Origin of the sequence: Streptomyces venezuelae (assembly GCF_008642275.1) — a bacterium.
Lineage (GTDB): Bacteria > Actinomycetota > Actinomycetes > Streptomycetales > Streptomycetaceae > Streptomyces > Streptomyces venezuelae_E.
In genome coordinates, this window is sequence record NZ_CP029189.1 from 3,683,604 (window position 1) to 3,798,946 (window position 115,343).

The following is a 115,343-nucleotide window of genomic DNA, read 5'->3' on the forward strand; positions in this document are numbered from 1 at the left end:
GCCGAGCCGGGGTCCGTCGTAGGACCGGTAGCCGATGTTGTGGATCTGGGTCGAGGTGTCAGGCGCCATCGGAACCGGCTCCCTTCTGCTGGACGATGGGCGAGGGCTTGTCGTTGTCGCGGAAGACCTCCGCGATGTGGTGACGGCGCTGCTCCATGCGGACCAGGCCGATGCCCAGGTCGGCGACGGTGTCGCGGACGATGTCGTACGTCTGCTCGCCGGTGGCCTCGACGAGGAGGATGTGGCCGGCTCCGGGCAGGCCCTGCTCCTCACCCGCATGCAGGGTGACGCCGGCTTCGGTGAGCGCCTTGCGCAGGGCGGCGGTGCCGTCCGGGTGGGCGTCGGAGTCGGTGACCTCGACCGCGAGGGTCGTGGTGATCTGGGTGAAGTCGCTGGTGGAGCTGGAGCGCAGCAGCTTGCCGCCGTCGACGACGACCACGTGGTCGCAGGTCCGCTCCAGCTCGCCGAGGAGGTGGGAGGTGACCAGGACGGAGATCCCGAAGTCGGTGTAGATCCGGCGGATCAGGCCGAGCATCTCGTCGCGGCCGACCGGGTCCAGGCCGTTGGTCGGCTCGTCGAGGAGGACCAGCTGGGGGTCGTGGACGAGGGCTTGGGCGAGCTTGACGCGCTGCTTCATGCCGGTGGAGTAGCCGCCGATGGGGCGGTAGCGCTCCTCGTACAGCCCGACGTGGCGCAGGGTGTCGGCGGTGCGCTCGCGGGCCGCGGTCGGCGGCAGCCCGGACATGCGCGCCATGTGGACGACGAACTCGGTGGCCGAGACGTCGGGTGGCAGGCAGTCGTGCTCGGGCATGTAGCCGACGCGTTCACGGATGGCGCTGCCATGCGTGTGGACGTCGAGGCCGAGCACGGCGGCGCTGCCCTCGGTGGCGGGGGACAGTCCCAGCAGGATCTTGATCAGCGTGGACTTGCCGGCTCCATTGGCACCAACGAGGCCGGTCACACCAGGCCCGATGTCCAGGGAGAGCCGGTCGAGGGCGGTCACTCGGGGGTACCGCTTGCTCAGGCTTTCGGTCGCGATGACAGTCACGGGTTCGACGTTAGTGGCGCGGCTCGCGCGAAACGTCAGACCTGGAGCTGGATCCCGTCTCAGCCTTCAGGCGTACATGCCCGTACGTGAGGCTGATGTGCACCCGACAACTTCGTCCACAGGTCCGTGCACGACCCTTGACGTGATCTCCGGTCATTGTCACATTCATCAGTGTCAACTTACGGGCGCGTACGGCTATACGGATGGACGGGCTGACATGGCTGGGGACACCAAGCAACGCACCGCGCGACTCTCCGCACGACGCTCCCCCGACCTGAGCGGCTTCAGAGAGGTGCAGCGCCTCTCCTACGCTTGCGCGGAGGCGGTCGCCGCCCAGCTGCGGCCCGGGGTGACCGAGCGCGAGGCCGCACGGATGCAGCGCGAGTGGCTGCGGGAGCGCGGGGTCCGGGACTGGTTCCACCTGCCGTTCGCCTGGTTCGGGGACCGCACCGCCTTCGCAAACTTCAGGATCCCGCTGCAGTTCTTCCCGACCAACCGGAAGCTGGAGCCGGGGATGCCGTTCATCCTCGACATGGCCCCGGTCTACAAGGGGTACTCGGCGGACATCGGCTACTCGGGCAGCCTCGGACTCAATCCGGTGCAGGACCGGCTCATGGCCGATCTCCAGGCGCACCGCGTGCTGATCCTGGAGCAGGTGCGCGAGCGCCGCTCCCTGCGCGAGATCTACGAGAACGTCGAACGGCTGATGACCCGGCAGGGGTACGCCAACCGGCACCGTGCCTATCCCTTCGGCGTGATCGCGCACAAGATCGACCGCGTCAGGGAGCGGCGCTGGACGCCGACCGCCTTCGGCTTCGGCACCCAGTCCCTCAAGGGGCTCGCGAGTGATGCCCTGCACGGCCACCGTGAGGGCTGGTCCCCGCTGTGGAGCCCGTACCACTTCTCCGATCACCCGCCGCAGCCCGGCATGTGGGCGGTGGAACCACACCTGGGATTCCGGGGTACCGGCGCGAAGTTCGAGGAGATCCTGGTCGTCACCGACTCCCGGGACCCCGAGGAGAGCGCGTTCTGGCTGGACGACGATCTGCCGCACGTGCGGCGCTGGGCCGAGGAGAAGGCAGCATGAGCGACATGGGTGGAGCGGGAGCGGTGGGTCTGGCGGGTGCGCGCGAGCGCCGGGTGAGCACCGGTGGGGTCGAGCTGTGCGTCGTCGAGCTCGGCGAGCCGGGCCGGCCGACGGTGCTGCTGGTGCACGGCTACCCGGACAGCAAGGAGGTCTGGTCGGAGGTCGCCGAGCGGCTCGCGGCGCGCTTCCACGTGGTGCTGTACGACGTACGCGGCCATGGGCGCTCCACCGCGCCGCAGCCGCTGCGCGGCGGCTTCACCCTGGAAAAGCTGACCGACGACTTCCTGGCGGTGGCGGACGCGGTCAGCCCGGACCGGCCCGTGCACCTGGTCGGCCACGACTGGGGCTCCGTGCAGGGCTGGGAGTTCGCCACGGTCGCCCGCACCGAGGGCAGGATCGCCTCCTTCACCTCGATGTCGGGACCCTCCCTCGACCACTTCGGGCACTGGATCAAGAAGCGCATGACGCGGCCCACCCCGCGGGCGGCGGCGCAACTGCTCGGCCAGAGCGCCAAGTCCTGGTACGTCTACATGCTGCACACCCCCGTGCTGCCGGAACTCGCCTGGCGCGGACCGCTCGGCAAGCGCTGGCCCGCGATGCTCCAGCGCATCGAGAAGGTTCCGGCAGGCTCCTACCCGACGGCCTCACTGCCTTCGGACGCGGCACACGGAGCCTGGCTCTACCGCGACAACGTGCGGCCACGGCTGCGCCGACCGCGCCCCGACGCGTACGCCCACGTACCGGTGCAGCTGATCACCCCAACCGGGGACGCCTTCCTGTCCGAGCGGCTCTACGACGGTCTGGAGCGGTGGGCTCCCGACCTGCTGCGGCGGACCCTGCCCGCCAAGCACTGGGTGCCCCGGACCCGGCCCGACCAGCTGGCCGCCTGGATCACCGAATTCGTCACCGACCGGGAGGAGCCCGCCACGCGGGCACCGGACCAGAAGGCCCCGGGCCGGTACGCCGACCGCTTCGCGGGCCAGCTGGTCCTGGTGACCGGCGCGGCCAGCGGCATCGGCCGGGCCACCGCCTTCGCATTCGCCGAGGCAGGGGCCCGGGTGGTCGCCGTCGACCGCGACGCGGAAGGCGCCGCGCGCACGGCCGACATGGCACGCCTCGTCGGTGCTGCCGAGGCCTGGGCCGAGTGCGTGGACGTCAGCGACGAGCAGGCGATGGAGAAGCTCGCGGCGAAGGTCGCCGCCGAGTACGGAATCGTCGACGTCCTGGTCAACAATGCCGGCATCGGCCTGTCCGGCGCCTTCCTCGACACCACCGCCGATGACTGGAAGAAGGTCCTGGACGTCAATCTCTGGGGTGTCATCCACGGCTGCCGGATCTTCGGGAAGCAGATGGCCGAGCGCGGGCAGGGCGGGCACATCGTCAACACCGCCTCCGCCGCGGCCTACCTGCCGTCCAGGACCCTGCCCGCCTACAGCACGTCGAAGGCCGCCGTGCTGATGCTGTCCGAGTGCCTGCGCGCGGAGCTGGCCTCGAAGTCGATAGGCGTCTCCGCGATCTGCCCGGGCATCGTCAACACGAACATCACCGCCACCTCGCGCTTCGCCGGAGTGGACGAAGCCGAGGAGAAGCGGCGCCAGGAACGCTCCTCACGGCTGTACGGGCTGCGCAACTTCCCTCCGGAGAAGGTCGCCGACGCGATCCTGCGGGCCGTGGTGCGCAACGAGGCCGTCGTACCCGTGACTCCGGAGTCCAAGGGCGCCCTGTGGATGTCCCGCTTCGCCCCGCGCGCCCTGCGGCGCATCGCGAGGCTGGAGCCGAAGCTCTGAGCGGGCCCGCGGACCGGACGGGCAGGCACCCGACCGGTCCGCACCGGGTCACCGTAGCCACGGGCCTGCTGCCTCCGTGGAGACAGCTCGGCACGGCCATACCCCGCTACTTCCGGCGGTCGTACCATCCCTCGCAGGAGGGCTCGCTGCGCAGGGCGGTCGAGCACCTTGCGGCTTCACCTGCCGCCCGGGCCGCAGCGGGCGCGGGCGGCCGAGCCGCGATGTCGTAGGGAGCCGGGATTGTCCGATCAGGCGGTAGCCGAGTACCGGATCGAGGATCTGGCACACCACAGCGGGGCGACGGTGCGCACGATCCGGGCGTACCAGGACCGTGGCCTGCTGCCGAAACCGGAACGGCGGGGCCGTTCCAACGTCTACCGGGACACGCATCTCGCGCGGCTGCGCCAGATCGCGGACCTGCTGGACCGCGGATACACCCTGGCCTCGATCAAGGAACTCCTGGAGGCCTGGGACGCGGGGCGTGGTCTGGGCGGCGTACTCGGGCTGGTCGCCGAGGTGCACGGGCCGTGGACCGACGAGGAGGCGGCCCGGATCAGCCGGGAGGAGCTGAACGAGCGGTTCGGCGGCCGGCCGGACGACGACGCCGTGGACGAGGCGTGCGAGCTCGGGGTGCTGGAGCGGATCGCGGGGCGTCCGGACCAGTTCCTCGTACCCTCCCCGCAGGAGCTGGCCGTGGCCGCCGAGCTGTACGCGGCCGGGGTGCCGCTGGCGGCGATCACCGGGCATCTGCGAGAGCTGCGGGGGCAGGTGGAGCACATCGCGTCGCGGTTCCTCGAGTTCACCACCGAGCACGTCTTCGCGCGCTACCTGGGGCAGGTGCCGCCGACGGACGCGGACGCGGCGGAGGCGGCGACGATGGTGCGGCGGCTGCGGCCCCTGGCCCAGCAGACCGTGGACGCGGAGCTGGCACGGGCGATGCGGCTCTTCGCGACCCGGCACCTCCAGCGGCACCTGGGGTCACCCCCCGCACCGGGTCCGACAGGGCCCTCGCCGGTGGCACTGCCGGCCGGAACGGTACGGGCGGTACAGGACCTGGTGGGTGCCGACCACGTGGCGGAGTTCGTCCGGGCCGCTACGGAGCGGGAGCTCCAGGCCCGGACGATGAACGATCTGGCGCGCCGGGGCGAGCGGTGACGCAGGGGCGGGCCGGCGCGGCAGAGTAGCCGGGCACGGCGGAGGGCCCGGTCACGGCGGAAGGCTCCTTCACGGCAGAAGGCTCGTTCACGCCGGGGTCGGGGCCCGTTCGGACCGGGCCGTACGTTCCACAGGTTCCACAGGGCGGATCACGCGTTTGCTGCCAAAACCCACCCAAACAGCTGTGGACAAGTCCCCTTTTCCTGTGGGCAACCGAGCCGCCGTCTCACCCGATGGTCTCGTACGCCGCCTTGGCTGCGCTCACTCCGTCCACCGGCGCCGGCTTCGCACCCCGTCCGAACAGGGACTTGGACCTGACCCCCAGCCCCGCCCCGGTCCTCGTTACGGTTCCCGTTCCGTACAGCAAGGCCGCCAGGGCCAGGCCGATGATCCCGCCGGCCAGCTGGGCGCCGACGAATCCGGGCAGCGACTGGGGGGCTATGCCGGTGAAGGAGTCGCTGAAGCTGCGCCCGATGGTGCCCGCCGGATTGGCGAAGGAACCGGAGGAGGTGAACCAGATCGCGGCCGCGATGTAGGCGGCGACCGCCACCGGGACGAGCCCGGAGCGGCCGATCCGCCCGAGGCCCTGGATCAGGAGGACGAGACCGGCGGTGGCGACCACCTCGCCGATGAGCAGGTGACCGCTGTCGCGCACCTGGGTGGCGAAGGTGCCCGGGGTCCGGCCGAACATGACTTCAGCGACGAGGGCGCCGCCGACGGCTCCCGCGCTCTGGGCCACGGTGTAGACGAGCGCCTCGCGGCCGCCCAGGCCTTCGCCGCCGGTCCGCCGGGACCACCAGGAGGTGAGGGTGACCACCGGATTGAGGTGGGCGCCGGACAGCGGCCCGAAGATCGTGATGATCAGGCCGAGGCCGATGGCCGAGGCGAACGAGTTGGCGATGAGGGCGACACCGGTGTCGCGGCTGAGCTCGGCGGCTTTGAGCCCGGAGCCGATCACGACGACGAGCAGGCCGGCGGTGCCGACCAGTTCAGCAGCGGCGCGGCGTGACAGTGAGGGTGAGGGTTGGGCTGTCATGGTTTCTCCCTCTGAACAGAAGCGGAAATGGAAAATATATTCCGCATCTTGGAATCAAGATAGAGGGTGTCCACCACCTGTCTCCACTCGCCGGCCCCGGAAAATCCGTGCCGCGCGGCCGCCCGAGCGGGCACGCTGGGACCATGGATGAAAGACGCACCGTGAAAGTGTCGAAGTACGTCTCGAAACACCTGCGACACCAGCCGGAACGGATCGGACTGGTGCTCGATCCCCACGGCTGGGTGGAGATCGACGACCTGCTGCGCGCGGCCGCCGAGCACGGCTTCCACTTCAGCCGGGCCGATCTCGACCATGTCGTCGCCGCCAACGACAAGCAGCGGTTCGCCGTCGAAGGCAGCCGGATCCGGGCCAGCCAGGGGCACACCGTCGACGTGGACCTGGACCTGCCCGAAGCCGAACCGCCCGCGTACCTCTACCACGGCACCGTCGCCCCCGCCCTGGAGTCGATCCGCGCCGAGGGCCTGCGCCCGATGGCCCGCCACCATGTGCACCTGTCGCCCGACCGGGAGACCGCCACCCGGGTCGGCGCGCGACGCGGCCGTCCCGTCGTGCTCAGCGTGGACGCCGGGGCGATGCGGGCGGCGGGACACGTCTTCCGGATCAGCGCCAACGGAGTGTGGCTGGTGGACGCCGTACCGCCGCAGTTCCTGCGCTTCCAGTAGTTCCCGGCCGGGCGCCCAGGCCGTGCCCACGGGCCGGACGGCCGGGCCGAGCGGGCATCCAGGACGCCGGAATTCACGCAGAGATTGTCCGACCATCCCCCTAATGTGTGAACCACTCCGGGATCTGTGAGGGGGGGACCTCGCGATCACCGAACCATCCCTGTATGCACGCGAGGTGACGCCCTATGACGTCCACGTCCACACACCCGTCCACGCCCTCGTCGACGCCCCACAGCTTCCAGGTCGATCTGCGCGGCCTGGTGGACCTCCTCTCCCACCACCTCTACTCCAGCCCGCGCGTCTACGTCCGCGAGCTCCTGCAGAACGCGGTGGACGCGATCACCGCGCGCCACGCCCTCGACCCGGCGGCGGAGGTACACATCCGGCTCTCGGCGTCCGGTGGCCGCGTGACCATCGAGGACAGCGGCATCGGCCTGACCGCGGCCGAAGCCCACTCCCTACTCGCCACCATCGGCCGTAGCTCCAAGCGGGGCGGCGAAGGCGCCGACCTCAACGAGCAGGGCCTGGAAGCGACCCGCCAGGAGTTCCTCGGCCAGTTCGGCATCGGCCTGCTCGCGTGCTTCGTGGTGGCCCGCCAGATCCGGGTCGTCACCCGCTCCGCCCGCGACCCCCAGGCCGCACCCGTCGAATGGCTGGCCACCGACGACGGTTCGTACACCGTCCGCGAACTGCCGGACGAGGCACGTCCGGAGCCCGGCACCACCGTCGTACTGGAAGCCCGCCCAGGCGCTGCGGAATGGGCCCTCCCGGCCAAGGTCGAGGAACTGGCCCGTGACTACGGCTCCCTGCTGCCGTACGACATCACCTTCGACGACGGAGAGGGCGGCGAGCCGCGCCCCGTCACCGACCGGCCCGCCGTGTGGGACCGCTCCTTCCCCACCCCGGCCGCCCGTCGCGTCGCGCTCGCCGGGCACTGCGCGCAGCTCTTCGGTTTCACCCCGCTCGACAGCATCGACCTCGACCTGCCGGTCGCCGGCGTACGCGGAGTCGCGTACGTCCTTCCCGAACCGACCAGCCCCGCCCACCGGACCGGACACCGCGTCCACCTCAAGGGCATGCTGCTGACCGACCGGGCCGACAACCTGCTGCCCGACTGGGCGTTCTTCGTCCGCGCCGTCCTCGACACGGACACCCTGCGCCCCACCGCCTCCCGCGAGAACCTGTACGACGACGAAACCCTCGCCGCCGTACGGGAGGCGCTCGGCGCCCGTGTCCGCGGCTGGCTCGCCGAGCTCGCGGCGAGCGATCCGGAACGCCTGGCCGCCTTCCTGCAGGTCCACCACCTCGGTGTGAAGTCCATGGCCCGGCACGACTCCGAGCTGCTCGGGCTGATGCTGCCGTGGCTGCCGTTCGAGACCAGCGACGGCTCGATGAGCATCCAGGAGTTCGCGGCCGCCCACACGGACATCCACTTCACCCGTACCGTCGAGGAGTTCCGGCAGATCGCGCCGATCGCCGCGGCCCACGGGCTCGGCGTCATCAACGCCGGATACACCTACGACGCGGACCTGCTGGCCCTGCTGCCCGCCGTGCGGCCGGAGCTCAAGGTCACCGAACTCGACGCCGGAGCCGTCACCGAGCGGCTGGACCCGGTGCCGACCGCAGCCGAACTGGCGCTCGCCCCCTTCCTGGCCACCGCGCGCACCCGCCTGGAAGCCCAGGGCTGCGACGTGGTGCTGCGCGCCTTCCAGCCCGTCGCCGTGCCCGCGCTGTACCTCGACGACCGGCAGGCCCGCCAGGAACGCGACCGCACGGCAGCGCTGGAGAGCGCCGACTCCCTGTGGAGCGGCATCCTCGGCGCACTGCGCGGCTCCGCGCCGCGCGCCCGTCTGGTCCTGAACCACAACAACCCGCTCATCCGCCGGATCGCCGCGATTCCCGACGAGGCGCTGGCCGGTACCGCCGTCGAATCGCTCTACGGGCAGGCCCTGCTGATGTCCCAGCGACCGCTGCGCCCCGCCGACTCCACCCTGCTCAACCGGGCCTTCCTCGGACTCCTGGAATGGGCGACCCACTCCACCGACGGCCGCGACGCCCAGGAGGGCCAGAAGTGACGACACCGACGCGCGAGGAGATCGTGCGGGGTCTGGCGGAGAACCGCGAGTCGCCGAACGGTGCCGCACGCAACGCGCACGCGGAGGCGCTGGCCGGTGCCGCGGAAACGAGCGGTGACCGGGCCCTGTTCCGCGAGGCCCTGGACAACCTGATCAACGCCTACCTGTACAGCTCCGAGTCGTCCAGGATGCTGGTCCCCTTCGCCCGGCTGCTCCAGGAGTACGACAAGGACCCGGGCGCCTTCTCCCACTGGGACGCGCATTCACTGTTCTGGCAGTTCAAGTGGGTGGCCACGGCCATCTCCGACTCTCCCGGGATTCCCCTGGAGTCGGCCACCGGCTGGCTGGACGAGATGGAGCGCCGCTACCGGATCGCCGGCTACAGCGAGCGGCCCGTTCGCGAGGCAGAGCTGTGGCTCGCCGACGCGATCGGCGAGGACGAGCGTGCCGAGCGGGCCTTTCGGCGCTGGCTGGCCGCCGAGCGCGACGACATGAGCGACTGCCGGGCGTGCGAACTCAACGGTCAGGGCCAGTACGCCGTCCTGCACGGCGACGACGCCAAGGCCCTGGAGCTGTGGAAGCCCGTCCTCGACGGTGATCTGACCTGCGCCGAGGAGCCCCACCGGCTGCTCGCCACCTCGCTGCTGCCGCTGCTGCGGCTCGGCCGCGCCGACGAGGCGCGCTCCCACCACCTGCGCGGCTACCGCATGGCCCGCGGCAACGAGAGCCTGTTGCCTTCGGTCGGCAAGCACATCGAGTTCTGCGCACTCACCGGCAACGAACCGCGCGGCCTGGAGATCCTGGCCGAACACGCCGCCCATGTGGCTCCACTCGCCAACCTCGACGACCGGCTGGCCTTCCACGCCGGCATCCTCGTGCTGCTGCGCCGCCTGCGGGAACTGGGACACGGCCGGACCCGGGCCGTGCCCTACGGAGGAAGTCCGCGGACCGTCGACGAGCTGTACGAGGTGCTGTACGCGGGCTGCCTGGACATCGCCCGGCAGTTCGACGCGCGCAACGGCACGACCCGGGTGTCGGACCGCTTCCTGGCACAGGTGGGCCGGGAGCCGCTGCTGACCGAGCTGCCCCTGGGGGTGCGCAGTGCGGCGCTGCCGCAGACCGGCTCCGCTCCCGCTCCCACTCCTCCCACTCCTCCCGGGAGCGGCGCGGACCTGCCTGCTGCCGCCTTCACCGAGCTGGTGGAGCGGGCCCGCCGCGCCCGGGACCTGGGCCATCCGGGTGCGGACGCACTGTGGGCCGAGGTCGCGGTACGGGTGGACGCGCTGCCGGAGACCGACCCGCTCGTCCGCGCCGACCTCGCGGCCCAGCAGGCCCTGGCCGCGGGGAGGAGCGGGGCTGCGGAGGCGCCGCAGCTGCTGAGCCGGGTCCGGGACGACTACCGGGCGCTCGGCGTGGCCGAACGCGCGGCGCTCGCGGAGCTGCGGCTGGCCGGTGTGGCAGCACAGTCCGGAGCCGCGCCGACGGAGGTCCGGGCGCTGCTGCGCGTCGCCCTGCGGTCCGCCGAGGCACTGGACGCCGCCGAGCCACTGCGGGTCCGGCGTATCGCACTCGCGGAACTGTCCGCGATCCGTATGGAGTCGTACCTGCGCTCGGTGGAAAGCTCCGACGCCGACGGCCACCACGACCACCACGGGGAGCTGGCCGCCGAGCTGACCGACTTCGTCGCCGCCCATGAGGGCACCGTGGCGGACCTGGTGGCGGAGGCCGAGGAGATGCTGGGCCGGGTGGCCCTGGCCCAGGGTGAGCCCGAACGGGCCGTGCCGCTGCTCGCGGCGTCCGCCGCCCGGGCTGCCCTGGCGGGTCGGCCGTGGCAGGCCGTGGATGCTCTGGTGCTGCGGGCCGGGGTGCTGATGACGCTGGAGCGGCCCGAGGAGGCGGAGGCCGCCGCGCGCTCCGCCCTGGAGCACGCCGCCGAAGTGACCGATGCCGAGGCGCAGGGCGTCGTGCGGCTGACCCTCGCGGACATCCTGCTGCGGCGTGGCGACGCTGCCGCGGAGAGCGCCGGGCACGCGCTGGCCGCAGCCCACTGGTTCGACCAGGCGGGGCTCACGGCCGACGGCGGTGCGCACGCCCGGCTGCTGCTGGCCCGGGCCTACGCGGGGGACGGCCGGAGCGCGGAGGCCGCGGAGGTCCTGCAGTCCGCGCTGGCGGATCTGCTGGAGCACGGCGACCAGCAGGCGGTGTCCGTACGGGAGTTCCTGGGGGATCTGCTGCGCCGGCTGAACGAGCCCCGGCCGGCGGCGGAGCAGTACCTGCTGGCGGCGGAGGTCGCCGAGGGCTGGGAGGATCCGCGTCCGCAGGCGGAGCTCGCGCATTCGGCCGCCGACACCCTGAACGACGCGGGACTGGCCGTGGAGGCGGCCGCCGCGTACGAGCGGGCCCTGGAGCTGCACCGGCTGACCGGCGAGGTCGCGGTCGCCGAGGTGCGGATCCTGCGCTCCCTGGCCTGGCTGGGGCTGCGCGAGGAAGTGACCGCCCCGGCGGTGTCGGGGGCCCGGAAGCGGCTGGAGGAGGCCGCCGACGTGCTGGAGGCGGCCCTGGCCGCGGATCCCGCAGCCCCTGAGCTGCGGTCCGAGCTCGCCCAGACCTGGCACCAGCTGGCGCAGGTACTCGACCGCCACGTCAACGCGAACGAGCAGTCCTACGAGATCACCGACGAGGACGAGGAGAACGACACGGGCGACGGGCGCGACGGGGGCGACGAGGTTCAGGACCTCGCCGGCCCCGAGGCGGAGCCGGCCGCCGGGCTGAGCCCCGCAGAGGTCGACGGTCTGCGCCTGGAGGAGATCGAGCTGTGGGACCGGGCCGCCCGGGTCTACGCCGAGCTCGGCCCCGACCATCTGCGCGACCGGTTCCAGTGCCTGAACAACGCGGCCTGGACCGAGCAGGAGCGGGGAGACGCGGAGGCGGGCGCCGCGCGCGTCACCGCGCTGATCGACGAGGCCCGGGAGCTGCCCCAGGACACGGTGCCGGACTGGCTCCTGCCGTCCGCGGAACGCCTGCTCGCGCAGTTGACCGACAGCCTGTAGCCGGCACCGTCCCGGTCGTCGTCGCCGCTCGTGCGAGCGGCGACGACGACCTGTGGGTCAGCTGCCGAGCTGGGCCACGGCCTCGGTGGCGATCTTCTCGAACACGGACTCGTCGACGGCGAAGTCGGAGTCCGGGATCGGAGCATGGATCACCAGCTCGGTGAACCCCAGATCGCGGTGCCGGCCGGCGAAGTCGACGAACGCGTCCACGGATTGCAGCACGGTGTTGGCCTCCGGCGTGAAGCCGGTCAGGAGGATCTTCTCCACGGGCTCCAGGTCCCGCCCGATCTCCAGGAAGGCCGCGCCGAGCCGTTCGAGCTGCCCGCGCAGGGCCTCCCGCGACTGCTCGGGTGTGCCCTCCTCGAAGAGCTTCGGGTCGCCCGTGGTCACCCAGGCCTGGCCGTGCCGGGCGGCGAGCCGCATGCCCCGCGGCCCGATCCCGGCGACCGCGAACGGCAGCCGGGGCCGCTGCACGCAGCCGGGGATGTTGCGGGCCTCCTCGGCGGAGTAGAAGGTCCCCTCGTGGCTCACCGAGCCCTCGGTCAGCAACCGGTCCAGCAGCGGCACGAACTCGGCGAAGCGGTCGGCGCGCTCACGCGGGGACCAGGCCTCCTGGCCCAGCGCGGTCGCGTCGAAGCCGTTGCCGCCTGCACCGATACCGAGGGTGATCCGCCCGCCGGAGATGTCGTCCAGGCTCATCAGGTCCTTGGCGAGGGTCACCGGGTGACGGAAGTTCGGCGAGGTCACGAGCGTGCCCAGGCGCAGCCGCTCGGTCACGCCGGCCGCTGCCGTCAGGGTGGGCACCGCACCGAACCACGGGCCGTCGCGGAAGGTCCGCCAGGACAGGTGGTCGTAGGTGTAGGCGGCGTGGAACCCGAGCTGCTCGGCCCGGAGCCACTGATCGCGCCCTCCCTCGTGCCATCGACGTACCGGAAGGATCACCGTGCTCAGACGCAGACTCATGCGTCGAGCCTACGACTAGCCGATGTTTCACGTGAAACGGCGCCGTTTCACGTGAAACATCGTCCGAGGCGGCAGCCCCGCCCGGGGTCAGGACCTCCTCGGCCATGGGCGAAGATGGAGCCGTGACCTCGGCTCCCCAGTGCCCGGACGGGCCAACCCCCACGCCCCGGCTGATCGCCACCGACCTCGACGGCACCCTGCTGCGCGACGACAAGTCCGTCTCGCCGCGTACGGTCGCCGCGCTCGCCGCCGCCGAGCAGGCCGGGATCGAGGTCTTCTTCGTCACCGGCCGCCCGGCCCGCTGGATGGATGTGGTCAGCGACCACGTCCACGGCCACGGCCTGGCCATCTGCGCCAACGGCGCGGCCGTGGTCGACCTGCACGCCGGACAAGAGTTCGTCCAGGTCAGGGCCCTTCCGCGGGTGGCCGCGCTCGCCGTGGTCGAGGCCCTGCGGGCTGCGGCACCCGGCACCTCCTTCGCGGTCGAGCTGACCACCGGAATCAACTACGAGCCGGCGTACCCGCCCTTCTTCCAGGACCCGGGCGCCCGGGTCGCCACCGCCGAAAAACTGCTGCACGAGGACACGGATGAAAGCTCCGCGCCCGTACTGAAGCTGTTGGCGCACCACGGCGAGCTGGCCCCGGACGAGTTCCTGGCGCTGGCTCGATCCGCCGCCGGCGGGTACGCGTCGATCACCCGGTCCAGTCCGACCGCCCTCCTGGAGGTCAGCGGGCCGGGTGTGTCCAAGGCGAGCACCCTGGCGCTGTGCTGCGCCGAGCGGGGCATTTCCCCCGCCGAGGTCGTCGCCTTCGGGGACATGCCGAACGACGTGGAGATGCTCAGCTGGGCGGGCACCTCGTACGCCATGGGCAACGCGCACCCGGATGTGCTCGCGGCCGCGTCCGGCCGTACGGTCGCCAACAACGAGGACGGGGTGGCCCTCGTCATCGAGCGCATCCTGGCCGAACGGACCGCACAGCAGCAGTCCTAGCACTAGACGGCAGGCTGGAGCGGGGCCTCCCACACCACAGTGGTCCCGCCACCGTCCTTGCCGATACCCGGGCCGTACGAGCTCGCGCCGCCCAGCGACTCGGCCCGTCGGCGCAGGTTCCGCAGCCCGCTGCGGCGGCCGCCCTCCGGAATGCCCACGCCGTCGTCCGCGACCTCCAGCCTGACCCCGGGCCGCCCGTCGGCGAGCGTGATGGTGGAGTCGATGACCACGTCGATCCGCGTCGCCTCGGCATGGCGGAAGGCGTTCGACAGGGCCTCCCGCAGCGCGGCGATCAGGTTCTTGCCCACCAGCTCACCGACGACCGTGTCGACCGGGCCGAGGAAACGGTGCGCGGGCTTGAAGCCCAGGGGTACCGCCGCCATGTTGATCTCCCGCAGCACCCGGGTACGCAACCCGGACGGAGCCTCCGCCGGACCCTGCTGGAGGGCGAAGATCGCGGTGCGGATCTCCTGGATCGTCACGTCCAGCTCGTCCACGGCCTTGCCCACGCCGTCGCGTACCTCGGGGACGACGGTGCGGCGCTGGGCGCCCTCCAGCATCAGACCGGTGGCGAAGAGCCGCTGGATGACCAGGTCGTGCAGGTCGCGGGCGATCCGGTCACGGTCCTCGAACACCGCCAGCCGTTCACGGTCGCGCTGCGCCTCGGCCATCATCAGGGCCAGCGCCGCCTGCGAGGCGAACTGGGTGGCCAGAGTCCGCTCGGCCTCGGTGAAGGGACGCCCCCCGCGGGACCGAGGGGTGACCAGTGCGCCCAGCACCCGGCCACCGCTCTGCAGCGGCAGCAGCATGCACGGGCCGAACCGGCTGGTGAGCTCGCTGGCCATGCGAAGGTCGGACGCGGCGTCGTCCACGAAGATCGGCTCGCCCGCCAGCAGCGTGTCCACCACCGGGCTCTCCGCCGGGATCACCACCCCGAGCGAGGTGGCCGGGTTCTCCGAGGAGACCGCGACGATCTCCATCCCGCCCTCCTCGGCGGGCAGCATGACGATCCCGGCGGCGGAGTCGGCCAGCCGTCGGGCCTGTTCGGCGACCACCGAGAGCGCGTCGTCGGCGTCCCCGCCGGACAGCAGAGCGGTGGTGACGGCCACCGAGCCGTCGATCCAGCGCTCGCGCTGGGTGGCGGCCTCGTACAGCCGGGCGTTGCCGATGGCGATGCCCGCCTCGGTGGCCAGTACCCGGACCATGTGGAGGTCGTAGTCGCTGAACTCACCGCCGCCGTTCTTCTCGGCGAGGTAGAGATTGCCGAAGATCTCCCCCTGCACCCGGATCGGTACGCCGAGGAAGGACTTCATGGGCGGATGGTGCGGCGGGAACCCCGCCGAGCGCGTGTCCTTCGTCAGATCGGCGAGCCGCACCGTGTCGGAGTGCGAGATCAGCGCTCCGAGCAGGCCGCGTTTCCCGTCGGGGCGGTGTCCGATCTGCCGGGCCTGAGCGGAGCCGATCCCGTGGGTGACGAAGTCCGAGAGCCCGCGGCCCTCCGTGTCGACGACGCCGATCGCCGCGTACCGGGCGTCCGCGAGCTCGGCCGCGGTCTCGCAGATGCGGTCCAGCGTGGAATGCAGCTCCAGGCCGGTCCCGACCGACCTCATGGCCTCCAGCAGTTGCGGTACACGGGCCGTGAGCTCGGTGGACAGGCCGTGCAGACTCCTGGTGGCCTGGGCGGCGGCGGCCGCCAGCGGGTCCGCAGCTCCTGCAGCGTCCGCAGTTCCCGGCGTTCCCGGTGTTCCCGCTGTTCCCGGCAACGGACTCGGCAACGGATCCGGCGATGGACCCGGTGAGGGATCCGGCGATTCCTGCGGCTGCTGCGCTGACATGGTCCCGAGCGTAGTTAGTCCCTATTGGCGGGGAAAGTTGGCCAAAGTTCCATCCGTTGCCCTTTCACGCTCCAGCAGCCGCCGCAGCGGTCCTTCGACGGCGGCCAGCTCCGTGTACGGTCCGCGCTGCACGACCTCGCCGCGATCCAGCACGAGCACCTCGTCGACCGCCTCCAGGCCGGCCAGCCGGTGCGTGATCAGCACGGTGGTCCGGCCCTCCGTCACGGCCAGCAGGTCCGCCGTCAGGGCGTCCGCCGTGGCCAGGTCCAGATGCTCGGCCGGCTCGTCCAGAACCAGTACGGGGAAGTCCGCGAGCAGCGCCCGGGCCAGGGCCAGCCGCTGGCGCTGACCGCCCGAGATCCGCTCGCCGTGCTCGCCGACCAGCGTGTCCAGGCCGTCCGGGAGGCCGTCGGCCCACTCCAGCAACCGGGCTGCGGCAAGCGCCTGCCGCAGCTGCTCCTCGCTCGCCCCGGTCCGGGCCAGCCGAAGGTTTTCCCGTACCGAGCTGTCGAAGATGTGCGCGTCCTGGGCGCACAGGCCCACGAAGGCCCGTACGGCGTCGCCGTCGAGCGTGCGCGCGTCGCTCCCGCCCAGGTGGTACGTGCCGTCGGCCGGGTCCAGGAACCGGAGGAGGACCTGGGCCAGGGTGGTCTTGCCGGACCCCGAGGGACCCACGACGGCGATGCGGCGACCGGCCTCCAGGGTCAGGTCCACGTCCCGCAGGGCGGCCCGCTCCTGGCCGGGGTGGCGGGCGGTGAGCCCCGTGAGCCTCAGTGGGAACGGCGAGGCCGGAGCCTCGGCAGGCTGCTCCGGCTCGGCGACCGGGACCGGCGCGTCGATGACCTCGTAGACCCGCTCGGCGCTACGGCGCACCCGCTGGCGGTACTGGACGGCGAGCGGGAGTCCGGTCACCGCCTCGAAGGCGGCCAGCGGTGTCAGGACAGCGACGGCCATGGCCACCCCGGACAGTCGCCCGTCGTGGACGGCGTTCGCGGCAACGGCCGCGGCGGCCACGACGGTGAGCCCACAGATCAGGGCCGACAGGCCCCCGCCCAGCCCGGCCGCGGCCGAACCTCGTGCGGCGATGCGCGTCAGCAGACCGTCGCTCTCGCGCGTCCGGCCCTTGCGGTCCTCCAGCGCACCCGCCACGGTCAGCTCCGCGGTCCCGGTGAGCAGATCGGCCACCCGGGTGGCGAGTTCGCCCCGGGCGGGCGCCAGCCTTCGCTCCGCACCGCGGGCGACGGCGCCGCTGACCAGGGGCACCGCGACACCGGAGGCGAGCAGTCCGGCGGCGAGTACGGCTCCGGCCTCGGGCAGCAGCCACGCGGTGAAGGCGACCGAGCCCGTTCCGACGAGCACGGCCGTACCGACCGGAAGCAGCCAGCGCAGCCAGTAGTCCTGCAGTGCGTCGGCATCGGCCACCAGCCGGGCCAGCAGGTCCCCACGCCGGTGCTGGCGCAGCCCGGCGGGCGCGATGCGCTCCAGTCGGCGGTAGACGGAGACCCGCAGGTCGGCGAGCATCCGCAGCACGGCGTCGTGCGAGACGAGCCGCTCGGCGTACCGGAAGACGGCACGGCCCATTCCGAAGGCCCGGGTGGCCGTGACGGCCACCATCAGGTAGAGCACAGGTGGTTGTTCGGAGGCCCGAGAGATCAGCCAGCCCGACACCGCCAACAGGCCGACGCTGCATCCGACGGCCAGTGCCCCGAGCAACAGCCCGAGCCTGAAACGGCCTTGCCACGCCTTGGCGACCGCCCGCACCCGGCGCAGCGGATCATCGGCCGCGCCCGAACCGACCGGGTCCGAACCGACCGCGCCCGAACCGACTGAGTCCGGGCCGACCGAGTCCGGGCCGTCGCCGGTCCCCGTCCGGTCGCGCACCGCACCGAGGATCCACTCCCCGGAATCCGGGACGTGCTCGCCCCGTGCACCGGCGGCACCGGAGGACAGCAGCTCGGCTCCGACCGGGAAAGCGGCACCGCGGGGGAGCGCGCCGGCGGCGAGAGGGCCCTCGGGCCCGTCTCCTGCCGCCATCTCCACCACCCGGTCGGCGACCGCGAGCAGTGCCGGCCGGTGCACGACCAGCAGCACGGTCCGCCCCGCGGACAGGCGCCGGACCGCGTCCACGATCGCCGCCTCCGTCTCGCCGTCCAGCGCCGCCGTCGGCTCGTCCAGCAGCAGCACGGGCCGGTCCGCCAGGAACGCGCGCGCCAGGGCCAGCCGCTGCCGCTGACCGGCGGACAGGCCCACGCCGCCCTCACCCAGCGGGGTCTCCACCCCACGCGGCAGCGCGGTCACGAACTCCCAGGCACCGGCGTTCTTCAGTGCCTCGGCCACATCGGCGTCGGAAGCCTCCGCGCGGGCCAGCCGTACGTTTTCGGCGATCGTCCCCGCGAACAGGTGCGGCCGCTGCGGTACCCAGGCGATCTGCTGCCTCCACTGCGCCGGCGACAGCTCGGCCAGGTCCACGCCCGCGACACGGACCCGCCCGGCAGTGGGCGTCACGAATCCCAGCAGGACCTGGAGCAACGTGGACTTCCCCGCCCCGCTCGGCCCCGTGAGGGCCACGCACTCCCCCGGGCCGACCGTGAGCGAGACCGGCCGGGGCGAATCCTCGCCGCGGCCCTCGTAGCGGACGGCGATCCCCTCGATCTCGATCCGCAGGGGAGCGCCGTGCGGCAGCCCGGCCGTGCCGGCCGGACCGGTGTCAGGGGTTTCCAGAACCTCGAAGATCTCCTCGGCGGCGGCCAGCCCCTCGGCGGCCGCGTGGTACTGGGCCCCCACCTGCCGCAGCGGCAGGTACGCCTCCGGCGCCAGGATCAGGATGACCAGTCCGGTGTAGAGGTCCAGTTCGCCGTGGACCAGCCGCATGCCGACGGTCACGGCCACCAGGGCCACCGACAGCGTCGCCAGCAGCTCCAGGGCAAAGGACGAGAGGAAGGCGATGCGCAACGTCCGCATCGTCGCGCGCCGGTAGTCATCGGTGATCTTGCGGATCGACTCGGCCTGCGCCTTGGCACGGCCGAAGACCTTCAGGGTGGGAAGCCCGGCCACCACGTCGAGGAAGTGCCCGGAGAGCCGGGACAGCAGCCGCCACTGGCGGTCCATCCGGGACTGCGTGGCCATGCCGATGAGAACCATGAACACGGGAATCAGGGGCAGCGTCACCACGATGATGGCGGCCGACACCCAGTCCTCGGTGACGATCCGGGCCAGCACGGCCACCGGCACGACCACCGCGAGCCCCAGCTGGGGGAGGTAGCGGGAGAAGTAGTCGTCGAGCGCGTCCACGCCCCGGGTGGCCAGTGACACCAGCGCTCCGGTCCGCTGCCCGGCCGGGCGGCCGGGCCCGAGTTCCGCCGCCCGGTCCAGCAGCCTGCCCCGCAGCTCCGACTTGACGGCCGCGCCCGCACGGTGCGCGGCCAGCTCCGTGAGCCAGGCGATCAGCCCGCGCCCGAGCGCCACCGCAGCGAGCAGCAGCAGTGGGGTCCGGAGCGCCTGGCCGTCGAGCCCCCGCTCGAACGCTCCGACCACGATCTCGGCGATCAGCATCGCCTGACCGACGACCAGCCCTGCACCGGCAAGGCCCAGGGCCACCACCGCCCCCAGAAAGAGGCGCGTGGAGCGGGCGTACCGGAGCAGGCGCGGGTCGATCGGTTTCACGTGAAACATCCCCTCGGGGAGGTCGTCAGCCGGACGGGCGGGTCATACGTCGCGAGGATTCAGTGCACATCGACGATGTGCTGGGTCCCGATCCGCTTGCGGAACACCCAGTACGTCCAGCCCTGGTAGAGCAGGACGAGCGGGGTGGCCACCGCCGCACACCAGGTCATGATCTTCAAGGTGTACGCGCTGGACGAGGAGTTGGTGACCGTGAGGTTCCACGCCTCGTTCAGCGAGGACGGCATGACGTTCGGGAAGAGCGTGAGGAAGAGCATCGCGACGGCCGCCGCGATGGTGACCCCGGACAGGGCGAACGACCATCCCTCGCGGCCGGCCAGGTTGAATCCCAGGGCCCCTACCAGTGCCAGCACCGCGACGATCATCGCGATCAGGCTCTTTCCGTCACCCTGTGAGACCTGGGTCCAGAGCAGGAAGACCAGGGCCAGCACAGCGGTGGCCGCGCCCAGCCGGGTCGCCAGCTTCCGCGAACGGTCCCGGATGTCTCCGACGGTCTTGAGCGAGGTGAAGACCGCGCCGTGGAACGTGAACAGGGTGAGGGTGACCAGTCCGCCGAGGATCGAGTAGACGTTCAGCAGGTCCAGGAGACTGCCGACGTACTCCTTGTTCTCGTCGATCTTGACGCCGCGCACGATGTTGGCGAAGGCGACGCCCCACAGGAACGCGGGGATCAGCGAGGTCCAGAAGATCGCGTGTTCCCAGTTGGTCTGCCACCGGTCCTCTGGGCGCTTGTGCCGGTACTCGAAGGCGACGCCGCGGATGATGAGGCAGATCAGGATGAGCAGCAGTGGCAGGTAGAAGCCCGAGAAGAGGGTCGCGTACCAGTCGGGGAAAGCGGCGAAGGTGGCACCGCCCGCGGTGAGCAGCCAGACCTCGTTCCCGTCCCACACGGGCCCGATCGTGTTGATCAGGACCCTCTTCTCAGTGCGGTCACGGGCGAGCAGCTTGGTCAGGACACCGACCCCGAAGTCGAAGCCCTCCAGGAAGAAGTAGCCGGTCCACAGGACGGCGATGAGTACGAACCAGACATCGTGGAGTTGCATGGTGGGCGCTCCTCTGCCTCAGTACGAGAAGGCCATCGGCCGGTCGGGGTTCTTGTCGTCCCCGCCGATCCTGGTGGGCGGGTTGAGGTCTGCCTCGGTCAGTTCGGGCGGACCGGCCTTGACGTACTTGACCATGAGCCTGACCTCGATCACGGCCAGCACGGCGTACAGCAGCGTGAAGCCGATCATCGAGGTGAGCACCTCGGCCTGGGACACGTTCGGCGAGACAGCGTCCCTGGTGCGCAGGACGCCGTAGACCACCCAGGGCTGGCGGCCCATCTCGGTGAAGATCCAGCCCCAGGAGTTGGCGATGAGCGGGAAGCCCATCGTCCAGAGCGCGACGATCCAGTACAGGTTGGCGAACTTCGGGCTCAGCGGCTTCTTGAAGAGCACCAGGTGGGGGACCTCGTCCTCCCCGGTACGCAGGCCCGGCGGCAGCAGGAACTTCCTGCGGGTCAGCCACATGCCCAGCACCCCGATGCCGAGAGAGGCCATGCCGAAGCCGATCATCCAGCGGAAGCCCCAGTAGGCGACGGGGATGTTGGGCCGGTAGTCGCCGGGGCCGTACTTCTCCTGCTCCGCCTTGTTGACGTCGTTGATGCCCGGGACGAAGGAGGTGAAGTCGTCGTTGGCCAGGAAGGACAGCAGGCCGGGGATCTCTATCGCCACCTTGTTGTGGCCCTTGTCGACGTCCCCGTAGGCGAAGACGGAGAAGGGCGCGGGCGCCTCGCCGTCCCAGAGCGCCTCCGCGGCGGCCATCTTCATGGGCTGCTGCTTGTACATCACCTTGCCGAGCAGGTCACCGCTGATCGCCGTGCCCATACCGGCGATGATCATGACGACCAGGCCGAGGCGCAGCGAACTCCGCATCACGGGGACGTGCTTCTTGCGCGCCAGGTGGAAGGCGGATATCCCCGCCATGAACGCGCCACCGACGAGGAAGGCGGCCGTGATGGTGTGGAAGAACTGGGTGAGCGCGGTGTTCTGGGTCAGCACGAGCCAGAAGTCCGTGAGCTCGGCCCGGCCCCGCTCCTCGTTGATGCGGTACCCGACCGGGTGCTGCATCCAGGAATTGGCCGCCAGGATGAAGTACGCGGACAGGACGGTGCCCATGGACACCATCCAGATGCACGCCAGGTGGATCTTCTTCGGCAGCTTGTCCCAGCCGAAGATCCACAGACCGATGAAGGTCGACTCGAAGAAGAAGGCGATCAGCGCCTCGAAGGCCAGGGGAGCCCCGAAGATGTCGCCGACGAATCGCGAATAGTCGGACCAGTTCATGCCGAACTGGAACTCCTGGACGATGCCGGTGACGACACCCATCGCGATATTGATCAAGAAGAGCTTTCCCCAGAACTTCGTGGCTCTGAGGTACTTCTCCTTCTCGGTACGCACCCATGCCGTCTGCAAGCCCGCCGTCAGGGCGGCGAGCGAGATCGTCAGGGGCACGAAGAGGAAGTGGTAGACGGTCGTAATGCCGAACTGCCATCGCGCCAATGTCTCCGGCGCCAAAGCTAGGTCCACGTCGTCTTCTCCTTGTCGTCGCCGTGGTCACAGCCGCAGTCTGCCTGGCGGGTTCCTTCCATACCGGGAGGAAGCAGGACACGCTTGTGAACGCGTTCACATTCACAAGCATTATGTCGTACCACTCTCGGCCACCTTCGAGCGGGGTACCCCTCTAGCCAATCGATTCAACAGATTGTTGAATGCGGCTCATGCAGATACGAATCTCCTGGCCCGCGGGCCAGCTCACCGCAACCCTCGACGAGACCCCGACCAGCAAGGCGCTGGCCGAGGCCCTTCCGATTTCCGCCTCCGCCCACACCTGGGGCGAGGAGGTCTACTTCGACACCGGGGTCTGCGTCGCTCTGGAGCACGACGCCCGGCAGGTCGTCGAGCCCGGCACGGTCGCGTTCTGGACCGAGGGCGACGCTCTCGCCCTGCCCTACGGCCCCACGCCCATCTCACGCGGAGGCGAGAGCCGCCTCGCGAGCCCGTGCAACGTGCTCGGCTCCTTCGACGGCGACCCCCGCCTGCTGTCCACCGTCCGCGACGGCGACCCCGTCCGCGTGGAACTCGCCTGACGCCCGCCCGAGGTCCGAGGCCCGAGGCCGTCACCGCCTCCGGCGCCCCACGGGCCGCCGGTCCCTGTACGACCGGGGCCCGGTGACGCTCAGAGCTCCTTGAAGAACGCCTCGGCCGTGTGCAGGAAGAGGTCATTCGCCTCGGTCTCACCGATCGTGACCCGCAGGCCCTCGCCCGCGAAGGGCCGGACCACCACACCGGCCTTGTCGCAGGCCTCCGCGAACTCGGCGGTCCGCTCCCCCAGCCGCAGCCACACGAAGTTCGCCTGCGTGTCCGGTGCGGTCCAGCCCTGGGCGACCAGCGTCTCGTGCACCCGCGTGCGCTCGCTCACCAGCGCCCCGACGCGGCCCATCAGCTCGTCCTCGGCGCGCAGCGAGGCCACCGCCGCGTCCTGCGCGAGCTGGCTCACACCGAAGGGCACCGCCGTCTTGCGCAGCGCCGCCGCCACCGGCTCGTGCGCCACCGCGAAACCGACCCGCAGGCCGGCCAGCCCGTACGCCTTGGAGAACGTACGCAGCACGGCGACGTTCGGGCGGTCGCGGTAGAGCTCGATGCCGTCCGGTACGTCCGCGTCGCGCACGAACTCGCGGTACGCCTCGTCCAGGACCACCAGGACGTCCGAGGGCACCTGGTCCAGGAAGCGCTCCAGCTCGGCGCGGCGCACGGCCGTACCGGTGGGGTTGTTCGGGTTGCAGACGAAGATCAGGCGCGTCCGGTCGGTGATCGCCGCGGCCATCGCGTCCAGGTCGTGCACATCGCCGTCGGTCAGCGGGACCTGCACCGAGGTGGCGCCCGAGATCTGCGTGAGGATCGGGTACGCCTCGAAGGAGCGCCAGGCGTAGATCACCTCGTCGCCCGGGCCGGCGGCCGACTGGATCAGCGACTGGGCCACTCCGACCGAGCCGGTGCCCGTGGCGATGTGCTCGACCGGCACGCCGAAGCGCTCGGCGAGCTCGTTCACGAGACCGGTGCAGGCCATGTCGGGGTACCGGTTGAAGTTCCCGGCGGCAGCGACCGCGGTCTCCAGCACGCCGGACAGCGGCGGGTACGGGTTCTCGTTCGAGGACAGCTTGTACGCGACAGGCCCTCCCGCGGCAGCCGGCTTGCCGGGCTTGTATGTCGGAATGCCGTCCAGCTCGGCGCGCAGCTTCGGGCTCTTCTCGCTCACCGCAGGTCCTCCTCGACCGTCCCGTACGACGTCGCCGTCGACTCAATACTCCTCACCTTATGAGGATTCCGCCGTTCCGAGAATGGGGGCGCCAGGAATGCGGGGGAGCGCACGCATATATGCGTGCGCCGGTGGCCTGCGCCGTGGCGCGCATCCCTCGTGCAGGTGAGTTGAGAACGGCCCGAGATCGCATCGTTTTGGCATGCCCGGACCCGACGACAAGCCCCACGATCACCCTCAGCGATCAAACACCTTCATTTCCAAGGTCATTGGGGGTGGCGAACCATGCAGAAACGTGCCTGTCAACGCCTGCATATGCACGCAGACCACCCTCCCCGCCGAGCCCTACTATCGGCTCGCCATGACAGCAGCAGGGAAGCATCAGGTGAGCCGGACCGAGACCACCCGGCGGGCCGCCGGCCGACAGGGCCGGGCCGGCATCAGGGACGTGGCCGCAGCGGCCGGCGTCTCCATCACGACCGTCTCCGACGCGCTCAATGGCAAGGGACGGCTGCCCGACGCCACCCGCCGCCACGTTCGCGAAGTGGCCGACCGGCTGGGATACCGCCCGTCGGCCGCCGCCCGCACGCTCCGTACCGGCAAGTCCGGCCTCATCGGCCTGACCGTGACGACGTACGGGGATGAACCTTTCACCTTCACCGAATTCGCCTACTTCGCCGAGATGGCCAGGGCTGCCACCTCCGCCGCGCTCGCCCGCGGCTACGCCCTGGTCATCCTCCCCGCCACCTCCCGCCACGACGTGTGGTCCAACGTCGCCCTCGACGGCACCGTCGTCATCGACCCCTCCGACCACGATCCCGTCGTCACCGAACTGGTCCGCCAAGGTCTGCCCGTGGTCTCCGACGGCCGCCCCGCAGGCTCCCTCCCCGTCACCGCCTGGGTCGACAACGACCACGAGGCCGCCGTACTCGGCCTGCTCGACCACCTCGCCGCCGCCGGCGCCCGCCGGATCGGACTGCTGACCGGAACCACCACCGACACCTACACCCGGCTCTCCACGACCGCCTACCTCAGCTGGTGCGAGCGCGTCGGCCAGGACCCCGTCTACGAGTCCTACCCCGCCCACGACCCGTGCGCGGGTGCCGTCGCCGCCGACCGGCTCCTCGCCCGCCCCGACCGGCCCGACGCGGTCTACGGGCTCTTCGACCCCAACGGCACCGATCTGCTCGCCGCCGCCCGCCGCTACGGCCTGCGCGTCCCCGAGGACCTGCTGCTCGTGTGCTGCAGCGAGTCCACCGTCTACGCGAACACCGAGCCGCCCATCACCACCCTGTCCCTCAAGCCCCGCCGCATCGGCACCGCCGTCGTGCAGCTCCTCATCGACGCGATCGAGGGCGTGAACACCGGACGGCCGGTCGAGCAGGTCGTCCCGACCGAGCTCATCATCCGTACGTCGTCACAGCGCAGGCAGCCCCGCACGACCGTCAGCCCGCCCCGTTCGCCGGCCCAGGACTGACCGACAGACCGTCCGGTCGGCCTGCCGAGCGGCTGACCGAGGACCGTCTGGGGACCATCCGAGCACCGACCAAGGACCGGCCGAGGATTTCAGCTACGCCGATATCGGGAGAAAACGGTAGGAACGATCCGCTCCGTAAAGGATTCACCACCCCTGGTGCGTCACAGAGCGCGAGCCGCATTCCTATGATGGGCGCACGACATCACGGACCCTCCTCCCTGGAGGTCAGGGGGGTCCGCAGGTGTACGGCAGCGCGACGGTGGTGGAGGGGTCGATGACTCAGGGGGCCGGTCAGGGACCCGCGATGCGGACGGACACGCTGCGGGACTTCCGGGTTCCCGATACCGAACCCGCCCTGTACGCCGTGTCCACGTCCACGGGGCTGCCCGCCGAGCCTCCGGCCTACGGCGAGCCGCTGGTCTACGGCGAGTACCCGGCGTACTACGAGGACGGCGCGCCCCACGTGCCCCCGCAGCCCGGCTACCCGCCGCAGGCTCCCACGCACCGGCCGGCCGCACCGCACCAGCAGCAGGTGCAGCCGCAGCCGCCGGTCGTACCGCAGCAGCCCGCGCAGCAGCCTCCGTACCCCGAGCAGCGCCTCCACGCCCACCCCGACGCCGAACCGGCGCACGCGGCGCCCCAGGGCCCCGACCTGGACGAACCGGAGGGCTACACCCCGACCTACCGGGACCTGCCCGTCATCGGCCGCGGCGCACTCGGCGGCCCCGGTGACACCGTCCAGGTCCAGTACGTGCCCCAGGACCAGCCCGGGGGCCCCGGCCCGCTCTACGTCGTCGGCGACGTCCACGGCTACCTCGACGAGCTCGTCACCGAACTCCACGCCCAGGGCCTGATCGACGCGGAGCGCCGCTGGTCCGCCGGCAACGCCCGCCTCTGGTTCCTCGGCGACTTCACCGACCGCGGCCCCGACGGCATCGGCGTCATCGACCTCGTCATGCGGCTGTCCGCCGAAGCCGCCGCCGCGGGCGGCTACTGCAAGGCCCTGATGGGCAATCACGAACTCCTGCTCATCGGCGCCAAGCGGTTCGGCGACACCCCGGTCGTCTCCGGCGCCGGAACCGCCACCTTCCAGGCCGCCTGGCTCCTCAACGGCGGCCAGCGCACCGACATGGAGCGCCTGCAGGACGTCCACCTGCAGTGGATGTCCCGCCTGGACGCGGCCGTCCTGGAGGAGGGCCACCTCCTGCTGCACTCCGACACCACGGCCTACCTCGACTACGGCGACTCCATCGAGGACGTCAACGACACGATCCACGAACTGCTCAACCGCGGCGACGCGGACATCACCTGGGACCTCTTCCGCAAGTTCACGAAGCGGTTCGCCTTCCGCGACGAGGGAACGGGACCTGCAGCCGTACGCGAGCTCCTCGACACCTACGGCGGCAGCCGCGTCGTCCACGGCCACAGCCCCATCCCGTACCTGCTCGGCGAAGTGGGCACCGAGGACGGCGACGAATCGCGCGGACCCGAGGCCGTGGACGGCCCGCACGTGTACGCGGAGGGCCTCGCCATCGCGATGGACGGCGGGGTGACGATGGCGGGCAAACTGCTCGTCGTACAACTTCCGCTGAGCGACTGAGAGCTTACGGAGAGGGGTATTTCCGGAAAGCCCCTGTCACGGCGTGGCGTGGGCGCTCTACCATCGCTCTATCCGTAGCAGGCTCTCCTCCGTTTGTGCCGGCGCCCGGGTCTACGCGGGCATACCGGCTTCTACGGAGCATCGGGGGATGCACATGACCAGCGCTCCGCACCTGCTGACCGAAGACCGACCGGAGTTCGACCGGCTCGTCGACGAGGCACTGCGCGCCGCACACGAGCGGCCCGAACTCGCCACCCTCGGCGAACGGCTGAACGCCGAACAGCTGCGCACCATGGCCCAGGGGGCCAGCGCCCTGCTGGCGGCGGCGGCCGCCGCCGAGTACGGCCACTACGTGAAGGTCCGCGAGGAACGACGCGACGAGGTACTGCACGCGCCCGGCACGACGGGCGCGGAGGACGACACCCAGGGCGACGGCGGCGGCGCGGGCATCAGCGCCGTGGTCGCGGTCCTCGCACCGGTCCTGGCCGGCACCGCCATGCTGATCTTCCTGCTCGTGGGCTACATCCTGAAGATGATCGAGCCCGAACCGGCCTTCGCCGAAACCATGCTGACGGCGGGTTGGCTCTTCGGCGGGCTGACCGCGGCCGCCCTGCTCTTCGCCGTGATCGGCCTGCTGGTGACGGCCGTCCGCAACAGCTCGACCGAGGTGGCGGCGGACGAGACGGAGGCGATACCCGACGAGGTCGCACGGGCCCGCGAGGCCTGGCGGCACGCCCTGCTGGAGCGCGGCATCATGCCCTTCCTGCGGGACGCGCTGGCCGACCCGAGCACAGGCCCGGGCTTTCCCACCCCACGCACACCGGCGGCCGGCCGCATCCCCAACCTGGGGTACAGCAGGCCCGACTTCACCAGCCCGGGCTCCCCACCGGAGAGCCCGCGGCCCGGCTACACACCTCCGGACTTCACGAGTCCGGACTTCGGCGGACCGGAACGCGATCCGGAATGACGGTGCCGCCGCCCGGTGCGGGGGACGGAACGCGGCGCCTCATGGGGGAGGACCTGGGACCGGGTCGGGGCCCGGCTCGTACGACGGACGGGCCCGCGGCTCCCCCCATGGGTCGCGGGTCCGTCCCGTACCGTTCCTGCGCTTGCCGCGCTTCCCGCGGTCAGTCGGCCAGCGGCAGGTAGACGCGGTTGCCCGAGGCCGCGAACTCGGCGGACTTCTCCGCCATGCCCGCCTGGATCTCGTCCGCCTTCAGGTCGCCCCCGTGCTCACGGCGGATGTCCTGCGAGATCTTCATCGAACAGAACTTCGGACCGCACATGGAACAGAAGTGCGCGGTCTTGGCCGGCTCCGCCGGGAGGGTCTCGTCGTGGAACTCGCGGGCCGTGTCCGGGTCGAGGGCCAGGTTGAACTGGTCCTCCCAGCGGAACTCGAACCGCGCGTCGGACAGGGCGTCGTCCCACTCCTGCGCGCCCGGGTGCCCCTTGGCCAGGTCCGCGGCGTGCGCCGCGATCTTGTAGGTGATGACGCCGGTCTTCACGTCGTCGCGGTTGGGCAGACCCAGGTGCTCCTTGGGCGTGACGTAGCAGAGCATCGCGGTGCCCCACCAGGCGATCATCGCGGCGCCGATGCCCGAGGTGATGTGGTCGTACGCGGGCGCGACGTCCGTGGTCAGCGGACCGAGCGTGTAGAACGGCGCCTCCTCGCAGATCTCCTGCTGGAGGTCGATGTTCTCCTTGATCTTGTGCATCGGGACGTGGCCCGGGCCCTCGATCATCGTCTGCACGTTGTGCCGCTTGGCGATCGTGTTGAGCTCGCCCAGCGTCTTCAGCTCGGCGAACTGGGCCGCGTCGTTGGCGTCCGCGATCGAGCCGGGGCGCAGGCCGTCACCGAGGGAGTACGTGACGTCGTACGTCGCGAGGATCTCGCAGAGCTCCTCGAAGTTCGTGTAGAGGAAGTTCTCCTTGTGGTGCGCCAGGCACCACGCGGCCATGATCGAGCCACCGCGCGAGACGATGCCGGTCTTGCGGCGGGCCGTCAGCGGCACGTAGGGCAGCAGCACGCCGGCGTGGACCGTCATGTAGTCGACGCCCTGCTCGGCCTGCTCGATGACCGTGTCCTTGTAGATCTCCCAGGTCAGGTCCTCGGCCCGGCCGTCGACCTTCTCCAGCGCCTGGTAGAGCGGAACGGTGCCGATCGGGACAGGCGAGTTGCGCAGCACCCACTCGCGGGTGGTGTGGATGTTGCGGCCGGTCGAGAGGTCCATGACCGTGTCGGCGCCCCACTTGGTCGCCCAGGTCATCTTGTCGACCTCCTCCTCGATGGAGGAGGTGACCGCGGAGTTGCCGATGTTGGCGTTGACCTTCACCAGGAACCGCTTGCCGATGATCATCGGCTCGATCTCGGGGTGGTTCACGTTCGCAGGGAGCACGGCGCGACCTGCGGCGATCTCCTCACGGACGACCTCGGGGGAGACGTTCTCGCGGATCGCGACGTACTCCATCTCCGGGGTGATCTCGCCACGGCGGGCGTACGCGAGCTGCGTGACGGCGGCCCCGCCACGGCCGCGGCGGGGCTGGCGGGGGCGGCCCGGGAAGACCGCGTCGAGGTTCTTGAGGCCGCCGCGCGGCGAGGTGTGCTTGATGCCGTCGTCCTCGGGGCGCACGGGGCGGCCCGCGTACTCCTCGGTGTCCCCGCGGCTGATGATCCAGTTCTCGCGCAGAGGCGCGAGACCACGGCGGACGTCGGTCTCGATCTGCGGGTCGGTGTACGGACCGGACGTGTCGTACAGCGTCACGTCCTTGCCGTTGGTGAGGTGGACCTGGCGGACCGGCACCCGGAGGTCGGGCCGGGAGCCCGCCAGGTATCCCTTGTGCCAGCCGGGCTGGCGCTCGGTCTGGCCGTCGGCGTCCTGGCTGACGGCAGGCGTGCGTGCGTCCTGAATGGTCATGAGACCTGATCTCCCTACGCCGGCATTACCCGGTAACAGGTTCGGCGGTCGACGCAGCCTCTTCCCGTACGCATCGGTGATGCCCGTACGGTGATCAGCGTCCTCTCAGCCCGGTGCTCCGAGCTCCCGCGTTGTGCAAAGGTGCCCCCACGCTAGCGTCATCCATGGCGTGCTGAACAGTGGGCCCCCTCATCTCTTGCGATGATCTGCTGGTGACGCCCTCGCCGCAGCCCCCCATCGAGCACACAGAGCCCCACGGCCACAACGGCCACGCGCATGCGCACCCCGGACCGTCCGACGGGCACTCCGACGACCACGCCGGCAGTCACGCCGACGGGCACCCTCCGGGTGGGTCCCACGGCCACGGCCACGGCCACGGCCACAGTCATGGCCACGGTCCGGCAGCCCCCGTCTCGAAACACCTCCGCAGGGTCATCGCCGCCGTACTGATCCCCTTCGCCGTGGCCGTCTTCGTCGGCATGGTGGTGCTCTGGCCGGGCGGCGCTCCCGGCCACGAACGTACGGGGGTGGGGTTCGACCGGCAGACCCAGCAGGGCGTGGTGACCTCGATCGAACAGGTCGACTGCAAGTCCGTGAACGCCGCGCAGGTGCCGACGACCGGGTCCCCCTCGGCCCCCGGGGGCAGCGGGGCGCAGGCCGCGCAGACCGGTGACTGCAAGAAGGCGACCGTCGAGGTCACGACCGGCCCGGACAAGGGACGCACCTTCGTGGAGGTCGTCCAGCCGGGTGCGCCACGGCAGTTGGAGGACGGCCAGGAGGTGGTGGTGGCGTACGCGCCGGACGCCCCCCGTGACCTCCAGTACTCGGTGATCGACGTGAACCGCAAGCTCCCGATGGCCCTGCTGGCCGGCATCTTCGCGGCCGCGGTCGTACTCGTCGGGCGCATGCGGGGGCTGTTCGCGCTGGTCGCGCTGGTGGTCAGCTTCGGCGTGCTGACCCTCTTCATCCTCCCGGCCATCCTGCAGGGTTCGAACCCGCTGGTCGTCGCGGTGGTCGGGGCGAGCGCCATCATGCTGATCGCGCTCTACATGTGCCACGGGCTGACCGCCCGTACGTCGGTGGCCGTCCTGGGCACGCTCGTTTCGCTGTCGTTGATCGGGCTGCTCGGCTCGGGGTTCATCGACTGGGCGTTCCTCAGCGGCAACACCGACGACAACACCGGGCTGATCCACGGGCTGTACCCGGACATCGACATGAGCGGTTTGCTGCTCGCAGGCGTGATCATCGGATCGCTGGGCGTGCTTGACGACGTGACGGTCACGCAGACGTCGGCCGTGTGGGAACTGCACCACGCGGACCCCTCGATGGGGTCGCGCGCCCTCTACCGGGCGGCCATCAGGATCGGCCGTGACCACATCGCGTCAGTGGTCAACACCCTGGTGCTGGCCTACGCGGGTGCCGCACTGCCGCTTCTCCTGCTGTTCTCGATCGCGAACAGCAGTATGGGGTCGGTGGCCAACAGCGAGCTGGTGGCGGAGGAGATCGTACGGACCCTCGTGGGCTCGATCGGCCTGGTGGCCTCGGTCCCCGTGACAACGGCGCTGGCCGCGCTGGTGGTTTCCGCCGACCGACCGGGATCCTCGCCGGCCTCGGCGGGCGCCCCGGCCACGGGGCCGGTGCGCGGCCGGGGCCGACGGCGCAAGCGCTGAGCGCCTGACGGACCTGGCGGCGGACCGGGCGGCGGATCGGGCGGTCGACCGCAGATCAGCGGGTCAGCCGGTCCGTCGGCCGATCAGGCGGCCGGTCAAGCAGCCGGTCAGCCGGCGTTCTGCTCGTTCTGCTGCGATTCGGCGAGGATCCTGTCGAGAGCCTCGTCGAGGTTCTCCTCGAAGTCGCCCAAGTTGCGCTCCTGTCCGAGCGGAACGATCCGGTCTGTACGGTCGAGGAACGCGACGAGCGGCGCCGCGCTGGCGCGGAACAGGGCCCGGTCGCCACCGACCTGAAGGCGGATGTGGACGTCGGACAGGTCTTCCGGGTGGGTGGGGGCAATGTGCACATCGCCGTCACCGCATGGCTTGTTGATGCCGTCGAGGAGGAGCTCCCGGCCGAATGCCCAGGTCACGGGCGCGTCTCCGGGAAGGTGGAAGGTCAGGCGGACCGCGTAGGGGTCGCGTGCGTCGTACCGGAGCTCCACCGGAATCCGGAACGAGAGCTCCTCGGAAACGAGGAAGCTCATCATGACCTCTGCCTGTACCGACTCGCGCATTGACTACCCCGCTGTAGTTGAAGTGGCCAGGAATGATCCCCCAGGACCCACTTGACAAGAGTGGTGGAAGCGGTAGCAGATCACAAGGAGTGAGTTTTCAGATACTGATAGAGAACGAGAGGGTGCTCAACAGCGCGCCTACTTCACTCCGTAGCCGATTGACTACATAGAGCAATCGCTCTTCTTGGTGGAGAGGGAGAGAAATGGCCATCGTCGCGACCGTATCGCCGGCCGTAATGGGGATGGCTGCGCAGATGGTGCCGAGGGCATATTCCTGACGTTCGATCACCGGCTGCATTCGCCCCAGCGTCCCGATCCGGTTTTCCAACGACCGTAGATCGCGGACGGTGTAGGGGGTGATGGCCTCGACCGGATGACGGTCGTAGTAGTCCTTGCGCGTCTTCTCGTCGAGCTGCCCGAGCAGGCACTGTCCGATGGCGTGCGCATGGCCGGTCGCCCGGAAGTCGGCCCACTCCTCGCAGGCCGGGCTGGCCGGAGTGTCCGAGACACCCACGACCTCGATCTCGCCCTCGCGGTAGACCGCGAAGTAGACGGGCGCCCCCACCGTGTCGCGGAAGTACGCGAGCGAGTCGAGGATCATGCTGCGACGTTTCTGCTGGAGTCCCCCACGGGCGAGCCGCTCTGCGGCCTCGCCCAGCACGAACACTCCGCGCACCCTGCGCAGATAACCCTCGTGCGTCAGTGTGCGCAGCAGGTGGTACGCGGTGGGAAGCGGGAGCCCGGCCTCGCGCGCCAGTTGTTTTGCCGGGGCTCCCCCGCTATGGGCCCCCGCTGCTTCGAGCAGCCTCAGCGCGCGCTGCACCGAACCGATCAGAGTCGGCACACCGGCATTGTGGACCGGAGACACAGCTCACCCCCAGGCGTGGCGGCGGGCCTTTGGGGAGGCCCGCCCTGCGGGGGCCGCCCCCGCGCGTGCCGTCGCTCCTGGGGGTCGTACTCGGCGGCTCGCTTGCGTCGCCGCAGGTCAGGGCGGCAGGTCGGAGCGGTGGTACGGGCTCTCGGTGCCCAGGGAACAGCATAGATTGCCACTCTATCCACCGATTCCGGGGATGTGAGCCGTTCAGCGGGTCAGGTTCCCTCACCTGGCTCAATCCCCGGTCCGCCCGGACCGCTCCGAACTACCACTCGCCGGAGGAGGACTTCGAGCCGCCGCCGCTGAACTTCTTCACGACGAAGATCAGGCCGCCGACGAGGCCGGCGAAGAGGAGCAGCTTGAAGACGAACCCGATGAGCGCGCCCAGGATGCTGGTGATCACGCCGCCGAAGACGAAGAGCGCCAGCAGCGGGACCGCCACCCACTTAACCCACCAGGGCATACCTGCGAATATCTCTCGGATGCCGTCCATGTCCTCGACCTCTTCCTCGTCCGTGACCTCGTCTGCTGCTTCCTGCTCTCGATGCTAGGAGTCCAGGACCCCGTATCGGGGCCCGCGAGCCCCCGGAGTCCCCTGATCCGCCCCTTAGGGGGATCAGGGCCGCGCCCCTCATCCGGCCGCGCCGCTCAGCCCTCCGGCGGGGAGAACACCACCATCACCTTCAGGTCCTCGGTGATGTGGTGGAACTTGTGCGCGACCCCCGCCGGGACGTAGACGACGCTGCCACGTGCCACGGTCGTCGTCTCCTCCCCGACCGTGATCGAGGCCCGGCCGCTGACGACGAAGTACACCTCGTCCTGCCGGTGCGGCAGCTGGGGGTCGGTCTGTCCGGCGTCGAGCGCGTACAGCCCGACCGACATGTTCCGTTCGCGCAGGAACTGCAGATATGCGCCGTCGTTCGCGGCCCGCTCCGCTTCGAGTTCGTCAAGCCGGAAGGCTTTCATCGTCGTTGTGCCCCTTGTACTCGATCGTTCCCTTGCATCCGCTGATCTGCGGATGTCCCACCGGGATCTTCTCTGCCACGATCAGACCCATGACGAATTTCGTAGTCAAGACGCTCGCCAACGCGGCGGCCCTGGCCGTCGCCATCTGGCTGCTTTCCGGAATCACCCTCGACGACGGCAGCAGCACGGGCCGACGGGCGCTCACCCTGATCCTGGTCGCGCTGGTCTTCGGCCTGGTCAACCTGCTCGTCAAGCCGTTGGTGAAGCTGCTCTCGCTGCCGCTGTTCATCCTCACCCTCGGCCTGTTCACCCTTGTCGTGAACGCCCTGATGCTGCTGCTGACCTCGTGGCTGGCCACGCAGCTCGATCTCAGCTTCCATGTCGACGGCTTCTGGACCGCGCTCCTGGGCGGACTGATCATCTCCATCGTCTCCTGGGCCGTGAACATGGTCCTGCCCGACAAGGACTGAACAGGCTCGTGACGGCCGACGGGTTCGAGCAGTGCTCGACCTGATCGAGCCTGCCCCGGCCTGTCGGATGCCGTACGCGCCGCCGTGAAGGAGCACACCGCGTGAACGAACACGCCCCGCAGAAGACGCAGGAGACCCACGAGAAGCACGAGAAGCGGGAGACCGGAGCCGGAGCTGCCGTGCTCGGCGACGGCACACGAGCGGTCCGGGCCGGACTGCCCGAGGCCGTCAAGAACGAACCGCCTCTGCCCGGACCGGTCTTCGCCGCCCACTTCCACCTCCCCGGCGACGTCGAAGGCCCGTACGCCTACGGCCGCGACACCAATCCCACCTGGACGCTGCTGGAACGGGCGATCGGGGAACTGGAGGCCCCCGGCGAGGACGTGCACACGATCGTCTTCGCCTCCGGCATGGCGGCGGTCTCCGCCGTGCTCCTCTCGCAGGCGCACACCGGCGACACCGTCGTCCTGCCCGACGACGGCTACCAGGCCCTGCCCCTGCTGCGCGAGCAGCTGGAGGCGTACGGGATCCACGTGCGCACCGCTCCGACCGGCGACGACGCCCAGCTCGCGGTCCTCGAAGGGGCCCGGCTGCTGTGGATCGAGACCCCGTCCAACCCAGGGCTCGACGTGTGCGACGTACGCCGCCTCGTGGACGCGGCGCATGCCGGCCGGACGCTGGTCGCCGTCGACAACACCCTGGCCACCCCGCTCGGGCAGCGGCCCCTGGAGCTGGGGGCGGACTTCTCGGTGGCGAGCGGCACCAAGGGCCTCACCGGCCACGGTGACGTGCTGCTCGGATACGTCGTCTGCCGCGATCCGGAGCTCGCCGCCCGCGTCCGGCGGTGGCGCAAGATCGTCGGTGCCATCCCTGGTCCCATGGAGGCCTGGCTCGCCCACCGCTCCCTGGCCACGATCCAGCTGCGCGCGCAGCGCCAGTGGGCCAACGCCCTGGCCGTCGCCGAGGCGCTGGCACACCGGACGGACGTGAGCGGACTGCGCTACCCGGGGCTTCCCACGGACCGCTCCCACAAGACGGCCGCCCGGCAGATGCGGGGCTTCGGGTCGGTGGTCTCCTTCACCCTGCCCGACCGCGCTCACGCGGAGCGGTTCATGACAGCTCTGCACCTCGTCGAGGACGCCACGAGTTTCGGCGGAGTCCGGTCCACCGCGGAGCGGCGCGGCCGCTGGGGCGGGGACGCCGTGCCGGAGGGCTTCATCCGCTTCTCAGCGGGTGCCGAGGACACCGAGGACCTGGTCGCGGACGTGCTGCGTGCTCTCGACCACGCGGGTGCCGGGGGCTGAACCGGGGACGGCCGTCGTCGCGTGAAGCGGTCCGAGCCTCCCCCCTAGTGGCTCGGACCGCCCCGGGTTCCGCGCGCGAAGAACCACGCGACAAGGCTAGTTGACTCTGCGTCAGAGTCCAATCACGATAACGACAGGGAGCTATCTGCATATTTATAGTTGAAGGCCCCCACCGAGAGGTGCAGCGATGGACCTGACCCTGCTGCGCACCTTCGTCACCGTCCACCGGGCCGGCTCGTTCACCCGCGCGGCCGCGCTCCTCGGACTGTCCCAGCCCGCCGTGACCTCCCAGATCCGCACCCTGGAGCGGCAGTTGGGGCGCCCGCTCTTCCACCGCCGGGCCCGTGGCGTCACCCCCACCGCCGTCGGCGACGAGCTGGCCCACAAGGCCGCCCCGCACCTCGACGCCCTGCTGCGGATCACCGAGGCCGAGCGGGAGGCCGTAGGCCCGTTACGCACCCTCCACGTCGCCGGACCTCCCGAGTTCCTCTGCCTGCGCGTGCTCCCCGCCCTGGCCCTCCTGGTCGGCCAGGGCCATACCCTGCGCGCCGCCCCGCAGACCGATGACGAGGTGACCCTGGACGGGCTCGCCGTCGGGCACCACGACCTCGTCGTCACCACCGCCCAGCCCCGGGGCGGGCTCTTCACGGCCACCCCGCTGTGCGACGAGGAGCACGTCCTGGTCGCCGCGCCCTACTGGGCCGCCCTCGTCGACATGGACCGGTTGCGTGCGGAGGGTTCCGCCGCACTGGACGGCATCCCGCTGGTAGAGGTCCACGAGAGCCTGCCGCTCGTCACCCGCTACTGGGCCGCCGTCTTCGACGCACTGCCCGATGCCAGGTCCCTGGCCGCCACCGTGGTCGTGCCCGACCTGCGGGCCGTACTGGAGTGCGTCCGGGCCGGCGCCGGGCTCGCCGTCCTGCCCCGCTACCTGTGCCAGGACGCCCTCGACAGCGGTCGGATCGTGGCGCTGGCGGAGCCTGCGGTGCCGCCGCTGCGCACCTGGTTCCTGGTCGTGCGGACGGGGAGCCTGGCCCTCGCCCACCTCGCCGGGGCGCACGACCGGCTGCTGGATGCCGCAGGGGACTGGTGAGTCCGTCTTTTTCCGGACCATGGCGCGTTTCAGAAGCGGAGCGGCGGGCCACTCTTCTCCCATGACCGAACGTCCCGTGGTCAAACGCACCGCCCGCGCGATCCTGCTCGACGGTGACGACCTGATCCTCATCAAACGCACCAGGCCCGGCGTCGATCCGTACTGGCTCACCCCCGGCGGGGGAGTGGAGCCCTCGGACGCCACCGTCGTCGACGCCCTCCACCGGGAGGTCCACGAAGAGCTCGGCGCGAAGATCACCGATGTGGTGCCCTGCTTCGTCGACACCGTCGAGCACATCGCCGACAGGGGGGTGACCGGCGTGAAGGTGCAGCACTTCTTCGTCTGCCGCCTCGAATCGATGGACCCGAACCTGCGGCACGGCCCCGAGGTCGACGAGCCCGAGGGCGAGTACGAGATCGTCCGCGTGCCCTTCAGCCGGGTGGGGATCGCCGCCGTCCATCTCGTCCCGCTGTCCCTGCGGCACTATCTCGACGGCAACATCGAGGGTGTCCGCGCGATGCACGCTCCTGACCTGGGCTGAGGCCGGGCTGAGACCGGCGGTCTGCCACCGGTCTCAGCCGGCGACGCCGGCCAGTTCCTCCACCGCGTCGTACCGGATCCGTTCGCAGGGGATGCCGATCCGCAGGAGTTCGTCCACTCCGTTGCGGATCATTCCGGGCGGGCCGGAGACGAAGGCGTCGTACGAGCTCCACGGCCCGTGTTCACCCACCGCGTGCGGCAGCTGTCCGGCCAGCCCGTCGCCGACCACCGGGCGGACCGACAGCCACGGGTGCGAGCGCTGGAGCCCCAGCAGCGTGTCCTTGTCGTAGAGGTCGCTGTCGCTGCGGGCCCCGAAGAACACCTCCACCGGCCGCCGCTCGCCGTGTTCGGCCACGTCCTCGATCAGTGCCTTGATCGGCGCGATCCCGGTGCCTCCGCCCAGGCACAGCATGCCGTTGTCCGTGGTGTGGTCCACCACCATCGAACCGGCCGGCGGCCCCAGGCGCAGTACGTCTCCCGGGCGTGCGTGGCGCACCAGCGCGTTGGAGACCCAGCCCGCGGGGACGGCCTTGACGTGGAAGGACAGCAATCCGTCTCCGCGCGGCGCCGAGGCGAAGGAGTAGTGCCGCCACACCCGTGGCCACCACGGGGTCTCCAGGCTCGTGTACTGGCCGGCGAGGAAGGCGTAGGGCTGGTCGGGGCGGACGGTCAGCACCGCGATGTCCGGGGTGCGCAGATCGTGGGAGACCACCTCGGCGTGCCACCACGCGGGGGCCTTCGCCTCCTCCTCCGCCGCCGCGTCGATCATGATCTGGGAGATCGCGGTGTACGCCCGTACCCAGGCGGCCTGTGTCTCGGGCCCCCAGCTGTACTGCGCGTACCGTGCCAGTGCCCCGACGAGGGCTTCACCGACCGCCGGGTAGTGACCGGCCATCGTGCCGTACTTGCGATGACCCGCCCCCAGTCGGCGCAGGTAGGGGACGAGGACGGCGGGGTCGTCGATGTGCTCGGCGGCGGTCAGCAGGGCTTTCAGCAGCCGGTCCCGCTGCACGTCCATAGCGGCGGGGAACATGTCGCGCACTTCTGGGTGCCCGGTGAACACCAGAGCGTAGAAGTACGAGGTCACCTTGTCGGCGACGGGGGCGATCTCCGCGAGGGTCCGGCGGATGAGTACGGCATCCGGTGAGGGCTCGATCGCACCGCCCTGACCGGATATCCGGGCCGCTTCGCGTCTGTCCGATCTGGTGGGCGGAGCGTCCATGCGGTGCCTCGCTTCGAGCATCTCGGTCGGTCTGCACACGCCACGGCCTGTGAATCCGTGGTTCCGGGCTTCACAGCGTGCCAGCCGACCCAGAGGCCTGCGGGAAAACGCGGAAAGTCCGCGTTTCGAACCCACTTTCCTCCTAAGATGCGTCAACTCCCGGGCGCGTCAGCCCCACGAGCTGGTATGCGTCCCGCAGATCACGGCCCTCGTAGACATGGGTCGCGCGCTCGGCGAGGTAGGGCCTCGCGTTCACCGCCACCGAGACCGGCACCACCTCGAAGAGCATCGCGTCGGTCACCGAATCCCCGTAGGCGACACAGTCGGCCCGGCTCACACCGAACTGCGCGCAGAGCCGGTCCGCCACCCTGACCTTGCCCTCGGGTGTCAGGATCCCGGACTCTTCCACCGGACGGGTGAACGGCACCTCCGGGAAGACGGAGCCGTGCGCGGCATGCGCGCCCCACTCCAGCAGCAGCTCCACGAAGAACGAAGGCGACAGCGAGATCACCGCGCAGTAGTCCCCGCGATCCCTGATCTCCTGCCACACGTCCCGGATGCCCGTGAGCCAGGGCGCCCCGTCGAACGCCGCCCGCACATGCGCGGGTGTGAGTTCGGCCCAGAGGGCGTGGGCGGCCACGGAGAACTGGTGCGGCCCCATCTCCTGCGCGCCGAAGGCCCGTTCCAGCTCGGCGATCTCGGCGCTCAGCCCGAGCTGGCGGGAGATCTCGGCCGGCGCCGCCGAGCCGTACATCAGCGTTCCATCGAGGTCGAAGAGGTGCAGGAGGGCCATAGCCCACGAGATTAGTCGGTCCGTTTCACGTGAAACACCGTGTTTCACGTGAAACACCGTCCGGCGGCCCCGTGCCGGGCACCTGGTGTTTCACGTGAAACATCCGACCCCAAACCCTCTGGACGGCTCCCAGTCCATGATCCAGTCTGGGCCAGGTGACACCACCACACATCACCGATCTACCGATCCGGGCGCTGACCGTGGACGATCTCCGCCGCTGCGCCGACCTGTCCGAAGATCGCGGATGGCTCCGCGAGGAACACAAGTGGCGTCTGCTCCTCGCCGCCGGACACGGCTACGGCGTGGACGCCCCGGACGGCCTGGGACTCGCGGCCGCCTGCGTCGTCACCCGCTACGGCGACACCCATGCCGGGCCGGAGCTCGCCGCCATCGGAATGGTCCTCGTGGCCGACCGCTACGCCCGCCAGGGCCTGGGCCGCCGTCTGATGACCCACGTCTGCGACGACGTACTCAAGAACGTCCCGCTCACCCTGCACGCCACTCCGTACGGCCGCCCTCTCTACGAGGAACTGGGCTTCGAGACCACCGGCCGCACCGAGATGCTGAGAGGAGCGTTCCGGCACGAGGGCACCCCCGGCGGATACGGCAGCTCCCGGGTACGGCCGGCGACAGCCGAGGACCTCCCCCGCATCCTGCGGCTGGACGCCGAGGTCTTCGGCGCCGACCGCACGCACATGATCACCCGGCTGCCCGCCTTCGCCGACCGTCTGGTCGTCGCCGAGGGCCCCTCCCAGGGCGGGCCACTCACCGGCTACGCCGCAGCCTGGCCCAACGTGGACACCCAGGTCATCGGACCGCTCATCGCGCATGACACCGCGACCGCCCAGTCGCTTGTGACCGCGCTCGCGGCCGGCACGGACCGGGCGCTGCGCACCGATGTCGACGTACGGCACGAGGAACTCCTGGACTGGCTCAAGGACCGGGGCCTGGCCTCCGTGGCCTTCAACTCCGTCATGACCCGGGACATCCCCGGTCTGCCCGGCGACTGGACCCGTCGGTGGGCACCGCTCACCGTGGCCGCCGGCTGAGAGGAGAACGCATCATGACCGACACTTCCGAGCTGACGATCCGGCCGGCCACCGAGGCCGACGTGCCCGCCATCGTCGCCATGCTGGCCGATGACCCACTCGGTGCCACCCGCGAGTCCCCGGACGACCTCGCCCCGTACCTCGCAGCCCTGAAGCGCCTCGCCGAGGACCCGAACCAGCACCTGGTCGTCGCCGTCCGCGGCGACCGTGTCGTGGGAACCCTCCAGCTGACGATCGTCCCAGGACTCTCCCGCAAGGGCGCCACCCGTTCCATCATCGAGGGCGTCCGCGTACACGCCGACGAACGCGGTGGCGGCCTGGGCACCCAGTTCATCGAATGGGCCGTCGAGACGTCCCGCGCCGAGAACTGCACGCTGGTGCAGCTGACTTCGGACGCCACCCGGACCGATGCCCACCGCTTCTACGAACGGCTCGGGTTCACCGCTTCGCACGTCGGGTTCAAGCTCCAGCTCTGACCGGACGGTCCGGCACGCCGGGCCGCCGTGTGGGTGGCCCGGCCTACGATCGGGAGGATGAGCCTCCCTCTCGTCACCACCGCCGAGCGACGCCACCGGCTCGGCCGGCGCCATCGTCTGGCTCCGTCTGCCCGCGCCGCGACCGTCACCGAGACCGCCGACTCCGTTGTCGCCCTGCATGCCACCGACGCCGCGACCGTCTTCCTCTCGGCCCGGGCCCGCCTCGCCGCCGGCGGCCCCGAGGTGATCGAGCGGGCGCTCTACGAGGAGGTCGGCCTCGTGCGTCTGCTCAGTATGCGCAACACGCTCTTCGCGGTCTCCGCTGAACTCGCTCCGCACGTCGACGCCTCCACGGCCCGCGCGATCGCCGTGAAGGAGCGCCGCAGCCTCCTCAAGCACCTCGACGAGGACGGGCAGGGCCTCGACGCCGCATGGCTCGCCCGGGCGGAGACCGCCACGCTCGACGCCCTCGACGTACACGGCCCTTCCACCGGCAGCCAGCTGTCCGCGGCCGTACCCGCACTGCGCCAGAAGATCACCATCAGCCGCGGCAAGAAGTACGAGACCGAGCAGGGGATCGCCACCCGGGTCATCCGGGTGCTCGCCGCCGACGGCCGGATCCGCCGCGACCGACCCCGCGGTTCATGGACCTCCAGCCAGTACCGCTGGGTCCACACCGACCCCTGGCCCGCCGTGCCCGCCGCCGACGCCCGTACCGAGATCGCCCGCCGTTGGCTGCATGCGTACGGTCCCGCGACCGAGGCCGACCTCAAGTGGTGGACCGGCTGGACCCTCACGGACGTCCGTAAGGCCCTCGCCGCCGTGGGCCCGGACCAGGTCCGCCTCGAAGACGGGAGCACCGCCCTGGTCGGCCCCGGAGACACCGGACCCGAACCGGCGCCGGAGCCCTGGGCGGCGCTGCTGCCCGCCCTGGACCCCTCCGGCATGGGCTGGGCCGACCGCGGCTTCCACCTCGACCCCGCCCACCGCAGTGCCCTGTTCGACTACGCCGGCAACATCGGCCCCACCGTGTGGTGGAACGGCGAGATCGTCGGCGGCTGGGCGCAGCGCTCCGAGGGGGAGATCGTCTGGCGGCTGCTGGGCAGTCCCGGCCCAGCAGCCGAGCAGGCGATCACCACCGAGGCCGCGCGGCTCGCCGCATGGGTGGGAGAAGCCCGTGTCACCCCGCGCTTCCGTACCCCGCTGGAACGTGAACTCGTCGCCTGACCGGCCCGGAGCCGTCAGCCGATGCCCCGCCAGCCCTGCGGGTCCACTCCGCCGGGCACCGGGGCGTCAGTGTCGTAGGGCTCCCGGGTGAACACGAAGGACGCCAGGTCGAGATGGCTCACCGAGCCGTCCGCACGGCGCACCGCCCGCAGCGTCTCACCGGCGTAGTAGCCGAAGAGGCCGGTCCAGCTGCCGTCCGGCTCGGCACGGAAACGGGCCGTGCGTCCGCTGCCGCCCGCTGGCCCCAGTTCCAGCAGACCGTCCGCGGTCAGGCGCACCACCTGGGCCGAAGTCCCCCAGTACCAGGGGCCGCACAGGTCGAGCGGCACGTGGTCCGACTCCAGGAACGGCCTCCACGGCCGTGGGAAGCGCGGTTCGGCGTCCGCCACGATCCCCACGAGCTCCGCGGCCACCGTCGAAGCCGGGAGTCCCGAGGTGCAGTTCGCCAGCACCACCGCAGCCACGTCGTCCGCCTCGCTCAGCCACAGCCCCGCGACGAAGCCGGGCAGCGAACCGCTGTGCCCCGCGAGCTTGCGCCCGCCGACGGCCGTCAGCTGCATGCCCAGCCCGTATCCCAGCTCGGCGAGACCGGGCTCCGGGGGCGAGGCCGCCGTACGCATCTCCCGTACGGACTCGGCGCTCAGGACGCGCTCGTCACCGCGCAGCAGGAAGTCGGCGAACCGTGCCAGGTCCCGGGTCGTGGACCACAGCCGGCCGGCCGCGGCCATCAGCCCCAGATCCTCCAGCGGTTCGGGCATCATCACGTCCGCCCAGGGATGCACCGCCCAGCCGCCCGCGTGCGGCGCCTGCGGCTCTCCGCTCGTGCGTTCCAGCCCCAGCGGCTCCAGCACCTCGGCCGTCAGTGCCTCTTCCCAGGGCCTTCCGCGCACCGCCTCCACCAGCGAACCCAGCAGGGTGTAGCCGGGGTTGGAGTAGTGGTGCCGGGTTCCCGGGGCCAGCTTGAAGGGCTCCTCCCCCAGCACGTCGCCGAGCTCGGGCCGCTGTTCGCCGGGGGTGCGCTCCCACCACTCGCCGGGCGTCTCCGCCGCCAGCCCGCCGGTGTGGGAGAGCAGTTGGGCGATGGTCACCTGACCGGCCCCGGTCCCCGGCAGGTGCTTCTCCAGGGGGTCGGCGAGGGAGATCAGGCCCTCGTCCCGCAGCCGCATCACGAGAACCGCCGTGAACGTCTTGGTGATCGAGCCGATCCGGTACTGCACGTCACCGTCCGGACCGTGGCCCTCGACCGAGGTCCGGGAGCCTTCCCAGACGACCTCCCCACCCCGCAGGACGGCGGCCACCACGGACGGCGCACGCCCTTCGCTCTGCGCGACGGCGATCCGGTGCCTCAGGGCGCGCCGGGTGGCAGGGAGAAGTTCCAGGTCCTCAGCAAGCTCATCCATGATCGGATGCTACGTGTTGGCCATGTCCACGAAGCGTGAGTAGTGACCCTGGAAGGCCACCGTGATCGTGGCCGTGGGGCCGTTACGGTGCTTCGCCACGATCAGGTCCGCCTCACCCGCACGGGGGGACTCCTTCTCGTAGGCGTCCTCGCGGTGCAGCAGGATCACCATGTCCGCGTCCTGCTCGATGGAACCCGACTCACGCAGGTCGGAGACCATCGGCTTCTTGTCGGTGCGCTGTTCCGGACCACGGTTCAGCTGGGAGAGCGCGATCACGGGGACCTCCAGCTCCTTCGCCAGCAGCTTGAGGTTTCGGGACATGTCCGAGACCTCCTGCTGACGGCTCTCGGGACGGCGTGAACCACCCGACTGCATCAGCTGGAGGTAGTCGATGACCACGAGCGAGAGGTCGTTGCGCTGCTTGAGCCGGCGGCACTTGGCCCGGATCTCCATCATCGACAGGTTGGGGGAGTCGTCGATGTAGAGCGGGGCCGCGGAGACGTCCGGCATCCGGCGGGCGAGCCGGGTCCAGTCGTCGTCCGTCATCGTGCCCGAGCGCATGTGGTGGAGCGCGACCCTGGCCTCCGCGGAGAGCAGGCGCATGGCGATCTCGTTGCGCCCCATTTCGAGGGAGAAGATCACGCTCGGCAGGTTGCTCTTGATGGAGCAGGCCCGGGCGAAGTCCAGGGCGAGCGTGGACTTACCCATGGCGGGACGGGCCGCGATGACGATCATCTGGCCCGGGTGCAGGCCGTTGGTCAGCGAGTCCAGGTCCGTGAAGCCGGTGGGAACACCCGACATCTGGCCACTGCGGGAGCCGATCGCCTCGATCTCGTCGAGGGCGCCTTCCATGATGTCGCCGAGCGGCAGGTAGTCCTCGGAGGTCCGCTGCTCGGTGACGGCGTAGATCTCGGCCTGGGCGCTGTTGACGATCTCGTCGACGTCGCCGTCGGCCGCGTATCCCATCTGCGTGATCTTCGTGCCGGCGGCGACGAGGCGACGCAGGACGGCCCGCTCGTGGACGATCTCCGCGTAGTACTCGGCGTTGGCGGCGGTCGGCACGGACTGGACCAGGGTGTGCAGGTACGAGGCCCCGCCCACCTTGCTGATCTCGCCGCGCCGGGTCAGCTCGGCGCCGACGGTGATCGGGTCGGCCGGCTCGCCCTTGGCGTACAGGTCGAGGATGGCCTGGTAGATCGTCTCGTGCGAGGGACGGTAGAAGTCGTGGCCCTTGAGGACCTCGACGACATCCGCAATGGCGTCCTTGGAGAGCAGCATGCCGCCGAGCACCGACTGCTCGGCGTCGAGGTCCTGGGGAGGGACGCGCTCGAACCCGCCGCCACCGCCGGAGTCCCAGGAGCCGCCCTCGCGGCCCCGCTCGTGCTGTTCGTCCCCGCGGCCGCGGCCTTCGCTGTTACGGCGTGGACGGGCGGGCAGACGGTCGCCCGGACCACTGTCGGCCCAGGGGTCGTCCATGGGCTCGGGCATGCTCACCGGGCCGCCTCCTCCCGTCCGCTACGCGGACCTCGCCGTGTCACTCTTTCTACGACACGGCTCTGACATTTGGGGCACCCGAATCCGCCGTCGGCGAGTCGGGCAACGAACCACGGTAGGCCCGAGAGCGGCGTCAGCCAATCTTGTTATCCACAGGCTGTGTGGACGACATGTGGATGACGGCGCCAATGCTGTGGGTAACTTGCCGGAAGCTGTGTACGGACCGGGGGACGACGCTGTGGACAAAATCACCCGCGGCACCCCCTCACCCCACCTGACCTGCATTTTCTTCACTCAGGCGCGACCGTGGAGAAAATTCTTGGACACTGGCTCAAGATCGCCTCCAACGAGGTGCACGGAACGCCTGAATCGACGTATCGGTAAGGATTCAAACTCAGTTGCATCCATTACCTGTGGAAGATTAGATTGAGCGCATGACACAGGCTCTCGCAGCACCCAAGGCAGGTCCGGGGCGGCACGACCGAGAGATCTTCACACTCGCCCTCCCCGCCTTCGGCGCGCTCGTCGCCGAGCCCCTCTTCGTAATGGCCGACAGCGCCATCGTGGGGCACCTCGGAACCCCCCAGCTGGCCGGCCTCGGCATCGCCGCCGCGGTGCTCACCACCGCCGTGAGCGTCTTCGTCTTCCTCGCCTACGCCACTACCGCGGCCGTCGCCCGCCGCGTCGGCGCGGGAGACCTCCAGGCGGCCATCCGGCAGGGGATCGACGGCATCTGGCTCGCCCTCCTGCTGGGCGCAGCCGTCGTCGCCGTGGTGCTTCCCGCGACGCCTTCGCTGGTCTCGCTCTTCGGAGCCTCCGACACCGTCGCCCCGTACGCGATCACCTATCTGCGGATCTCCGCCCTCGGCATTCCGGCCATGCTCATGGTCCTGGCCGCCACCGGGGTCATCCGCGGCCTCCAGGACACCCGTACGCCGCTCTACGTGGCCATCGGCGGCTTCGCCCTCAACGCGGGACTGAACGTCGCCCTGGTCTACGGTGCGGAGCTCGGTATCGCCGGCTCCGCCTGGGGCACCGTCATCGCCCAGTGCGCCATGGCGGCCGCGTACCTCTTCGTGGTCGTCCGCGGCGCCCGGCGCCACGGCGCCTCGCTGCGCCCCGACCTCGCGGGCATCCGGGCCTGCGCCCAGGCGGGCGCTCCACTACTGGTCCGCACCCTGTCGCTGCGCGCGATCCTGATGATCGCCACCGCCGTGGCCGCCCGGCTGGGGGACGCCGACATCGCCGCCCACCAGATCCTGCTCTCCCTCTGGAGCCTGCTCGCCTTCGCCCTGGACGCCCTGGCGATCGCCGGGCAGGCGATCATCGGCCGCTACCTGGGCGCGGGTGACACCGACGGTGCGAAAGCCGTCTGCCGCCGCATGGTGCGCTGGGGGATCGTCTCCGGTGTCGTACTCGGTCTGCTGGTCGTCCTGGCCCGCCCGGTGTTCATCCCGCTGTTCACCAGTGATCCGTCCGTCGAGGCGGCCCTGCTGCCGGCCCTGCTGGTCGTGGCCCTCTCCCAGCCCGTATCCGGCATCGTCTTCGTGCTCGACGGGGTGCTGATGGGCGCCGGCGACGGCCGCTACCTGGCCCAGGCGATGCTCGTGACGCTGGCGGCCTTCGCCCCGGCCGCACTGCTCGTGCCGGTCCTCGGCGGTGGCCTCACGGCGCTCTGGTGGGCCATGACCCTGATGATGGTGGTCCGGATGATCACTCTCCGGCTGCGCGCCGGCTCGGGCCGGTGGCTGATCGCGGGAGCCACTCGCCCGTAGCGGAGATGACCGGGCCCAGCCGTGTTTCACGTGAAACACGGCTGGTGGGCGTCAGTGGTGTTTCACGTGAAACACCGCCGCCCGACAACGACGAAGGGCCGCACCCCGATGGGGTGCGGCCCTTCGAGCGCAGCCCTTAGGCGGCGACGACCTCGATGCCCACGTTCGCGGCCACGTCGGCGTGCAGACGCACGGAGACCTGGTACGAACCGAGGGTCTTGATCGGGGAGCCGAGCTCGACGCGGCGCTTGTCGACCTTCGGGCCGCCCGAGGACTCGATCGCCGTGGCGATGTCGGCCGGGGTCACGGAACCGAAGAGACGACCGGCGTCACCCGCGCGGGTGGCCAGACGGACCTTCACGCCCTCGAGCTTGGCCTTGACCTCGTTGGCCTGCTCGATGGTCGCGATCTCGTGGATCTTGCGGGCGCGGCGGATCTGCGCCACGTCCTTCTCGCCACCCTTGGTCCAGCGGATCGCGAAACCACGCGGGACCAGGTAGTTGCGAGCGTAACCGTCCTTGACGTCGACGACATCGCCGGCGGCACCGAGGCCAGAAACCTCGTGGGTCAGGATGATCTTCATTAGTCGGTCACCCTTTCCTTATCGCGCGGTGGACGTGTAGGGCAGCAGCGCCATCTCACGGCTGTTCTTGACGGCCGTGGCGACGTCACGCTGGTGCTGCGTGCAGTTGCCGGTAACGCGGCGGGCACGGATCTTGCCGCGGTCGGAAATGAACTTCCGCAGCATGTTCGTGTCCTTGTAGTCCACGTACGCGGTCTTGTCCTTGCAGAATGCGCAGACCTTCTTCTTAGGCTTGCGCACAGGCGGCTTCGCCATTGTGTCTCTCCTGTGTGATCAAGAAGTGGGGATGCGAGCTGCCCTAGAAGGGCGGCTCGTCCGAGTAGCCACCGCCGGAGCCGCCGGAGCTTCCGCCCCAACCGCCCCCGCCGCCGCCCTGCTGCTGGCCACCGGCCGGCGCGCTGGACGCCCACGGGTCGTCGGAGGGAGCTCCGCCGCCCTGCTGCTGGCCACCGGGGGCTCCGCCCCAGTTGCCACCGCCGCCGCCCTGCTGCTGACCGCCGCCTCCGTATCCACCCTGGCCACCGCGGCCGGTGGTCTTGGCGACCTTGGCCGTGGCGTTCTTCAGGCTGGGGCCGACTTCCTCGACGTCCAGCTCGTAGACCGTGCGCTTGACACCCTCACGGTCCTCGTACGACCGCTGCCTCAGCCGGCCCTGCACGATGACGCGCATGCCTCGCTGGAGGGACTCGGCGACGTTCTCCGCCGCCTGCCGCCACACCGAGCAGGTCAGGAACAGGCTCTCGCCGTCCTTCCACTCATTGGTCTGACGGTCGAAGGTGCGGGGGGTGGACGCGACACGGAACTTCGCGACCGCCGCACCCGAGGGGGTGAAGCGCAGCTCGGGGTCGTCGACGAGATTGCCGACGACCGTGATGACGGTCTCGCCTGCCATGGATGAACCTCTCGGCGGGGATTGCTGCTGGGCTGCTGTGCTACTCGATCCCGATTACCGCTGAACCGAAGTTCAGTGGGTCTCGGGGCGAAGGACCTTGGTCCGGAGAACCGACTCGTTCAGGTTCATCTGTCGGTCAAGCTCCTTGACGACCGCAGGCTCGGCCTGAAGGTCGATGACCGAGTAGATGCCCTCGGGCTTCTTCTTGATCTCGTAAGCGAGACGACGACGGCCCCAGGTGTCGACCTTCTCGACCTTTCCGTTGCCCTCACGGACGACGGAGAGGAAGTTCTCGATCAGCGGGGAGACAGCGCGCTCCTCGAGATCGGGGTCGAGGATGACCATCACTTCGTAGTGACGCATGTGGAACCCACCTCCTTTGGACTCAGCGGCCACGGTCGTTCCGTGGCAGGAGGGTCGTGATGCGTGAGCACGGCGTCCGCAGAGCAGACACCGCGCAGCTGTACAGACTACCTGCTCGCGTCCTTCCGGTTGAAATCCGCCGGGAGAGGGCCACAATCTGTATCCATCGGGTGTGCTCGGTGCTATGCCCTCGGCCCCTTGCCGGAGGCAGCCGCAGCACCGCCAGCTTCAGCCAGGAGGTGCCCTTCCGATGGCACAGGCAATGCGGCCCCCTCAGATCTCGCTCCTCTCCACCGACGGCAAGCCCCACCCGCTGCAGGACACCCTGATGGCGGTCACTCTGACCCTCGGTGCCGTGGCGTTCGTCACGGCCTTCTTCCACAACCTTCACCTGATCAGCTCGTGGGCAGGGCTGATCGGAATCCTGACCGGCGCGTACGGACAGTTCGTCTCCGTCACGACACGCGAGCGCTTCGCGCTGATCATCGGCCTTGGCGCGTCTGCCATCGGCTTCTACCTCGGCATGTTCCACGGCGGTCTCTTCGGGGGCTGAGCAGGCCGCCCGGGACAGACCGGGACACCTCCGCGGCAGGGCGCCGGCCACGCACCGGCCCGGGCCCACGGCCCGTCCCCCAGAAGGGTGGCGCCCTTGTCGCAGTAGGCTTCGCGCCATAGCCAGCGAAGCCGCCGAGGAGACGCCCCGCATGAGCCTGTCCCTGAGGACCATCAGCCGAGAGCAGCATCTGGGTTACCTCCAGAGCCTGCCCTCGGCGAGCCACTGCCAGGTCCCGGCGTGGGCCGACGTGAAGAACGAGTGGCGTTCCGAGAATCTCGGCTGGTTCGACGAGTCCGGAGAACTGGTCGGCGCCGCCCTCGTGTTGTACCGGCAGCTGCCCAAGGTGAAGCGGTACCTCGCGTACCTGCCCGAAGGCCCGGTCATCAACTGGTACGCCCCGAACCTGGAGGAATGGCTCCAGCCGATGCTGGCCCACCTCAAGCAGCAGGGCGCCTTCACCGTGAAGATGGGCCCGCCCGTCGTCATCCGCCGCTGGAACTCGACCGCCATCAAGGCCGGTATCCAGGACCCGAACGTGAAGCGCCTGCGCGACGTGGAGGCCTCGGTCATCGAGCCCCGCGCCTTCGAGGTGTCGGACAAGCTGCGCCGCATGGGCTGGCAGCAGGCCGAGGACGGCGGCGCCGGCTTCGGTGACGTCCAGCCGCGCTACGTGTTCCAGGTGCCGCTGGCCAACCGCTCGCTGGACGACGTCCTCAAGGGCTTCAACCAGCTGTGGCGCCGCAACATCAAGAAGGCCGAGAAGGCCGGCGTCGAGGTCGTCCAGGGCGGCTACGACGACCTGCCGACCTGGCAGCACCTGTACGAGATCACGGCCGAGCGCGACAAGTTCCGCCCGCGTCCGCTCAGCTACTTCCAGCGCCAGTGGACGGCCCTCAACTCCGAGGACCCCAACCGGATGCGGCTCTACATCGCCACGCACGAGGGAGAGCCGCTGGCCGCCGCCACGATGCTCACCGTCGGCCAGCACGTCTGGTACTCGTACGGCGCCTCCGCCAACCACAAGCGCGAGGTCCGCCCCTCGAACGCGATGCAGTGGCGCATGCTGCGCGACTCCTACGCGCTCGGCGCAAGCGTCTACGACCTGCGCGGCATCTCTGACACGCTGGACGAGAACGACCACTTGTTCGGTCTGATCCAGTTCAAGGTCGGCACGGGCGGCGAAGCCGTGGAGTACGTCGGCGAGTGGGACTTCCCGCTCAACAAGATGCTGCACAAGGCGCTCGACATCTACATGTCGCGCCGCTGACCGACCCCGCCCCACACGTACACACACCGCTGCACCGCTGCATCACGCAGCTTCTCAGGAGAGGTTCCGGACGGGCATGGCGCTCACGCTCTACGTCGACACCGCGCGCTGGCGTGCGCACCAGAAGCAGATCCAGGACCAGTTCCCCGGCCTGATCCCGGTCTGCAAGGGCAACGGCTACGGCTTCGGCCACGAGCGGCTCTGCGAGGAGGCGACCCGCATGGGCGCCGACATCCTGGCCGTGGGAACGACGTACGAGGCCGCCAGCATCAAGGACTGGTTCGGCGGCGACCTGCTCGTCCTCACCCCGTTCCGGCGGGGCGAGGACCCGGTCCCGCTGCCCGACCGGGTCATCCGTTCGGTCGCGTCGCTGGACGGGGTACGCGGTCTGGTGGGGGCCCGGGTGGTCATCGAGTGCATGAGCTCGATGCGCCGCCACGGCATCTCCGAGCAGGACCTCGGCCAGCTGCACGCCGCCATCGAGGACGTCCGGCTGGAGGGCTTCGCCCTGCACCTGCCCCTGGACCGCCCGGACGGCTCGGACGCCGTCGAGGAGGTCATCGGCTGGATGGACCGGCTGCGCGCGGCCCGGCTCCCGCTGCACACCATGTTCGTCAGCCACCTGCGGGCCACGGAGCTCGCACGGCTGCAGCAGCAGTTCCCGCAGACCCGCTTCCGGGCCCGTATCGGCACCCGGCTGTGGCTGGGCGACCACGAGGCCACCGAGTACCGCGGCGCGGTCCTCGACGTCACGCGCGTGGCCAAGGGCGACCGGTTCGGCTACCGGCAGCAGAAGGCCGCCTCCGACGGCTGGCTGGTCGTGGTCGCCGGCGGCACCTCGCACGGGGTGGGCCTGGAGGCCCCCAAGGCGCTCCACGGTGTGATGCCACGCGCGAAGGGCGTCGCCCGGGCCGGTCTGGCCACGGTCAACCGGAACCTTTCTCCCTTCGTGTGGGCGGGCAAGCAGCGCTGGTTCGCGGAGCCGCCGCACATGCAGGTGTCGATCCTGTTCGTGCCCTCGGACGCGACCGAGCCGAAGGTCGGCGACGAGCTGGTGGCGCACCTGCGGCACACCACCACGCAGTTCGACCGGGTGCTCGACGCCTGAGTTCGACCGGTCAGTCCTGGGGGCTCGTACCCCAGGCGACCCGCTGTCCGTCCGAGGGCGTCGCGTACTGCGGCGCCCTCGCCGCGTCCGACAGCACGAACACGTCCTCCGCGCCGTCCAGGACCCCGCCGGAGGGATCGTCCGAGCCGTCCCTCCGTACGACGTCCCGCTCGGGCATCAGGATGTCCCGGACGATGACCGCGCACAGGTACAGGGTGGTCAGCAGGTGGGCGATGATCGCCAGCTGGTAGCCCTCCACGGGCAGGCCCTGGTGCTTGTCCGCGCTGGACGTGTAGGCGAGGTAGAACCAGATCCCGAGGAAGTAGACGACCTCGCCCGCCTGCCAGACCAGGAAGTCCCGCCAGCGCGGGCGGGCCAGTGCGGCGAGCGGGATGAGCCACAGCACGTACTGCGGTGAGTAGACCTTGTTGCACAGGATGAAGGCGGCGACGACGAGGAAGGCCAGCTGTGCGAAGCGGGGCCGCCGCGGGGCGGTCAGGGTGAGCAGTCCGACGGCCCCGCACAGCAGGAGCGTCAGCCCGGTCGCGTACGTGTTGGCGCCCTCCAGCGAGTTGCCCGTGCGCTGGGAGATCAGCAGCCACACCGAGCCGAAGTCGATGGGCCGTTCCTGGCTGAAGGTGTAGAACTTCTTCCAGCCGTCCCACGCGAAGAGCATCACCGGCAGGTTGACCACGAGCCAGGCTCCGGCCGCGCCGAGCACGGCGCCACCGAAGGCACGCCACTTCCCGGCCCGCCAGCAGAGCACGAACAGCGCCCCGAGCAGCAGTACGGGGTAGAGCTTGGCCGCGGTGGCCAGCCCGATGAGGATGCCGAAGAGGACCGTCCGGCCGCGGGACCACATGAGCATCCCGGCGGCGGTCAGGGCGATGGCCAGCAGGTCCCAGTTGATCGTCGCGGTGAGGGCGAAGGCGGGTGCCAGGGCGAAGAGCAGGGCGTCCCAGGGCCGGCGGCGATGGGTGCGGGCGACGCACACGGCGATGACGGCGGCGCAGGCCATCAGCATGCCCGCGTTGACCATCCAGTACATCTGTTCGCGGTGCTGCATGGAGCCGCTGCCGGGGGTCAGCCAGGAGGCGATCTCCATGAAGAGCCCGGTGAGCACCGGGTACTCCAGGTACTCCATGTCGCCGGGGAGCCGGTCGAAGTAGGGCGTGAGGTTGTCGGCGAAGCCGCGTACCGCGTACAGGTGCGGGATGTCGGAGTAGCAGGCGTGGGTGTACTGCGAGCCCGCCCCCCGGAACCACGCCCAGTCGTAGCAGGGCAGCTTCTGGACCATGCCGAGCGCGAACATCCCGATGGCGATGAGCGCCACGACCCGCACCGGGCCCAGCCAGTGCCCGCCGAGCCGGGCGTAGCGGCCGAGCGGGCCGCCGATGAGCTCACTGCCGGCTGCGGCGACCTCGTCCTGCTGTGTCGGCAGTACGGGGCTGTCCTCGTGCACCTTGGTCATGGGCTCATCCTGCCGTACCGGACCGGACATGCGGGAAGGCCGTCGCACACGGGGTGCGACGGCCTTCTGCGGCTCAGGGAGCGGTGCTACGGGTCACTCGGGGGCGGAGTCGTCGAACCCACCGGTGATGCCGCCCGGACGGCCCGGTCTCCCGCTCTGCGTCGGGGACGGTGACCCGCTGGGTCCGCCGATCACCCCGGAGGTGTTGCCCGAGGTGCTGCCGGTGTTGGCACCGCTGTTCGCGCCTCCGTTGGTGGTCCCGCGCGTGGTGTCCGGGTCGCAGCCCAGCCGCCACGGCGGGCAGGACGGCCGACCGCCCTTCGACGGGGAGGGCGACGGCGGCGGGGAGCTCGGCGGGAGCGTCGACGGGGAGGGAGACGCCGGGACGACGGCCGAGGGCGTGGGGGAGGGGGCCCCGGCGGAGTCGGCGGTCACCCCGATGTCCTCGGCCTCCGGGAACTGCTTGACCGGAAGACCCTTGAGCGCTTCGCCCATGTACTCGGTCCAGATCTCGGCCGGGATGTCACCACCGTGGAGGGAGGGGATGTCGCCCACGCCCTTCATGGAGATCAGCTTCTTGTCCGGCGAGTTGGGGTCGGTGCGGAAGAGGACCACCGAGGTGGACAGCTCCGGGGTGTAGCCGACGAACCACGCCGACTTGTTCTCGTCCGTGGTACCGGTCTTGCCGGCAGCCGGCCGGCCCAGCTTCTTGACCTTCTTGCCGGTGCCGTTCTCGACGACGTTCTCCAGCACCTTGGTGATGTTGTCGGCCACGGCGCTGTCCATGGCCCGCTGGTCCTTGGGGGCTTCGAAGCCAGACAGCTTCTCGCCGTCCTTCTCGACCTCGGTCACGGAGAACGGCTCACGGTGCGTGCCGGAGGCGGCGAAGGTCGCGTACGAGTCCGCCATGCGGATGGCGCTCGGGGTGGAGGTACCGAGGGCGAAGGAGGCGTCGTTGTTCGGGTTGACCGACTCCTCCAGGATGCCCGTGGACTTGGCCACGGCCCTGACCTTGTCATGGCCGACGTCGAAGACGAGCTGGGCGAACGGGACGTTGATGGACTTCTCCATCGCCTCGTTCAGGGTCACGTACCCGAAGGCGGTGGGACTCTCGTTCTTCTGCTTGAACGGTGCACCCGACGCGTCGCGCAGCGGCTTGCCCTCACGGTTGTTGATCACGGTGAGGTCGTTGGCCTGGTACTTGCTGTCGGCCGAGATGCCCTTGCCCTTGGAGTTCTGGGTGCCGTACTCCATCGCCGCCGCCAGCACGTAGGGCTTCCAGGTCGAGCCGACCGGGACACCGCTGGAGTTGGCGTTGTTGCTGAAGTACTTGTGGTCCCAGCCCGGGCCGCCGTACAGGGCCACGAGGGCTCCGGTCTTCACGTCCACCGAGGCCGCGCCGAACTGCACGAAGGTGTCCGTCTCGGGACGGCCCTTCTCGTCGATGAACCCGTTGCGGGTGTCCTCGACCGCCTTGGACAGGGCGTCCACCCTCGGCTTCTGGAAGGTGGTCTTGATCCGGTAGCCGCCCATGGCCATCTGGTCGGGGGTGATGTTCTTGGTCTTCATCACGTAGGCCTTGGCCGTGTCGACCAGGTAGCCGATCTGACCGGTCATGCCGCGGGCCTGCTCCGACTCGACGCGCGGGGGGAAGTCCGCGTCCGTGAACTTCGCGCGCGCGGCCTTGTCCATCCGGCCGACCTCGACCTCGCGGTCGAGCACCCAGCTCCAGCGCTCCCGGGCCCGCTTCTCGTTGAGGGCGGGGGTGGCCGCGGCACCGATGCCGCCGTCCGGGTTGTAGAGGTTGGGGCCCTTCAGCACGGCGGCCAGGAAGGCGCACTCCGAGGGGTTCAGGTCCTGGCTGTCCTTGCCGAAGTAGGCACGGGCCGCGGCCTGGATCCCGTAGGCGTCCCGGCCGTAGTAGGCGGTGTTCAGGTAGCCCTCGAGGACCTTGTCCTTCTCCTCGTAGACACCCAGCTTTATCGCGATGAAGAGCTCGGTGGCCTTCCGCTTGAGCGTCTGGTCGGAGTCCAGGTAGGTGTTCTTCACGTACTGCTGGGTGATGGTCGAGCCGCCCTGGGTGGAGCCGCCCGTGGCCATGTTCCACACGGCACGGGCGACACCCATCGGGTCCACGCCCTTGTCCGTCTCGAAGGACTCGTTCTCCGCCGAGATCACGGCGTCCCTCATCGACCGGGGGATGCTGGAGATGGGCACGATCTGCCGGTTCATCGAACCGCCCGTCGCCACCATCTGACTGCCGTCGGCCCAGTAGAAGACGTTGTTCTGCGCCTGCGCGGCCTTGTTCGGGTCCGGCGTGCCCACCATCGCGATGCCGATGCCGGCACCGGCCGTGATGACCGCGAAGAAGCCCAGGGCCGTACCGGCGACGAACTTCCAGGACGGCACGAAGCGCTTCCAGCCGTCCCTGTCGGACCGCGGGTAGTTGATGAGCCGCTTGTCCGGCCGCCCGGCGCCGCGCGTGGCGGCGCCGGATCCTCTCCCGCGGCCGCTGCCTCTCTGCGCGGCCCTGGTCTCGGCACGGCTGCCCTGGCCGGGCTCAGGTGCGTACGGGCCGCTGTGTGACGCCGTGGGGACATCACGTGCAGCCGCGCCCCTTCCAGGGCGCGGCTGGGCGGCGCGGCGGGCTGAGGCGCGCCCACCGCCTTCGGGCTGCGGCGGTTTGCGACGGTGCTCGCTCATCGAACGACTACTCCTCGGGCAGGCGAGTGGCCTGGAAGCGGCAGATTAGTTCCGGTCCCCCCCGGTGTCATGGCGCACAGACTACGCACGCTCAAAACGCGCCCAGTGCCGAAGTTCACCCCAAATCAGGCAACGTGCCTGGTGCGAATTGGTGATGTGACACCGGTCACCACGTCTCCCCTTGTCGATCAGAGCGGCCCGTTCTATCGTCTGGATGTATCGAGCCGATACATCAGCTCGACATAAAGACTCAGGGGCGGAGGAGAGGCAGGCGGATGAGCAGACGCTCAGGCATCCTCGAGTTCGCCGTCCTCGGCCTGCTTCGTGAATCCCCCATGCACGGCTACGAGCTGCGCAAGCGGCTCAACACCTCGCTGGGGGTGTTCAGAGCCTTCAGCTACGGGACGCTCTACCCCTGCCTCAAGACGCTGGTCGCCAACGGCTGGTTGATCGAGGAGCCGGGCAACGCCCCGGAGGACGCTCTCGCCGCTTCACTCGCAGGGCGCCGCGCCAAGATCGTCTACCGGTTGACGGCCGCCGGTAAGGAGCACTTCGAGGAGTTGCTCTCCCACACGGGCCCCGACACCTGGGAAGACGAGTCCTTCGCCGCCCGCTTCGCCTTCTTCGGCCAGACCGAACGAGACGTCCGCATGCGAGTGCTGGAGGGCCGCCGCAGCCGGCTGGAGGAGCGTCTGGAGAAGATGCGTGCCTCGATCGCCCGGACGCGGGAGCGCCTCGACGACTACACGCTTGAGCTGCAGCGTCACGGCATGGAGTCCGTGGAGCGCGAAGTGCGCTGGCTGAACGAGCTCATCGAGAGTGAGCGGGCGGGACGGGATCGGAGACGATCCGGCCCGTCCGACGAAACTGAAAAATGAGGCCTGCACCTCGCAGACCTCGTCCGAGAACAAACAGGGAGCAACCGGAATGGGTTCGGTTCGCGTAGCCATCGTCGGCGTGGGCAACTGCGCCGCCTCGCTGGTGCAGGGCGTCGAGTACTACAAGGACGCCGACCCGGCGTCCAAGGTCCCCGGGCTGATGCACGTCCAGTTCGGCGACTACCACGTGCGTGACATCGAGTTCGTCGCCGCGTTCGACGTCGACGCGAAGAAGGTCGGCCTCGACCTTTCGGACGCCATCGGCGCCAGCGAGAACAACACCATCAAGATCTGCGACGTCCCGAACGCCGGTGTGACCGTCCAGCGCGGCCACACCTACGACGGCCTGGGCAAGTACTACCGCATGACGATCGAGGAGTCCGCCGAGGCTCCGGTCGACGTGGTCCAGGTCCTCAAGGACCGCGAGGTCGACGTCCTGATCTGCTACCTGCCGGTCGGTTCCGAGGACGCGGCGAAGTTCTACGCCCAGTGCGCCATCGACGCCAAGGTCGCCTTCGTCAACGCCCTCCCGGTCTTCATCGCCGGCACCAAGGAGTGGGCGGACAAGTTCACCGAGGCCGGTGTCCCGATCGTCGGCGACGACATCAAGTCGCAGGTCGGCGCCACCATCACGCACCGCGTGATGGCGAAGCTGTTCGAGGACCGCGGTGTCCGTCTTGAGCGCACCATGCAGCTCAACGTCGGCGGCAACATGGACTTCAAGAACATGCTGGAGCGCGACCGCCTCGAGTCGAAGAAGATCTCGAAGACGCAGGCCGTCACCTCGCAGATCCCCGACCGTGAGCTCGGCGAGAAGAACGTCCACATCGGCCCGTCCGACTACGTCGCGTGGCTCGACGACCGCAAGTGGGCCTACGTCCGCCTGGAGGGTCGCGCCTTCGGTGACGTCCCGCTGAACCTCGAGTACAAGCTCGAGGTGTGGGACTCCCCGAACTCGGCCGGTGTCATCATCGACGCCCTGCGCGCCGCGAAGATCGCCAAGGACCGCGGTATCGGCGGCCCGATCCTGTCGGCGTCCAGCTACTTCATGAAGTCCCCGCCGGTGCAGTACTTCGACGACGAGGCCCTGGCCAACGTCGAGAAGTTCATCAAGGGCGAGGTCGAGCGCTAACCGAAACCCAAGGGTCTTCACGACACCTGGACTTCGGCAGTTCTTCCGCGGAGGGTCCCCGGGCAATGTGCCCGGGGACCCTCCGCGTATGTGACCCTTGCCCTCATGCCTGTCGTACGTGATCTGCGCGTACTCCTGCGCCTGAGGGATTTCCGCAACCTGCTCACCGTCCGGCTGCTCTCCCAGGCCGCGGACGGCGTCTACCAGGTCGCGCTCGCCACCTACGTCGTCTTCTCCCCGGAGAAGCAGACCTCCCCGGCGGCCATCGCCTCCGCCATGGCGGTGCTGCTGCTGCCGTATTCAGCGATCGGCCCGTTCGCCGGCGTACTGCTCGACCGCTGGCGACGCCGCCAGGTCTTCCTCTACGGCAATCTCCTGCGGGCCTTCCTCGCATGTGTCACCGGGATGCTGATCGTCGCGCAGGTGCCCGACTGGCTGTTCTACGCCTCGGCCCTGTCGGTGACCGCCGTCAACCGCTTCGTGCTGTCCGGGCTCGCCGCCTCGCTGCCGCACGTCGTCGGACCCGACCAGCTGGTCACCGCGAACGCGCTCTCCCCCACCGCCGGAACCCTCGCTGCGGTGGCGGGCGGAGGGCTGGCCTTCCTCGTCCGGCTGCTGGCCTCCGACTCCAACGCCCTCGTCGTCCTCCTGGGCGCGGGGCTCTACCTGTCCGCGGCCCTCGTCTCCCTGCAACTGGCCATCGGCCTCCTCGGGCCGGACCACCCCGCCGGCCGGGCCCATCCCTCGGTCGCCGAGGGGGTCGCCCTCACCGTGCGGGGGATGGCCGAAGGGCTGCGCCACCTCGCCTCCCGGCGGGAGGCGGCCCGGGCACTCACCGCGATGACCCTGATGCGGTTCTGCTACGGGGCCCTGTTCGTGATGCTGCTGATGCTCTGCCGCTACTCCTGGTCGGACAGCGAGTCCGACGGGCTGGCGCTGCTGGGAATCGCCGTCGGCGTCTCCGGGGCCGGATTCTTCGCCGCCGCCGTGGTGACCCCCTGGATGGTGGGCCGGCTGGGCCCGCTCGGCTGGATCACCGCGTGCTCCGCGGGTGCCGCCGTCCTGGTACCGGCCCTGGGCCTGTTCTTCGCCCCGGAACCGATGCTGGCGGCCGCGTTCGTCCTCGGCCTCGCCACCCAGGGCGCCAAGATCGCCACCGACACCGAAGTGCAGTCCCGGGTCGACGACGACTACCGCGGCCGGGTCTTCTCCGTCTACGACGTGCTGTTCAACATCGCGTTCGTCGGCGCCGCCGCGGTGGCCTCCCTGATGCTGCCCACCGACGGGCGCTCGGTGATCCTGATCCTCATCGTGTCCGCGCTCTACGCCGCGACCGCCGTGTTCCTGGCCCGCGGGGAGCGACGTTTCACGTGAAACATCCGCGCTGACGGACGCGCCGGGGCCGATGTTTCACGTGAAACATCGGCCCCGGCGTCGGTGCATCAGGCCTGGGCGGCCCACCACTGCTTCAGCGCGACGACCGCGGCGTCACGGCCCATGGGACCGTTCTCCAGCCGCAGCTCCAGCAGGAACGCGTACGCCTTGCCGATCACCGGACCGGGGCCCACGTCGAGCACCCGCATGATCTCGTTGCCGTCCAGGTCGGGCCGGATCGCGTCCAGCTCCTCCTGCTCCTGCAGCTGCCCGATGCGCTCTTCCAGCCCGTCGTAGGTCCGGGAGAGGGCGTTGGCCTTGCGCTTGTTGCGCGTGGTGCAGTCGGACCGGGTCAGCTTGTGCAGACGCTCCAGCAGCGGCCCCGCGTCACGGACGTAGCGCCGGACCGCGGAGTCGGTCCACTCCCCGTCGCCGTAGCCGTGGAAGCGCAGGTGCAGCTCCACCAGCCGGGAGACGTCCTTGATCATGTCGTTGGAGTACTTCAGAGCGGTGAGCCGCTTCTTGGTCATCTTCGCTCCCACCACCTCGTGGTGGTGGAAGGAGACCCGGCCATCGCTCTCGAACCGGCGGGTGCGCGGCTTGCCGATGTCGTGCAGCAGGGCTGCGAGCCGCAGAACCAGGTCCGGGCCGTCCTCCTCCAGCGCGATCGCCTGCTCCAGCACGATCAGCGAGTGGTCGTAGACGTCCTTGTGCCGGTGGTGCTCGTCACTCTCCAGCCGCAGCGCGGGCAGCTCGGGCAGCACCCGGTCGGCCAGCCCCGTGTCCACCAGCAGTCCCAGACCCTTGCGCGGGTGGGCGGACAGGATGAGCTTGTTCAGCTCGCCCTGGACCCGCTCCGCGGAAACGATCTCGATCCGCTCGGACATCGCCTTCATGGCCGCGACGACCTCCGGGGCGACCTCGAAGTCCAGCTGCGCGGCGAACCGCGCCGCGCGCAGCATCCGCAGAGGGTCGTCGGAGAAGGACTCCTCCGGTGTTCCGGGCGTGCGCAGCACACCGGCGGCCAGGTCCTGCAGGCCGCCGTGCGGGTCGACGAACTCCTGCTCGGGCAGGGCCAGGGCCATGGCGTTGACCGTGAAGTCACGCCGGAGCAGGTCCTCGTCGATCGAGTCGCCGTAGGAGACCTCGGGCTTGCGCGACGTACGGTCGTAGGCCTCCGAGCGGTACGTCGTCACCTCGATCTGGAAATTCCGTACGTCGTCCCCGACGCGGGCGCTCTTCTGGGCCCCGACCGTGCCGAAGGCGATGCCGACGTCCCACACCGAGTCCGCCCACGGCCGGACGATCTTCAGAACGTCCTCGGGGCGGGCATCGGTGGTGAAGTCGAGATCGTTGCCGAGACGCCCCAGCAGCGCGTCGCGGACGGACCCACCGACCAGGGCAAGGCGGAATCCCGCCTCCTGGAAACGGCGGCCGAGCTCGTCGGCGACAGGGGCGACCCGCAGCAGTTCACTGACCGCGCGGAGCTGCACCTGACTCAGGGCACTGGGGTTGTCTTCGTTGGCGTTCGGCACAACAGAAAAGGGTACGTGCCCGTCCCCCCGGGAGCCGCCCCGTTTTGCCGCCCCCCGGTACCCGGCCGCCGGGGCCCTGAGCCGATCATGTGGAGCAAGGCGCGGCACTCGCACACAGCGGGCCTCGTTACCATGCGTGGACGCACAAAAGACGACCACTGACACTTCGAGGGACGGGCTAGCGCGTGGCCGAGGCGGCAGACAACCAGGGGGCGTCCCCCACTCCTGCCCGGCGCCGGTGGCTGCGGCGTGCCATCGTCCTGCTCGCCGGGACGCCCGTGCTGGCCGCACTGATCTACTCTCCCGCACCCCGGGCCGAGGCCGCGCAGGCCGCGTCCGTGGACGTACAGCTGACCTCCATGGCCCCCACGGCACCGGTCAAGGGCGACACCCTCACCATTCGGGGCACCGTACGCAACACCGGTGCCGAGACGATCACCGACGCGCATGTCGGCCTGCGGGTCGGGCCCGCGCTCGCTGACCGCACATCCATCGACGAGGCGGCGGAGCGTACCGGCTTCCGGGCCGGCGCCGACCCGGGCGAGGTCGACCCGGCCTACGCGGTGAAGATCGCCTCCCTGCCGTCCAAGATCAGCCAGGAGTTCACGCTCACCGTCCCGGTGAACAAGCTGGAGCTGGACAAGGACGGCGTCTACCAGCTCGGTGTCTCCCTGTCCGGGGTGACCGAGAGCCGGCCGTCCGAGCAGGTGATGGGCATCAAGCGGACCTTCCTGCCCTGGCAGCCGGAGGCCGCCGCCAAGCGCTCCCAGCTCACCTACGCCTGGCCGCTGATCTCCACCACGCACGTGACGGCGGAGACCGGCTCCGACGAGCTCCAGACCCCTGTCTTCCTCGACGACTCCCTGGCCGACGAGCTCAAGCCGGGCGGGCGCCTGGAGCAGATGGTCACCCTCGGCAAGGACCTGCCGATCACCTGGGTCATCGACCCCGACCTGCTCTACACGGTCGACGCGATGACCAAGGGCTACCGGGTCCGCAGCGCGGGCGGCAAGCCCGTCCAGGGCAAGAGCAAGGCCGTGGCCGAGCAGTGGCTGAACTCGCTGGAGGCGGCCGTACAGGGCAAGAAGGTCGTCGCCCTGCCGTTCGCCGACCCCGACCTCGCCTCGCTCGCCCACCACGGCAAGGACGTCTCCGGCACCCTCGGCCAGCTGCGCCCCGCCACCGACAAGGCGAAGCAGGCCGTCGAGACGGTCCTGCACGTCCCCGCGTCCACCGACTTCTCCTGGCCCGTGGACGGCGCCATCGATCCCTCGATCGTCAACGTCGCCACCTCGGCCGGCGCCCACAACGTCCTCACCCGCAGCGACAGCCTCGTGGAGAGCGGCGCCCTCGGGTACACCCCGTCGGCCGCCCGCCCCATCGGCGCCGGCACCACCGCGGTCGTGGCCGACGCCGATCTGTCCACCGCCTTCGACGGCGACATGCTGAACGCCGGGGCCTCCACGCTCGCCGTGCAGCGGTTCCTCGCCCACAGCCTCGCCCTGAACCTGCAGAAGACCGACGAGCCGCGCAGCTTCGTCGTCGCCCCGCAGCGGATGCCCAGCGTCAGCCAGGTCCAGTCGATGGCCGAAGCCGTCCGCGGCCTCCAGGCGGGCCGCTGGACCCAGCCCGCGGACCTCGAAGCGGCCGCCGCCGCCAAACCCGACCCCGGAGCCACCACCCAGGTGCCGGGCGCCGGCCAGTACCCCGAGGCCCTGCGCAAGCAGGAGCTGCCCGTGTCGGCCTTCGAGAAGATCCGCACCACGCAGAACACCCTCGACCGCTTCAAGGTGATCCTCGCCGCACCCGACCGCGTGGAGATCCCCTTCGGCAACACCACCAACCGGGAGATGTCCACCTCCTGGCGCGGGCGTCCCGAGGAGGCCCGCCTCTACCGGGACCAGGTGCAGGACTACCTGATCGGTCTGACCGAGAAGGTCAAGGTCGTCCCCAAGTCCGACGCCACCTTGTCGGGACACAGCGCCACCATCCCGGTCAGCGTCCAGAACAGCCTGGTCCAGGACGTCCACGACCTCGTCCTGCGCGTGAAGTCCGCCAACCCGACCCGCTTGATGTTCAGCCAGAACGAGCAGCAGGTCACCGTCCAGGGCGACCACACCCAGACGGTCAAGTTCACCGCCAACGCCACGGCGAGCGGCCCCGTCGAGGTCACGGCGCAGCTGTTCACCAAGGACGGCATCCCCTACGGCAAGGAACGCACGTTCACCGTCGAGGCCACCGAGATCACGCCCACCGTGATGCTCGTCATCGCCGGCGGTGTGCTCCTCCTGGTCCTGGCAGGCATCAAGATGTACGCCAGTCGCAAGCGCGTCGCAGCACGCGCGGCCGCCGAGGAGAGCACGCAGCCGAGTGACGAGTCCCCGGACACCGGAGCGCAAAGCACCGAGGGGTCCGGCACGAGTGAGACAGTGGACCGTTGATTGACGCCGTGGCCGGTCGGCCTGGGGACGATGAGGTGGGGTTTCGATGAACGCGCCGTACGACGGTGACCGCGCGCAGGGCACTGGTGGGCCTGCGCCCTCCCAGGGCACTGCCCCGGGCACCCCGGTGCCCGGGCAGGTTCCCGCGCCTGCGCCCGCGCCGGAGCCTGACCCGTATGTCCAGGACGCCTACGCCTACGACCCGTACCGGTCCCAGGACCTGTCGGCCCAGGATCCGGTCGCCGAGGTGCTCTACGACCGGGCCTCACACCCGCCGCCGCCTCCCGGCACCTTCCAGGAGCCCGGCCCGCTCTACGCCGCGCCGACCGCGCCCTCGTACTCCCCCGACCCGCGCGTCTGGGCCCAGACCCCGCCGCCCGAGCCGGACGGCCCCTCGCGCCACCTGCCGTACGGCGACCACGCCACCACCACCCAGTTCGTCGGCGTGGACTCCCTCGTCACCAACGCTTCGGACGAGCAGTCCGCACCGGACGCCTTCGCGCACCTGTACCGGGACCAGGAGGCGGCGCCCCGGACCCCCGCTGAGGAGGCGCCCGTCGCCGCCCCGGCGCCGAGCAAGCCGGCCGGACGGGCCTCCAGCCTGCTGAAGTCCAGCGCTCTGATGGCCGCGGGCACGATCGTCTCGCGCATCACCGGCTTCCTGCGGACCCTGGTCATCGCCGGTGCCATCGGTGTCGGCACCTTCAACGACACGTACCAGATCGCCAACACGCTGCCGACGATGATCTACGTCCTGGTCGGCGGCGGCGCCCTGAACGCCGTCTTCATCCCGCAGCTGGTCCGGGCCATGAAGAACGACGACGACGGCGGGCAGGCATACGCCAACCGGTTGCTGACCCTCGTCGTGGTCCTGTTGGCAGGCATCACCACCATCTGCGTCCTGGCCGCACCGGTGTTCATCACGATGATGTCGCCGAAGATCGCCTCCGACCCGCAGCAGATGGACGTCGCGGTCGCCTTCGCCCGCTACTGCCTGCCCACCATGTTCTTCATGGGCGTGCACGTGGTCCTGGGTCAGATCCTCAACGCCCGCGGCCGCTTCGGCGCGATGATGTGGACCCCGGTCCTCAACAACATCGTGGTCATCGCCACCTTCGGCGCCTTCATCTGGGCCTTCGGCGGCTTCACCACCTCCGGCGTCAACGCCGCCACCGTCACCCCCGAGGGCGTGCGCCTGCTGGGCCTGGGCACCCTGCTCGGCCTCACCGTCCAGGCCCTCGCGATGCTGCCGTACCTGCGCGACGCGGGCTTCAAGCCGCGCCTGCGCTTCGACTGGCGGGGTCACGGCCTCGGCAAGGCCGCCCGCCTGGCCAAGTGGACGTTCTTCTTCGTCCTCGCCAACCAGGTCGGCCTCGTGGTCGTCACCCAGCTCGCCACCTGGGCCGGTGCCGTCGCCGAGAAGCAGGGCCACCCCGGTACCGGCATCACCGCCTACAACTACGCGCTGCTGCTCTGGCAGATGCCTCAGGCGATCATCACCGTCTCCGTCATGACGGCCGTGCTGCCCCGCATCTCCCGCTCCGCGCACGACGGCGACGCCGCCGCGGTCCGCGACGACATCTCCTACGGGCTGCGCACCTCGGCCGTCGCGATCGTGCCCTGCGCCTTCGCGTTCCTCGCCCTCGGCGTCCCGATGGCCACCCTGCTCTACGCCGGCTCGGGCTCGGGCGCCCAGAACATCGGCTACATCCTGATGGCGTTCGGCCTCGGTCTGATCCCGTACTCGATCCAGTACGTGGTCCTGCGCGGCTTCTACGCCTACGAGGACACCCGCACGCCCTTCTACAACACCGTCATCGTCGCCGCCGTCAACGCGGCGGTCTCCACGCTGTCGTTCTTCGTGCTCCCCGCCCGGTGGGCGGTGGTCGGCATGGCCGCCGCCTACGGGCTCGGCTACGCCGTCGGCGTCGGAGTGGCCTGGCGTCGCCTGCGCACCCGGCTCGGTGGCGACCTGGACGGGGCACACGTCATGCGCACCTACGCCCGGCTCACCGGCGCCTGCGTCCCGGCAGCCGCCGTGGCCGGCGCGGTCGCGTTCGGGGTCACCCAGTGGCTGGGCAGCGGAGTCACCGGCTCCGCCACCGCCCTCCTCACCGGCGGTATCGCCCTGGCCGCGGTGTTCCTCATCGCCGCCAAGCGGATGCGGATCGAAGAGCTCAACGCGATGGTCGGAATGGTCCGCGGACGTTTGGGGCGCTGATGCGCACAACCGTCGCCCCCTTTCGTGTGTCGTGCTTAGCGTCGGACTGTGGGCACAATTGGCATGGCTTCGCAGACTGGCCTACAGCGCGCAACGGATGGGGAGGCGGGAACGACGGTGGCGGAACGTAGCACGGCTGCCGTCGACGTGGCCGACAACAGCGGCGATGAGCCGCTGACCGCTCAGGCGGCACGGGCCACGTCCGACGGGGTGGACATCCAGAACGGACGAGCCGCGGACGGACCCATGCCCGACAAGGACGGCGAACGCACCAACGCGGCCCCTGCGGCCGCTCCCGAACTGCACAGCGGACACAAGCTCGCCAGACGCTATCGGCTGGAAGAGTGCGTCACCCGTGTGGACGGATTCAGCAGTTGGCGCGCGATGGACGAGAAGCTGCGCCGGGCCGTGGGCGTGCATCTGATGCCCGCCGACCACGCGCGCGCCCGCTCCGTCCTGGCCGCCGCCCGGTCCTCCGCCCTGCTCGGCGACCCGCGGTTCGTCCAGGTGCTGGACGCCGTGGAGGAGAACGACCTCGTCTACGTCGTCCACGAGTGGCTGCCCGATGCCACCGAACTCACCGCGCTGCTCGCCGCGGGCCCGCTGGAGGCGCACGAGGCCTACCAGCTCGTCAGCCAGGTCTCCCAGGCGATGGCCGCCGCACACCGTGAGGGGCTCGCCCATCTGCGGCTGACGCCCAGCGCGATACTGCGCACCTCCACGGGCCAGTACCGCATCCGCGGCCTCGCCGTGAACGCCGCCCTGCGCGGCATCACCAGCGAGACCCCGCAGCGGGCCGATACCGAGGCCATCGGCGCGCTCCTGTACGCCGCGCTCACCCAGCGCTGGCCGTACGAGAGCGACGCGTACGGCCTCACCGGCCTGCCCAAGGGCGTGGGCCTGATCGCCCCCGACCAGGTACGCGCCGGTGTCCACCGGGGCCTGGGCGAACTCGCCATGCGCGCGCTCGCCAACGACGGAGCCACCGCCTCCCGTCAGGAACCCGCCTGCACCACCCCCGACGAGCTGGCCAAGGCCGTCGCCGCGATGCCCCGCATCCGGCCGCCGGAGCCCGCCTTCACGGCCCCGCCGGAGTACCAGCACACCACCTACCAGCAGGGCAACTACGGCCGCCCCACGCCGCCCGGCGTGACCACCGTCCAGGGCCGGCCCCTCGCACCTCCCCCGCCCCCCTTGCAGAGCCGTACCGGCAAGGTACTCAAGTGGGGCGTCGCCGCCCTGCTCATCGCCGCCCTCGGCCTGGGCAGCTGGCAGCTGGCCGACACCCTCCTGGAACACAAAAACCAGAAGGGCAACAGCGGCACCAGCAACAACCCCAAACCCGGCACCGACGACAACCCGAAGGAAGCCGAACCCGGGAAGCCGCTGCAGATCACGGACGTGTCCGAGTTCTCTCCGCACGGTGCGGCGACCAAGCCGAAGGACGTCGGCAAGACCGTCGACGGCAACCCGGACTCCGCCTGGATCACTCTCCAGTACCTGGGCTACCCCAAGTTCGGCAACCTGGACGAGCGCAGGGACGGCAGCGGCATCGTCATCGACCTCGGCAAGGTCCAGAACGTGTCCGCGCTCGACATCGACCTGCACGCGGCCGGCCAGGAGGTCGAGATCCGCGCGGCACAGGCGTCGGCCTCCCACCCCGACTCGCTGTCGGACTTCGGCCAGCAGATCAGCAAGCCGGAGCGGGCCGGCAAGAAGCTCCAGGTCGCCCTCGAAAATCCGGTGCTCACCCGCTACGTGCTGGTCCACCTCACCGAACTGCCCGCCGACGGGGAGGGCGGTTACCGGGGCGGGATCAGCGAGATCAAGGTGATCGGCCCGTCGTCCTGACCACACCCGCCCGGCCGCGCGAGGCCGCTCCGCGGCCGGGCCGCGTGATTCTTTACGCGCCCGGCCGACGCCCCTAGGCTCCGTCCGGGGAGGAAGCAGGTGTGATGCGAGAAGAAACCACGGAAGGCCGCAGCGACCAGGAGCTCCTGGCCCTGCACACCGCGGGGGATCCCGAGGCCTTCGGTGAGATCGTGCGGCGGCACCGCGACCGGCTGTGGGCCGTGGCACTGCGGACCCTCGGGGACCGGGAGGAGGCCGCGGACGCCGTCCAGGACGCCCTTGTGTCCGCCTACCGGGCCGCGCACACCTTTCGCGGGGAGTCCGCCGTCACCACCTGGCTGCACCGAATCACCGTCAATGCCTGCCTCGACCGCGCCCGCAAGGCCTCCTCGCGCCGGACCGCGCCCCTCGACGACACGGACCGCCTGGAGCACCTCCTGGAGCCCCACGAGTCCGCGGAGGCCCCCGCGGAGCGCCAGGACCTCCATCGCCAGCTCCTGGCCGCTCTGAGCACCCTTCCGGCCGATCAGCGGGCCGCGCTCGTCCTCGTCGACATGCAGGGATACCCCGTCGCCGAGGCAGCCCGGCTCCTCGACGTCCCCACCGGCACCGTGAAGAGCCGGTGCGCACGTGGCCGGGCCAAACTCGTGCCGCTCCTCACTCATCTGCGCACGAATGCCGGGGATAACACCGCCATCGAGCGGGGAAGGAACCGGACGCCGGGCCCACCCGTCCCACCAGCGGCAGAACCCAGGCATCCAGACCCAGACGCTGTGAAGGGCGGAGGTGGACGACCGTGACCCCGCCCACTGGCATGTCCGGCACGACCGGCGCGATCCGGCACCCGGACGTCTCGGAGATCTCCGACCTGACCGAAGGTCTGCTCTCCCCGTCCCGTACCGCCGAGATCCGCCGCCATCTCGGCGACTGCGCCCTGTGCGCCGACGTCCGCGCCTCCCTGGAGGAGATCCGCTCCCTCCTCGGAACCCTCCCGGGCCCGGCCCGCATGCCCGCCGACATCGCCGGCCGGATCGACGCGGCCCTCGCCGCGGAGGCCCTTCTCGACGCGACCCAGCCGCAGGCCCAAGCCGAACCGGTCGACCAGCCCCGCACACCGGACCGCGATGTTTCACGTGGAACGCCCCCAGCTACCGCTGGGAGGTACCCCCGGACCGCTGGTCACCCGACCGGCCCAACCGGACCCGGCCGACGCCGCGCGCGCCGCCGGATCGCTGTCCTGGCCGGCTTGGCCGGAGCCGCCGCCTGCGCCCTGGGCATCTTCCTGTTCGGCGACTTCTCGGCTTCGCCCACCCAGGAAACCGCCAGCGGCCGGGCGGCCGACTCCGCCGAGCAGCCGTCCGCAGCAGCAGCCGGGGGCGTCTACACCGCTCAGGGCCTCCAGGACAGCGTCAGGCAACTCGTCGCAGCCGACCAGGGCGCCAAGAACGTGCCCGGGGAGCAGAACAACACCCTCGGACTGGAGAACACCGGCCCCGTCCCGGGTGACAAGCGGGCGGCGCCTTCCCTACCCACCTGTGTCCAGCAGGCCACCGGCCGTCCCGACACACCGCTCGCTGCCGAACGCGGCAATTTCCAGGGCACCCCCGTCTACCTCCTCGTCCTGCCGCACCCGGCCGACCCCACCCGGGTCGACGCCTACCTGGTCGACACGGCGTGCGAGCGGACCGGTTCGGCGGACCCCGGAAAGGTCCTTCTGACGAGCACCTATCCGCGGTAGCCGAGGCGTTCGGGGCCGTCGTGGAGCGGGCGGGGAATGCATGCGCCGTAGGATCCGTTGGGTGGGGTGAGAGTCCGCACCGGCCCCCGGTAGGCAGTACGCAGTCCGCAGAGACGAGGAAGAAACCCGTGAGCGACGTCCGAAACGTGATCATCATCGGCTCCGGGCCGGCCGGTTACACCGCCGCCCTGTACACCGCACGCGCTTCGCTCAAGCCGCTGGTCTTCGAAGGTGCCGTCACCGCGGGTGGCGCCCTGATGAACACCACCGAGGTGGAGAACTTCCCGGGCTTCCAGGACGGCATCATGGGCCCCGACCTCATGGACAACATGCGTGCCCAGGCCGAGCGCTTCGGCGCCGAACTGATCGCGGACGACGTCGTCGCCGTGGACCTCAGCGGTGAGATCAAGACCGTCACCGACACCGCCGGTACCGTGCACCGCGCCAAGGCCGTCATCGTCACCACCGGTTCCCAGCACCGCAAGCTCGGCCTGCCCAACGAGGACGCCCTCTCCGGCCGCGGTGTCTCCTGGTGCGCCACCTGCGACGGTTTCTTCTTCAAGGACCACGACATCGCCGTCGTCGGCGGCGGCGACACCGCGATCGAGGAGGCCACCTTCCTCTCGCGCTTCGCCAAGTCCGTCACGATCGTCCACCGCCGTGACAGCCTGCGCGCCTCGAAGGCCATGCAGGACCGTGCCTTCGCCGACCCGAAGATCACGTTCGCCTGGGACAGCGAGGTCACCGAGATCCACGGCGACCAGAAGCTGTCCGGCCTCACCCTGCGCAACACCAAGACCGGCGAGACCTCCGAGCTGCCCGTGACCGGCCTCTTCATCGCCGTCGGCCACGACCCGCGCACCGAGCTCTTCAAGGGACAGCTCGACCTCGACGAGGAGGGCTACCTGAAGGTCGAGGCCCCCTCCACCCGGACCAGCGCCACCGGCGTGTTCGGCGCCGGCGACGTCGTGGACCACACCTACCGTCAGGCCATCACCGCCGCAGGCACCGGCTGCTCCGCCGCCCTCGACGCCGAGCGCTTCCTCGCCGCGCTCGCCGACGCCGAGAAGGTACACGCGGCGGTCTGACCGGCCTGACTTCCCCACCGCCCCACCCCACACCCCGCAGGCAAGAAGAAGGAGGCCGCTGTGGCCGGCACCCTCAAGAACGTGACCGACGCTGACTTCGACGAGCAGGTCCTCAGGAGCGACAAGCCCGTACTGGTGGACTTCTGGGCCGCCTGGTGCGGACCGTGCCGCCAGATCGCGCCGTCCCTCGAGGCGATCGCCGCCGAGCACCCCGAGATCGAGATCGTCAAACTCAACATCGACGAGAACCCGGACACGGCTGCCAAGTACGGCGTCATGTCCATCCCGACGCTGAACGTCTACCAGGGCGGCGAGGTCGCCAAGACCATCGTCGGCGCGAAGCCGAAGGCCGCCATCCTGCGCGACCTCTCCGAGTTCGTCGAGGTCAAGACCGCCTGACGCGATCGATGTTTCACGTGAAACGGGGCCGCCCCAGGAAGGGGCGGCCCCGTTCCGCGTCTCGGGCTCACAGCGGCCGCAGCGCCGGCTCCTTGCGCGCCGCGCCCAGCAACCGGTCCAGCGCCAGCTCCACGTCTTCCTTCCAGGACAGCGTCGAGCGAAGCTCCAGCCTCAGCCGGGGATGCACAGGGTGGGGACGGACCGTCTTGAAGCCGACTGCGAGCAGGTGATCGGCCGGCAACAGACACGCCGGCCCCTCCCAGTGCGCGTCCCCGAACGCCTCGATCGCCCGGAACCCCCGCCGCAGCAGGTCCTTGGCCACCGTCTGGACCATGACCCGCCCCAGCCCCTGCCCCTGGTACCCAGGCATGATCCACGCCGTGATGAGCTGCACGGCGTCGGGCGAGACCGGGCTGGTCGGAAAGGCCGTGGCGCGCGGCACGTACGCCGGCGGTGCGTAGAGGACGAAGCCCACCGGGATCTCGTCCACATAGACCACTCGGCCACAGGATCCCCACTCCAGCAGGACTGCGGAGATCCACGCCTCCTTCTCCTGCGCTGGAGTACCCGCCTTCACCGCGGCCTCACCACTGACCGGGTCCAGCTCCCAGAACACACAGGACCGGCAACGACGGGGCAGGTCCTGGAGGTTGTCCAGCGTGAGCGGTACCAGCCGACGACCCATGACCGCATCGTATCCACTGGTCGATCGTTCTTCGACAGCAAAGCGAAGGGGCGGATCGCGTCGGTGTACACCCTCGCGATCCGCCCCTTCGGCGCCTGGGAATCACTCCCCGGCAAGACCCTGATCCAGCACCCGGCCCTCGCCCGGCGCCAGCGTCCCCAGGATCCGCTCCAGATCCTCCATCGAGGCGAACTCGACGGTGATCTTGCCCTTCTTCTGGCCCAGATCCACCTTCACCCGCGTCTCGAACCGGTCCGAGAGCCGCGTCGCCAGCTCGCTGAGTGCCGGAGCCACCCGGGCACCCGCACGCGGACCCTTCGGCTTCACCACGCTCGACGGCTCCGAGGCCATCAGCGACACGATCTCCTCGACCGCACGCACCGACAGACCCTCGGCCACGATCCGGTGCGCCAGCTTGTCCTGCGCCTCGGAGTCCTCCACCGAGAGGAGCGCACGCGCGTGCCCTGCCGACAGCACACCCGCGGCGACCCGGCGCTGCACCGAAGGGGACAGCTTCAGCAGCCGCAGCGTGTTCGACACCTGGGGACGCGAACGCCCGATCCGGTCAGCCAGCTGGTCGTGGGTGCAGTTGAAGTCCTTGAGCAGCTGGTCGTACGCCGCGGCTTCTTCCAGCGGGTTCAGCTGAGCCCGGTGCAGGTTCTCCAGCAGCGCGTCCAGCAGCAGCTTCTCGTCGTCCGTCGCCCGGATGATCGCCGGAATGGCCTCCAGCCCGGCCTCGCGGCAGGCACGCCAGCGCCGCTCACCCATGATCAGCTCATAGCGGCCGGGGGCCGACTGCCGCACCACCACCGGCTGGAGCAGGCCCACCTCCTGGATGGAGGTCACCAGCTCGGCGAGGGCGTCCTCGTCGAACACCTCACGCGGCTGACGCGGATTCGGCGTGATCGCGTCCATCGGGAGCTCGGCGAACATCGCCCCCGGCACCGCATTGCCCACGGTCTCGGTCTCGGGCTCCGCATCGGGCACCGGGACCACCGCGAGCGATGTTTCACGTGAAACATCGGCCTGTACGAGCGCAGCGAGCTTCGCCGCAGCGACCCCGCGCTCCGAAGCCAGTGTCGGCACCGCCGACGGGGACGCCGAACCGGCGCTGATCACCGGCGGCGTCTTCTCTTGCGGAGCCGCGGGGATCAGCGCACCGAGCCCCCGCCCCAGACCCCTACGTCGCTCACTCACTGGATCCCCTCCGCCATACTCTGCGTGCTGTTCGTGCCCGGGCCCAGATGGGCGTGCCGGGCGTCGTACTGAATGCCGACCCCCCGATACGCGATCTCTCGCGCTGCCTCCAGGTAGGAGAGGGAACCGCTGGAACCCGGGTCGTACGTGAGCACCGTCTGCCCATAGCTCGGCGCCTCGGAAATGCGCACCGACCGGGGGATGCTCGTGCGCAGCACCTCCTTGCCGAAGTGGCTGCGCACCTCCTCCGCCACCTGCGAGGCCAGCCGCGTCCTGCCGTCGTACATCGTCAGCAGGATGGTGGACACATGGAGGTTCGGGTTGAGGTGGGCCCGCACCAAATCGACATTACGCAGCAGCTGACCCAGCCCCTCCAGTGCGTAGTACTCGCACTGGATCGGGATCAGCACCTCCGCGCCGGCCACCAGTGCGTTCACCGTCAGCAGGCCGAGCGAGGGAGGGCAGTCGATCAGGATGTAGTCGAGGGGCTGGTCGTACGCCTGGATCGCCCGCTGGAGGCGGCTCTCCCGCGCCACGAGAGACACCAGCTCGATCTCCGCACCCGCCAGGTCGATCGTGGCCGGGGCACAGAAGAGGCCCTCCACATCCACCACCGGCTGGACGACCTCCAGCAGGGGCCGGCTGTCCACGAGCACGTCGTAGATGGACGGCACGTCGGCGTGGTGGTCGATGCCCAGCGCCGTGGACGCGTTGCCCTGCGGGTCGAGGTCGACGACGAGGACCCGGGCACCGTGCAGCGCGAGGGAGGCCGCCAGGTTCACGGTCGTCGTGGTCTTACCCACGCCGCCCTTCTGGTTGGCGACCACGATGACCCGGGTCTGATTCGGCCGGGGCAGCCTCTCACCGGCGCGCCCCATCGCCTCGACCGCCTGCTGGGCAGCTCGGCCGATGGGGGTGTCGTTGTCTACAAGAGGCGGAGGCGATGTTTCACGTGAAACATCCTCTCCCGCCGATTCAGAGCGGGGACCGGGGACCGGGTCGGCCATCGGCCCCGCGAGGTTGGCGTCGGACCGCACGGTGTCACTCTCCTCGACATCAGGCTCGCGATGAACAGAGCCTCCCATGTCACCCGGGTCGCGAACCAGCGGGGCCCGTACTCCTGTGGATGAATCCACCGTTGTGGACAACTCTGTCCCCCTTGCGTCCTTGCGCTGGAGGGGGGAGGCAGCCGCACGACCGCGGCTGATGATTCCGTGCAGCAGAGAGCGACGTTTCACGTGAAACACGATGCCCGGGCGGAGTCTCCCGGCCTCTACGACACTCCGAAATCCATACCTATAGGGCCCAACACGGATGAAGTCTCCCGTGTGGGCCCCGGCTCGCAGCGAATCAGCGGAAGATCACCGGCGTCGGCGGGTACGTCCCACGCGCGCCGCCTTAGCCCGCTTGGCCGCGAACCTCACCCCTCCAGGGCTCTCTCCGACCTCGACCCGCACCACCGTCGTCTGCGGGTCCACCAGACCCTCGCCCACGTGCAGCACCGAGGTCTTCACCACACCCAGCTTCGCCAGCGCCGTCTTCGCCGACACCAGCTCCTCGTCCGCGGTGTCGCCCTTCAGCGCCAGCATCTCGCCGTACGGCCTCAGCAGGGGCACGCCCCAGCCGGCCAGCCGGTCCAGCGGAGCCACCGCCCGCGCCGTCACCACGTGCACCGGCTGAAGCTTGCCGAGGACCTCCTCGGCCCGACCGCGCATCACCGTGACGTGGTCCAGGCCCAGCAGCTCCACGGCCTCCTGGAGGAAGGTCGTACGCCGCAGCAGCGGTTCGAGCAGCGTGATCTTGAGATCCCGTCGCACCAGCGCGAGCGGGATGCCGGGCAGACCCGCACCCGAGCCCACGTCGCACACGGTGACGCCCTGGGGCACCACCTCCGACAGCACAGCGCAGTTCAGCAGGTGCCGCTCCCACAGGCGCGGCACCTCACGCGGCCCGATCAGGCCCCGCTTGACTCCTGCGTCCGCCAGCAGCTCCGCGTACCGCACAGCTTCCGGGAAAAACTCACCGAACACCGCGCGCGCCTCTTCAGGCGCCGGGGGAAGCTCAGCTGCCTCCGTCACGGGGACCGTCCTTCCGTACCGCATGGTTTCTGAAAACCACGTCTTCGAGATGAGGCGTCGTTCACCTGTCAGGCCAGGCTGACAAACATCGGCCCCGCCTGCGACACAGACGGGGCCGAACAACTCGTGCCGACGATCAGGCCGGGAGCACAACGACGAAGCGCTGCGGCTCCTCGCCCTCGGACTCGCTCCGCAGACCGGCGGCCGCCACGGCGTCGTGGACGACCTTCCGCTCGAACGGGGTCATCGGGGCCAGCTTCAGCGGCTCACCGGACGCCTTCACGTCCGCCGCCGCCTTGGCGCCCAGCTCCGCCAGCTCCTCGCGCTTCTTCGCCCGGAACCCGGCGATGTCCAGCATCAGCCGGCTGCGGTCCCCGGTCTCCCGGTGCACCGCGAGGCGGGTCAGCTCCTGCAGAGCCTCCAGAACCTCACCGTCGCGGCCCACGAGCTTCTGCAGATCACGGCTGGCCGAGTCACTGACGATCGACACCGCGGCCCGGTCGGCCTCGACGTCCATGTCGATGTCGCCGTCCAGGTCGGCGATGTCCAGCAGACCCTCGAGGTAGTCGGCCGCGATCTCACCCTCCTGCTCAAGGCGGGTCAGGGTGTCGCCACTCTCAGCGGCGGCGGTGGTGGTGCCTTCCGTCACGGGAGGGACTCCTTCTTACTTCTTGGGAGCGGGCTTGCTGGGGGTCTGACGCTGCGCCTTCGACTGGCGCTTCGGCTGCTGCCGCTTCGCGGCACCGCCGCTCGCCGCATCCGAGTCCGCCGTGGCCTCGACACTCTTGATCACGGAGCCGTCGGGCTGGGCGGCCATGCCCTGCTTGGTGAGGGCGGCGATGAACTTGCGCTCGTTGTCGTTGCGGTCCGGGCCCTTGGCGACGATCGCGGCGACGACCCGCTTCTTGCCCCGGCCCTTGAGCTCACCGTGCGAGCTGATCTGCTTCAGCAGGCGGGTCAGGTACTGGTCCTGCGCCTTGCTGCCCGGCGTCGGGTTCTGGTTGATCACGTACATCTGCTGGCCCATGGTCCACACGTTCGTGGTCAGCCAGTAGACGAGAACACCGACGGGGAAGTTGATGCCCATGACCGCGAAGATCACCGGGAAGATGTACATCAGCATCTTCTGCTGCTGCATGAACGGCGTCTTGACCGAGAGGTCGACGTTCTTCTGCATCAGCTGACGCTGGGTGTAGAACTGCGACAGCGACATCATGACGATCATGACGGCGGTGACGATCCGGACGTCCGTCAGCGTCGCGCCCAGGGCGGCGACCTTCTCCGGGCTGTCCATGAACTTGGCGGCGATCGGCGCACCGAAGATCTTGGCCGCACGGGCACTGTCGACCAGCTGCTGGTCCATCGCGCCGACCGGCTTGCCATCGGCGATGTTCGACAGCACGTGGTACAGGGCGAAGAAGAACGGGGACTGCGCCAGGATGGGCAGGCACGAGGAGAGCGGGTTGGTACCCGTCTCCTTGTACAGCTTCATCATCTCTTCGGACTGGCGCTGCTTGTCGTTCTTGTAGCGCTCCTGGATCGCCTTCATCTTCGGCTGGAGCGCCTGCATGCCCCGCGTCGCCTTGATCTGCTTCACGAAGAGCGGGATCAGGCAGATACGGATCAGGATCACCAGGGACACGATGGACAGGCCCCAGGCCAACCCACTCGACTTACCGAAGATCGCCCCGTACAGCGAGTGGAACTGGACGATGATCCACGAAACGGGGTAGGTGATAAAGCTGAACAGACTGGCAATCGTGTCCACTAATCAGGCTCCTTGAGCATTGCGAGATCTACGCAACGCACTGCGCAGCTGCTCGTGCCAACGCGGGCGTTTACGGGCTGGGACATGGTCCACGCCACCCGGGGACCACGGATTGCACCGCAGGATCCGCCAGGCGGTCAGGGCCGTCCCCTTCACCGCACCATGCCGGTCGATGGCCGTGTACCCGTAGTGCGAACACGACGGGTAATAGCGGCACACCGGCCCGAGCAGCGGACTGATCGTCCACTGGTACAGCTTGATCAAAGCGAGCAGCGGGTACTTCATCGAGCCACGCCTCCCAGGAGCCGCACCAGAGCGGCATCCAGGTCCCGGGCCAGCTCGTCGGGGCCGGCATCACCCGCTCCGGGCAACGCTCGTACCACCACCAGGCTACCGGCGGGCAGCTGAGACAGCCGCTCGCGGACCAGATGCCGCAGACGGCGCTTGACCCGGTTACGTATGACGGCGTTGCCGACAGCCTTGCTGACGACGAAACCCGCACGCGTCGAGGGATCGATCTCCCCCGGCTCGTGCGGGTCCGTTGCACCGCATGTACGTAGATGGACGACGAGGAGCGGGCGACCAGCCCGGCGTCCTCGGCGTACCGCGCTCGCGAAGTCCTCGCGCCGCCTCAGCCGATTCTCGGGAGACAGCACGACGTCACGACCTGCGTGTGGTTACGCGGAAAGGGCGGCGCGGCCCTTGCCACGACGGTTCGCGAGGATCGCGCGACCGGCACGGGTACGCATCCGCAGGCGGAAGCCGTGGGTCTTGGCACGACGGCGGTTGTTCGGCTGGAAGGTGCGCTTGCTCACTCGGGGGCTCCAGAGAATGAATCGTTGTGGCGGGACATCGCCTGGCTGTCACCGTGCGCCCACGAGGAAACTCGCGTGTTCGCCCGAGTGGCACCGCTAAATGATCACTATCAGTGACCTTCGCCCATCGGTAGGCAGGCGGCAGCAGCCATCGACAACTCGACCTCGTTACGGTACGCGCGGCTACGCCATCCGGTCAAACCGAGCCGACGTGACCCCGCACTGTGCACAGGCTGTGGACAACGACTTGAACCGCACCCTCTGGCCTGACTACCGTTGCCTGACCCCGGATTTTTTGTCCCGACCGTCCCAAAGAACCACACATTCGTGGGACCCCTGTGAGAGAGCGTGCTCTGTGGCTGACGTACCTGCCGATCTTGCCGCAGTGTGGCCAAGGGTGCTCGAAAAGCTCCTCGGGGAGGGACAGCCGGGGATCGAGCCCAAGGACAAGCAGTGGGTCGAGCGGTGCCAGCCCCTGGCGCTCGTCGCCGACACCGCGCTGCTGGCCGTCCCCAACGAGTGGGGCAAGCGCGTCCTCGAAGGCCGCCTGGCCCCGCTGATCAGTGACGCGCTCAGCCGGGAGTGCGGCCGCCCCATCCGGATCGCCATCACCGTCGACGACTCCGTCGGCGAGCCCGCACCCCCCGCCCCGCCCGTCCAGCAGCAGAACGGGTACGAGCCGTACGGCGGCCAGCGCTCCGGCGGCGGCCCCGGCGACGACCAGCTCCCCACCGCCCGCCCGGCCTACCCGGACTACCAGCAGCAGCGCCCCGAGCCCGGCGCCTGGCCCCGCGGCGGCCAGCAGGACGACTACGGCTGGCAGCAGCCGCGCCTCGGTGGTTTCCCCGAGCGCGATCCGTACGCCTCCCCGCAGCCCGGCTACCTCCAGCAGTCCGAGCCCTCCGGCTACGACCAGGGCTCCTACGAGCAGCAGAAGTACGAGCAGTCCGGGTACGAGGACCGTCAGCAGCACCAGTCCCATCAATACGAGCAGCAGCCGTACGAGCCCCAGCAGTACGAGCAGCCCGCGCCGCGCCAGGCTCCCGGCCGGCCCGCGGCGCCGCCGTCCCCGTCCGGCGGCTCCACGTCGGGCCCGCTGGAGCCGACCGCACGGCTGAACCCCAAGTACCTCTTCGACACCTTCGTCATCGGCGCCTCCAACCGCTTCGCGCACGCCGCGGCGGTGGCCGTCGCCGAGGCACCCGCGAAGGCCTACAACCCCCTTTTCGTCTACGGGGAGTCGGGCCTCGGCAAGACGCACCTGCTGCACGCCATCGGGCACTACGCGCGGAGCCTCTATCCCGGCACCCGGGTGCGGTACGTGAGCTCCGAGGAGTTCACCAACGAGTTCATCAACTCGATCCGCGACGGCAAGGGCGACGCGTTCCGCAAGCGCTACCGCGAGATGGACATCCTGCTCGTCGACGACATCCAGTTCCTGGCGAGCAAGGAGTCGACGCAGGAGGAGTTCTTCCACACCTTCAACACGCTCCACAACGCCAACAAGCAGATCGTGCTCTCGTCCGACCGGCCGCCCAAGCAGCTGGTCACCCTGGAGGACCGGCTCCGCAACCGCTTCGAGTGGGGCCTGATCACCGACGTCCAGCCGCCCGAGCTGGAGACCCGTATCGCGATCCTGCGCAAGAAGGCCGTCCAGGAGCAGCTCAACGCCCCGCCGGAGGTACTGGAGTTCATCGCCTCCCGTATCTCCCGCAACATCCGCGAGCTGGAGGGGGCGCTGATCAGGGTCACCGCCTTCGCGAGCCTCAACCGGCAGCCGGTCGACCTGGGCCTCACCGAGGACGTCCTGAAGAACCTGATCCCGGGCGGCGAGGACAGCGCGCCGGAGATCACCGCCTCGGACATCATGGCCGCCACCGCCGACTACTTCGGCCTGACCGTGGACGACCTGTGCGGCTCCTCGCGCAGCCGGGTCCTGGTCACCGCCCGGCAGATCGCCATGTACCTGTGCCGGGAGCTCACCGACCTCTCGCTGCCCAAGATCGGGGCGCAGTTCGGCGGCCGCGACCACACGACCGTCATGCACGCGGACCGCAAGATCCGCGCTCTGATGGCCGAGCGCCGCTCCATCTACAACCAGGTCACCGAGCTCACCAACCGCATCAAGAACGCCTGAGCACGGCCCCCCGGCACCCGGTTCGGGGCCGCTTCAGGGCCCTTCCACACGCTTCCAGAGGGCGCTCCCGGTCCACAACGGGGGCGCCCTTCGTCGTTCGCGCGCCCCTGACCTGTTCGAATACGCCCCCGGAGGAGCAACTCATCCACAGATTGGGAGACTTTCTTCCGTCCACAGCCTGGGGACGGGTCACGTCGCCCACAATCTGTCCACAGGCATGCGGGGTGAGGATCCATCAGGGCTGGTCAGACCCCTGTGGAATTGTGCACAAACGTCATCCACAGGCTGTGGACAAGTTTTTCGTCCACAGCCCTGTCCACGGCGTTGTCCACCGTCGGCCCACAGGTTTCCACGTCCTGTGCACAGGATGCGCGGTCTTCTCCACACCCTTGTCCACTGTTCGGCAACACACCACCCCCTCTCACCGCCCGGAGTGAAAGCCGTCACACGGATGTAGACGTTTGGCTTGTGGAGTACCGGGGGAAAGCTGGGGACACACCTGTGGAGTAATCGGGGTCACCTGGGGACAGCCTGTGCAGAACTTTTCGTTCTCCACAGGTACAGGGGGTTGTCCACCGGTGTCACCCACAGGGTCGGTGGATAAAAAACCAGGGTTGACCTGCGAGAACGGGCTTATCCACCGTTTCCACAGGCCCTACTACTACCCCCATAGAGAGTTAGGCCGGTTTCGGTTTTCAAGCGGGTCCTGTGCACAACTCGTCGATCGCCCGCCCCCACGCCTCGCTCCCGACTTGACCGCCAGCCGCACCGAGTGTCGGCGCCGTACGTCAGACTGGTCCCCGGCATCGGTCGAGGCATCGACGAGCCGACGACGAAGGCCGGCAGACGAGCGAGCAACAGCAGGAGGCGGTTCCGGTGAAGATCCGGGTGGAGCGCGACGTACTCGCGGAGGCGGTGGCTTGGGCCGCCCGTAGCCTCCCGGCCCGGCCGCCGGTGCCCGTTCTCGCGGGGCTGCTGCTGAAGGCCGAGGAGGGCACCCTGAGCCTCTCCGGCTTCGACTACGAGGTCTCGGCCCGGGTGTCCGTCGAGGCGGACGTCGAGGAGGACGGCACCGTCCTGGTCTCCGGCCGGCTGCTGGCGGACATCTGCCGCGCCCTCCCCAACCGCCCGGTGGAGATTTCCACAGACGGTGTACGGGCGACCGTGGTCTGCGGCTCCTCGCGCTTCACCCTCCACACCCTGCCTGTGGAGGAGTACCCGGCGCTGCCGCAGATGCCGACCGCGACCGGCACCGTCGCCGGCGAGGTCTTCGCCTCCGCCGCCAAGCAGGTGGCCACCGCCGCCGGCCGCGACGACACGCTGCCGGTGCTGACCGGTGTGCGCATCGAGATCGAGGGCGACCGCGTCACCCTGGCCTCCACCGACCGCTACCGCTTCGCGGTCCGCGAGTTCCTGTGGAAGCCGGAGAACCCGGACGCGTCCGCCGTGGCCCTGGTGCCCGCCAAGACGCTCCAGGAGATCGCCAACTCGCTGACCAGCGGTGACACCGTCACCCTGGCGCTGTCCGGCTCCGGTGCGGGCGAGGGCCTGATCGGTTTCGAGGGCGCCGGCCGCCGCACCACCACCCGGCTGCTCGAAGGCGACCTGCCCAAGTACCGGACGCTCTTCCCGACGGAGTTCAACTCCGTCGCCGTGATCGAGACCGCGCCCTTCGTCGAGGCCGTCAAGCGCGTGGCCCTGGTGGCCGAGCGCAACACCCCGGTCCGCCTGAGCTTCGAGCAGGGCGTGCTGATCCTGGAGGCCGGTTCCTCCGACGACGCACAGGCTGTGGAAAGGGTCGACGCGCAGCTCGACGGTGACGACATCTCGATCGCCTTCAACCCGACCTTCCTGCTGGACGGCCTGAGCGCGATCGCGTCCCCGGTGGCCCAGCTCAGCTTCACCACCTCGACCAAGCCCGCGCTGCTCAGCGGCCGCCCGGCGGTCGACGCGGAGGCCGACGAGGCCTACAAGTACCTGATCATGCCGGTCCGGCTGTCCGGCTGACGTTCCACCTGTCGACGGCGGGCCCGGTTTCGCACGCAGCGGACCGGGCCCGCCGTCGTCCACAGGCTGGGGAGGACGCCGGGAAAACCGGCAAACCCGGACCGGCCGCCATGGAGCGCCCGCAGGGCCCGCCGCCACGGCCCGGCGTAGGCTCGGATCCGGTGGGCGACCCCCTGCGCGTCCGGCGAGGACACGGCCGGGGAAGCCCCGGCAAAGACGGCCACAACGCTTAAGGAACCACCTGATGGAGCTTGGTCTCGTCGGTCTCGGCAAGATGGGCGGCAACATGCGCGAGCGCATCCGCCGCGCCGGCCACACCGTCATCGGATACGACCGCAACCCGGACCTCGCGGATGTCCACAGCCTGCAGGAGCTTGTGGACAGCCTGCAGGCCCCCCGCGTCGTGTGGGTCATGGTCCCGGCCGGTGCGGCCACGCAGTCCACGGTCGACGAGCTCGCCGAGCTGCTGTCGCCCGGTGACATCGTGGTCGACGGCGGCAACTCCCGCTGGACCGACGACGAGAAGCACGCCGAGGAGCTGAAGGCCAAGGGCATCGGATTCGTCGACTGCGGTGTCTCCGGCGGCGTGTGGGGCCTGGAGAACGGCTACGCGCTCATGTACGGCGGTGCCGCCGAGGACGTGGCCCGCGTACAGCCGGTCTTCGACGCCCTCAAGCCGGAGGGTGACTTCGGTGCCGTGCACGCGGGCAAGGTCGGCGCGGGCCACTTCGCCAAGATGGTCCACAACGGCATCGAGTACGCCATGATGCAGGCCTACGCCGAGGGCTGGGAGCTCCTGGAGAAGGTGGACTCGGTCACCGACGTCCGCGAGGTCTTCCGCTCCTGGCAGGAAGGCACCGTCATCCGCTCCTGGCTGCTGGACCTGGCCGTGAACGCCCTCGACGAGGACGAGCACCTGGAGCAGCTGCGCGGCTTTGCCCAGGACTCCGGCGAGGGACGCTGGACGGTGGAGGCGGCGATCGACAACGCCGTGCCGCTGCCCGCGATCACGGCGTCGCTCTTCGCCCGTTTCGCCTCGCGGCAGGACGACTCCCCGCAGATGAAGATGATCGCCGCGCTGCGCAACCAGTTCGGCGGCCACGCGGTCGAGAAGAAGTAGCACGTCCCAGCAGGGCGGCCCAGCCGCACAGCACCACAGCGAGCAGTTGGAAGCCGGGGGAGGTCGGCGCCGTATGCACGTTTCGCATCTCTCATTGGCCGACTTCCGCTCGTACGCCCGGGCCGAGGTTCCCCTCGACCCGGGCGTCACCGCTTTCGTGGGCCCCAACGGCCAGGGCAAGACCAACCTCGTAGAGGCGATCGGCTACCTCGCGACCCTGGGCAGCCACCGGGTCTCCGCGGACGCCCCGCTCGTGCGGATGGGCGCGGACCGGGCGGTCATCCGCGCGGCCGTCACCCAGGGCGAGCGGCAGCAGCTGGTGGAGCTGGAGCTCAATCCCGGCCGGGCGAACCGGGCCCGGATCAACCGTTCCTCGCAGGTCAGGCCGCGGGACGTGCTGGGGATCATACGGACGGTGCTGTTCGCACCGGAGGACCTGGCCCTGGTCAAGGGCGACCCGGGGGAGCGACGGCGTTTCCTGGACGAACTGGTCACGGCCCGCTCGCCCCGGATGGCTGCGGTCCGCTCCGACTACGAGCGGGTGCTCAAGCAGCGCAACACCCTGCTGAAGTCGGCGGCGATGGCCCGTCGGCACGGCGGCCGCTCCCTGGACCTCTCCACCCTCGACGTGTGGGACCAGCACCTCGCGCGCGCCGGGGCGGAGCTCCTCGCGCAGCGCCTCGACCTGATCGCGACCCTGCTGCCGCTGGCGGACAAGGCCTACGAGCAGCTCGCGCCCGGCGGCGGCCCGCTGGGCCTGGCGTACAGGTCCTCGGCCGGCGAGCAGGTGGACAGCGGCGCGGCGCGCACCCGCGAGGCCCTCTACGAGGTGCTGCTGGCCGCGCTGGCCGGGGTGCGCAAGCAGGAGATCGAGCGCGGCGTGACCCTGGTGGGCCCGCACCGCGACGACGTGGTGCTGCGGCTGGGCGAGCTGCCCGCGAAGGGGTACGCGAGCCACGGGGAGTCGTGGTCGTACGCGCTGGCGCTGCGGCTGGCCTCCTACGAGCTGCTGCGCTCCGAGGGCAGCGAGCCGGTGCTGATCCTGGACGACGTGTTCGCCGAGCTGGACGCGCGGCGCCGGGAGCGGCTGGCGGAGCTGGTGGCCCCGGGTGAGCAGGTACTGGTGACGGCGGCGGTCGACGACGACGTCCCGGGGGTGCTGGTGGGAACGCGGTTCGCGGTGTCCGGCGGCGAGGTGACCCGGCTGTGAACGAGCACGCCAAGGACCCGCGGGAGGGCCGCAGGACCCCGGAGGCCTCCGGGGTGGACCTCGCGCGCCAGGCCCTCGCGGCGGCGCGGGAGCAGGCGCGCGCCCGGGGCAACGCGGCCGTCGGGAAGAAGCGCCAGCAGCAGCCGGGGCTGCGCTCGGGAGCCCGTGCGGACGGCCGGGACCCGATGCCGCTCATGGCGGCGCTGGACCGGCTGCGTACCGAACGCGGCTGGGAGATGCCGATGGCGGTGGCGGGCGTGATGGAGCGCTGGCCGGAGATCGTCGGGCCCGAGATCGCGGCCCACTGTGAACCGGAACGCTACGAGGACCGTGAACTCGTCGTGCGGTGCGATTCCTCGGCGTGGGCGGCGCAGCTGAAGCTGCTGGCCCCGCAGCTGGTCGCCCGGCTCAACGCGGACCTGGGGCAGGGCACCGTACGCCTGATCAAGGTGCAGGGACCCGGCGGACGGCCGAAGGGCTACGGGCCGTGGCGGGCGCCGGGCAGCAAGGGCCCGGGCGACACCTACGGCTGATGCCGGGGCCCGCGTGGTCGCCGGTGCGGATACGCAGTGCCTGCTCAGCGGGGTCCGGGAGGTACTCCGGACCCTGTGGAACGTGCTGTTCCGGGTGGCGTCCCTCACGGTAGTCGGAGGTTGACAGCCCGAAGGGCTGGGTGCCCGTGTGAGCCTCTTGGAGCCCCTCCCCGGATGTGGGGAGTCGGAGAGTGGCGGTTCAGGGCGGCACATGCGGACTCAGGTACCGGCAAACCCCCATTCATGTCCGTGGTACCGGTAGACTGGAGGAAATCCCGCCCATTCGCGGGATCACGCAGACAACGCAGATCGACGCGGCCGCTCCCGCCGGCGCACTTGCTGGTCCGGAGTACGGGCTGCGCTGTGCCAGAAAGGGCGCTTCGTGGCCGATTCCGGCGACTCCAACGAGAAGAATTACGACGCCAGTGCGATCCAGGTCCTTGAGGGCCTGGACGCGGTCCGCAAGCGGCCGGGTATGTACATCGGCTCGACGGGCGAGCGTGGTCTGCACCACCTCGTCTACGAGGTCGTCGACAACTCGGTCGACGAGGCGCTGGCCGGGCACGCGGACACCATCGACGTGACGATCCTCGCCGACGGTGGGGTGCGCGTGATCGACAACGGCCGCGGCATCCCGGTCGGCATCGTCCCGTCCGAGGGGAAGCCGGCCGTCGAGGTCGTCCTGACCGTCCTGCACGCGGGCGGCAAGTTCGGCGGCGGCGGCTACGCCGTCTCCGGTGGTCTGCACGGCGTCGGCGTATCCGTCGTGAACGCCCTGTCGACCAAGGTCGCGGTCGAGGTCAAGACGGACGGCCACCGCTGGACCCAGGACTACAAGCTGGGTGTCCCGACGGCCCCGCTGGCCAAGAACGAAGAGACGCAGGAGACCGGCACCTCGGTCACCTTCTGGGCCGACGGCGACATCTTCGAGACCACCGAGTACTCCTTCGAGACGCTCTCGCGGCGCTTCCAGGAGATGGCCTTCCTCAACAAGGGCCTGACCCTGTCGCTGACCGACGAGCGCGAGTCGGCGAAGGCCACCGCGGGCGCCGACGACCCGGACGCGGACGCGGCGGAGCCCCAGGCACGCACGGTGAAGTACTACTACGAGGGCGGCATCGTCGACTTCGTGAAGTACCTCAACTCGCGCAAGGGCGAGCTCATCCACCCGACCGTCATCGACGTCGAGGCCGAGGACAAGGAGCGCATGCTCTCGGTCGAGATCGCGATGCAGTGGAACTCGCAGTACACGGAGGGGGTCTACTCCTTCGCGAACACGATCCACACGCATGAGGGCGGTACGCACGAGGAGGGCTTCCGTGCGGCCCTGACGGGTCTGGTGAACCGTTACGCGCGCGACAAGAAGCTGCTGCGCGAGAAGGACGACAACCTCGCCGGTGAGGACATCCGCGAGGGCCTGACGGCGATCATCTCGGTCAAGCTGGGCGAGCCCCAGTTCGAGGGCCAGACGAAGACCAAGCTCGGCAACACGGAGGCCAAGACCTTCGTGCAGAAGGTCGTCCACGAGCACCTCAACGACTGGTTCGACCGCAACCCGGTCGAGGCCGCGGACATCATCCGCAAGTCGATCCAGGCGGCCACGGCGCGCGTCGCGGCCCGCAAGGCCCGTGACCTGACCCGTCGCAAGGGTCTGCTGGAGAGCGCCTCGCTGCCGGGCAAGCTGTCCGACTGCCAGTCGAACGACCCGACCAAGTGCGAGATCTTCATCGTCGAGGGTGACTCCGCCGGCGGTTCCGCGAAGTCCGGCCGCAACCCGATGTACCAGGCCATCCTGCCGATCCGCGGCAAGATCCTGAACGTCGAGAAGGCCCGTATCGACAAGATCCTCCAGAACACCGAGGTCCAGGCGCTGATCAGTGCCTTCGGTACCGGTGTCCACGAGGACTTCGACATCGAGAAGCTCCGCTATCACAAGATCATCCTGATGGCGGACGCCGACGTCGACGGCCAGCACATCAACACCCTGCTGCTGACCTTCCTCTTCCGCTTCATGCGCCCGCTGGTCGAGGCCGGCCACGTGTACCTGTCGCGCCCGCCGCTCTACAAGATCAAGTGGGGCCGCGACGACTTCGAGTACGCGTACTCGGACCGCGAGCGGGACGCGCTGGTGGAGCTCGGCAAGCAGAACGGCAAGCGGATCAAGGAAGACTCGATCCAGCGCTTCAAGGGTCTGGGCGAGATGAACGCCGAGGAACTGCGCGTCACCACCATGGACGTGGACCACCGCGTGCTCGGCCAGGTCACGCTCGACGACGCGGCGCAGGCCGACGACCTGTTCTCGGTGCTGATGGGCGAGGACGTCGAGGCCCGGCGCTCCTTCATCCAGCGCAACGCCAAGGACGTCCGCTTCCTCGACATCTGAGTCGGCTCCGCTGACCGCCGCCTGAAAGGACTTCTGACCAGCAATGGCCGACGAAACCACCCCCACCGCAGAGAATCCCGCGGAGGAGCAGCCCGTGCTGCGCATCGAGCCCGTCGGGCTCGAGACGGAGATGCAGCGCTCCTACCTCGACTACGCGATGTCCGTCATCGTCTCGCGCGCCCTGCCGGACGTGCGCGACGGCCTCAAGCCGGTGCACCGCCGCGTGCTGTACGCGATGTACGACGGCGGCTACCGGCCCGAGAAGGGCTTCTACAAGTGCGCCCGCGTCGTCGGCGACGTCATGGGCACCTACCACCCGCACGGTGACAGCTCGATCTACGACGCCCTGGTCCGCCTGGCCCAGCCGTGGTCGATGCGCATGCCGCTGGTGGACTCCAACGGCAACTTCGGCTCCCCGGGCAACGACCCGGCGGCCGCGATGCGCTACACCGAGTGCAAGCTCATGCCGCTGGCCATGGAGATGCTCCGGGACATCGACGAGGAGACCGTCGACTTCCAGGACAACTACGACGGCCGCAACCAGGAGCCCACCGTGCTCCCGGCGCGCTTCCCGAACCTGCTGATCAACGGCAGCGCCGGCATCGCCGTCGGTATGGCCACCAACATCCCGCCGCACAACCTCCGCGAGGTCGCGGACGGCGCGCAGTGGTACCTGGCCAACCCGGAGGCCTCGCACGAGGAGCTCCAGGACGCGCTCATCGAGCGGATCAAGGGCCCGGACTTCCCGACCGGTGCCCTGGTCGTGGGCCGCAAGGGCATCGAGGAGGCGTACCGGACCGGTCGCGGCTCCATCACGATGCGCGCGGTGGTGGAGGTCGAGGAGATCCAGAACCGCCAGTGCCTGGTGGTCACGGAGCTCCCGTACCAGACCAACCCCGACAACCTCGCGCAGAAGATCGCGGACCTGGTCAAGGACGGCAAGGTCGGCGGCATCGCCGACGTCCGCGACGAGACCTCCTCGCGCACCGGGCAGCGCCTGGTGATCGTGCTGAAGCGCGACGCCGTCGCCAAGGTCGTGCTGAACAACCTCTACAAGCACACCGAGCTGCAGACCAACTTCGGCGCGAACATGCTGGCGCTGGTGGACGGCGTGCCGCGCACGCTGTCGATCGACGCGTTCATCCGCCACTGGGTGACCCACCAGATCGAGGTCATCGTCCGGCGCACGAGGTTCCGCCTGCGCAAGGCGGAGGAGCGCGCCCACATCCTGCGCGGCCTGCTCAAGGCGCTGGACGCGATCGACGAGGTCATCGCACTCATCCGGCGCAGCAACACGGTCGAGATCGCGCGCGAGGGCCTGATGGGCCTCCTGGAGATCGACGAGATCCAGGCGAACGCGATCCTGGAGATGCAGCTCCGCCGCCTCGCGGCCCTGGAGCGCCAGAAGATCGTCGCCGAGCACGACGAGCTCCAGGCCAAGATCAACGAGTACAACGCGATCCTGGCCTCGGAGGAGCGTCAGCGCTCCATCGTCAGCGAGGAACTGGCCGCCATCGTCGAGAAGTTCGGCGACGACCGGCGTTCCAAGCTGGTGCCCTTCGACGGTGACATGTCCATCGAGGACCTGATCGCCGAAGAGGACATCGTCGTCACGATCACCCACGGCGGCTACGTCAAGCGCACCAAGACCGAGGACTACCGCTCGCAGAAGCGCGGCGGCAAGGGCGTGCGCGGCACGAAGCTGAAGCAGGACGACCTGGTCGACCACTTCTTCGTCTCCACCACGCACCACTGGCTGCTGTTCTTCACGAACAAGGGCCGGGTCTACCGGTCCAAGGCGTACGAGCTCCCGGACGCCGGCCGCGACGCCCGCGGGCAGCACGTGGCGAACCTGCTGGCCTTCCAGCCGGACGAGAAGATCGCCCAGATCCTCGCGATCCGCGACTACGAGGCGGCGCCCTACCTGATCCTGGCCACCAAGGGCGGCCTGGTGAAGAAGACGGCGCTCAAGGACTACGACTCCCCGCGGTCGGGCGGTGTCATCGCGATCAACCTCCGGGAGACCGAGGACGGCAGCGACGACGAGCTGATCGGCGCGGAGCTGGTGTCCGCCGAGGACGACCTGCTGCTGATCAGCAAGAAGGCGCAGTCGATCCGCTTCACGGCCACCGACGACGCGCTGCGTCCGATGGGCCGCGCCACCTCGGGCGTGAAGGGCATGAGTTTCCGGGAAGGTGACGAACTGCTCTCGATGAACGTTGTGCGGCCGGGTACGTTCGTCTTCACCGCGACCGACGGCGGCTACGCCAAGCGGACGCCGGTCGACGAGTACCGCGTCCAGGGCCGTGGCGGCCTGGGTATCAAGGCCGCCAAGATCGTGGAGGACCGCGGCTCGCTCGTCGGGGCGCTCGTGGTCGACGAGAGCGACGAGATTCTCGCCATCACGCTCGGCGGTGGTGTGATTCGTACGCGCGTCAACGAAGTCAGGGAGACCGGCCGTGACACCATGGGCGTCCAGCTGATCAACCTGGGCAAGCGCGATGCCGTGGTCGGCATCGCCCGGAACGCCGAGGCCGGTCAGGAAGCTGACGAGGTCGAGGCCGACGAGAACGACACCGAGGTGGCCGACGGACAGGCCACCGAGGACGCCGAGGGCACGCAGCCCTCGGCCGGGGAGCACGAGGAGTAAGTCGTGAGTGGAGCCACGGGCGCCGGACCGGCCAAGACTGGAGCGAACGGTGCCCGTGGCCCCGCCGCGGACTCCCAGGGGGGAACCGTGACGGACACCCGAGGACCGAAGCCGTCGGTCGGCGCTGACGCAGGCCAGGACCAGCCCGCACAGCCGTACCACCCGCCGCAGGCCTACCCGGCGCCCTCGGGCCCGGCGACGGCGCAGGGCGGCAAGGGATCGGGCGCGCAGCGCAAGCCGCGCACGGGGGTCCGTACGGCCCCCCGCACGCGCAAGGCGCGGCTGCGCGTGGCCAAGGCCGACCCGTGGTCGGTCATGAAGGTCAGCTTCCTGCTGTCGATCGCGCTCGGCATCTGCACGATCGTGGCGGCGGCCGTGCTGTGGATGGTCATGGACGCGATGGGCGTCTTCTCGACCGTCGGCGGCACGATCAGCGAGGCGACCGGTTCGAACGAGGGCAACGGCTTCGACCTCCAGTCGTTCCTGTCGCTGCCGCGCGTTCTGATCTTCACATCGGTCATCGCGGTGATCGACGTGGTGCTGGCGACGGCACTGGCCACGCTGGGCGCGTTCATCTACAACCTGTCGGCGGGCTTCGTCGGCGGTGTGGAGCTCACCCTCGCCGAGGACGAGTAGGCCGTCCGCCCGGGCGCCCGTGACGGGTCGGATGACCTGCGCAGACGCCCCCGGGCAACGGATTTTGGCCTGACCGGGTCTGTGCGCTAATCTTCAGGAGTCAGCGCGCAGCGCGGATGGGGCTATAGCTCAGTTGGTTAGAGCGCATCCCTGATAAGGATGAGGCCACAGGTTCAAATCCTGTTAGCCCCACAGTGTCGAAGACCCCCAGGCCAAGGCCTGGGGGTCTTTGTCGTGCGGCCAGTTGGTGGACCGGCAGGTCACCGATCGGTATCGGTCGGTGTGTATTGTTGGGCGCCAGAAGTCCCCTACGTCAACGAAAGACGAGGTCGCGCGGTGAAGAAGCTGCTCCTGGTCGCACTGGCCGCCATCGGCGGGCTCCTCGTGTACCGCCAGATCCAGGCGGACCGCGCCGAGCAGGACCTGTGGACGGAGGCAACCGACTCCGTGCCCTCTGGTTCCGGTGTGTGAGACCCAAGGCTGATCTCATGAAGCCCCGGCTGCCGCTGCGGCCGGGGCTTTGTGCTGCTCTGTGACGAAAACTTCCGGTATGTAAAGATTTGGCTTGCGCGAGCAAACTCGGGGTGGGCGTGGTGGTTCGGGGACGGGTGACGGCGTGGGCGGCGGCCCTGGGCCTGGTGGCGGGAGCGCCGGGGCTCGCGTACGCCGAGGGCTCCGCGCCCGGCCCGCTGCCGGCCTACCGGCCCGCGGACGGCGCCAAGGCGATCGAGGGCAGGCCCTCCACGGCCGACGCCCCGCAGATCGAGGCCGGCAAGGTCTACCAGGACACGCTGGGGCCGGGAGAACGCTTCTACCGGCTGGTCCTCGACGAGGACGGGGCCGACGTCTACGTCTCCGCCGTGGTCCGCCCCGCGGCGGGCGCGAAGGTCTCCGGCGGCGACGGCATCGACGTGGAGATCATGACGACCGCCGGGCGCTCCTGCCCGCGGGGCACCGGCCGGGCGAACTTCGGCTACGACGCTTACCCGATCGGCGCCGCCGGCGTCCGCCGGGGGGCCGAGGACGAGGACTGCGCGCCCGCCGGCGTGTACTACGCCAAGGTCACGCGGACCTCGGCCAAGGGCTACGACCAGAGCCCCTGGCCGCTGGAGATCAAGGTCCAGCGGGAGCCCGGCCGCGGCGCGGGCGGGCCCACCGCCGCGCCCGGTGCCTGGCCCTCGGGCGCCCCCGTGCTGCCCGGCACCGAGCCGGAGCACCGCAGCGGCGGCACCGGCTTCAACGACGCCCGCGCCCTGGGCTCCGGTGTGTGGCGCGACGAGATGCGGCCCGGGCAGACCCGCTTCTACCGGGTCCCGCTGGACTGGGGCCAGCAGCTGGGCATCGGCGCGGAGCTGGCCGCCGCGAGGATGACGAAGACCTACGGTTCGGCCTCGGGCGGGCTCACCGTCTCCCTGTACAGCCCGTACCGCGGCCTGGTCGCCGGCAAGGACGTCTCGTACGACGGCAAGCAGGCCGGGATCACCCTGGGGAAGACGCCGCCCGTCGCGTACGAGAACCGGTTCGCGGGCGACCGGAGCGAGCAGCCCGTCTCCGTCGCCGGCTGGTACTACGTCGCGGTGACCATGGGCGCGAAGGTCGCCGATTTCACCGAGGACGCGGCGCCCGTGCCGCTGACCCTGCGCCTGGACGTCACCGGTACCCCGGCCAAGGGGCCGGCGTACGTGGGGAGTCCGGCCGCGGGCGGCTTCGGGGTGGGTGACGGGGACCGGGCCGCGGCCGAGGAGGGGCTCACCGCCCCGGAAGCCGCCGAGGCCGCCGAGCGGCGTGCCACGATGCGGATCGTGGCGGGCGCCGGGTTCGGCACCGGGACGGTCCTGCTGCTGGTGCTGGGCGGCTGGACGCTGCTCGGGCGGCGGCGGGGGCGCGGTCCTACAGCTGGGTGAGGGCCCAGACGCCCACCGCGAAGCAGAGCAGCGCGGCGGCGAGCAGGGAGGCCACCGCCTTCGCCGGGGGCGGGGCGATCCCGCCGCCCGCCCGGACCGGCGCCCCGGCGGGAGCCGGGACGGCCGGCGGCGGCAGGTGGAAGCTGCCCGTCTCCGAGGGCCCGTACGAGGGCGCCCGGGCCGGGACGGCGGGGGAGACGGAAGCGGCCGGAACCGGGGCCGCCGGTGCGGCCGGGGCCGTCAGTGCGGCCGGAGCCGTCGGCGCCGTCCCGCGCGGGTCGGTCCGGGCGGGCTCCGCGGGCACGGTCAGGGAGGCGGAAGGCCCCGGAGCCGGGGGCTGGGCCGCGGGAGCCCGCGGGGGTGCGGCCGCCGTGCTCAGCGGGCCGTGCGGGCCGAATCCGGGCGGCAGCGGGCCGAGTTGGTCGAACACCTCCACCGGATCCTCGTCCGGGGCGGGCGGCGGCAGCAGCTCCACGGCCCCGGCAAGGGCCTTGCGCGCCCCTGTGGCGGTCCGGAAGCGGTTCCGGGGGTCGGGCTGCAGGAGACCGGCGACGACGTCCCAGAGCGGTGCGGGAACGCTCTCGGGGGCGCTCGGCGTGCCCTGCGCGAGGAAGTGCTCCACCAGAGCCCGGGAATCGGGCCTGCGGCCCTGCAGGAGGTACAGCGCGACCAGTCCCACGGCGAACAGGTCGGCGGGGAAGTCGGGCTCGGCGCCCAGCAGTTGCTCGGGGGCGAAATAGCCCGGCGTGCCGACCACGAGGTCGGTCTCGGTCAGCCGGGGCTCGCCCTTGCGCATGGAGATGCCGAAGTCGGACAGCCGCAGGTGCGGCCGCCCGGTTCCGGTGGCCTCCATCAGGATGTTGGCCGGTTTGACGTCGCGGTGCACCACGCCCTCCGCGTGCACCGCCGCGAGCCCCGAAAGGAGCTGGTCGAGCAGGCCGCACACGAACCGGGCCGGCAGGGGCCCGTAGTCCCCGATCACATGGCCGAGCGAGCCGCCGCCGACCAGGTCCATGGTGAAGAGGACCTTGTCGTCGTCGGCAGCCCAGCTGGCCGGAGCGAGCACGTGCGGATGGTCGATCCGCAGCGCCTGCTCCCTCACGAACCGCAGGAGCGTGTGGGCGTCGCTCTGCATGAGGACCTTCGCGGCCACGTAGCGGCGCCGGCGGTGGTCCCAGGCCCGCCACACGGCCCCCGCGCCACCGCGTCCGATCGGATCGACCAGCTCGTACCGACCGGCGAAGACCTCACCCATCGCTGTGCCCGTCCCCCGTCACCCGTCGTCCGCCCCCGTGCGTGCGTGTCAGTTCTGGTGGGCCTCGTAGTGGGCGACCGCGTCGGCGGTGCGGCCCGCGCCGTACACCCGGAGGAACTCTGCCAGTTCCGGGTGGCTGGGGGCGAGGGTGTTCGCCGCGTCGATGATGTCGCCGGCCGCGGAGACCGAACGCAGCAGCGACTGGATCTCGCGGACGACCCGCTTGACCGTGGGTGCGCCGGAGCTGGTGGTGGTCTGGCCGCTGTTGCTGAGGACGGAGCCTCCCTGGGTCTTCTTGATCTCGTCCATCCGGTCGGTGGCCTCCCCCGCGCTGACGCTTCCGTCGGCGACCTGGCCGGCGAGATCCTGGAGGGCCTGGACGCGCTGGACCACGGCAGGGTTCCCGATCTTGGCGCGCTGGCCGCTCATCAGCTGGGACAGCATGGGCGCCGACAGTCCGAGGACGGCAGCGAGGCGGGCCTGGTTCAAGCCGAGGTCATCTATGAGCCGGCGGAAGAGCGCTCCCAGCGGCTCCCCGTACCAACTGCGCTGAAGTTCTCTGGCTCTGGCCGTGGCCTCTTGTTGTACTGCGTCCACTCTTACTACTCCCCTTCGCTGGTGCGAACCTCGCGAGCATCTTACGGAGAGTGGTCGCACGGCGGGAGTCCCTATCATTTTGCGAGATGAGGGGGTACACCCGGTACTCTGTTCTGCGGAACGACCACACCGCCCGTACGGGAGGAGTGCGTCCACTTCCACGGGGCCTTAGCTCAGTTGGTAGAGCGCTGCCTTTGCAAGGCAGATGTCAGGAGTTCGAATCTCCTAGGCTCCACCCCATGAAATGCCCTCCGACCTGCGGAAACGCGGAGTCGGAGGGCATTTTTCATGCCGGTCTGCGCGCCGCGTGGGTGCCGCGGAGAGCGCGGCGCGGGCGGGCTCCGTGGTGAACTGCCCCGTGCCGTCCGGCCCCTGGGCGGGGGTGCGGGTCAGGCGGTGCTTCCGGCGGGGCCGCCGCGCAGCAGGATGGCGATGACGGCGCACAGTGCGGCGCAGACCGCGGCCAGTCCCCACAGGACGGTGTGGAAGGCGGAGTCGTAGGACCCGGCGAGGAAGCGGGCGAAGGCCTCGGTGTCCACCGCACCGGACAGCTCCGCGGCCCGGGCGAGGTCGCCGCCCGCCGCCCGTTCGGCGACCTGTTCCGCCTGCGCGGCGCCGGCGTACCCGCCGATGCCGTCCTCGACGCGGGAGCGGAGCACGGTCGCGAGGGCCGATCCGTACACCGCGACGGCGATGGCCTCGCTGCCGAGCCGCAGGGTGTTGAGGAAGCCCGCCGCCATGCCCGCCTTGGCCGGGTCGACCAGTTCCAGGGCCTGGCCGTCCACGAGCCCCGCCGACAGGCCCATGCCGGCGCCGGTGACGAGCATCGGCACGGCGACGACGAGGACCGCCGCGTCGGGCGAGAACAGGGTGAGCGCCAGATCGCCGACGACGAGGCAGCCGAGGCTGACGTGGACGAGGGTGAGCGCGGGCACCCCGCGGGTGACCAGCTTCGCGGCGAGCGCCGGGCAGAGCAGCACCGGAGCGGTGAGCAGCAGCATGGTCAGGCCGGCCGCGCCGCTGTCGCGGCCGGTGACCGCGGTCAGGTAGCTCGGCAGGTACGTGAGCATGGTGACGAACCCGAAGGACGCGGCGACCGGGACCAGGCACAGGCCGACGAAGCGCCGGTCGCGCAGCAGGCTCAGGTCCAGCACGGGGTGCTCCCGGCGGTTTTCGACGGCGGCGAAGGCCGCGAGGACCACGACCGTGCCCGCGAACAGCCCGAGGACGCCCGGGCTCCCCCAGCCCCACTGCGAGCCCTGGACGATGGCGGTGGTCAGCAGCACCATCGCGACGACGAACAGCGCGCTGCCCGCCACGTCGACGCGCGCCCCGCTGCCGCCGTCGGCCGGCACGGCCCGGGCGACGGCGGGTACCGCGAGCAGTACGAGGAGCAGGGCGAGGGCGTGCACCGCGAACACCCAGCGCCAGCCGAGGCCCTGGACGAGCGCCCCGGCCAGGGAGGGGCCGATCGCGACCCCGGCGCCCGCGACGGTGCCGAACAGCGCGAAGGCCCTGGCGCGCGCCGGGCCGTCGAACACGGTCGCGATGATCGCCGCGCCGCAGGAGAAGATCGCCGCGCCGCCGGTTCCGGCGAGCGCGCGGGTGGCGTCCAGCCAGAGCACGTCGGTGGCGAGCGCGCCGCCGAGGGAGGCCACGGCGTAGACGGCGGCGCCGGCGGCGAAGGCCTTGACGCGGCCGACGATGTCGGCGACGGAACCCCAGACGAGGGTGAAGCAGGCGAAGGCGACGTTGAAGGCGTTCACCACCCACTGCAGGGGTCCGAGGCCGGCGTGGGTGTCGGCGCCGATCTCGGGCAGGGCCACGGCGGTGCCCGAGATCGACATCGGGACGACGAACACCGCGAGGAGGACGGCGGCCAGGGTCGCCGTGCGGCCCGTCCGCCCCTTCTCCCGTAACGGTGGGGCGGCCGACGTCGTGGTCTGCGTACTCATGGGGCGCGACTCCAGGCTCGGCCCGGCCGACTGGCGGCCAGGTTCGGTTTTGATCGAACCTAAAGCTGGCACGGGACATAGGTATGATGCAAGTCGTACCTGAGAAAGGAGGGCGCGATGCCCGACGAGGACGGCCACCCCTCGCCGGAGGAGATGAGCCTGCAGGCCGTGCTGAACGCGCTCTCCGACCCCCTGCGCTACGCCGTCGTGAGCGAGCTGCTGAGGGAACCGGCGGGCACGGCGCGCACCTGCGCCTCCTTCAACCTCCCGGTCTCGAAGTCGACGACCACCCACCACTTCCGGATCCTGCGCGAGGCGGGTCTGGTGAGGCAGGTGGACCGTGGCAACAGCCGGGCGGCGACGCTGCGCCGCGCGGACCTGGACCGGCGCTTCCCCGGCCTGCTCGACCTGATCGACGCCGACCGCTGAGGACGCCTCCGCCGGGCCGGCGCCGGCCCGGCTGCAGGAGTCGGCCGGCCCGCCGCCAGGGCCGGCCGTGCGGCGACGGTGGGAACACCGTCGCCGCCGAAGGACTGGGCGGTCAGCGGTCGCGCAGTTCCAGCGTGCAGCACTTGACGCTGCCGCCGGCCTTGAGCAGCTCGGAGAGTTCCACCCCGATCGGCTCGAAGCCGCGGGCCCGCAGCTTCGCGTGCAGGCCGGTGGCCGCGGCGGGCAGGAGCACGTGGCGGCCGTCGGAGAAGGCGTTGAGGCCGAAGACGGCCGCGTCCTCGGCGGTGGCCAGGATCGCGGTGGGGAACATCGCGCGCAGTACGGCCTGGCTGCCCTGGGAGAAGGCGGCCGGGTAGTACATCACCTCGTCCTCGGACAGCACGGAGAGCGCGGTGTCCAGGTGGTAGTACTCCGGGTTCACCAGGGTCAGCGAGGTGACCGGGAGGCCGAAGAACTCCTGGGCCTCCGCGTGGGAACGCGGGTCCGTACGGAAGCCGGTACCGGCCAGCAGGCGGCGGCCGACGGTGAGGATGTCGCCCTCGCCCTCGTTGACGTACTCGGGCCACAGCGAGTCGGTGTAGCCGCGGCCCTCCAGCCACCGCAGGTACGCGGGCCCTTCGGCGGTGCGCTCCGCGTGCCGGAAGCGGGCCCCGTAGACCTTGCCGTCGACGACGGTGGCGCCGTTGGCCGCGAACACCATGTCGGGCAGGCCCTCGATGGGGTCTATCTCCTCGACCACGTGGCCGAGTTCGAGGTACAGGTCACGCAGGCCCTCCCACTGGCTGACGGCGAGCGCGTTGTCCGTGGCGTGCTGCGGGTTCATCCAGGGGTTGATCGAGTACGTGACGTCGTAGTGCCGGGGCCGGCACATCAGCAGACGTCGGCGGGTGGCGACCCGGGCCGGGTTCTCGGAACGGTAGAGGGCGCCGGCAGGGGTGATGGGCTCGGTGAGCGGCACGAGGGCTCCTTCTCATGGGGTTTCGATGGAAGCCCGGCTGCCCGAGGGATGGGCCGGCCAGCCGGATGCGAGTGACGCGACTGATCACGTGACCCCAGGGAAACGGGGCTCCGCATTGACCGGAAGTAATCGGTCGTACCGGCCAATCAACCCGCCCGCGAGGGCCGCCGCCGAGTTGATTGTCCGTGGCCGATACGCCTTCCGGGCAATCGGGTGCTGCCGTGGGATGTGGTCATCACCCGGGAGGCAACGCAAGGACGCGAACCGTCCTGCCCGACCGTACGAACCAGTCCACCTGTTCCATCTGGAGGTACTTCCATGGCGCATCGCAATGTCGAACTGCTCGCAGTCGGCGCAGGCCCGGCGAACCTGGCGCTGGCGGTCGCCGTCGAGGAGCTCGCACCCGAGCTGGCCGGTGACACCCTGCTGATCGAGCGTGAGCAGGACATCGTGTGGCAGCGCGGCATGCTGCTGCCCGACGCGCTCAGCCAGGTTTCCTTCCTCAAGGACCTGGTCACCATGCGCAATCCGTGCAGCAGGTTTTCCTTCGTCAATTTCCTTCACTCGCAGGAACGTCTCGACGCTTTCGTGAACCTCGCGAGTTTCGTTCCCTACCGCAGTGAGATATCCGAATACCTGCAATGGGTCGCCGACGAACTGGAGTCGGTGAAGGTCGAATACGGCCGCGAATGCAAGGGCGTCGAGGCGGTGACGGGCGACGACGGCGAACTGGCCGGCTGGCTGGTCACCCTTGCCGACGGCGACACCATCGGCTGCCGCTACCTCGTGATCGGTGCGGGCCGTGACGCGCACGTCCCCGCCGTGTTCGACGCCCTGCCGGCCGAGCGCGTCATCCACAGCACCCAGTACACGCAGCGCATCGCCGGGGTACGGGCCGACCTGCCGCACCGCGTCGCGGTGATCGGCGGCGCGCAGAGCGCGGCCGAGCTGTTCGGCGCCGCGCTGCGGGACCTGCCCGAGTGCAGGCCGACGATGATCATGCGCTCGATCGGTCTGAACGGCTACGAGAGCAGCAAGTTCACCAACGAGCTCTACTACACGTCCTTCATCGACGAGTTCTACGGCTCCTCGCCCGAGGCCCGCCAGCAGCTCCTCGGCGAGATGTACCGCTCCAACTACGGCGGTCTCTCCCCCGCCACCCTCGACGGCCTGTACCGGCAGTTCTACCAGGACCGCCGCTCCGGCCAGGAGCGCCTGGGGATGCACGCCATGACGGACGTGACCGGGGCCCGCATGGACGGCGAGGAGGTCGTCCTGACCCTCGTCGACCGCAAGTCGGGGGCCGAGCGGGAGATGCGCACGGACCTGGTGCTCCTGGGCACCGGCTTCGTCCGCGAGATGCCCTGGGCGGTCAAGGCGCTCGCGCGCTCGATCGGTGTCGAAGAGATCAACGTGAGCCGCAGCTACCGGCTCGACCTGGGCCGGCCGGCGACCGCCGCCTGCTACCTGCAGGGCGTCAACGAGGCCACGCACGGCATCGCCGACTCGCTGCTCAGCGTGCTCGCGGGCCGCTCCGCCGAGATCACCCAGGACATCCTGGCGCACCGCCGGGCCCGTACCGCGGAGGTCCCGGCCGCGCGGGAACTCGCCTTCGCCGGCGCGGTCTGACACCCGCGCACCCCTCACGAGCCGTACCCGTCCGACGAGGAGAGACCGAAGCACATGCTCACCAAGCCGCTCGACCGTGAAGGACTGACCCACGAGAACGGCCTCGACGCGCAGCGGCTGCTGCCCTGGCCCGAGCTCAACGCCCCCTTCGAGGGGTCCTGGTGCGTGATCCGGCCCGGCACCGCGTCGACGCCGCACGCCCACCACGAGTACGAGATCTTCATCGCCGTCGCCGGCACCGCCGTCCTGGAGTCGCAGGGCGTCCGCAGGCCCTTCACGACCGGGGACATCGTGCACTTCACCCCGGGCACCGACCACCGGGTGATCAACGAGTCCGGCGAGGACTTCGAGATGTACAGCGTCTGGTGGGACCTCGACATGACGCAGCGGTTCGCAGCCCGCCACGAAGGAGTCCAGGCATGACACGCCGTACGGTCATCATCGCGCCGCCACCGACCCCCAACGGGGACCTGCACACCGGGCACCTGGCGGGTCCCTACCTCGCGGGCGACGTGTACGCACGCTACCTGCGGGCCTCGGACCGGCCGGTGATCTTCACCAGCGGTACCGACGACAGCCAGACCTACGTGGTGGCCAGCGCCGCCCGCGCCGGGCTGACCCCGGAGGAGCTGGCCCTGCGCTCCGCGACGCAGATCCGCGCCACCCTGGAGGCGGCCGGCATCTCCGTCGACGGCTTCGCCCCCTTCGACAAGGGCTACCGCCAGACCGTCATCGACTTCGTCACCGACCTCCACAGCGAGGGGGCCTTCAAGCTCAGGACGGTGCTGCTGCCGTACGTCGAGGCCACCGGCGAGTACCTGATGGAGGGCCTGGTCGCCGGCGACTGCCCGGTGTGCCTCGTGGAGAGCCGCGGCGGGCTCTGCGAGTCCTGCGGACACCCCAACAACTTCGACGAACTGCTGCGTCCGCGCTCCACCACCGACCCGGAGGCCGTGGTCACCCACCGCGAGGCGCAGATCCTCGTGCTGCCGATGGAGGAGTACCGGGACCGGCTCGCCGACTACTACGTCCGGCACCGGGACGTGCTGCGCCCGCACACCGCGCAGCTGGTCCGGGAGGCGCTGGACCGCCCGCTGCCGGACTTCCCGATCACCTACCCCACCGCGTGGGGCATTCCGGCGCCGTTCACCGAGACGCCGGGCCAGGTCCTCAACGCCTGGGCCGAGGGCATGGCCGCCTCGATGTACTGCACCTGGTACGCGGCCGAGCAGCTCGGTGAGCACACCGACCGCTTCGACGAGCACTGGCTGTCCGAGCACGGCATCGACCTCGTCTACTTCCTCGGCTTCGACAACGTCTACTTCTGGGGAATGACGCACCTGGCGCTGCTGATGGCGCACGGCGACCGGTACGTCGAGCCGCACGCCATCGTGTCGAACGAGTTCTACGAACTGGAGAACCAGAAGTTCTCCACAAGCAAAGGGCACGTGGTCTGGGCCGCCGACCTGGTCGCCGAGGTACCGCGCGACCTGGTGCGCTTCTACCTGGCGCTCACCGCGCCGGAGCACTCCCGTACGAACTTCAGCCGGGAGGCGCTCGACAGCCTGTCGGGCTCCCGGCTGGTCGATCCGTGGAACCGCCTCGCGGGCCGGCTGGACGCGCTGCTCGCCGGTGTTCCGGCGGACGCGCTGCTGCCGGTCTCCGGGACCGGTGCCCGGGAGGCGGGCATCGTCGTCGAGCGGTTCCGCTCCCACTACGAGCTGGAGAGCTTCAGCCTCCACCGGGCCGCGGACCTGATCGTCGTACACCTCGACCGGTTGCTGAAGCAGGCGGACCGGGTGGTGGCGGGCGTCCCGAGCGACCTCGGTGACCTGGTCCTCGCCGTCCGGACGCTGACCGCCTGCGCCGCTCCGCTGCTCGTCGACCTCGCGGCCCGTGCCGAGCGGGCCGGCGCCGATCTGAGCCTGCCGGCCGGCGGTTTCCCTGCCGACCCCGTCGCCCCGCTGCGACTTCCCCTCCTGTCGACCACGGCCCTGGCCTTCGCGCCCCTGGCCGAGCCGGCCGACATCCGAGCCTGACCTCCGAGGAGCACTGTGTCCACGATCGCCCCGCCCCGTCCCAACCGGGCAGAACGACTTCTCATCCCCGCGACCTTCATCACCAACCTCGGCAACGGCATCCAGCTCACCGCCGCCTCGTACCTGGTCTTCACCGAGGCCAACACCATGCTCGCGGTCAGCTGGCTGATGATCGCCGTCACCATCCCGCAGGTGGCGCTGTCCCTCTTCTTCGGCAAGCTCGCCGACCGCTTCGACCGCCGCACCCTGGCGATGATCTCCGACCTGGCGAGCGCGGCCGCCGCGATCGGTCTGCCGGTCTGGCTGGCCCTCGGCGGCAACCCCTCGACCGTCAGCTACGTGGCGAGCTTCGTCCTGTCGATCTCCGCGGCCCTCTTCTTCCCGGCCAGCAACGCCCTGATCAAGGAGCGCATCCCGGAGTCGCGGCTCGCCCAGTTCAACGGCAACGCCGAGATCGCCATCCAGGCCGGCACGCTCGCCTCGGCGGCCCTCGGCGGCTGGGTGATCGTCTGGGTCGGCACCACGTCGCTCTTCTACTTCAACGCGATCACGTTCCTGCTCTCCGCCGCCCTGCTGTTCTTCATCGGCCGCCGTCCGGCCGGTCAGGGCACCAGCGCCCCGGAGGCCGCTGCCAAGGCCGCCGCGGCGGTCGCAGCGTCCGGGTCCCGTCCGCCGCTGGCCCGGCTCGCGCTGCTCTACATCATCGGCAACATCGTGATCATCGTCGGCAACAGCATCATGCTGGTCCTGGTCATCGAGGGCTTCAAGTCCAACGCCGGCTACCTCGGCATCGTCGACGCCCTGTTCGGCATCGGTGCGCTGTTCGCGGCCTGGGCCTTCAAGAAGATCAGTTCCAAGGCCACCGTGCTGAAGACGGCCCTCATCGGCTACCTCGCCTTCGCGGTGCTGCTGTCCCTGGAGTCCGTCCACCTCTACGCCATGATGGCCGTCATCCCGTTCGCCGCCATCGCCTTCTGCGTGGCACGCATCTCGGCCCGCACCGCCCTGATGAGCGCGGCGCCCGAGGAGAAGACGGGCTTCGTGTTCGGCGCCACCAACGCCTTCGGCCTCGCCGCCGGCACCACCGCCGTCGTCCTGATCTCGCTGCTGGTCGACTCCACCCACGTGAAGAACGGCTTCTACGCCCTCTCCGCCCTGGTCGTCGTCATCTCCACGCTCACCGTCATCTCGCTGCGGAAGCACGACCGTGAGGTCGCCGCCGCCGCCGAGACCGTGTCCGAGCCGGCCGCCGAGGTCACCGAAGCCGCCGAGCCCGTCCCGGCCAAGGTCTGAGGGGGGAAGCGGAGATGAAGCTGCTCGCCATCGAAGCAAGCCAGAACGCCACCTACTACGTCTCGCGCTACCAGCAGATCGAGGCCCTCGGGGCCGAGGTCCACGTCCTCAACGGCATCGGCACGGAGGACTTCTGGGACGCGGACCGCTACCGGATCGCCGGCTCCAAGCACATCGAGGACATCGTCACCGCCGCCAAGTCCTGGCACGCGGAGGAGGAGTTCGAGGGGGTCCTGACCTTCTCGGAGTCCGGCGTCGTCACCGTGGCGGTCGTCACCGAGGCGCTCGGACTGCCGTCCATCGGGTTCGAAGCCGCCCGGACCAGCCGCAACAAGCTGCTGATGCGCCAGGCCCACGAGCGCGGCGGGGCGGCGCACCCCGGATTCCGGTACGCCCCCGACGTCGAGGCCGCCCTGACGGCCGGCGAGGAGCTCGGCTACCCGCTGATCCTCAAGCCCACCCTCGGCGCCGCCAGCAACTTCGTGTTCAAGGTCGACGACCCCGAGGAGATGCGGGCCCGCTTCGCGGACGCCACCTCGGGCATCGAGACCATGACCTGGGCCCTGATGGAAGCCGACGGACTGGACCTCGGCCCCCACGGGATCATCGTCGAGGGCTACCTCGACGGCCACGAGCACCTGATCGAGGCGCTGGCCTGGGACGACGAGGTGTACCTGGGCTCCATCGTGGACCGGATCACCGTCGAGAGCGGCACCTTCGACGACGACGTCCACCACGCGCCGAGCTCCCTGACCCCCGAGCAGATCGCCGCGGTCCACGAGGTGGTCCGGGACGCGGCCCACGCCCAGGGCCTGCGCCGGTCCGTGCTGCACGCCGAGGTGAGGTTCCACCAGGGCAGGCCCTTCATCCTGGAGATCGCCATCCGCCCCGGCGGCGGCGGACTCGACCACATGGCGCGGATCAGCGCCGGCCACGACCCCATCCGGTGCGTGGCGGACGTGGCCCGCGGCATCCGGCCCGACGTCTCGCACTACGCGCCGACCGGTGTGCACACCGCCGCGATGTGCCTGATCAGCGGGGCGGGGACGGTCGAGTCCATCGAGGTGCCGACCGAGGTCGCCGAGGACCCCGCGCTGTTCTTCCTCAAGATCACGGCCACGGCGGGAACGGTCGTCAAGCGGCCGCCGGCGGGCAACAACATCCTCGGCTTCATCGGGGCCACCGGCACCTCCCTGACGGAGGCGCTGACCACCGCGCACGTCGCGGCCGGCCGCATCCGTACCGAGATGAGGCCCGAGCATGGCTGAGGTCGCGCGGCGTACGGCCACCCGGCGGCACTACCTGATGTGCCGGCCGACCCACTTCGAGGTGACCTACACGATCAACCCGTGGATGGATCCCCGGAAGCCGATGGACGCCGGGCTGGCGCTGGCCCAGTGGGAGCGGGTCCGTGACCTCTACCTCGGGTTCGGACATCAGGTCTCCTTCATCGACCCGGTCCCCGGCCTGCCGGACATGGTGTTCTCCGCCAACGGCGCCACCGTGGTCGACGGCAAGGTCCTGATCGCGAAGTTCCGCCACCAGGAGCGCGCGGCCGAGGCCGACGCCTACCGGGCCTGGTTCGAGGAGCACGGTCACTGCGGCCTGCGCGTCCCGGAGTACGTCAACGAAGGCGAGGGCGACTTCGCCCCCGCCGGCCGGCGGATCCTGGCCGGCGCGGGATTCCGCAGCGACCCCGGCGCGGTCGCGGAGCTCCGCGCGTTCTTCGGTCTGCCCGTGACCGGCCTGACCCTGACCGACCCCCGCTTCTACCACCTCGACACCGCGCTGTTCGTCCTCGACGACGACCTGGTGGCGTACTACCCCGCCGCCTTCTCCGAGGAGAGCCAGGAGGAGCTGCGCCGGCTCTACCCGGACGCGGTCATCGCCACCCGCGAGGACGCCGACGCCTTCGGCCTGAACGCGGTCAGCGACGGACTGAACGTGGTGGTGACGGAGACCGCCACCCACCTGATCGGTGAGCTGCGCGAGCGCGGCTTCGAGGTGCACGGCGTGGACATGTCCGAACTGCTGAAGGCCGGTGGCGCGGTCAAATGCATCACCCAGGAGATACGGCGCCCGTGATCGATTACGACGGCAGAAGTTTCCGCAACACCGGATACCCGGCGGGCGAGGACGCCCCCGTCGGCCACTACCGCCAGGACGGCGACCTGCTCTGGGCCGACTTCGACGGAGGCCCCGTCCGCAGGGGCTCGCTGAACGGGCGCGTGGAGCCCGACGGGAACCTCGAATTCGCCTACACGATGGTCCTCGCGGACGGCGAGGTGGTCGCAGGACGGTGCTGGAGCACCCCCGAGTTCCTGGACGACGGACGGATCCGGCTCAACGAGCGCTGGGAGCGCTACGGAGCCCACGCGGACAGCGGTGAATCCGCACTGGAGGAGGTAAGGACATGACCGCGCCCACCACCCCGCTCCGCGGGGGCAGCGTGACCTGGGCCTGCACCAGCGGCTTCAGCCCGGTCTTCATCTTCCCCTTCACCCCGGGCGAGTACTACGGGGTGGCCAACCTGCACGAGTTCCAGACGCTGATGTACCGCCCGCTGTACTGGTACGGCACCGGAGGCCGGCCGACGGTCGACTACGAGCGCAGCCTCGCCGAGCCCCCGCGGTGGAGCGAGGACGGCCGCACGGCGACGATCACGATCAAGCCCTACACGTGGTCGAACGGCGAGACGGTCAACGCCGACAACGTGATGCTGTGGATGCACCTGCTGGAGGCCGAGAAGGACCGCTTCGGGGGGTACACGCCCGGCTTCTTCCCGGACAACCTGACCGGCTACGAGAAGGTCGCCGAGGACGAGGTGAGCTTCACCTTCGACCGCGCCTACTCCCGCAACTGGGTGCTGATGAACCAGTTCAGCACCATCACCCCGCTGCCGAAGGCCTGGGACCGCACCGCCGACGACCGGCCGGCCGACGCCACCCACGACCCGTCCCAGGCCTCCGCCGTCTACGCGTACCTGCGGGCCTGCAACGACGAACGCAAGGGATGGGACACCAGCCCCGTCTGGAGCGTGGTCAACGGACCCTGGAAGCTGAGCAGTTACACCATCGACGGGGTCTCGGGCGACGCCGTCCTGGTTCCCAACGAGAGCTACTCCGGCGCCGACAAGCCCTACCTGGACGAGTTCCGGCTGGTGCCCACCGGCTCGGACACCGAGCAGTACGAGATGCTCCGCCGCGGCCCCGCGGCACTGGACGGCGTACAGATCGGCTTCCTGCCCTTCGACGAGGTCACCGAGCCGGCCGAGGACCCGGTGGCCGGCGGGCCCAACCCGCTCGGCGAGCACTACGACCTCGTCCCCCAGCTCACCTACAAGATCCATTACTTCCCGATCAACTTCAACAACCCCACCGTCGCCGGAAAGATCTTCAAGCAGCTCTACTTCCGCCAGGCACTGCAGTCCTGCCTCGACTCCCGCGGGGCCATCCGCGACGTCTACAAGGGCTACGGCTACCCGACCACCGGGCCCGTCCCGGTCCTGCCGGACAGCCCGCTGCTCTCACCCGCCGCGCACGAGGACCCGTACCCCTTCGACGTCGGGGCGGCCCGCGCCTTCCTGACCGAGAACGGCTGGGACACCAGCACCACCCCCGCCACCTGCCTCCGCGAGGGCACCGGGCCCGGAGAGGCGGGCGAGGGCATCCCGGCCGGCACCCCGCTGCGGTTCTCGATGCGCTACGCCCAGGGGCACGAGACCCTCACCGCGGTCATGCGCAAGTTCGCCGCCGACGCCGCCGAGGCGGGCATCGAGATCGTGCTGACCGAGGTCGAGGCGAGCGTCCTGGTCCTGGAGGACACCACCTGCACCCCCGGCCCCGACAGCCCCTGCCTGTGGGAGTTCAGCGACTGGAACGGCGGCTGGGGCTACGGACCCGGCTTCTACCCGACCGGCGAGGCCCTCTACTCGACCGGCTCCTCGGTGAACTTCGGCAGCTACAGCGACCCGAAGGCGGACGAGCTGATCGCCCGCACCGTGGTCAGCGACGACCTGGAGGACCTGTACGCCTACCAGGACTACATCGCGCAGCAGGTCCCGGTCGTCTGGATGCCCAACTTCCCCTTCCGTCTGCTGGAGGTGGCCAACAACCTGAAGGGCGTGGCTCCGGTCAACCCCTTCGGACTGATCACCCCCGAGGACTGGTACTACGTCGGCGAGGTGCTCTGATGTACCAGCGGCTGATCGGACTCCTCGACAGCAGCCAGGCCCGCTACCGGCTGATCGACCACGTGGCCGAGGGCCGGACCGATCTGGCGAGCGTCCTGCGCGGCCACCCGCTGGAGCAGGCCGCCAAGTGCATCGTCGTCCGCGTGAGCATCACCAAGCGGGTCGGCAAGTACGTGCTCGCGGTGGTGCCCGGTGACCGGCAGGTCGACCTGGAGGCGGTCGGGGCACTGTTCGGCGGCGGGCGGACCGCGTTCGCCACGCCCGAGATCGCCGAGCGCCTGGCCGGCAGTGTCTGCGGCACGGTGATGCCGCTCAGCTTCCACCCCGACCTGCACCTCGTCGTCGACGAGGGGCTCGTCCTCACCGAAGAGATCTACTTCAACGCGGCCCGCCTGGACCGCTCCGTGGCCCTGTCCACCCCCGACTACCTGGCCATCGCCCAGCCGCAGCTCGCGGCGATCGCGACGGCAGGCGACCGGGTCCTGACCCACTCAGCGAGGTGACCGAGATGACCGACGACACCAACCCGGCCGACGACGGCGTGGTGATCCTGGTCGGCAGCGGACAGCGCGCCTACCGCGAGTACCTGCTCGCGGGGGCCGCCCGGCGCCGCCCGATCTGGATCCTGGACGCGGTCGACCCGACCTGGCAGGAGCAGTACGTACTCGGCTCCACCACGGTGGAACTGCTCGACCGCGCCCGCCTGGTGCCCGACACGGAAGGCCTGGTCAAAGCCGCCGAGGCGGTCGCCGCCGAGCACCGTGTGGTCGGTGTGTTCAGCTACGACGAGACGCTGGTGGTGACCTGCGCACTGATCGCCGAGCGGCTCGGACTGCCCGGCCTGACCTCGCGCGGCGCCGACAACTGCCGCAACAAGCACAACACCCGGCAGCTGCTCACCGCCGCCGGACTGCCCCAGCCGCGCTTCGCCTACGTGACCGACGCCGGGACGGCCCTCGCCACCGCCGACTCCTTCGGCTATCCGGTCGTCCTCAAGCCCCGCGGCATGGGCGCGAGCATCGGCGTCATCCGGGTCGACGGCCCGGAGGGCGTCCGCGAGGCCTTCGAGGTCGCCGACGCCGCCGGCCGCGGCGGGAACAGCGACTACGAGGGCGGCGCACTGGTCGAGGAGTGCGTCATGGGCCCCGAGATCAGCATCGACGGACTGGTCTTCGACGGCGACTGGACCCCGCTCTTCCTCGCGCGCAAGGAGGTGGGCCTCGCGCCGTACTTCGAGGAGACCGGCCACGTGGTCAGCGCCACCGACCCGCTGCTCGCCGACGCGGAGCTGCTGGGCGTCCTGCGGGACGCCCACCGGGAACTGGGCATCGATTACGGGATCACCCACACCGAGGTGAAGCTCACCACCCGCGGCCCGGTGATCATCGAGGTGAACGCCCGCCTCGGCGGCGACCTCATCCCCTACCTCGGCAGCCTCGCCACCGGCGTGGAGCCCGGGGAGCTGGCCGCGGACGTGGCCGCCGGCGTCCGCCCCGAGTGGACCCCGACCGAGTCCCGCACCGTCGGGATCCGCTTCCTGTACCCGCCGGAGAACGGAACGGTCCGCTCGGTCGACGTACCCGCCCCCACGGACGTACCGGGACTGCTGGAGACGAACGTGATGGTGGCGCCCGGGGTGACCCTGCTCCTGCCGCCCGAGGGCTACCTCAGCCGGTACGCCAACCTGATCTGCGCCGGGGACACCTTCCTGAGCTGCGAGGAGTCCCTCGCCAAAGCGGCCGCACTGACCACCGTCGTCCTCGCCGGCTGACCCGCCGGCCCAACGAGAACCGAAGGGAGGGGTGTGATGCCGACGAGGGTGACGGTAGTGGGCGGCGGAGTGATCGCCCTGCTCACGGCGGTCGAGTGCGTGCTCGACGGACACAAGGTCACGGTCGTGGACCAAGGCCCCATCCCGCACAGCAGAGCCACCTCTTTCGACCAGCACCGGATCCTGCGGGCCCTGCACCCGGCGGATCCGAGGACCACGGCGGCCGCCCTGCGGGCGCACCGCCGCTGGGTCGAACTGGAGGAACTGTTCCTGACGCGCTTCTACGAGCAGGTCGGCTCCCTGACCGTCCTGCCGCCCGCTGCCGCGACGGACGCGGCGGCGATGCTCACCGAAGCAGGCGGCCACGCGAGGGAACTGACGGCGGCCGGCCTGGCCGACCGCTATCCGCACCTGCACGTGGGCGGCGGCCTCGGCGCGGTACTGGAGGACGAGGCGGGCGTACTGCTCGCCGAGCGGGTCCTCGCCGCCTGCGTCGGCTGGCTGAAGTGGCAGCGGGGCATCGAGCTGATCGAGCACCGGGCCGCGACCGCCGTCGACGGCGAGAGCGGCAGCGTACGACTGGTGGACGGACGGGTGCTGCGCGGCGACGCCGTCCTGGTGGCCGTGGGGCCCTGGTCCCGTGACCTGCTGCCGCAGCACGTGGCCGGGCAGCTGACCCTGTACCGGCAGTCCCTCCTCTACTGCCGGGTGCCCCGGCAGCAGTCGGGGGCCTGGGCGGCCACCCCGGCGATACCGGCCCTCGGCACCGCGGGCGGCGCCTGGCTGATCCCGCCGGTGGCGGGCACGGCCCTCAAGCTCACCTCGGCCACCGCCTGCCGGGTGGCCGACGCGATCACCGACCACACCACCGACCCGTACTGGCAGCGCAGGCTGGAGAAGGAGTTCGGGGACATCCTCCCCGGGTTCGGCCCGGCCTGGGTCACCGCGGCCAAGGACGCCTACTACTCGGCCTTCGCCCCGACCGGCGGCCCGCTGCTGGTCGCCCTGGGCGGCTCGGGATTCGCGTACGCGGCCTGCGGTGGGACATCCTTCAAGTTCGCGCCGCTCATCGCGCGGTCGCTGGCCGACCGGCTGATCGGCAGGACTCCGTCGCCGACCGGCCTCGGTGCCCTCGACGGGCCACCGCTGGACGTCCACACCCCGCAGCTCGCGGGCCGGTGAGCGGCGGCCGGATGAGCGAGGAGCGAACCGTGGTGACGGTGGACGACGTACGGCGGCTCGCCATGGCCCTGCCGAGGACCGAGGAACACCTGATCCGGGACCGGGTGAAGTTCCGGATCGGCGGCATCGTCTATCTCGCGCTGTCCCGGGACGAGAGCGAACTGGGCTTCGCGTTCCCCAAGGAGGAACGGGCGGCGCTCGTCGCCGCCGAGCCGGAGAAGTTCTTCCTGCCCCGCGAGTCCGATCTGCGCTTCCACTGGGTGGAGGCCCGGCTGGCGGCCCTGGACGCCGAGGAGCTGGCGGGACTGGTCACCGAGGCCTGGCGGATGGTGGTGCCCGCGAAGGTCGCCCGCGCCCATCTGGATCCGCCGGCCGCGCCGCCGCTCCCGCCCGCGCCGTCCCTGGCCGAACTGTCCGCCTCGGCGGAGGTCTTCAACGGCTTCGCGGGCGCGGACCGCAGCTGGCAGGCGCTGCGCGAGGAGACCGGCCACGCCCTCGACCTCTCGCTCGCCGCGCACCGGACGGCCCTGCACCGCTGGCTGAACTCCTGGGGCTGCCGCATCCGTTACCCGCGCGAGGGCGAGCCCGACACCTTCGGAGCGGGGCTCGCCGCGTGGGGGGAGCGGCACACGCTGGCGCACACACCGCTGGCCCGGCTCACCCCGCGCGAGATCTCCCGGTTCGCCGCCGCCTACGAGGAGCTGGCCGCGCTGCCGATCGGCCGCCGCAGCCTCGGCCCGACCGCCGCGGCCAAGGCGTTGTACGCGCTGCGTCCCGACTCGGTCATGCCGTGGGACGCGGCCATCGCCCAGCGGCTGTACGGGGTCCGGGACGGGGCCGCCTTCGCCCGTCACCTGGAACTCGGCCGGAGCTGGGCGCGTGCGGCGCTGGAGGAGGGCGGCGGTCTCGGCGAGGCGGCCCTGTGCGCCCGGATCGGCCGGCCCGGGGTGTCCCTCGCCAAGATCCTCGACGAGCACCTCTACGTCACCATCACCCACAGGTCCTGACCGGTGCGGGAGGGCCCGGGACTACCCCGGCTGCCGCGCGTGCACACGGCCCCGCGCCGCCGCCGCGGGCACGGGAGCGGGAGACGGGTCCTCCTCCGTCGGGTCCGGCTGCGTCAGCGCGTACGCCCGCGCCATCGGCGTCAGTCCGTACTGCCCGGGCAGGTCGCAGTGGTCGAGCAGTCCCGCGTCGAGGAGCCGTTCGAGGAGGTCCTCCACCGGCTGCGCGGACCGCTCGACCAGCAGGGCGAGCGCGTCCGCGGACTCGTACACCACGTTGTCCACGGAGGGCGGGTTGTCGGAGCCGGCGAACTGGCGCAGCATCAGCCGCGCCCACGGGGTCAGCAGCCGGTAGGCGCTGTCGAGACGGCTGCTCAGCGCGTCGTCCCCGATCTGCAGCCGGGCCAGGAAACGGCCGGGTGCCCGCTGCCCGACGCGCCTGCCGAAGCCGCCCGGCCCGCCCGGCCCGTCTCCGAGCAGTTCGGACACGGCGTCCTGGAGCATCCACTCGGGGCGGGCCGCGAGGCGCCGGCCGGCCAGGTTGAGCGCGAGCGGCAGGTCCCCGCAGGCATCGGCGAGGCGCAGGCACGCGCGCGGCTCGCTGCCGACCCGGTCGCCGCCGAGCAGCTGCGCGAGCAGTTCCATCGACTCGTCGCGGTCCAGTGCGGGGAGCCGGATCCGGCCAATTCCGTCGAGGCCCAGTAGACGGGACCGGCTGGTGATGATGATGCGGCTCTCGGGCGCCGCGATGAGAAGTTCCCTGATCTGCCGCTCGTGCTGGACGCCGTCCAGCACGACGAGCAGCCGCCGGCGGTTGAGGAGCGATCGGTACAGGCCAATTCTCTGACCGGGATCGTTCGGGATCCGGTCGGCGGGGATGCCGAGCGCCTCCAGGAAACCGCCCGCGATTCCGGCGGCGTCCTTCCGCCCGTCCGCGGCCGGGTCGAGGTTCGCGTAGAGCTGCCCGTCGGGCAGGTTCACGGCCAGTTCGTGGGCGAGCCGCAGGGCGAAGGCCGTCTTCCCCGCACCGACCTGACCGCTGATCACCAAGGGTGCCGCGGGGCGCTGCCCGTCGTAGGAGGGAGCGGTCAGGGCCCGCGCCCGCTGGAGCAGCTCACGCCGTCCCACCAGGGGCTGGGCCTCCATCGGCAGCTGCGAGGGCGGCGGCAGCACGGCGCGTACGTCGGCCGCGCGCAGCTCGTTCTCCTGGTGCTGCTGCACGGCTTTGACCGCCGGACGGGCGGTTCCGTCGTCCCCGTCGGCGCGTGCCGCCTCGTGCCAGCGGCGTTCCCAGCTGGCGCGGTCACCGCCGCAGGCCTCGGCGAAGGCGAGGGCCACCTGAAGCGTCGGGAGCCGGTAGCCGGCGGCCGCGTCGGAGAGCACGGACGCGGAGAACATGGCCCGGGTGGCCATGTCGCGGTAGCCGGGACTGCCGGCCGCGGTACGCAGCCTGCGCAACTCCCGGGCGAACGCGGTGACCGGTCCGGCGTCGGGGGCCAGCGGTCTCTCCAGTCTTCCCACAGCCTGCTCCTTCGGTACTCGCTCCGTGTGCCGCCTGCTCCGGGCCGCCCATGAACTGTCGGTGTCGCCCTTCCTGATCTGCTACCGGATGCTTACCGCGTGCGAGGGGTAACCCCTATGATCCGGTTGACATGGCCTGGCCAGGGGCCTTGTTCATTTGGGGGTGGCTGTCCGATGCCGGGGGCGGATGCGGAGTCCGGGGAGAGACGTGGCGTGGATCCTGCGGGGGGCAGGCTGCGCTTCAACGTTCTCGGATCGCTTGAGGGATGGTTCGGCGAGGTACGGCTGAGGCTGGGGGGAGCGATCCAGGAACGGGTCCTGTGCGTCCTGCTGCTGGAAGCCGGCCGGGTGGTGCCCGTGGCCCGCCTCGTGGAGGCGACCTGGGAGAAGGACCCGCCGGTGACCGCGGCGCATCAGGTCCGCAAGGCCGTCGCCGACCTGCGGCGGCGGATACCCACCGGCACCGAGGTGATCGCCACCGACGGGCCCGGCTACCGCGTGACGGTGGCGGACGACCAGGTCGACCTCCTGGAGTTCGACGCCCTGACCAGGGCGGCGGGCCAGGCGGTGCGGGAAGGCGGCCGGTCCGCGGCCGCCGAGGCACTGCGGTCCGCCCTCGCCCTGTGGCGGGGATCGGTCCTGTCCGGTACCGGCGGACCGGTGATCGAGGCCGCGGCGATCGCGCTGGAGGAGCGCCGGCTGGCCGCCGCCGAGCAGTTCTTCGACCTGTGCCTCGCCCTGGGCGAGAGCGGTGAGCTCATCTCGGGCCTGCGGGCCCTGATCACCCAGCACCCGCTGCGGGAGACGCTGCGCGGCCAGCTGATGCTCGCCCTGTACCGCTCCGGGCGGCAGGCCGAGGCGCTCAAGGAGTACGGGGAGGTCCGCGAGCTGCTCGTGGACGAGCTCGGCATCGACCCGGGCCCCCGGCTGGCCAGACTGTACGAGGCGATCCTGCGCGACAGCCCCGAGCTGGCCGCGCCCGAACGGCCGGCTCCGGTGCCCGCGGCGCCCGTACGACCGGTGCCCGGACCGGCGGCCCCCGTGGATCCGGTGCCCGAACGAGCCGGTTCCGAAGCCGCGCCGTTCGAGGCCGCGCCGTCCGAGGCCGCACCGCCGGAGGCCGTGCCGTCCGAGGCCGCGGCCCCCGAGGCCACGGCCCGCCCGGAACAGGACCGGGAGGGGGAGCCGGCAACGCGCGACGCCCCGGCCGACGCCCCGTGCACCCTGCCGTACGACCTGCCCGACTTCACCGGGCGCGCCAAGGAGCTGGCCGAGCTCTTCGACTACGTGCAGGACAAGGCCCGGGGCGGTGAGCGGTACGCCCGGATCGTGGCCATCGACGGCATGGGCGGCATGGGCAAGACCACCCTGGCCGTGCATGCCGCGCACCGGCTGGCCGACCGGTATCCCGACGGGCAGCTCCACATCGACCTGCACGGGTTCACCCCGGGCCGCGAGCCCGTGACGCCCGCCGCCGCGCTCGACGGGCTGCTGCGGACCATCGGTACGCCCGGGGACCGGATCCCCGAGGACCTGGAGGGGCGCACCGCCCTGTGGCGGTCCAAGCTGGACGGCCGGCGGATGCTGCTCCTGTTCGACAACGCGGTCGACGCGGCACAGATCAGGCCCCTGCTGCCGGCCTGGCCCGGCTGTCTCGCCCTGATCACCAGCCGCGGCCGGCTGCTGGACCTCGACGGCGTCGAGTGGGTGTCCATCGGGATGATGGAGCCCGAGGACAGCACCAGCCTGATGGCGGAGACCCTCGGTACCACCCGGGTGGCCGCCGAGCCGGCGGCATCCGCCGAACTGGCCGAGCTGTGCGGGCACCTGCCGCTGGCGCTGCGGATCGCGACCGCCCGGCTGCGCAACAGGCCGCGCTGGACGGTGCGTTATCTGGTCGAGCGGCTGCGTGACGAGAAGCGCCGGATGGACGAGCTGAGTTCGGGGGAGCGCAGCGTCGCGGCGACCCTGCGGCTGTCGTACCTGGCGATGGACGAGGAGTACCGGACCGCGTTCCGCATCCTCAGCCTGTACCCGTGCGCCGGGACGGACGCCCATTCGGCGGCGGCGCTCCTCGGCACGACCGTCCGCGACGCCGAGGACGCCCTGGAGTTCCTGCTCGACGTCCACCTGGTCCAGCAGCCCGACATCGGCCTCTACACCTTCCACGACCTGGTGCGCAGCTTCGCGCAGAGCCTGCGGGGGCCGGCGACGGCCGACGACGACGCGGCGGCGGTCGAGCGGCTGCTCGGCTACTACCTGACGGCGTCGAACACGGCCTGCGAGGTGCTCTTCCCGGGACGGGAGCGCAGGCCGACCGGCATCGCGCCCTACCAGGGCGAGCTGCCGTCCCTCAGGGACGCCGAACAGGCGGTGCGCTGGTTCGAGCGGGAGCAGGCGGGACTGCTCGCGGCCGTGTCGCTCGCCGAGCGGTGCGGCCACGACCGGTACGCGGCCTGCCTGAGCCGCAACGTGGGATTCCACCTGCACACGCACGGACAGCTCGACGAGTTCTGGAGCGTCGGACACCTCGCGGTGGCCGCCGCCCGCCGGCTCGACGATCCGGCGCTGCTCGGCATCAGCCTGGCCAATCTGGGTGCGGCCTGCTGGAAGCTGGGCCGGTTCGAGGAAGGGCTGGAGGTGGCCGCGGAGGCACGCGACACGGCGATCCGTGCCGGGGACCGGCACACCGAGGCGCACAGCGAATCGACCCTCGGGCTGCTGATGTCGATGCTCGGGAGGTACGGCGAGGCCCTCCCGCTCCTGGAGCGGTCCGTGGCCGTGGCCCGGGAACTGTCCAACCTGCGTGCGGAGTCGGAGAGCCTGACCACCCTCAGCACGCTGTACGAGCGGTGGGGCCGCTATCCGGAGGCGGCGGCCGCCGCCCGGCGGGCGATCGAGATCGACCGCGACCTCGGTTACCGCGGCAACGAGATCGTGGCGCTGACCGATCTGGCCTTCGCGCAGGTGGGCCTGGGCGAGTACCCGGACGCGGACGCCAGTCTGGGGCGCGCCCGCGCCCTGTGCGACGAGGCCAGGTCGCCCGGCGACGTGGCCCTGGTGCTGGCGCTGTCCGCCCTCGTCGCGCACGAGCGGGGCGACGGCCCGCAGGCGCGCGCGTTCGCCGAGCGCTCCCTGGTCCTCGGCCGTACCAGCGGTGCGCCGATCCGGCTCGCGAAGGTCGAGAACGTGCTCGGCCGGCTCCACCTGCTGTGGGGGGAGCACGAGGTGGCCCTGGCCCTGCACGAGCACGCCCACAGGATCGCGGAGCCGATGAGCTTCCGTGCCGAGGAGGCGTCCGCGCTGGTGGGCATGGCCGATGCGGCCGAGGCGCTCGGTGACTTCCGGGCGGCGGCCGGGTACCGCGCGGCCGCCGAGGGGTTATACGACTTCATGAGCCTGCCGGCGCACCGCAGGACGTACTGACCGCACACGGGGAAGTGCCCCGCACCGGATCTCCGGTGCGGGGCACTTCGACGGCTCAGCGGGGGGTCGTGGTCGGGACCGGGGTCGGCGGGGCGACGCCCGGACCCTTGTCGTCCGCCAGTACCTGGTATCCGGAGGGCTGACCGGCGTCCACCGGGCTGCTGACCGTCACACCGACTCCGATCGCCAGAGTCGCCGTGATGATCCCGATCAGGCCGGCCAGCTTGCTGCGCATGTGTGGAACCCCCTGGTGTGTACCCGGTGCGGCTTCCGCGTGGTGCGGCGGCCGCTCTCGACAGGACAAAGACTGGACCCGCCCCTTACCGGTCCGTTCCCCTCTCGTTACCGTCCGCGGTCGCGCGCCGGGAACGGCCGGTACCGGCCCGTTCCCGGTCCGGTTCCGTGGCCGCCGCGATCCGGGATCCCCGGGCGCTGACCAGCACGTCCGTCCGCGTGGTGCCCGATTCGTACCCGGTGAGATCCAGCAGGGCCCGGACCGTCGCGCGGATCCCGGCCCGTTCCGCGTCGTGCGGCGGCGCCGCCGTTCCCTCGGGGGCGATGTCGGCGACCAGGTGCATGCCGTCGACGGTCAGGGTCTCCACCCTGAACTTGGCTCCGGTCAGCAGCTCTTCGACGAGGTACGGGGCGCAGTGCCGTGCGGCGACGGCCTGTTCGGCCCAGCGGTCGAGGGCGGGCCGGTCGTGCACCGGGACGGTCCACCAGCACCCGGACCGGTCGGCCGACTTGATGACCACGGG

General features: G+C 70.4%; 97 protein-coding genes, 2 tRNA genes, 3 pseudogenes and 1 riboswitch (2 of these 103 cut by a window edge). Of the genes and pseudogenes, 61 read left to right on the forward strand and 41 right to left on the reverse strand.

Features of this window, described 5'->3' with window-relative positions:
* Positions 1-69: the 5' end (the start) of an ABC transporter permease gene (locus DEJ51_RS16185; protein ID WP_150258202.1), read on the reverse strand. It extends 819 nt beyond the left edge of the window; only the first 69 of its 888 coding nucleotides appear in the window; the start codon lies at positions 67-69; its stop codon lies off the left edge, out of view.
* Positions 59-1,048 (reverse strand): ABC transporter ATP-binding protein, encoded by a 990-nt coding sequence (locus DEJ51_RS16190; RefSeq protein ID WP_150258203.1) that lies wholly within the window; start codon positions 1,046-1,048, stop codon positions 59-61. Before DEJ51_RS16190 ends, DEJ51_RS16185 begins: the two co-directional genes overlap by 11 nt.
* A gap of 217 nt (positions 1,049-1,265) precedes the next feature.
* On the opposite strand from DEJ51_RS16190, the gene DEJ51_RS16195 reads away from it, so the two are divergent.
* The 4 genes and pseudogenes from DEJ51_RS16195 to DEJ51_RS16210 all read left to right on the forward strand — a co-directional run bounded on the left by DEJ51_RS16195 (position 1,266) and on the right by DEJ51_RS16210 (position 5,077).
* Positions 1,266-2,135, forward strand: a complete 870-nt coding sequence (locus tag DEJ51_RS16195) for a M24 family metallopeptidase (protein ID WP_150258204.1) — start codon at positions 1,266-1,268, stop codon at positions 2,133-2,135.
* Positions 2,132-3,922: an SDR family oxidoreductase gene (locus DEJ51_RS16200; protein WP_223835829.1), complete on the forward strand. Its 1,791-nt coding sequence runs from the start codon at positions 2,132-2,134 to the stop codon at positions 3,920-3,922. The genes DEJ51_RS16195 and DEJ51_RS16200 overlap by 4 nt, the downstream gene beginning before the upstream one ends.
* 53 nt (positions 3,923-3,975) lie before the next feature.
* Positions 3,976-4,152 (forward strand): annotated as a pseudogene (locus DEJ51_RS35060) (metal-dependent hydrolase); the annotation flags it as partial.
* Between the two features lie 10 nt (positions 4,153-4,162).
* On the forward strand, positions 4,163-5,077 hold the full coding sequence (locus tag DEJ51_RS16210) for a MerR family transcriptional regulator (protein ID WP_150258205.1): 915 nt from the start codon (positions 4,163-4,165) through the stop codon (positions 5,075-5,077).
* Between the two features lie 226 nt (positions 5,078-5,303).
* On the opposite strand, the gene DEJ51_RS16215 is transcribed toward DEJ51_RS16210, so the two are convergent.
* Positions 5,304-6,113 (reverse strand): aquaporin, encoded by an 810-nt coding sequence (locus DEJ51_RS16215; protein WP_150258206.1) that lies wholly within the window; start codon positions 6,111-6,113, stop codon positions 5,304-5,306.
* 143 nt (positions 6,114-6,256) lie between these two features.
* Here DEJ51_RS16215 and DEJ51_RS16220 point away from each other — a divergent pair, with 143 nt between their 5' ends.
* The 3 genes from DEJ51_RS16220 to DEJ51_RS16230 all read left to right on the forward strand — a co-directional run bounded on the left by DEJ51_RS16220 (position 6,257) and on the right by DEJ51_RS16230 (position 11,921).
* Positions 6,257-6,796, forward strand: coding sequence for an RNA 2'-phosphotransferase (locus tag DEJ51_RS16220; RefSeq protein ID WP_150258207.1), 540 nt, complete (start codon positions 6,257-6,259; stop codon positions 6,794-6,796).
* Positions 6,797-6,981: 185 nt separating this feature from the next.
* On the forward strand, positions 6,982-8,871 hold the full coding sequence (locus DEJ51_RS16225) for an HSP90 family protein (RefSeq protein WP_150258208.1): 1,890 nt from the start codon (positions 6,982-6,984) through the stop codon (positions 8,869-8,871).
* Positions 8,868-11,921 (forward strand): tetratricopeptide repeat protein, encoded by a 3,054-nt coding sequence (locus tag DEJ51_RS16230; RefSeq protein ID WP_150258209.1) that lies wholly within the window; start codon positions 8,868-8,870, stop codon positions 11,919-11,921. The genes DEJ51_RS16225 and DEJ51_RS16230 overlap by 4 nt, the downstream gene beginning before the upstream one ends.
* Before the next feature lie 57 nt (positions 11,922-11,978).
* Here DEJ51_RS16230 and DEJ51_RS16235 read toward each other — a convergent pair whose 3' ends face one another.
* The gene (locus DEJ51_RS16235; protein ID WP_150258210.1) at positions 11,979-12,884 is read right to left on the reverse strand and encodes an LLM class flavin-dependent oxidoreductase; all 906 of its coding nucleotides are present in this window, start codon (positions 12,882-12,884) and stop codon (positions 11,979-11,981) included.
* Between the two features lie 104 nt (positions 12,885-12,988).
* Between DEJ51_RS16235 and DEJ51_RS16240 the strand changes: the two genes are divergently transcribed.
* Complete coding sequence (locus tag DEJ51_RS16240; RefSeq protein WP_150258211.1) at positions 12,989-13,876, forward strand: Cof-type HAD-IIB family hydrolase; 888 nt, start codon at positions 12,989-12,991, stop codon at positions 13,874-13,876.
* Between the two features lie 2 nt (positions 13,877-13,878).
* Here the strand turns inward: DEJ51_RS16240 and DEJ51_RS16245 are convergent, their stop codons facing one another.
* From DEJ51_RS16245 to DEJ51_RS16260, 4 genes are read right to left on the reverse strand one after another with little or no spacing between them, the layout of a single operon-like run.
* The gene (locus tag DEJ51_RS16245) at positions 13,879-15,711 is read right to left on the reverse strand and encodes a GAF domain-containing sensor histidine kinase (RefSeq protein ID WP_223835830.1); all 1,833 of its coding nucleotides are present in this window, start codon (positions 15,709-15,711) and stop codon (positions 13,879-13,881) included.
* Between the two features lie 21 nt (positions 15,712-15,732).
* Entirely contained in the window at positions 15,733-19,374 is a 3,642-nt protein-coding gene (cydD, locus tag DEJ51_RS16250; RefSeq protein WP_150258212.1) for a thiol reductant ABC exporter subunit CydD, read from the reverse strand.
* A gap of 59 nt (positions 19,375-19,433) precedes the next feature.
* Entirely contained in the window at positions 19,434-20,435 is a 1,002-nt protein-coding gene (gene cydB, locus DEJ51_RS16255; RefSeq protein ID WP_150258213.1) for a cytochrome d ubiquinol oxidase subunit II, read from the reverse strand.
* Positions 20,436-20,453: 18 nt separating this feature from the next.
* Positions 20,454-21,959, reverse strand: coding sequence for a cytochrome ubiquinol oxidase subunit I (locus tag DEJ51_RS16260; protein WP_150258214.1), 1,506 nt, complete (start codon positions 21,957-21,959; stop codon positions 20,454-20,456).
* Positions 21,960-22,150: 191 nt separating this feature from the next.
* Between DEJ51_RS16260 and DEJ51_RS16265 the strand changes: the two genes are divergently transcribed.
* Positions 22,151-22,519, forward strand: coding sequence for a cyclophilin-like fold protein (locus DEJ51_RS16265; RefSeq protein ID WP_223835831.1), 369 nt, complete (start codon positions 22,151-22,153; stop codon positions 22,517-22,519).
* Between the two features lie 89 nt (positions 22,520-22,608).
* Here DEJ51_RS16265 and hisC read toward each other — a convergent pair whose 3' ends face one another.
* A complete protein-coding gene (gene hisC, locus DEJ51_RS16270; protein ID WP_150258216.1) occupies positions 22,609-23,688 on the reverse strand; it encodes a histidinol-phosphate transaminase in 1,080 nt (359 codons plus the stop codon).
* A 361-nt stretch (positions 23,689-24,049) separates the two neighbouring features.
* Between hisC and DEJ51_RS16275 the strand changes: the two genes are divergently transcribed.
* From DEJ51_RS16275 to DEJ51_RS16285, 3 genes are all read left to right on the forward strand, one after another.
* Positions 24,050-25,165, forward strand: coding sequence for a LacI family DNA-binding transcriptional regulator (locus DEJ51_RS16275; RefSeq protein WP_030010171.1), 1,116 nt, complete (start codon positions 24,050-24,052; stop codon positions 25,163-25,165).
* Positions 25,166-25,439: 274 nt separating this feature from the next.
* Entirely contained in the window at positions 25,440-26,765 is a 1,326-nt protein-coding gene (locus DEJ51_RS16280) for a metallophosphoesterase (protein ID WP_150258217.1), read from the forward strand.
* A 148-nt stretch (positions 26,766-26,913) separates the two neighbouring features.
* Complete coding sequence (locus tag DEJ51_RS16285; protein WP_150258218.1) at positions 26,914-27,732, forward strand: hypothetical protein; 819 nt, start codon at positions 26,914-26,916, stop codon at positions 27,730-27,732.
* Positions 27,733-27,892: 160 nt separating this feature from the next.
* On the opposite strand, the gene thiC is transcribed toward DEJ51_RS16285, so the two are convergent.
* On the reverse strand, positions 27,893-29,680 hold the full coding sequence (gene thiC, locus DEJ51_RS16290) for a phosphomethylpyrimidine synthase ThiC (RefSeq protein ID WP_150258219.1): 1,788 nt from the start codon (positions 29,678-29,680) through the stop codon (positions 27,893-27,895).
* Positions 29,675-29,820: riboswitch (TPP riboswitch) on the reverse strand. It overlaps the preceding gene by 6 nt.
* 39 nt (positions 29,821-29,859) lie before the next feature.
* On the opposite strand from thiC, the gene DEJ51_RS16295 reads away from it, so the two are divergent.
* A complete protein-coding gene (locus DEJ51_RS16295) occupies positions 29,860-31,350 on the forward strand; it encodes a YibE/F family protein (RefSeq protein WP_411757324.1) in 1,491 nt (496 codons plus the stop codon).
* Positions 31,351-31,457: 107 nt separating this feature from the next.
* On the opposite strand, the gene DEJ51_RS16300 is transcribed toward DEJ51_RS16295, so the two are convergent.
* The 4 genes from DEJ51_RS16300 to DEJ51_RS16315 form a co-directional block, all read right to left on the reverse strand.
* Positions 31,458-31,907 (reverse strand): SsgA family sporulation/cell division regulator, encoded by a 450-nt coding sequence (locus DEJ51_RS16300; RefSeq protein ID WP_150258221.1) that lies wholly within the window; start codon positions 31,905-31,907, stop codon positions 31,458-31,460.
* 97 nt (positions 31,908-32,004) lie between these two features.
* Entirely contained in the window at positions 32,005-32,751 is a 747-nt protein-coding gene (locus tag DEJ51_RS16305; RefSeq protein WP_150258222.1) for an IclR family transcriptional regulator, read from the reverse strand.
* A 295-nt stretch (positions 32,752-33,046) separates the two neighbouring features.
* A complete protein-coding gene (locus tag DEJ51_RS16310; protein WP_190620417.1) occupies positions 33,047-33,274 on the reverse strand; it encodes a DUF5326 family protein in 228 nt (75 codons plus the stop codon).
* Positions 33,275-33,429: 155 nt separating this feature from the next.
* Positions 33,430-33,747, reverse strand: a complete 318-nt coding sequence (locus tag DEJ51_RS16315; RefSeq protein WP_150258223.1) for a cupin domain-containing protein — start codon at positions 33,745-33,747, stop codon at positions 33,430-33,432.
* Positions 33,748-33,836: 89 nt separating this feature from the next.
* Between DEJ51_RS16315 and DEJ51_RS16320 the strand changes: the two genes are divergently transcribed.
* The 4 genes from DEJ51_RS16320 to DEJ51_RS16335 all read left to right on the forward strand — a co-directional run bounded on the left by DEJ51_RS16320 (position 33,837) and on the right by DEJ51_RS16335 (position 37,155).
* Complete coding sequence (locus DEJ51_RS16320; protein WP_150258224.1) at positions 33,837-34,217, forward strand: phage holin family protein; 381 nt, start codon at positions 33,837-33,839, stop codon at positions 34,215-34,217.
* A gap of 179 nt (positions 34,218-34,396) precedes the next feature.
* Positions 34,397-35,521, forward strand: coding sequence for a cystathionine gamma-lyase (locus tag DEJ51_RS16325; protein ID WP_150261962.1), 1,125 nt, complete (start codon positions 34,397-34,399; stop codon positions 35,519-35,521).
* Positions 35,522-35,708: 187 nt separating this feature from the next.
* The gene (locus tag DEJ51_RS16330) at positions 35,709-36,614 is read left to right on the forward strand and encodes a LysR family transcriptional regulator (RefSeq protein ID WP_150258225.1); all 906 of its coding nucleotides are present in this window, start codon (positions 35,709-35,711) and stop codon (positions 36,612-36,614) included.
* A gap of 61 nt (positions 36,615-36,675) precedes the next feature.
* Positions 36,676-37,155 carry an NUDIX domain-containing protein gene (locus DEJ51_RS16335; protein ID WP_150258226.1) on the forward strand — a complete coding sequence of 160 codons (480 nt, stop codon included), beginning with the start codon at positions 36,676-36,678 and terminating at the stop codon, positions 37,153-37,155.
* 33 nt (positions 37,156-37,188) lie between these two features.
* Here the strand turns inward: DEJ51_RS16335 and DEJ51_RS16340 are convergent, their stop codons facing one another.
* Positions 37,189-38,397: a globin domain-containing protein gene (locus tag DEJ51_RS16340; RefSeq protein WP_150258227.1), complete on the reverse strand. Its 1,209-nt coding sequence runs from the start codon at positions 38,395-38,397 to the stop codon at positions 37,189-37,191.
* Between the two features lie 121 nt (positions 38,398-38,518).
* Positions 38,519-39,169, reverse strand: coding sequence for an HAD family hydrolase (locus tag DEJ51_RS16345; protein ID WP_150258228.1), 651 nt, complete (start codon positions 39,167-39,169; stop codon positions 38,519-38,521).
* A 155-nt stretch (positions 39,170-39,324) separates the two neighbouring features.
* Between DEJ51_RS16345 and DEJ51_RS16350 the strand changes: the two genes are divergently transcribed.
* The 3 genes from DEJ51_RS16350 to DEJ51_RS16360 are packed head-to-tail and all read left to right on the forward strand — an operon-like array spanning position 39,325 to position 41,921.
* Complete coding sequence (locus tag DEJ51_RS16350) at positions 39,325-40,218, forward strand: GNAT family N-acetyltransferase (RefSeq protein ID WP_150258229.1); 894 nt, start codon at positions 39,325-39,327, stop codon at positions 40,216-40,218.
* A 14-nt stretch (positions 40,219-40,232) separates the two neighbouring features.
* Complete coding sequence (locus DEJ51_RS16355; RefSeq protein WP_150258230.1) at positions 40,233-40,694, forward strand: GNAT family N-acetyltransferase; 462 nt, start codon at positions 40,233-40,235, stop codon at positions 40,692-40,694.
* A 57-nt stretch (positions 40,695-40,751) separates the two neighbouring features.
* Positions 40,752-41,921 carry a winged helix DNA-binding domain-containing protein gene (locus DEJ51_RS16360; protein WP_150258231.1) on the forward strand — a complete coding sequence of 390 codons (1,170 nt, stop codon included), beginning with the start codon at positions 40,752-40,754 and terminating at the stop codon, positions 41,919-41,921.
* Between the two features lie 14 nt (positions 41,922-41,935).
* On the opposite strand, the gene DEJ51_RS16365 is transcribed toward DEJ51_RS16360, so the two are convergent.
* On the reverse strand, positions 41,936-43,321 hold the full coding sequence (locus tag DEJ51_RS16365) for a serine hydrolase domain-containing protein (RefSeq protein WP_150258232.1): 1,386 nt from the start codon (positions 43,319-43,321) through the stop codon (positions 41,936-41,938).
* A gap of 9 nt (positions 43,322-43,330) precedes the next feature.
* The gene (dnaB, locus tag DEJ51_RS16370; protein ID WP_150261963.1) at positions 43,331-44,797 is read right to left on the reverse strand and encodes a replicative DNA helicase; all 1,467 of its coding nucleotides are present in this window, start codon (positions 44,795-44,797) and stop codon (positions 43,331-43,333) included.
* 452 nt (positions 44,798-45,249) lie between these two features.
* Here dnaB and DEJ51_RS16375 point away from each other — a divergent pair, with 452 nt between their 5' ends.
* Positions 45,250-46,590, forward strand: coding sequence for an MATE family efflux transporter (locus DEJ51_RS16375; protein ID WP_150258233.1), 1,341 nt, complete (start codon positions 45,250-45,252; stop codon positions 46,588-46,590).
* Positions 46,591-46,726: 136 nt separating this feature from the next.
* On the opposite strand, the gene rplI is transcribed toward DEJ51_RS16375, so the two are convergent.
* The 4 genes from rplI to rpsF form a co-directional block, all read right to left on the reverse strand.
* On the reverse strand, positions 46,727-47,173 hold the full coding sequence (gene rplI, locus DEJ51_RS16380) for a 50S ribosomal protein L9 (RefSeq protein WP_030008386.1): 447 nt from the start codon (positions 47,171-47,173) through the stop codon (positions 46,727-46,729).
* Between the two features lie 18 nt (positions 47,174-47,191).
* Positions 47,192-47,428: a 30S ribosomal protein S18 gene (gene rpsR, locus DEJ51_RS16385; protein ID WP_005315025.1), complete on the reverse strand. Its 237-nt coding sequence runs from the start codon at positions 47,426-47,428 to the stop codon at positions 47,192-47,194.
* Between the two features lie 43 nt (positions 47,429-47,471).
* Entirely contained in the window at positions 47,472-48,065 is a 594-nt protein-coding gene (locus tag DEJ51_RS16390) for a single-stranded DNA-binding protein (protein ID WP_150258234.1), read from the reverse strand.
* A gap of 72 nt (positions 48,066-48,137) precedes the next feature.
* Entirely contained in the window at positions 48,138-48,428 is a 291-nt protein-coding gene (rpsF, locus tag DEJ51_RS16395; protein ID WP_004950685.1) for a 30S ribosomal protein S6, read from the reverse strand.
* Positions 48,429-48,678: 250 nt separating this feature from the next.
* Here rpsF and DEJ51_RS16400 point away from each other — a divergent pair, with 250 nt between their 5' ends.
* The 3 genes from DEJ51_RS16400 (at position 48,679) to DEJ51_RS16410 (ending at position 51,359) form a co-directional block, all read left to right on the forward strand.
* Complete coding sequence (locus DEJ51_RS16400; RefSeq protein WP_030008388.1) at positions 48,679-48,981, forward strand: hypothetical protein; 303 nt, start codon at positions 48,679-48,681, stop codon at positions 48,979-48,981.
* Positions 48,982-49,132: 151 nt separating this feature from the next.
* Positions 49,133-50,251, forward strand: a complete 1,119-nt coding sequence (locus DEJ51_RS16405; RefSeq protein ID WP_150258235.1) for a lipid II:glycine glycyltransferase FemX — start codon at positions 49,133-49,135, stop codon at positions 50,249-50,251.
* A gap of 76 nt (positions 50,252-50,327) precedes the next feature.
* Entirely contained in the window at positions 50,328-51,359 is a 1,032-nt protein-coding gene (locus DEJ51_RS16410; RefSeq protein WP_150258236.1) for an alanine racemase, read from the forward strand.
* 10 nt (positions 51,360-51,369) lie between these two features.
* On the opposite strand, the gene DEJ51_RS16415 is transcribed toward DEJ51_RS16410, so the two are convergent.
* Together DEJ51_RS16415 and DEJ51_RS16420 are read right to left on the reverse strand one after the other, a co-directional pair.
* Positions 51,370-52,830 carry a glycosyltransferase family 87 protein gene (locus tag DEJ51_RS16415; protein ID WP_150258237.1) on the reverse strand — a complete coding sequence of 487 codons (1,461 nt, stop codon included), beginning with the start codon at positions 52,828-52,830 and terminating at the stop codon, positions 51,370-51,372.
* 93 nt (positions 52,831-52,923) lie between these two features.
* Positions 52,924-55,533, reverse strand: a complete 2,610-nt coding sequence (locus DEJ51_RS16420) for a transglycosylase domain-containing protein (protein WP_150258238.1) — start codon at positions 55,531-55,533, stop codon at positions 52,924-52,926.
* A gap of 275 nt (positions 55,534-55,808) precedes the next feature.
* Between DEJ51_RS16420 and DEJ51_RS16425 the strand changes: the two genes are divergently transcribed.
* The 3 genes from DEJ51_RS16425 (at position 55,809) to DEJ51_RS16435 (ending at position 58,917) form a co-directional block, all read left to right on the forward strand.
* Positions 55,809-56,411, forward strand: a complete 603-nt coding sequence (locus tag DEJ51_RS16425; RefSeq protein WP_030008393.1) for a PadR family transcriptional regulator — start codon at positions 55,809-55,811, stop codon at positions 56,409-56,411.
* Positions 56,412-56,460: 49 nt separating this feature from the next.
* Complete coding sequence (locus DEJ51_RS16430; RefSeq protein WP_150258239.1) at positions 56,461-57,543, forward strand: inositol-3-phosphate synthase; 1,083 nt, start codon at positions 56,461-56,463, stop codon at positions 57,541-57,543.
* Between the two features lie 105 nt (positions 57,544-57,648).
* Positions 57,649-58,917: an MFS transporter gene (locus DEJ51_RS16435; protein ID WP_150258240.1), complete on the forward strand. Its 1,269-nt coding sequence runs from the start codon at positions 57,649-57,651 to the stop codon at positions 58,915-58,917.
* 68 nt (positions 58,918-58,985) lie between these two features.
* Here the strand turns inward: DEJ51_RS16435 and DEJ51_RS16440 are convergent, their stop codons facing one another.
* Positions 58,986-60,452, reverse strand: a complete 1,467-nt coding sequence (locus DEJ51_RS16440) for a CCA tRNA nucleotidyltransferase (RefSeq protein ID WP_150258241.1) — start codon at positions 60,450-60,452, stop codon at positions 58,986-58,988.
* Positions 60,453-60,637: 185 nt separating this feature from the next.
* Between DEJ51_RS16440 and DEJ51_RS16445 the strand changes: the two genes are divergently transcribed.
* From DEJ51_RS16445 to trxA, 7 genes are all read left to right on the forward strand, one after another.
* On the forward strand, positions 60,638-62,893 hold the full coding sequence (locus DEJ51_RS16445; protein ID WP_190620419.1) for a DUF6049 family protein: 2,256 nt from the start codon (positions 60,638-60,640) through the stop codon (positions 62,891-62,893).
* Positions 62,894-62,939: 46 nt separating this feature from the next.
* Positions 62,940-65,114, forward strand: a complete 2,175-nt coding sequence (gene murJ, locus DEJ51_RS16450; RefSeq protein WP_150258242.1) for a murein biosynthesis integral membrane protein MurJ — start codon at positions 62,940-62,942, stop codon at positions 65,112-65,114.
* A gap of 117 nt (positions 65,115-65,231) precedes the next feature.
* Positions 65,232-66,965 carry a protein kinase family protein gene (locus DEJ51_RS16455; RefSeq protein WP_150258243.1) on the forward strand — a complete coding sequence of 578 codons (1,734 nt, stop codon included), beginning with the start codon at positions 65,232-65,234 and terminating at the stop codon, positions 66,963-66,965.
* 104 nt (positions 66,966-67,069) lie between these two features.
* Positions 67,070-67,765 (forward strand): RNA polymerase sigma factor SigM, encoded by a 696-nt coding sequence (gene sigM / locus DEJ51_RS16460; RefSeq protein ID WP_150261965.1) that lies wholly within the window; start codon positions 67,070-67,072, stop codon positions 67,763-67,765.
* On the forward strand, positions 67,762-68,703 hold the full coding sequence (locus tag DEJ51_RS16465; RefSeq protein WP_317852406.1) for a hypothetical protein: 942 nt from the start codon (positions 67,762-67,764) through the stop codon (positions 68,701-68,703). Before sigM ends, DEJ51_RS16465 begins: the two co-directional genes overlap by 4 nt.
* Positions 68,704-68,831: 128 nt before the next feature.
* Positions 68,832-69,791 carry a thioredoxin-disulfide reductase gene (gene trxB, locus DEJ51_RS16470; protein ID WP_150258244.1) on the forward strand — a complete coding sequence of 320 codons (960 nt, stop codon included), beginning with the start codon at positions 68,832-68,834 and terminating at the stop codon, positions 69,789-69,791.
* A 60-nt stretch (positions 69,792-69,851) separates the two neighbouring features.
* Positions 69,852-70,190, forward strand: coding sequence for a thioredoxin (trxA, locus tag DEJ51_RS16475; RefSeq protein ID WP_150258245.1), 339 nt, complete (start codon positions 69,852-69,854; stop codon positions 70,188-70,190).
* A 67-nt stretch (positions 70,191-70,257) separates the two neighbouring features.
* Here trxA and DEJ51_RS16480 read toward each other — a convergent pair whose 3' ends face one another.
* The 9 genes from DEJ51_RS16480 to rpmH form a co-directional block, all read right to left on the reverse strand.
* Entirely contained in the window at positions 70,258-70,875 is a 618-nt protein-coding gene (locus DEJ51_RS16480; RefSeq protein ID WP_150258246.1) for a GNAT family N-acetyltransferase, read from the reverse strand.
* Positions 70,876-70,977: 102 nt separating this feature from the next.
* Positions 70,978-72,072 (reverse strand): ParB/RepB/Spo0J family partition protein, encoded by a 1,095-nt coding sequence (locus DEJ51_RS16485; RefSeq protein ID WP_150258247.1) that lies wholly within the window; start codon positions 72,070-72,072, stop codon positions 70,978-70,980.
* Positions 72,069-73,157, reverse strand: a complete 1,089-nt coding sequence (locus DEJ51_RS16490; RefSeq protein WP_150258248.1) for a ParA family protein — start codon at positions 73,155-73,157, stop codon at positions 72,069-72,071. Before DEJ51_RS16490 ends, DEJ51_RS16485 begins: the two co-directional genes overlap by 4 nt.
* A 276-nt stretch (positions 73,158-73,433) precedes the next feature.
* Positions 73,434-74,150 carry a 16S rRNA (guanine(527)-N(7))-methyltransferase RsmG gene (gene rsmG / locus DEJ51_RS16495; protein ID WP_150258249.1) on the reverse strand — a complete coding sequence of 239 codons (717 nt, stop codon included), beginning with the start codon at positions 74,148-74,150 and terminating at the stop codon, positions 73,434-73,436.
* Positions 74,151-74,286: 136 nt separating this feature from the next.
* Complete coding sequence (locus DEJ51_RS16500) at positions 74,287-74,799, reverse strand: protein jag (protein ID WP_150258250.1); 513 nt, start codon at positions 74,797-74,799, stop codon at positions 74,287-74,289.
* Between the two features lie 15 nt (positions 74,800-74,814).
* The gene (yidC, locus tag DEJ51_RS16505) at positions 74,815-75,918 is read right to left on the reverse strand and encodes a membrane protein insertase YidC (protein ID WP_150258251.1); all 1,104 of its coding nucleotides are present in this window, start codon (positions 75,916-75,918) and stop codon (positions 74,815-74,817) included.
* A gap of 3 nt (positions 75,919-75,921) precedes the next feature.
* Entirely contained in the window at positions 75,922-76,203 is a 282-nt protein-coding gene (gene yidD / locus DEJ51_RS16510) for a membrane protein insertion efficiency factor YidD (RefSeq protein ID WP_150258252.1), read from the reverse strand.
* Complete coding sequence (gene rnpA / locus DEJ51_RS16515) at positions 76,200-76,574, reverse strand: ribonuclease P protein component (protein ID WP_150258253.1); 375 nt, start codon at positions 76,572-76,574, stop codon at positions 76,200-76,202. The genes yidD and rnpA overlap by 4 nt, the downstream gene beginning before the upstream one ends.
* Before the next feature lie 21 nt (positions 76,575-76,595).
* Entirely contained in the window at positions 76,596-76,733 is a 138-nt protein-coding gene (rpmH, locus tag DEJ51_RS16520) for a 50S ribosomal protein L34 (protein ID WP_008741645.1), read from the reverse strand.
* A gap of 355 nt (positions 76,734-77,088) precedes the next feature.
* Here rpmH and dnaA (DEJ51_RS35845) point away from each other — a divergent pair.
* From dnaA (DEJ51_RS35845) to DEJ51_RS16580, 12 genes and pseudogenes are all read left to right on the forward strand, one after another.
* A pseudogene (dnaA, locus tag DEJ51_RS35845) lies at positions 77,089-77,677 on the forward strand (chromosomal replication initiator protein DnaA); the annotation flags it as partial.
* Between the two features lie 41 nt (positions 77,678-77,718).
* Positions 77,719-78,870, forward strand: a pseudogene (gene dnaA / locus DEJ51_RS35850) (chromosomal replication initiator protein DnaA); the annotation flags it as partial.
* 876 nt (positions 78,871-79,746) lie between these two features.
* Positions 79,747-80,877 carry a DNA polymerase III subunit beta gene (gene dnaN, locus DEJ51_RS16535; RefSeq protein ID WP_150258255.1) on the forward strand — a complete coding sequence of 377 codons (1,131 nt, stop codon included), beginning with the start codon at positions 79,747-79,749 and terminating at the stop codon, positions 80,875-80,877.
* A 244-nt stretch (positions 80,878-81,121) separates the two neighbouring features.
* Positions 81,122-81,997 carry a phosphogluconate dehydrogenase (NAD(+)-dependent, decarboxylating) gene (gene gnd, locus DEJ51_RS16540; RefSeq protein ID WP_030755353.1) on the forward strand — a complete coding sequence of 292 codons (876 nt, stop codon included), beginning with the start codon at positions 81,122-81,124 and terminating at the stop codon, positions 81,995-81,997.
* Positions 81,998-82,070: 73 nt separating this feature from the next.
* A complete protein-coding gene (recF, locus tag DEJ51_RS16545; protein WP_150258256.1) occupies positions 82,071-83,207 on the forward strand; it encodes a DNA replication/repair protein RecF in 1,137 nt (378 codons plus the stop codon).
* Positions 83,204-83,740, forward strand: a complete 537-nt coding sequence (locus tag DEJ51_RS16550; protein WP_150258257.1) for a DUF721 domain-containing protein — start codon at positions 83,204-83,206, stop codon at positions 83,738-83,740. The genes recF and DEJ51_RS16550 overlap by 4 nt, the downstream gene beginning before the upstream one ends.
* A 361-nt stretch (positions 83,741-84,101) precedes the next feature.
* The gene (gene gyrB, locus DEJ51_RS16555) at positions 84,102-86,123 is read left to right on the forward strand and encodes a DNA topoisomerase (ATP-hydrolyzing) subunit B (RefSeq protein ID WP_150258258.1); all 2,022 of its coding nucleotides are present in this window, start codon (positions 84,102-84,104) and stop codon (positions 86,121-86,123) included.
* 43 nt (positions 86,124-86,166) lie between these two features.
* Entirely contained in the window at positions 86,167-88,773 is a 2,607-nt protein-coding gene (gene gyrA / locus DEJ51_RS16560) for a DNA gyrase subunit A (protein ID WP_150258259.1), read from the forward strand.
* A gap of 87 nt (positions 88,774-88,860) precedes the next feature.
* Positions 88,861-89,409 carry a DUF3566 domain-containing protein gene (locus DEJ51_RS16565; RefSeq protein WP_223835833.1) on the forward strand — a complete coding sequence of 183 codons (549 nt, stop codon included), beginning with the start codon at positions 88,861-88,863 and terminating at the stop codon, positions 89,407-89,409.
* Between the two features lie 118 nt (positions 89,410-89,527).
* Positions 89,528-89,601: transfer RNA gene (locus DEJ51_RS16570), tRNA-Ile, on the forward strand.
* A gap of 144 nt (positions 89,602-89,745) precedes the next feature.
* Complete coding sequence (locus DEJ51_RS35065; RefSeq protein ID WP_208809277.1) at positions 89,746-89,880, forward strand: DLW-39 family protein; 135 nt, start codon at positions 89,746-89,748, stop codon at positions 89,878-89,880.
* Between the two features lie 119 nt (positions 89,881-89,999).
* A complete protein-coding gene (locus DEJ51_RS16580; RefSeq protein ID WP_223835834.1) occupies positions 90,000-91,313 on the forward strand; it encodes a hypothetical protein in 1,314 nt (437 codons plus the stop codon).
* On the opposite strand, the gene DEJ51_RS16585 is transcribed toward DEJ51_RS16580, so the two are convergent.
* The gene (locus DEJ51_RS16585) at positions 91,300-92,568 is read right to left on the reverse strand and encodes a serine/threonine-protein kinase (protein ID WP_150258263.1); all 1,269 of its coding nucleotides are present in this window, start codon (positions 92,566-92,568) and stop codon (positions 91,300-91,302) included. The two genes, DEJ51_RS16580 and DEJ51_RS16585, sit on opposite strands and share 14 nt — an antisense overlap.
* A 48-nt stretch (positions 92,569-92,616) precedes the next feature.
* Entirely contained in the window at positions 92,617-93,165 is a 549-nt protein-coding gene (locus DEJ51_RS16590) for a helix-turn-helix domain-containing protein (RefSeq protein ID WP_030012999.1), read from the reverse strand.
* A gap of 162 nt (positions 93,166-93,327) precedes the next feature.
* Between DEJ51_RS16590 and DEJ51_RS16595 the strand changes: the two genes are divergently transcribed.
* Positions 93,328-93,400: transfer RNA gene (locus DEJ51_RS16595), tRNA-Ala, on the forward strand.
* Positions 93,401-93,554: 154 nt separating this feature from the next.
* On the opposite strand, the gene DEJ51_RS16600 is transcribed toward DEJ51_RS16595, so the two are convergent.
* On the reverse strand, positions 93,555-95,120 hold the full coding sequence (locus tag DEJ51_RS16600; protein ID WP_150258264.1) for an MFS transporter: 1,566 nt from the start codon (positions 95,118-95,120) through the stop codon (positions 93,555-93,557).
* A 117-nt stretch (positions 95,121-95,237) separates the two neighbouring features.
* Here DEJ51_RS16600 and DEJ51_RS16605 point away from each other — a divergent pair, with 117 nt between their 5' ends.
* Positions 95,238-95,549 carry an ArsR/SmtB family transcription factor gene (locus DEJ51_RS16605; protein WP_150258265.1) on the forward strand — a complete coding sequence of 104 codons (312 nt, stop codon included), beginning with the start codon at positions 95,238-95,240 and terminating at the stop codon, positions 95,547-95,549.
* Positions 95,550-95,661: 112 nt separating this feature from the next.
* Here DEJ51_RS16605 and ddaH (DEJ51_RS16610) read toward each other — a convergent pair whose 3' ends face one another.
* Entirely contained in the window at positions 95,662-96,528 is an 867-nt protein-coding gene (gene ddaH, locus DEJ51_RS16610) for a dimethylargininase (protein WP_150258266.1), read from the reverse strand.
* Positions 96,529-96,846: 318 nt separating this feature from the next.
* Between ddaH (DEJ51_RS16610) and DEJ51_RS16615 the strand changes: the two genes are divergently transcribed.
* The 12 genes from DEJ51_RS16615 to DEJ51_RS16670 are packed head-to-tail and all read left to right on the forward strand — an operon-like array spanning position 96,847 to position 109,641.
* Complete coding sequence (locus tag DEJ51_RS16615) at positions 96,847-98,157, forward strand: SidA/IucD/PvdA family monooxygenase (RefSeq protein WP_150258267.1); 1,311 nt, start codon at positions 96,847-96,849, stop codon at positions 98,155-98,157.
* Between the two features lie 54 nt (positions 98,158-98,211).
* Entirely contained in the window at positions 98,212-98,580 is a 369-nt protein-coding gene (locus tag DEJ51_RS16620; RefSeq protein ID WP_150258268.1) for a cupin domain-containing protein, read from the forward strand.
* Positions 98,577-100,196, forward strand: a complete 1,620-nt coding sequence (locus DEJ51_RS16625) for a class I tRNA ligase family protein (RefSeq protein WP_150258269.1) — start codon at positions 98,577-98,579, stop codon at positions 100,194-100,196. Before DEJ51_RS16620 ends, DEJ51_RS16625 begins: the two co-directional genes overlap by 4 nt.
* A 15-nt stretch (positions 100,197-100,211) precedes the next feature.
* On the forward strand, positions 100,212-101,489 hold the full coding sequence (locus DEJ51_RS16630) for an MFS transporter (protein WP_150258270.1): 1,278 nt from the start codon (positions 100,212-100,214) through the stop codon (positions 101,487-101,489).
* A 14-nt stretch (positions 101,490-101,503) separates the two neighbouring features.
* Complete coding sequence (locus DEJ51_RS16635) at positions 101,504-102,757, forward strand: ATP-grasp domain-containing protein (protein WP_150258271.1); 1,254 nt, start codon at positions 101,504-101,506, stop codon at positions 102,755-102,757.
* On the forward strand, positions 102,750-103,574 hold the full coding sequence (gene ddaH, locus DEJ51_RS16640) for a dimethylargininase (protein WP_150258272.1): 825 nt from the start codon (positions 102,750-102,752) through the stop codon (positions 103,572-103,574). The genes DEJ51_RS16635 and ddaH (DEJ51_RS16640) overlap by 8 nt, the downstream gene beginning before the upstream one ends.
* Positions 103,571-103,906, forward strand: a complete 336-nt coding sequence (locus tag DEJ51_RS16645; protein WP_150258273.1) for a hypothetical protein — start codon at positions 103,571-103,573, stop codon at positions 103,904-103,906. The genes ddaH (DEJ51_RS16640) and DEJ51_RS16645 overlap by 4 nt, the downstream gene beginning before the upstream one ends.
* The gene (locus DEJ51_RS16650) at positions 103,903-105,681 is read left to right on the forward strand and encodes an ABC transporter substrate-binding protein (protein ID WP_150258274.1); all 1,779 of its coding nucleotides are present in this window, start codon (positions 103,903-103,905) and stop codon (positions 105,679-105,681) included. Before DEJ51_RS16645 ends, DEJ51_RS16650 begins: the two co-directional genes overlap by 4 nt.
* Complete coding sequence (locus tag DEJ51_RS16655) at positions 105,681-106,184, forward strand: YbaK/EbsC family protein (RefSeq protein ID WP_150258275.1); 504 nt, start codon at positions 105,681-105,683, stop codon at positions 106,182-106,184. The genes DEJ51_RS16650 and DEJ51_RS16655 overlap by 1 nt, the downstream gene beginning before the upstream one ends.
* A gap of 5 nt (positions 106,185-106,189) precedes the next feature.
* Complete coding sequence (locus DEJ51_RS16660) at positions 106,190-107,452, forward strand: ATP-grasp domain-containing protein (RefSeq protein ID WP_150258276.1); 1,263 nt, start codon at positions 106,190-106,192, stop codon at positions 107,450-107,452.
* 36 nt (positions 107,453-107,488) lie between these two features.
* Positions 107,489-108,634, forward strand: a complete 1,146-nt coding sequence (locus DEJ51_RS16665) for an NAD(P)/FAD-dependent oxidoreductase (RefSeq protein WP_150258277.1) — start codon at positions 107,489-107,491, stop codon at positions 108,632-108,634.
* Positions 108,635-108,645: 11 nt separating this feature from the next.
* Positions 108,646-109,641, forward strand: coding sequence for an MmcQ/YjbR family DNA-binding protein (locus DEJ51_RS16670; RefSeq protein ID WP_223835835.1), 996 nt, complete (start codon positions 108,646-108,648; stop codon positions 109,639-109,641).
* A 21-nt stretch (positions 109,642-109,662) separates the two neighbouring features.
* Here the strand turns inward: DEJ51_RS16670 and DEJ51_RS16675 are convergent, their stop codons facing one another.
* Positions 109,663-111,159 carry an NB-ARC domain-containing protein gene (locus DEJ51_RS16675; RefSeq protein WP_150258278.1) on the reverse strand — a complete coding sequence of 499 codons (1,497 nt, stop codon included), beginning with the start codon at positions 111,157-111,159 and terminating at the stop codon, positions 109,663-109,665.
* Between the two features lie 213 nt (positions 111,160-111,372).
* Here DEJ51_RS16675 and DEJ51_RS16685 point away from each other — a divergent pair, with 213 nt between their 5' ends.
* Positions 111,373-114,585: an AfsR/SARP family transcriptional regulator gene (locus DEJ51_RS16685; protein ID WP_223835836.1), complete on the forward strand. Its 3,213-nt coding sequence runs from the start codon at positions 111,373-111,375 to the stop codon at positions 114,583-114,585.
* A gap of 55 nt (positions 114,586-114,640) precedes the next feature.
* On the opposite strand, the gene DEJ51_RS16690 is transcribed toward DEJ51_RS16685, so the two are convergent.
* Complete coding sequence (locus DEJ51_RS16690; RefSeq protein WP_150258279.1) at positions 114,641-114,820, reverse strand: hypothetical protein; 180 nt, start codon at positions 114,818-114,820, stop codon at positions 114,641-114,643.
* Between the two features lie 85 nt (positions 114,821-114,905).
* A protein-coding gene (locus tag DEJ51_RS16695; RefSeq protein WP_150258280.1) for a hypothetical protein crosses the window boundary here: on the reverse strand, positions 114,906-115,343 show its end. It continues 468 nt past the right edge of the window; only the last 438 of its 906 coding nucleotides appear in the window; its start codon lies beyond the right edge, outside the window; the stop codon is at positions 114,906-114,908.

Excerpts from the sequence above, each read along its gene's own strand:
- DEJ51_RS16360 (WP_150258231.1), top strand. The coding sequence starts at position 40,752 with ATGAGCCTCCCTCTCGTCACCACCGCCGAGCGACGCCACCGGCTCGGC.
- DEJ51_RS16415 (WP_150258237.1), bottom strand. The coding sequence starts at position 52,830 with ATGACCAAGGTGCACGAGGACAGCCCCGTACTGCCGACACAGCAGGAC.
- DEJ51_RS16670 (WP_223835835.1), top strand. The coding sequence starts at position 108,646 with ATGAGCGAGGAGCGAACCGTGGTGACGGTGGACGACGTACGGCGGCTC.
- DEJ51_RS16605 (WP_150258265.1), top strand. The coding sequence starts at position 95,238 with ATGCCCGACGAGGACGGCCACCCCTCGCCGGAGGAGATGAGCCTGCAG.
- sigM (WP_150261965.1), top strand. The coding sequence starts at position 67,070 with ATGCGAGAAGAAACCACGGAAGGCCGCAGCGACCAGGAGCTCCTGGCC.
- thiC (WP_150258219.1), bottom strand. The coding sequence starts at position 29,680 with ATGACCATTCAGGACGCACGCACGCCTGCCGTCAGCCAGGACGCCGAC.
- DEJ51_RS16635 (WP_150258271.1), top strand. The coding sequence starts at position 101,504 with ATGAAGCTGCTCGCCATCGAAGCAAGCCAGAACGCCACCTACTACGTC.
- DEJ51_RS16320 (WP_150258224.1), top strand. The coding sequence starts at position 33,837 with ATGACGAATTTCGTAGTCAAGACGCTCGCCAACGCGGCGGCCCTGGCC.
- DEJ51_RS16435 (WP_150258240.1), top strand. The coding sequence starts at position 57,649 with ATGCCTGTCGTACGTGATCTGCGCGTACTCCTGCGCCTGAGGGATTTC.
- murJ (WP_150258242.1), top strand. The coding sequence starts at position 62,940 with ATGAACGCGCCGTACGACGGTGACCGCGCGCAGGGCACTGGTGGGCCT.
- DEJ51_RS16355 (WP_150258230.1), top strand. The coding sequence starts at position 40,233 with ATGACCGACACTTCCGAGCTGACGATCCGGCCGGCCACCGAGGCCGAC.
- DEJ51_RS16665 (WP_150258277.1), top strand. The coding sequence starts at position 107,489 with ATGCCGACGAGGGTGACGGTAGTGGGCGGCGGAGTGATCGCCCTGCTC.
- DEJ51_RS16240 (WP_150258211.1), top strand. The coding sequence starts at position 12,989 with ATGGGCGAAGATGGAGCCGTGACCTCGGCTCCCCAGTGCCCGGACGGG.
- DEJ51_RS16410 (WP_150258236.1), top strand. The coding sequence starts at position 50,328 with ATGGCGCTCACGCTCTACGTCGACACCGCGCGCTGGCGTGCGCACCAG.
- DEJ51_RS16265 (WP_223835831.1), top strand. The coding sequence starts at position 22,151 with ATGCAGATACGAATCTCCTGGCCCGCGGGCCAGCTCACCGCAACCCTC.
- recF (WP_150258256.1), top strand. The coding sequence starts at position 82,071 with ATGCACGTTTCGCATCTCTCATTGGCCGACTTCCGCTCGTACGCCCGG.
- DEJ51_RS16365 (WP_150258232.1), bottom strand. The coding sequence starts at position 43,321 with ATGGATGAGCTTGCTGAGGACCTGGAACTTCTCCCTGCCACCCGGCGC.
- DEJ51_RS16405 (WP_150258235.1), top strand. The coding sequence starts at position 49,133 with ATGAGCCTGTCCCTGAGGACCATCAGCCGAGAGCAGCATCTGGGTTAC.
- gnd (WP_030755353.1), top strand. The coding sequence starts at position 81,122 with ATGGAGCTTGGTCTCGTCGGTCTCGGCAAGATGGGCGGCAACATGCGC.
- DEJ51_RS16655 (WP_150258275.1), top strand. The coding sequence starts at position 105,681 with ATGTACCAGCGGCTGATCGGACTCCTCGACAGCAGCCAGGCCCGCTAC.
- DEJ51_RS16490 (WP_150258248.1), bottom strand. The coding sequence starts at position 73,157 with ATGGGAGGCTCTGTTCATCGCGAGCCTGATGTCGAGGAGAGTGACACC.
- DEJ51_RS16390 (WP_150258234.1), bottom strand. The coding sequence starts at position 48,065 with ATGGCAGGCGAGACCGTCATCACGGTCGTCGGCAATCTCGTCGACGAC.
- DEJ51_RS16280 (WP_150258217.1), top strand. The coding sequence starts at position 25,440 with ATGACTCAGGGGGCCGGTCAGGGACCCGCGATGCGGACGGACACGCTG.
- DEJ51_RS16340 (WP_150258227.1), bottom strand. The coding sequence starts at position 38,397 with ATGCTCGAAGCGAGGCACCGCATGGACGCTCCGCCCACCAGATCGGAC.
- DEJ51_RS16600 (WP_150258264.1), bottom strand. The coding sequence starts at position 95,120 with ATGAGTACGCAGACCACGACGTCGGCCGCCCCACCGTTACGGGAGAAG.
- DEJ51_RS16220 (WP_150258207.1), top strand. The coding sequence starts at position 6,257 with ATGGATGAAAGACGCACCGTGAAAGTGTCGAAGTACGTCTCGAAACAC.
- DEJ51_RS16425 (WP_030008393.1), top strand. The coding sequence starts at position 55,809 with ATGAGCAGACGCTCAGGCATCCTCGAGTTCGCCGTCCTCGGCCTGCTT.
- DEJ51_RS16330 (WP_150258225.1), top strand. The coding sequence starts at position 35,709 with ATGGACCTGACCCTGCTGCGCACCTTCGTCACCGTCCACCGGGCCGGC.
- DEJ51_RS16375 (WP_150258233.1), top strand. The coding sequence starts at position 45,250 with ATGACACAGGCTCTCGCAGCACCCAAGGCAGGTCCGGGGCGGCACGAC.
- DEJ51_RS16345 (WP_150258228.1), bottom strand. The coding sequence starts at position 39,169 with ATGGCCCTCCTGCACCTCTTCGACCTCGATGGAACGCTGATGTACGGC.
- DEJ51_RS16215 (WP_150258206.1), bottom strand. The coding sequence starts at position 6,113 with ATGACAGCCCAACCCTCACCCTCACTGTCACGCCGCGCCGCTGCTGAA.
- DEJ51_RS16195 (WP_150258204.1), top strand. The coding sequence starts at position 1,266 with ATGGCTGGGGACACCAAGCAACGCACCGCGCGACTCTCCGCACGACGC.
- yidD (WP_150258252.1), bottom strand. The coding sequence starts at position 76,203 with ATGAAGTACCCGCTGCTCGCTTTGATCAAGCTGTACCAGTGGACGATC.
- rpsF (WP_004950685.1), bottom strand. The coding sequence starts at position 48,428 with ATGCGTCACTACGAAGTGATGGTCATCCTCGACCCCGATCTCGAGGAG.
- DEJ51_RS16225 (WP_150258208.1), top strand. The coding sequence starts at position 6,982 with ATGACGTCCACGTCCACACACCCGTCCACGCCCTCGTCGACGCCCCAC.
- DEJ51_RS16315 (WP_150258223.1), bottom strand. The coding sequence starts at position 33,747 with ATGAAAGCCTTCCGGCTTGACGAACTCGAAGCGGAGCGGGCCGCGAAC.
- DEJ51_RS16690 (WP_150258279.1), bottom strand. The coding sequence starts at position 114,820 with ATGCGCAGCAAGCTGGCCGGCCTGATCGGGATCATCACGGCGACTCTG.
- DEJ51_RS16400 (WP_030008388.1), top strand. The coding sequence starts at position 48,679 with ATGGCACAGGCAATGCGGCCCCCTCAGATCTCGCTCCTCTCCACCGAC.
- cydB (WP_150258213.1), bottom strand. The coding sequence starts at position 20,435 with ATGCAACTCCACGATGTCTGGTTCGTACTCATCGCCGTCCTGTGGACC.
- DEJ51_RS16620 (WP_150258268.1), top strand. The coding sequence starts at position 98,212 with ATGCTCACCAAGCCGCTCGACCGTGAAGGACTGACCCACGAGAACGGC.
- dnaB (WP_150261963.1), bottom strand. The coding sequence starts at position 44,797 with ATGGACGACCCCTGGGCCGACAGTGGTCCGGGCGACCGTCTGCCCGCC.
- DEJ51_RS16625 (WP_150258269.1), top strand. The coding sequence starts at position 98,577 with ATGACACGCCGTACGGTCATCATCGCGCCGCCACCGACCCCCAACGGG.
- DEJ51_RS16285 (WP_150258218.1), top strand. The coding sequence starts at position 26,914 with ATGCACATGACCAGCGCTCCGCACCTGCTGACCGAAGACCGACCGGAG.
- DEJ51_RS16650 (WP_150258274.1), top strand. The coding sequence starts at position 103,903 with ATGACCGCGCCCACCACCCCGCTCCGCGGGGGCAGCGTGACCTGGGCC.
- DEJ51_RS16430 (WP_150258239.1), top strand. The coding sequence starts at position 56,461 with ATGGGTTCGGTTCGCGTAGCCATCGTCGGCGTGGGCAACTGCGCCGCC.
- DEJ51_RS16585 (WP_150258263.1), bottom strand. The coding sequence starts at position 92,568 with ATGGGTGAGGTCTTCGCCGGTCGGTACGAGCTGGTCGATCCGATCGGA.
- ddaH (WP_150258272.1), top strand. The coding sequence starts at position 102,750 with ATGGCTGAGGTCGCGCGGCGTACGGCCACCCGGCGGCACTACCTGATG.
- rpsR (WP_005315025.1), bottom strand. The coding sequence starts at position 47,428 with ATGGCGAAGCCGCCTGTGCGCAAGCCTAAGAAGAAGGTCTGCGCATTC.
- rplI (WP_030008386.1), bottom strand. The coding sequence starts at position 47,173 with ATGAAGATCATCCTGACCCACGAGGTTTCTGGCCTCGGTGCCGCCGGC.
- DEJ51_RS16245 (WP_223835830.1), bottom strand. The coding sequence starts at position 15,711 with ATGTCAGCGCAGCAGCCGCAGGAATCGCCGGATCCCTCACCGGGTCCA.
- DEJ51_RS16275 (WP_030010171.1), top strand. The coding sequence starts at position 24,050 with ATGACAGCAGCAGGGAAGCATCAGGTGAGCCGGACCGAGACCACCCGG.
- gyrA (WP_150258259.1), top strand. The coding sequence starts at position 86,167 with ATGGCCGACGAAACCACCCCCACCGCAGAGAATCCCGCGGAGGAGCAG.
- DEJ51_RS16420 (WP_150258238.1), bottom strand. The coding sequence starts at position 55,533 with ATGAGCGAGCACCGTCGCAAACCGCCGCAGCCCGAAGGCGGTGGGCGC.
- DEJ51_RS16300 (WP_150258221.1), bottom strand. The coding sequence starts at position 31,907 with ATGCGCGAGTCGGTACAGGCAGAGGTCATGATGAGCTTCCTCGTTTCC.
- DEJ51_RS16480 (WP_150258246.1), bottom strand. The coding sequence starts at position 70,875 with ATGGGTCGTCGGCTGGTACCGCTCACGCTGGACAACCTCCAGGACCTG.
- DEJ51_RS16235 (WP_150258210.1), bottom strand. The coding sequence starts at position 12,884 with ATGAGTCTGCGTCTGAGCACGGTGATCCTTCCGGTACGTCGATGGCAC.
- DEJ51_RS16310 (WP_190620417.1), bottom strand. The coding sequence starts at position 33,274 with ATGGACGGCATCCGAGAGATATTCGCAGGTATGCCCTGGTGGGTTAAG.
- DEJ51_RS16335 (WP_150258226.1), top strand. The coding sequence starts at position 36,676 with ATGACCGAACGTCCCGTGGTCAAACGCACCGCCCGCGCGATCCTGCTC.
- DEJ51_RS16660 (WP_150258276.1), top strand. The coding sequence starts at position 106,190 with ATGACCGACGACACCAACCCGGCCGACGACGGCGTGGTGATCCTGGTC.
- DEJ51_RS16615 (WP_150258267.1), top strand. The coding sequence starts at position 96,847 with ATGGCGCATCGCAATGTCGAACTGCTCGCAGTCGGCGCAGGCCCGGCG.
- DEJ51_RS16200 (WP_223835829.1), top strand. The coding sequence starts at position 2,132 with ATGAGCGACATGGGTGGAGCGGGAGCGGTGGGTCTGGCGGGTGCGCGC.